Annotated in this window: 82 protein-coding genes and 4 pseudogenes (2 of these 86 running past the window's edge); 44 read left to right on the top strand and 42 right to left on the bottom strand. The window is 67.6% G+C overall.

Annotation, left to right across the window (positions count from 1 at the left end):
- On the top strand, positions 1-577 hold the 3' portion of the coding sequence (locus tag OG225_RS10335) for an acyl-ACP desaturase (protein WP_405181454.1). It extends 266 nt beyond the left edge of the window; 577 of the gene's 843 nt are visible here — the last part of the coding sequence; its start codon lies beyond the left edge, outside the window; the stop codon is at positions 575-577.
- A gap of 52 nt (positions 578-629) precedes the next feature.
- Here the strand turns inward: OG225_RS10335 and OG225_RS10330 are convergent, their stop codons facing one another.
- Positions 630-1,175 (bottom strand): PaaI family thioesterase, encoded by a 546-nt coding sequence (locus tag OG225_RS10330; protein WP_405181453.1) that lies wholly within the window; start codon positions 1,173-1,175, stop codon positions 630-632.
- Between the two features lie 291 nt (positions 1,176-1,466).
- Between OG225_RS10330 and OG225_RS10325 the strand changes: the two genes are divergently transcribed.
- Positions 1,467-1,670, top strand: coding sequence for an EF-hand domain-containing protein (locus OG225_RS10325; RefSeq protein ID WP_109524403.1), 204 nt, complete (start codon positions 1,467-1,469; stop codon positions 1,668-1,670).
- A gap of 72 nt (positions 1,671-1,742) precedes the next feature.
- Here the strand turns inward: OG225_RS10325 and OG225_RS10320 are convergent.
- From OG225_RS10320 to OG225_RS10310, 3 genes and pseudogenes are all read right to left on the bottom strand, one after another.
- A pseudogene (locus tag OG225_RS10320) lies at positions 1,743-2,474 on the bottom strand (SDR family NAD(P)-dependent oxidoreductase); the annotation flags it as partial.
- 32 nt (positions 2,475-2,506) lie between these two features.
- A pseudogene (locus OG225_RS10315) lies at positions 2,507-3,539 on the bottom strand (phosphotransferase family protein).
- An 11-nt stretch (positions 3,540-3,550) separates the two neighbouring features.
- Entirely contained in the window at positions 3,551-4,774 is a 1,224-nt protein-coding gene (locus OG225_RS10310; RefSeq protein WP_405181452.1) for an acyl-CoA dehydrogenase family protein, read from the bottom strand.
- A 152-nt stretch (positions 4,775-4,926) separates the two neighbouring features.
- Between OG225_RS10310 and OG225_RS10305 the strand changes: the two genes are divergently transcribed.
- On the top strand, positions 4,927-5,790 hold the full coding sequence (locus tag OG225_RS10305) for a helix-turn-helix domain-containing protein (RefSeq protein ID WP_405181451.1): 864 nt from the start codon (positions 4,927-4,929) through the stop codon (positions 5,788-5,790).
- Positions 5,791-5,793: 3 nt separating this feature from the next.
- Here the strand turns inward: OG225_RS10305 and OG225_RS10300 are convergent, their stop codons facing one another.
- Positions 5,794-7,017 carry an oxygenase MpaB family protein gene (locus OG225_RS10300; RefSeq protein ID WP_405181450.1) on the bottom strand — a complete coding sequence of 408 codons (1,224 nt, stop codon included), beginning with the start codon at positions 7,015-7,017 and terminating at the stop codon, positions 5,794-5,796.
- Positions 6,968-7,630 carry a TetR/AcrR family transcriptional regulator gene (locus OG225_RS10295; protein WP_405181449.1) on the bottom strand — a complete coding sequence of 221 codons (663 nt, stop codon included), beginning with the start codon at positions 7,628-7,630 and terminating at the stop codon, positions 6,968-6,970. The genes OG225_RS10300 and OG225_RS10295 overlap by 50 nt, the downstream gene beginning before the upstream one ends.
- Before the next feature lie 111 nt (positions 7,631-7,741).
- Between OG225_RS10295 and OG225_RS10290 the strand changes: the two genes are divergently transcribed.
- Complete coding sequence (locus OG225_RS10290; protein WP_405181448.1) at positions 7,742-8,548, top strand: SDR family NAD(P)-dependent oxidoreductase; 807 nt, start codon at positions 7,742-7,744, stop codon at positions 8,546-8,548.
- A gap of 77 nt (positions 8,549-8,625) precedes the next feature.
- On the opposite strand, the gene OG225_RS10285 is transcribed toward OG225_RS10290, so the two are convergent.
- The 3 genes from OG225_RS10285 to OG225_RS10275 form a co-directional block, all read right to left on the bottom strand.
- A complete protein-coding gene (locus OG225_RS10285) occupies positions 8,626-10,599 on the bottom strand; it encodes a family 2A encapsulin nanocompartment cargo protein cysteine desulfurase (RefSeq protein WP_405181447.1) in 1,974 nt (657 codons plus the stop codon).
- Positions 10,571-11,503 carry a family 2A encapsulin nanocompartment shell protein gene (locus OG225_RS10280; RefSeq protein ID WP_405181446.1) on the bottom strand — a complete coding sequence of 311 codons (933 nt, stop codon included), beginning with the start codon at positions 11,501-11,503 and terminating at the stop codon, positions 10,571-10,573. The genes OG225_RS10285 and OG225_RS10280 overlap by 29 nt, the downstream gene beginning before the upstream one ends.
- A 242-nt stretch (positions 11,504-11,745) precedes the next feature.
- Complete coding sequence (locus tag OG225_RS10275) at positions 11,746-12,687, bottom strand: TauD/TfdA dioxygenase family protein (protein WP_405181445.1); 942 nt, start codon at positions 12,685-12,687, stop codon at positions 11,746-11,748.
- Positions 12,688-12,920: 233 nt separating this feature from the next.
- Between OG225_RS10275 and OG225_RS10270 the strand changes: the two genes are divergently transcribed.
- The 5 genes from OG225_RS10270 (at position 12,921) to OG225_RS10250 (ending at position 20,702) form a co-directional block, all read left to right on the top strand.
- Positions 12,921-14,969 (top strand): ABC transporter ATP-binding protein, encoded by a 2,049-nt coding sequence (locus tag OG225_RS10270; RefSeq protein ID WP_405181444.1) that lies wholly within the window; start codon positions 12,921-12,923, stop codon positions 14,967-14,969.
- Complete coding sequence (locus tag OG225_RS10265; RefSeq protein WP_405181443.1) at positions 14,966-16,807, top strand: ABC transporter ATP-binding protein; 1,842 nt, start codon at positions 14,966-14,968, stop codon at positions 16,805-16,807. Before OG225_RS10270 ends, OG225_RS10265 begins: the two co-directional genes overlap by 4 nt.
- A gap of 35 nt (positions 16,808-16,842) precedes the next feature.
- Positions 16,843-18,159: an NtaA/DmoA family FMN-dependent monooxygenase gene (locus tag OG225_RS10260; protein ID WP_405181442.1), complete on the top strand. Its 1,317-nt coding sequence runs from the start codon at positions 16,843-16,845 to the stop codon at positions 18,157-18,159.
- A gap of 79 nt (positions 18,160-18,238) precedes the next feature.
- The gene (locus OG225_RS10255; RefSeq protein WP_405181441.1) at positions 18,239-19,339 is read left to right on the top strand and encodes a terpene synthase family protein; all 1,101 of its coding nucleotides are present in this window, start codon (positions 18,239-18,241) and stop codon (positions 19,337-19,339) included.
- Positions 19,340-19,460: 121 nt separating this feature from the next.
- Positions 19,461-20,702: a diguanylate cyclase domain-containing protein gene (locus OG225_RS10250; RefSeq protein WP_405181440.1), complete on the top strand. Its 1,242-nt coding sequence runs from the start codon at positions 19,461-19,463 to the stop codon at positions 20,700-20,702.
- A gap of 21 nt (positions 20,703-20,723) precedes the next feature.
- On the opposite strand, the gene OG225_RS10245 is transcribed toward OG225_RS10250, so the two are convergent.
- Entirely contained in the window at positions 20,724-21,596 is an 873-nt protein-coding gene (locus tag OG225_RS10245; protein WP_405181439.1) for a hypothetical protein, read from the bottom strand.
- Between the two features lie 385 nt (positions 21,597-21,981).
- On the opposite strand from OG225_RS10245, the gene OG225_RS10240 reads away from it, so the two are divergent.
- Complete coding sequence (locus OG225_RS10240) at positions 21,982-22,527, top strand: hypothetical protein (protein ID WP_405181438.1); 546 nt, start codon at positions 21,982-21,984, stop codon at positions 22,525-22,527.
- 81 nt (positions 22,528-22,608) lie between these two features.
- On the opposite strand, the gene OG225_RS10235 is transcribed toward OG225_RS10240, so the two are convergent.
- The 4 genes from OG225_RS10235 to OG225_RS10220 all read right to left on the bottom strand — a co-directional run bounded on the left by OG225_RS10235 (position 22,609) and on the right by OG225_RS10220 (position 26,517).
- Entirely contained in the window at positions 22,609-24,219 is a 1,611-nt protein-coding gene (locus OG225_RS10235; RefSeq protein ID WP_405181437.1) for a succinic semialdehyde dehydrogenase, read from the bottom strand.
- Positions 24,220-24,317: 98 nt separating this feature from the next.
- Positions 24,318-24,521: a ferredoxin gene (locus tag OG225_RS10230; protein ID WP_405181436.1), complete on the bottom strand. Its 204-nt coding sequence runs from the start codon at positions 24,519-24,521 to the stop codon at positions 24,318-24,320.
- Positions 24,518-25,312, bottom strand: a complete 795-nt coding sequence (locus OG225_RS10225; RefSeq protein ID WP_216906891.1) for an SDR family oxidoreductase — start codon at positions 25,310-25,312, stop codon at positions 24,518-24,520. Before OG225_RS10225 ends, OG225_RS10230 begins: the two co-directional genes overlap by 4 nt.
- Positions 25,312-26,517 (bottom strand): cytochrome P450, encoded by a 1,206-nt coding sequence (locus tag OG225_RS10220; protein ID WP_405181435.1) that lies wholly within the window; start codon positions 26,515-26,517, stop codon positions 25,312-25,314. The genes OG225_RS10225 and OG225_RS10220 overlap by 1 nt, the downstream gene beginning before the upstream one ends.
- A gap of 296 nt (positions 26,518-26,813) precedes the next feature.
- On the opposite strand from OG225_RS10220, the gene OG225_RS10215 reads away from it, so the two are divergent.
- From OG225_RS10215 to OG225_RS10195, 5 genes are all read left to right on the top strand, one after another.
- Positions 26,814-26,954, top strand: coding sequence for a hypothetical protein (locus OG225_RS10215; RefSeq protein WP_216906887.1), 141 nt, complete (start codon positions 26,814-26,816; stop codon positions 26,952-26,954).
- The gene (locus OG225_RS10210) at positions 26,951-27,841 is read left to right on the top strand and encodes an NAD(P)-dependent oxidoreductase (protein WP_216906885.1); all 891 of its coding nucleotides are present in this window, start codon (positions 26,951-26,953) and stop codon (positions 27,839-27,841) included. The genes OG225_RS10215 and OG225_RS10210 overlap by 4 nt, the downstream gene beginning before the upstream one ends.
- A 51-nt stretch (positions 27,842-27,892) precedes the next feature.
- Entirely contained in the window at positions 27,893-29,359 is a 1,467-nt protein-coding gene (locus tag OG225_RS10205; protein WP_405181434.1) for an FAD-dependent oxidoreductase, read from the top strand.
- Positions 29,360-29,378: 19 nt separating this feature from the next.
- Positions 29,379-29,957, top strand: coding sequence for a TetR/AcrR family transcriptional regulator (locus tag OG225_RS10200; protein ID WP_109524384.1), 579 nt, complete (start codon positions 29,379-29,381; stop codon positions 29,955-29,957).
- Positions 29,958-30,060: 103 nt separating this feature from the next.
- A complete protein-coding gene (locus tag OG225_RS10195) occupies positions 30,061-31,644 on the top strand; it encodes a GMC family oxidoreductase (protein WP_405183232.1) in 1,584 nt (527 codons plus the stop codon).
- Between the two features lie 10 nt (positions 31,645-31,654).
- Here OG225_RS10195 and OG225_RS10190 read toward each other — a convergent pair whose 3' ends face one another.
- Entirely contained in the window at positions 31,655-32,002 is a 348-nt protein-coding gene (locus OG225_RS10190; RefSeq protein ID WP_405181433.1) for a DoxX family protein, read from the bottom strand.
- A 129-nt stretch (positions 32,003-32,131) separates the two neighbouring features.
- On the opposite strand from OG225_RS10190, the gene OG225_RS10185 reads away from it, so the two are divergent.
- Positions 32,132-33,010: a sigma-70 family RNA polymerase sigma factor gene (locus OG225_RS10185; RefSeq protein WP_405181432.1), complete on the top strand. Its 879-nt coding sequence runs from the start codon at positions 32,132-32,134 to the stop codon at positions 33,008-33,010.
- Between the two features lie 8 nt (positions 33,011-33,018).
- Here OG225_RS10185 and OG225_RS10180 read toward each other — a convergent pair whose 3' ends face one another.
- From OG225_RS10180 to OG225_RS10160, 5 genes are all read right to left on the bottom strand, one after another.
- Complete coding sequence (locus OG225_RS10180) at positions 33,019-33,495, bottom strand: HAD-IIIC family phosphatase (RefSeq protein WP_405181431.1); 477 nt, start codon at positions 33,493-33,495, stop codon at positions 33,019-33,021.
- Between the two features lie 178 nt (positions 33,496-33,673).
- Entirely contained in the window at positions 33,674-34,450 is a 777-nt protein-coding gene (locus OG225_RS10175) for an SDR family NAD(P)-dependent oxidoreductase (protein WP_405181430.1), read from the bottom strand.
- Complete coding sequence (locus OG225_RS10170) at positions 34,447-35,319, bottom strand: phosphopantetheine-binding protein (protein ID WP_405181429.1); 873 nt, start codon at positions 35,317-35,319, stop codon at positions 34,447-34,449. Before OG225_RS10170 ends, OG225_RS10175 begins: the two co-directional genes overlap by 4 nt.
- Positions 35,320-35,946: 627 nt before the next feature.
- Positions 35,947-36,600, bottom strand: a complete 654-nt coding sequence (locus tag OG225_RS10165; RefSeq protein WP_405181428.1) for an aminotransferase class III-fold pyridoxal phosphate-dependent enzyme — start codon at positions 36,598-36,600, stop codon at positions 35,947-35,949.
- A 56-nt stretch (positions 36,601-36,656) separates the two neighbouring features.
- Positions 36,657-36,908, bottom strand: coding sequence for an acyl carrier protein (locus tag OG225_RS10160; protein WP_405181427.1), 252 nt, complete (start codon positions 36,906-36,908; stop codon positions 36,657-36,659).
- 832 nt (positions 36,909-37,740) lie between these two features.
- Here OG225_RS10160 and OG225_RS10155 point away from each other — a divergent pair.
- Entirely contained in the window at positions 37,741-38,958 is a 1,218-nt protein-coding gene (locus OG225_RS10155; protein ID WP_405181426.1) for a PucR family transcriptional regulator, read from the top strand.
- Positions 38,959-38,992: 34 nt separating this feature from the next.
- On the opposite strand, the gene OG225_RS10150 is transcribed toward OG225_RS10155, so the two are convergent.
- Positions 38,993-63,508 carry a non-ribosomal peptide synthase/polyketide synthase gene (locus OG225_RS10150; protein ID WP_405181425.1) on the bottom strand — a complete coding sequence of 8,172 codons (24,516 nt, stop codon included), beginning with the start codon at positions 63,506-63,508 and terminating at the stop codon, positions 38,993-38,995.
- 984 nt (positions 63,509-64,492) lie between these two features.
- Positions 64,493-65,695 carry an esterase/lipase family protein gene (locus OG225_RS10145; protein ID WP_405181424.1) on the bottom strand — a complete coding sequence of 401 codons (1,203 nt, stop codon included), beginning with the start codon at positions 65,693-65,695 and terminating at the stop codon, positions 64,493-64,495.
- 349 nt (positions 65,696-66,044) lie between these two features.
- On the opposite strand from OG225_RS10145, the gene OG225_RS10140 reads away from it, so the two are divergent.
- Positions 66,045-67,007 (top strand): MaoC family dehydratase N-terminal domain-containing protein, encoded by a 963-nt coding sequence (locus OG225_RS10140; protein ID WP_405181423.1) that lies wholly within the window; start codon positions 66,045-66,047, stop codon positions 67,005-67,007.
- On the opposite strand, the gene OG225_RS10135 is transcribed toward OG225_RS10140, so the two are convergent.
- The 4 genes from OG225_RS10135 to OG225_RS10120 form a co-directional block, all read right to left on the bottom strand.
- Positions 67,004-67,375 carry a hypothetical protein gene (locus OG225_RS10135; protein ID WP_405181422.1) on the bottom strand — a complete coding sequence of 124 codons (372 nt, stop codon included), beginning with the start codon at positions 67,373-67,375 and terminating at the stop codon, positions 67,004-67,006. The genes OG225_RS10140 and OG225_RS10135 overlap by 4 nt on opposite strands.
- Positions 67,376-67,490: 115 nt before the next feature.
- A complete protein-coding gene (locus OG225_RS10130) occupies positions 67,491-68,549 on the bottom strand; it encodes an alpha/beta hydrolase family protein (RefSeq protein ID WP_216906849.1) in 1,059 nt (352 codons plus the stop codon).
- The gene (locus OG225_RS10125; protein ID WP_405181421.1) at positions 68,546-68,854 is read right to left on the bottom strand and encodes a hypothetical protein; all 309 of its coding nucleotides are present in this window, start codon (positions 68,852-68,854) and stop codon (positions 68,546-68,548) included. Before OG225_RS10125 ends, OG225_RS10130 begins: the two co-directional genes overlap by 4 nt.
- Positions 68,855-68,998: 144 nt before the next feature.
- Positions 68,999-69,931, bottom strand: coding sequence for a transcriptional regulator (locus OG225_RS10120; protein WP_405181420.1), 933 nt, complete (start codon positions 69,929-69,931; stop codon positions 68,999-69,001).
- A gap of 598 nt (positions 69,932-70,529) precedes the next feature.
- Between OG225_RS10120 and OG225_RS10115 the strand changes: the two genes are divergently transcribed.
- Positions 70,530-72,080, top strand: coding sequence for an acyl-CoA carboxylase subunit beta (locus OG225_RS10115; protein ID WP_405181419.1), 1,551 nt, complete (start codon positions 70,530-70,532; stop codon positions 72,078-72,080).
- Between the two features lie 25 nt (positions 72,081-72,105).
- Here the strand turns inward: OG225_RS10115 and OG225_RS10110 are convergent, their stop codons facing one another.
- Positions 72,106-72,696 (bottom strand): hypothetical protein, encoded by a 591-nt coding sequence (locus OG225_RS10110; protein ID WP_405181418.1) that lies wholly within the window; start codon positions 72,694-72,696, stop codon positions 72,106-72,108.
- Positions 72,693-73,343 carry a TetR family transcriptional regulator gene (locus OG225_RS10105; protein WP_405181417.1) on the bottom strand — a complete coding sequence of 217 codons (651 nt, stop codon included), beginning with the start codon at positions 73,341-73,343 and terminating at the stop codon, positions 72,693-72,695. The genes OG225_RS10110 and OG225_RS10105 overlap by 4 nt, the downstream gene beginning before the upstream one ends.
- Before the next feature lie 416 nt (positions 73,344-73,759).
- Between OG225_RS10105 and OG225_RS10100 the strand changes: the two genes are divergently transcribed.
- From OG225_RS10100 to OG225_RS10090, 3 genes are all read left to right on the top strand, one after another.
- Positions 73,760-75,859, top strand: a complete 2,100-nt coding sequence (locus tag OG225_RS10100) for an AMP-binding protein (RefSeq protein WP_405181416.1) — start codon at positions 73,760-73,762, stop codon at positions 75,857-75,859.
- A gap of 171 nt (positions 75,860-76,030) precedes the next feature.
- Positions 76,031-76,237 (top strand): hypothetical protein, encoded by a 207-nt coding sequence (locus OG225_RS10095; protein ID WP_405181415.1) that lies wholly within the window; start codon positions 76,031-76,033, stop codon positions 76,235-76,237.
- Between the two features lie 5 nt (positions 76,238-76,242).
- Entirely contained in the window at positions 76,243-76,776 is a 534-nt protein-coding gene (locus tag OG225_RS10090) for a DUF3558 domain-containing protein (protein ID WP_405181414.1), read from the top strand.
- A 10-nt stretch (positions 76,777-76,786) separates the two neighbouring features.
- Here the strand turns inward: OG225_RS10090 and OG225_RS10085 are convergent, their stop codons facing one another.
- The 3 genes and pseudogenes from OG225_RS10085 to OG225_RS10075 all read right to left on the bottom strand — a co-directional run.
- Positions 76,787-77,872 carry a fused (3R)-hydroxyacyl-ACP dehydratase subunits HadA/HadB gene (locus OG225_RS10085; protein WP_405181413.1) on the bottom strand — a complete coding sequence of 362 codons (1,086 nt, stop codon included), beginning with the start codon at positions 77,870-77,872 and terminating at the stop codon, positions 76,787-76,789.
- 61 nt (positions 77,873-77,933) lie between these two features.
- Positions 77,934-79,361, bottom strand: coding sequence for a lipase family protein (locus OG225_RS10080; RefSeq protein WP_405181412.1), 1,428 nt, complete (start codon positions 79,359-79,361; stop codon positions 77,934-77,936).
- Positions 79,362-79,584: 223 nt separating this feature from the next.
- Positions 79,585-80,591, bottom strand: a pseudogene (locus OG225_RS10075) (lipase family protein); the annotation flags it as partial.
- Between the two features lie 256 nt (positions 80,592-80,847).
- On the opposite strand from OG225_RS10075, the gene OG225_RS10070 reads away from it, so the two are divergent.
- Positions 80,848-81,102, top strand: coding sequence for a hypothetical protein (locus tag OG225_RS10070; RefSeq protein WP_405181411.1), 255 nt, complete (start codon positions 80,848-80,850; stop codon positions 81,100-81,102).
- Between the two features lie 5 nt (positions 81,103-81,107).
- Here OG225_RS10070 and OG225_RS10065 read toward each other — a convergent pair whose 3' ends face one another.
- Positions 81,108-82,235, bottom strand: coding sequence for a lipase family protein (locus tag OG225_RS10065; RefSeq protein ID WP_405181410.1), 1,128 nt, complete (start codon positions 82,233-82,235; stop codon positions 81,108-81,110).
- A 123-nt stretch (positions 82,236-82,358) separates the two neighbouring features.
- On the opposite strand from OG225_RS10065, the gene OG225_RS10060 reads away from it, so the two are divergent.
- From OG225_RS10060 to OG225_RS10050, 3 genes are all read left to right on the top strand, one after another.
- Positions 82,359-82,910 (top strand): DUF2599 domain-containing protein, encoded by a 552-nt coding sequence (locus tag OG225_RS10060; protein ID WP_405181409.1) that lies wholly within the window; start codon positions 82,359-82,361, stop codon positions 82,908-82,910.
- Between the two features lie 66 nt (positions 82,911-82,976).
- A complete protein-coding gene (locus OG225_RS10055) occupies positions 82,977-83,636 on the top strand; it encodes an SDR family oxidoreductase (protein ID WP_405181408.1) in 660 nt (219 codons plus the stop codon).
- 413 nt (positions 83,637-84,049) lie between these two features.
- A complete protein-coding gene (locus OG225_RS10050) occupies positions 84,050-84,358 on the top strand; it encodes a hypothetical protein (protein ID WP_109524354.1) in 309 nt (102 codons plus the stop codon).
- Positions 84,359-84,632: 274 nt separating this feature from the next.
- Here OG225_RS10050 and OG225_RS10045 read toward each other — a convergent pair whose 3' ends face one another.
- Both OG225_RS10045 and OG225_RS10040 read right to left on the bottom strand, forming a co-directional pair.
- Positions 84,633-85,523, bottom strand: coding sequence for a helix-turn-helix domain-containing protein (locus OG225_RS10045; protein ID WP_405181407.1), 891 nt, complete (start codon positions 85,521-85,523; stop codon positions 84,633-84,635).
- A gap of 89 nt (positions 85,524-85,612) precedes the next feature.
- A complete protein-coding gene (locus tag OG225_RS10040; RefSeq protein ID WP_216906824.1) occupies positions 85,613-85,837 on the bottom strand; it encodes a DUF397 domain-containing protein in 225 nt (74 codons plus the stop codon).
- A gap of 320 nt (positions 85,838-86,157) precedes the next feature.
- On the opposite strand from OG225_RS10040, the gene OG225_RS10035 reads away from it, so the two are divergent.
- The 9 genes from OG225_RS10035 to OG225_RS09995 all read left to right on the top strand — a co-directional run bounded on the left by OG225_RS10035 (position 86,158) and on the right by OG225_RS09995 (position 96,074).
- The gene (locus OG225_RS10035; protein ID WP_216906823.1) at positions 86,158-86,955 is read left to right on the top strand and encodes an SAM-dependent methyltransferase; all 798 of its coding nucleotides are present in this window, start codon (positions 86,158-86,160) and stop codon (positions 86,953-86,955) included.
- A 638-nt stretch (positions 86,956-87,593) separates the two neighbouring features.
- Positions 87,594-87,773: a hypothetical protein gene (locus OG225_RS10030; protein WP_405181406.1), complete on the top strand. Its 180-nt coding sequence runs from the start codon at positions 87,594-87,596 to the stop codon at positions 87,771-87,773.
- A gap of 231 nt (positions 87,774-88,004) precedes the next feature.
- Positions 88,005-89,264: a PucR family transcriptional regulator gene (locus tag OG225_RS10025; RefSeq protein WP_405181405.1), complete on the top strand. Its 1,260-nt coding sequence runs from the start codon at positions 88,005-88,007 to the stop codon at positions 89,262-89,264.
- Positions 89,265-89,358: 94 nt separating this feature from the next.
- Positions 89,359-89,793, top strand: a complete 435-nt coding sequence (locus tag OG225_RS10020; protein WP_109524524.1) for a CBS domain-containing protein — start codon at positions 89,359-89,361, stop codon at positions 89,791-89,793.
- 274 nt (positions 89,794-90,067) lie between these two features.
- The gene (locus tag OG225_RS10015; protein ID WP_405181404.1) at positions 90,068-91,261 is read left to right on the top strand and encodes an aminotransferase class V-fold PLP-dependent enzyme; all 1,194 of its coding nucleotides are present in this window, start codon (positions 90,068-90,070) and stop codon (positions 91,259-91,261) included.
- A complete protein-coding gene (locus OG225_RS10010; RefSeq protein WP_405181403.1) occupies positions 91,258-92,541 on the top strand; it encodes a heavy-metal-associated domain-containing protein in 1,284 nt (427 codons plus the stop codon). Before OG225_RS10015 ends, OG225_RS10010 begins: the two co-directional genes overlap by 4 nt.
- Positions 92,538-94,058, top strand: coding sequence for a decarboxylase (locus OG225_RS10005; RefSeq protein WP_405181402.1), 1,521 nt, complete (start codon positions 92,538-92,540; stop codon positions 94,056-94,058). Before OG225_RS10010 ends, OG225_RS10005 begins: the two co-directional genes overlap by 4 nt.
- Complete coding sequence (locus tag OG225_RS10000) at positions 94,058-95,383, top strand: pyridoxal-phosphate dependent enzyme (protein ID WP_405181401.1); 1,326 nt, start codon at positions 94,058-94,060, stop codon at positions 95,381-95,383. The genes OG225_RS10005 and OG225_RS10000 overlap by 1 nt, the downstream gene beginning before the upstream one ends.
- 67 nt (positions 95,384-95,450) lie before the next feature.
- On the top strand, positions 95,451-96,074 hold the full coding sequence (locus OG225_RS09995) for a TetR/AcrR family transcriptional regulator (RefSeq protein WP_405181400.1): 624 nt from the start codon (positions 95,451-95,453) through the stop codon (positions 96,072-96,074).
- Between the two features lie 6 nt (positions 96,075-96,080).
- On the opposite strand, the gene OG225_RS09990 is transcribed toward OG225_RS09995, so the two are convergent.
- Entirely contained in the window at positions 96,081-96,341 is a 261-nt protein-coding gene (locus OG225_RS09990; RefSeq protein ID WP_405181399.1) for a hypothetical protein, read from the bottom strand.
- A gap of 151 nt (positions 96,342-96,492) precedes the next feature.
- Here OG225_RS09990 and OG225_RS09985 point away from each other — a divergent pair, with 151 nt between their 5' ends.
- On the top strand, positions 96,493-98,205 hold the full coding sequence (locus OG225_RS09985; RefSeq protein ID WP_405181398.1) for an acyl-CoA dehydrogenase family protein: 1,713 nt from the start codon (positions 96,493-96,495) through the stop codon (positions 98,203-98,205).
- Positions 98,206-98,230: 25 nt separating this feature from the next.
- Here the strand turns inward: OG225_RS09985 and OG225_RS09980 are convergent, their stop codons facing one another.
- Positions 98,231-102,262: a tetratricopeptide repeat protein gene (locus OG225_RS09980; protein WP_405181397.1), complete on the bottom strand. Its 4,032-nt coding sequence runs from the start codon at positions 102,260-102,262 to the stop codon at positions 98,231-98,233.
- Positions 102,263-102,400: 138 nt separating this feature from the next.
- On the opposite strand from OG225_RS09980, the gene OG225_RS09975 reads away from it, so the two are divergent.
- From OG225_RS09975 to OG225_RS09965, 3 genes are read left to right on the top strand one after another with little or no spacing between them, the layout of a single operon-like run.
- Positions 102,401-102,634, top strand: a complete 234-nt coding sequence (locus tag OG225_RS09975) for a hypothetical protein (protein WP_405181396.1) — start codon at positions 102,401-102,403, stop codon at positions 102,632-102,634.
- Positions 102,635-102,649: 15 nt separating this feature from the next.
- Complete coding sequence (locus tag OG225_RS09970; protein WP_355084148.1) at positions 102,650-103,750, top strand: SPFH domain-containing protein; 1,101 nt, start codon at positions 102,650-102,652, stop codon at positions 103,748-103,750.
- Positions 103,751-103,782: 32 nt separating this feature from the next.
- Positions 103,783-104,184, top strand: coding sequence for a cold-shock protein (locus tag OG225_RS09965; RefSeq protein ID WP_216906803.1), 402 nt, complete (start codon positions 103,783-103,785; stop codon positions 104,182-104,184).
- A 6-nt stretch (positions 104,185-104,190) separates the two neighbouring features.
- On the opposite strand, the gene OG225_RS09960 is transcribed toward OG225_RS09965, so the two are convergent.
- Together OG225_RS09960 and OG225_RS09955 are read right to left on the bottom strand one after the other, a co-directional pair.
- Positions 104,191-105,579, bottom strand: coding sequence for a DUF1254 domain-containing protein (locus tag OG225_RS09960; protein ID WP_405181395.1), 1,389 nt, complete (start codon positions 105,577-105,579; stop codon positions 104,191-104,193).
- 68 nt (positions 105,580-105,647) lie between these two features.
- A complete protein-coding gene (locus tag OG225_RS09955; protein ID WP_405181394.1) occupies positions 105,648-106,304 on the bottom strand; it encodes a GAP family protein in 657 nt (218 codons plus the stop codon).
- Positions 106,305-106,596: 292 nt separating this feature from the next.
- Here OG225_RS09955 and OG225_RS09950 point away from each other — a divergent pair, with 292 nt between their 5' ends.
- Together OG225_RS09950 and ligD are read left to right on the top strand one after the other, a co-directional pair.
- A complete protein-coding gene (locus tag OG225_RS09950; protein ID WP_405181393.1) occupies positions 106,597-107,682 on the top strand; it encodes an ATP-dependent DNA ligase in 1,086 nt (361 codons plus the stop codon).
- Positions 107,679-108,681 (top strand): annotated as a pseudogene (ligD, locus tag OG225_RS09945) (non-homologous end-joining DNA ligase). Before OG225_RS09950 ends, ligD begins: the two are co-directional and overlap by 4 nt.
- 22 nt (positions 108,682-108,703) lie before the next feature.
- Here ligD and OG225_RS09940 read toward each other — a convergent pair.
- The 4 genes from OG225_RS09940 to OG225_RS09925 form a co-directional block, all read right to left on the bottom strand.
- Positions 108,704-109,420 carry a hypothetical protein gene (locus OG225_RS09940; protein WP_405181392.1) on the bottom strand — a complete coding sequence of 239 codons (717 nt, stop codon included), beginning with the start codon at positions 109,418-109,420 and terminating at the stop codon, positions 108,704-108,706.
- 305 nt (positions 109,421-109,725) lie between these two features.
- A complete protein-coding gene (locus OG225_RS09935) occupies positions 109,726-110,391 on the bottom strand; it encodes a TetR/AcrR family transcriptional regulator (RefSeq protein ID WP_405181391.1) in 666 nt (221 codons plus the stop codon).
- A complete protein-coding gene (locus OG225_RS09930) occupies positions 110,375-111,520 on the bottom strand; it encodes an acyl-CoA dehydrogenase family protein (protein ID WP_405181390.1) in 1,146 nt (381 codons plus the stop codon). Before OG225_RS09930 ends, OG225_RS09935 begins: the two co-directional genes overlap by 17 nt.
- Positions 111,521-111,698: 178 nt before the next feature.
- Entirely contained in the window at positions 111,699-112,397 is a 699-nt protein-coding gene (locus tag OG225_RS09925) for a TetR/AcrR family transcriptional regulator (protein ID WP_405181389.1), read from the bottom strand.
- A 181-nt stretch (positions 112,398-112,578) separates the two neighbouring features.
- Between OG225_RS09925 and OG225_RS09920 the strand changes: the two genes are divergently transcribed.
- The 3 genes from OG225_RS09920 to OG225_RS09910 form a co-directional block, all read left to right on the top strand.
- On the top strand, positions 112,579-113,532 hold the full coding sequence (locus tag OG225_RS09920) for an alpha/beta fold hydrolase (protein WP_405181388.1): 954 nt from the start codon (positions 112,579-112,581) through the stop codon (positions 113,530-113,532).
- A 104-nt stretch (positions 113,533-113,636) separates the two neighbouring features.
- On the top strand, positions 113,637-115,094 hold the full coding sequence (locus OG225_RS09915; protein WP_405181387.1) for an SDR family NAD(P)-dependent oxidoreductase: 1,458 nt from the start codon (positions 113,637-113,639) through the stop codon (positions 115,092-115,094).
- A 16-nt stretch (positions 115,095-115,110) separates the two neighbouring features.
- Positions 115,111-115,343: the 5' portion of a DUF2784 domain-containing protein gene (locus OG225_RS09910; protein ID WP_216906783.1), read on the top strand. The gene runs 157 nt beyond the window's last position; the window shows 233 of its 390 coding nt (coding positions 1-233); the start codon lies at positions 115,111-115,113; its stop codon lies beyond the right edge, outside the window.

The raw sequence follows: 115,343 nt of genomic DNA, 5'->3' as shown, positions 1-115,343 counted from the left end.
TCGCGAGCTGTACCACTTCACGGTCCGCTGGGCCCTGGAGGAGGACACCCATGCCCGCGCGCTGACGCGCTACCAGCGGGCGTCGGGGATGGCCGAGCGCGACGCCCTTCGCACCGCGTTGGCGGTGGAGGGTCGCCGTCCCTTCGACCTGCCCTACGAGCATCCGGTGCAGTTCTTCGCCTACGCGCTGGTGCAGGAGAAGGCGACGCAGATGTACTACCAGCAGTTGCGTGACGTGGTGGGCGATCCGGTGCTCGCGACGGTGCTGTCGCGGCTCGCGCGCGACGAGGCACGGCATTTCAGTTTCATGGCCGACGTGGTCGGGCGCTATCTGCGCGTGCACGGTGACGCCGTCGTCGAACCGATCCGCGACGTGGTGGCGCATTTCCGGATGCCGCTCGCCGACACAATGCGCGGGTATTGGCGCTGGGCGCTGAAGATCGCGGACGTGGCCGAATACGACCACACCGAGGCCTATGAACATCTGGTGAAGGTGATCGACCGCGCGGTCGACGCCCGCACGGATCGGGTCGACGAACTGGTGCGATTCATCGACCAGTGCCGGATCGTGGCCTGACCGCGAACGAGGAAGGGGCCCGCGACATCGTGTCGCGGGCCCCTTCGTCGGGTCAGCTCCCCGGCTGAAGAACCAGGATCGTGGTCGAACCGTGCGCGATCAACTTCCCGCCCGCGTCGGTGATCCGACCCTCGGCGGTGGCGGTGCGCCGCCCGACGTGCACCACCTCGGCATCGCAGGTGAGCCTGCTGCCGTCGAGCGTGACCGACCGGATGAAATTCACTTTCAGTTCCAGCGTCGTGTACGCGACACCGTCGGCGAGCCTGGTGAACACCGCACTGCCCATCGCGGTGTCCATCAGGGTGGCGAGCACGCCGCCGTGCACGGTGAACATCGCGTTGATGGTGGCCGGATTCGGGTCGAGATAGTAGCGGGTACGACCGTCGCCCACGTACTCCTGCCGGATTCCGAGCGACGCGCCGACGCCCAGATTCTCCCGCAGGCCCCGCTCGAACACCTCCGTCAGTTCACCGGCTCGCGACGCGACCGTTCCGGTGAGTCCGCTGCCGTTGGCCTGGGTGCTGGTCATGAGATCTTCCTCCCTGCCGTACAAAGTGCCGAATTCGCCGCGCATCCGCATCGGCTTCTCAACGCTCACCCATTCCCCGGCCGAACGCCGGTCCCGCGCGATATTCGATTGGCGCGATCGACGTTCGCGATCGACGCCTCACGAACGCCGTTTCGCGATCTGTGACAATGGCCGGAAATACCGCGTCACGCAGGTACGCATTCGATGTCATGCCGCACCGCGTGCAGAAATATCGAAGAATTCGCCACCGATCGCCCCCCTGTGCGCCTACCCTTGACGCGTCAGTTTTCCACTACGGCTCGACCACCTGTCGCGAAGTGGTATTCGACCACTTCGCCTAGAAGTTGGGAGAAGCACCGAATGGACAATCGCGACATTCTCGCCGCCTTCGCACTCATGGACCGAGACGGCGACGGCTACGTCACCCGCGACGAATTCTTCGCGCACTACCAGAACGAGGGACGTCAGCCGCACGACATCATCGCCATGTTCGACACTCTCGACAGCGACGGTGACGGGATGATCGTCAAGCACGAGGTCCAGGCCGCGCGCGACCGTATCTGAGTCGGTCCGAACGCGGACTCCGCGAGCGAGTCGGTCCCGGATACCGTTCCGGGACCGACTCGCTCGTCGGAGTCAGTGCCCCGACATACCGCCGTCCACCGCGAGGGTCGTCCCGGTGATGTAAGAACTCGCGGGACTCGCCAGGAAGACGACGGCCGCGTCGAGTTCGTGCTGTTCGCCGAGCCTGCCCAACGGGCTGGTCTGTCGCACGAAGGTCAGCAGTTGGTCGGCGGGCACGGCGGCGGTCATCTCGCTGGCGAAATAGCCGGGGGCGATGGCATTCACCCGGATACCTCGGCGGCCCGACCACTGCTGGGCGAGATCTCGGGTGAGGCCGATGAGCCCCGCCTTACTCGCGGCATAGGCCGCCTGCGGCGCATAGGATTTGATCAGGCCGAGCACGCTGGCGATATTGACGATGCTCGAACCCGGCGTCATCCGCTGCCCGCAGGCCTGCGCCGCCCAGTACGCGCCGTTGAGGTTCAGGTCGATGACCTTGCGGAATTCGTCGGGCTGCTCCCGCACCGCGGGGACCGCCGTTCCGATACCGGCGTTGTTGATCAGGATGTCGATGCGGCCGTACTCGGTCATCGCCGCCTCGGCCATGGCCTGGCACCGATCGGGATCGGACACGTCCGCGCCGACGACGAGGGCGCGCCTGCCGAGTTCGCGCACCCGGGCGGCGACGGACTCCAACTGTTCGGTCCGGCGGGCGGCCAGAACCAGATCCGCGCCCGCTTGGGCGAGCGCGAGGGCGAATCCGGCGCCCAGGCCCGAACTCGCGCCGGTGACGATCGCGACCGTGCCGTCGAGTCGGAACAGGTCGAGTACGTTTCTCACAGTGACTCCGTCGAACGATGTCCGGTGCGCGAGACGGTCCGCAACGCGCGTAATCCGGCGGCCATGAATTCCGGCGTCGCCTCCGCGGCGCGACGGGCGTCCCCGCCCACGTCCGAACCATGCAGCGCGCGGTGCGTGATGCCCTCGCCGATGACGCCGAGTTTGAAATTGGCCAGCGAGATAGAAATTCCAGTCCGCGAGATCGCGCCCGGACAGGGTGGCGTATCGCTGTGCCAAAACGTCCGGCGACGGAAGACGCGGGCTGGTCCATGCCGCGTCCGCGCCGAGGACGAGATCGAATACCGGTGTGCGATAGACGCACATCAGCGCGATATCGGTCAGCGGGTCACCCAGTGTCGACATCTCCCAGTCGACGACGGCGCGCACGATATCCGGCGACCCCGAATCGAGAATCGTATTGTCGATCCGGAAATCGCCGTGGATGATCGACGCGTCCGACGTCGCGGGAATCGCCTCGGACAATGCCGCGTGCAGTGCCGCGAAATCCGGGAGTTCGCGGGTCTTCACCCGATCCCATTGCCGGGCCCACAGCGCGACCTGGCGGGCGACGAATTCGTGTGGGCGACCGAAATTCTCCAGACCCGCAGCCCGGTAGTCCACCGCGTGCAGGTCGACCAGGGTGGCGACGAGCGCATCCGCGCTCGCCTCGACCTGCGCGTCGGTGAGCGTCGCCAGATCGGCACGGTCGCGGATCACGCTGCCATCGACGTATTCCACGACCGTCATGGGCGCGCCCAGCGCGGTGCCGTCGGCATCGAAGGCAACCGCCGCCGCGACCGGGACGGAGGTGCCCGCCAGTCGGCTGGTGACGGTGTACTCGCGCGCCATGTCGTGCGCGGACGGGGTGAGTCCGCTCGTCGGCGGACGGCGCACCACCCAGGTCGAGCGGTCATCGCAGGCCTTGAAGGTCAGATTCGAACGCCCGCCGCTGATCAGTTCGACCCGCAGCTCGCCCTCGACGTCGATACCTGCGCCGACGAGGTAGTCGCGCAGTGCCGCGACGTCCATACCCGGCAGAGTCACGGGTTCTCCTTCGATTCGGTCTCGCGCGCGGCGCGCTTCGCCGCGCCGATCACCCGTTTGGCGATCGCCCACCGGTGCACTTCCGACGGTCCGTCGTACACCCGGAACGGGCGCACCTCGCGGGACAGTCGCGCCAGCGGCAGATCGTCGGAAACCCCGAGTCCGCCGCACATCTGGACGCTGCGGTCGACGATCCGGAAGATCGCCTCGGCGGCGAAGGTCTTCGCCACGGAGGTCGAATTCGCCGCCGTCTCAACGGCGTCCAGTTCCCAGCACGCGCGGGTCAGCAGCGCCCTGGTCGCCGCGATATCGATCTCGTTGTCGGCCACCATCTGCTGGACCATGCCCAGATCCCCGAGTTTCGCGCCGAATCCCCGCCGCCGCGCGACGTGCGCGACGGCGATGTCGTGCCCGCGCCTGGCCGCGCCGAGCCAGCGCATCACGTGGGTCATCCTGGCGGGGCCGAGCCGCACCTGCGCGTACTCGAAGCCACGGTCCACCTCGCCGAGCACCCCGGCATCGGGGACGAACAGGTCGTCGAAGAACACCTCGCAATGGCCGCCGAGCATGGATTTGTCCAGGGTTGAGATATGCCTGCCGACCCGGAGGCCGGGCGCGTCGGCCGGGGTGAGGAACATGGTGGCGCCGCCGCGATCACCCGGTTCGCCGGAGGTACGGGCGAAGATGATGAAGAATCCCGCGCCGTCCGCTCCGGTGATGAACCATTTGTGGCCCGAGATCCGCCAGCCGCCGTCCGCGCGTACCGCCCGCGTCGTCAGCGCGGAGGGATCGGAACCCGCGCCGGGCGCGGGTTCGGTCATCGCGAAGGCGGACCTGACCTCACCGCGTGCCAGCGGTTCCAGGTACCGCCGCTTCTGTGCCGCGTCGGCGATATGGGCGAGCATGTGGACATTGCCCTCGTCCGGGGCCGCGATATTCAGCGCCGTCGGACCGAACAGCGAATAGCCCGCCTCCTCGAAGACCGGTGCGCGATCAGACATGTTCAGACCGTGTCCGCCGTATTCGACCGGTGCGTGCGGCGCGAAGACGCCCGCCTTCCGCGCGTGCGCTTGCAGTTCGACCCGTATCGCGTCCCCGCCGGCCGCGGCGATATCGCCGACGTGCTCGTCCTCGATCGGGAGGACGACCTCGCGGACGAAGGTCCGCACCTTATCGACCAGCGCGGTCGTCTCCGGTGAATACGACAGGTCGATCGGCATCGGAAACTCCTCCAGCGTGGGCGGCGGTGGGCGGTGGACCACCGAATCGGTTAGAACGATCGTTCGGTCCCCATGGGCCAATACACTGGCATGTTCGCGCTCGGCACGTCAAAATGTTCAGGAATCCTGAACAGATCGGAGCAGAACCGGCGATGATGTCCGATATTCACGAATCGATTCGTTCGGCGCGGCGCGCGGCCGGGGTCTCCCAGCGCGAACTGGCGCGCAGGCTCGGCCTGAGCACCGCGACCATCAGCGCGATCGAGAGCGGGAAGACCGGGGTCAGCGTCGAGCGGCTGCGGGTACTCGCCGACGCCCTGCACGTCGACGTGCGCGACCTGGTCGGCGGCACCGAACCTGTCGCGCGCGGCCGCGAATCCGATACCGGAGTACGGGCGGCGGCGGTGCGGCGGCACGGCGCGAGGCACTGGCGTGAATTCCCGCCGCTGTCGATCGATCCGGTGCTCGACGCGGCGATCGAATCGTTCGTCGAGACCGGGTATCACGGGGCCACCATGCGCTCGCTGGCCCATCGCGCGGGGATGAGCGTGCCCGGCGTCTATCACCGCTATCGCGACAAACAGGAACTGCTCGTTCGCGTCCTCGACATCACCATGGACGAATTGCACTGGCGGGTCGGCGCCGCGCGCGCCGACGGTGCGACGAGCGTCGAACGGGTCGCGCTGATCGTGGAGGCGCTGGCGCTCTACCACACCCACCGCCGGGCGCTGGCCTTCATCGGCGCGAGCGAGATGCGCAGCCTCAAGGGTGAGAACCGGCGTCGCATCACGCACTCCCGCAACGAGATCCAGTATCTGCTCGACGAGGAGATCGCCGCGGCCGTCGCCGAGGGAACCCTGCGGACCGAACGCCCGCGCGACGCGGGGCGGGCGATCGCCACCATGTGCACGTCGCTGTCACAGTGGTTCCGCATCGACGGCCCGTCCACCCCGGAGCAGATCGCGCGCGAGTATTCGGAATTCGCACTCGATCTGCTCAGGAAGACGCCCGGGTAGCGATTACGCGATCTTCTCGAGCGGCGGCGCGGATTCGCCGATGGTGGCCTTCGTCTCGCCGATCAGCCTGCGCAGGAACGTTTCCTGTTCGCGTCGCCCCTGGATCGCGGCCCGGTCGGTGCCGCCGGGGGACAAGCGGACGAACGCGCTGCGCACCAGGTTGACCGGGATGCGCAGTGCCGGGTACCAGGGTGGAACGTAGGCGGGCAGGCCGAGTGTGCGCATCGCCTTCGGGCCCAGGAACGCGGTGGTCACCGACAGATGCTGGGCGCGGGCGATGCGGCCGCGCAGGCCGGGCAGGTTGGGATAGGACCACCGCAACGGGTCGTCGGCCATCGGGACGGCGAGCTGGCGGCTGGTCTCGTCGGGGTTGGTGATGGCGGCGAGGCAGTGGTACAGGATCTCCACGCCGTCGCGGAAACCCGTTGGCAGCCACTGCTCTTCGACGCCGATCAGCCAGCCCACGTAGCGGGTCAGGTGGGCGGCGGCGACCGTGTCGGCCCGCGACGGGACGATGCCGAGCACCATGCCGCCGACGAAGGGAGCGAGCAGCGCGCCGACGAGCGTGGCCGCCATATCGGTCTGATTGATGGGCAGGCCCCAGTCGTCCCCGCGCCAATCCGGCATGGCGGCGACGTGGCGGCGGACCATCGAGTGGATGAAACGCACATGCAGCGTGGAGCGGTAGCCCTGGCCGAACAGGTCCATCCCGTTCTCGGTGGACACATCCATGGCCCATTGCAGGGTTTCGGCGAATCGCCGGGCCGGGCCCTTCTCCAGCGCACCTGTGCGGATCAGCGTCTTGTTGAAACCCGAGGCGAGGTATCCACCGAGGAAGGACACATCGCGCGCGAAATAGAGACCGTCGGAACCGCCGGAACGGAAGACCCGCTCGCCACGCCGCAGCAATTCGGGATCGACCCAGTCGGGGGTGGTCTCGACCATGGTGAAGAACGCGCGCAGAGGTTCGGGCGCGTCGGGGACGCTGGAGATTCCCGTGCGCAGCGCCTGTTCGAACAGGGGGCGGGTGGTCCCCATGCCTTCGGCGTACATCCAGTCGACGAGCCGATCCATCGGTTCGTCGCCAACGACGAGGGATTCGCCGAGTCGACGCCACCGGTCCGACGACGGCTCGCCGATGCCGAGCAGCAGGGCGATCGGTCCGAGACCGGGCGGTCTACGGGGCCGATCGGGGTGTCGAGTAGGCGGATTCGGCGAAGTGGTCATCGTTGACTTCCTCAGATGGTGTGGCGATGCCGTGTCTCATCAACGGCACGATGGCGGTGCGGACGAAAGCGCGGGCCTGGTCCGGATCGGCGAAGTCGACGTTGCCGCCACCCGGTGTGAGCATCAGCGAATGCGCCAGGCGGGCAACGAGTTCGGCGACGGGTCGGGGGTCGTATCGGGCAACGAGCCCCGCGGCCTGCGCCTGGGTGAGCATCCCGACGATGTAGTCGATCCCGATCGCCACCAGGCGTTCTCCCTGGACGGTGTAGAAGCCGAGCACTTCATCGGGGGCGACGCGAAGCAATTCGGCGATCAGCCGGTGGATTCTGGTCTGCACCAGGACATGCAGCATCGTCTCCTCGATCTGCGCGTCGACACCGGAGTCCGTCGCCGCGATCGCGGTGACCTCGGCGAGCATCCGCCGGGTCTCGCGGGCCAGAACGGCCTCCACGAGATTGTCCTTACCCGCGAACCGGCGATGCACGGTAACCCTGCTGATACCCGCCCGGCGGGCGATGTCCTCGAGGCTGGCGCGCCGGATTCCGACCTGCACGATGCGTTCGAGCGCGGCGTCCATGATCGCCTCGTCCACATCGTCGAATCCATCCCGCATGTAACGAAGATAGAAATCATGTTGCATTATGTCAATGCCTCATCCCCGCGCACCAACGCGGCGACCGGAAGCCGCCAGCGCGCCGTCCGGCGCCGAACGAGACTTCTGCTCATGGATCTTCTGTTGCAGGACAAGGTCGCGGTGGTCACCGGCGGGTCGAAGGGAATCGGACTCGCCACCGCGCGGACCCTTCACGCCGAAGGGGCACTCGTCGTCGCCGCGTCGCGGCGTTCGACCCCCGAACTCGACGAACTCGCCGGTGATCGGTTCGCCCACGTCGCCGTCGACCTGTCCACCCCGGATGGCCCCGCGCGGGCCGTCGAACGGGCCGAACAACTGTTCGGCGGACTCGATATTCTCGTCAACAACGCCGGTGGCCCGCCGCGGGGCGCGGTGCTGCCGCGCTTCTCCTTCCACGACCTCGACGACGCCGACTGGCAGGCGATGCTGGACTTCAACCTGATGACGACGGTGCGGGCGGTGCGGGCCGCGATCCCGCGCCTGCTGGCACGAGGTGGCGGCACGATCGTCAATATCGCCTCGACCATGGCCCACGTGCCCAGCGGCACGAATGTCGACTACGGGGTGGCGAAAGCGGGTGTACGCAATCTCACCCAGGCCCTCTCGGAGGAATTCGGCCCGCAGGGCATCCGGGTGAACACCGTGTCCCCCGGGCCGGTCGTCACGCCCTGGTGGACCGAGGACGGCGGCGCCGCCGATGTCATCGCGGCGGCGACGGGCACCGATCGCGCCGGCGTCCTCGGCGGCGGCGCGGCGCGGATGATGCGGCTGACGACCGGTCGGCTCATCGCGCCACAGGAGGTCGCCGACGCGATCGTGCTGCTGTGCTCCCCGCGTTCGGCCAGCACCACCGGGACCGACGTCCTGGTGGACGCCGGTTTGAACAAAGCGGTCTGAGCCAGCGAAATGGCCCGTTCCCGCTTCGGTACGAGGCGAGAACGGACCCTTCGCTATCTATCAGCTATTGCGAGTTTCTACCGCCGAGAACGAGCGAGTTGGATGAGGGTCGCGATCATCCGGTCGATCTCCTCGCAGGTGTTGTAGAAGGCGAACGAGGGACGCACGGTCGCCTCGAGGCCGTAGCGGCGCAGGATCGGCTGCGCGCAGTGATGTCCGGCGCGCACCGCTATCCCCTTCTCGTTCAATGCCTTTCCGACTTCGAGTGGCTCGAATCCCGCCATCACGAACGACAGGACGCTCGCCTTCTCCCGTGCGGTGCCGACCAGTCGCACACCCGGAACGGCCGCGAGCAGAGGTGTCGCGTATTCGAGGAGATCGTGCTCGTAGCGGGCGATATTCTCCATGCCGATACGTTCCACGTATTCGATCGCGCTGCCGAGACCGACGGCATCGGCGATATTGCCGGTGCCCGCCTCGAAACGTCCCGGCGGCGGCTGGAACACCGCGCGTTCGAGTGTCACATCGCTGATCATGTTGCCGCCCCCCTGCCAGGGCGGAACATCTTGCAGCACTTCGGTTTTACCGTAGACCACACCGATACCCGTCGGCCCGTACAACTTGTGCCCGGAGAACACGAAGTAGTCGGCGTTCAGCGAACGCATATCGACACGCGTGTGCGGCACCGATTGCGCGCCGTCGATCACCGCGATCGCCCCCGCGCGGTGGGCCTGGTCCACGATGGCGTGCACCGGGGTCACCGTGCCGAGCGCGTTCGACACGTGGGCCACCGAAACGAGTTTCGTGCGGTCGGAGAGCAGACGGGTGTATTCGTCGAGCAGCAGATCCCCGTTCTCGTCGACCGGGATCACCTTCAGCACCGCGCCGGTCTCCGCCGCGAGCATCTGCCACGGCACGATATTCGCGTGATGCTCGAGATGTGAGATGACGATCTCGTCGCCTTCGCGAATACTGGCGCGGCCCCAGGTCTGTGCGATCAGGTTGATCCCCTCGGTGGCGCCGCGGACGAAGATTATCTCCTCCGAGGACGAGGCACCGAGAAAACGCGCGACGGTATCGCGTGCGTTCTCGTAGGCATCGGTGGAACGCGCCGCCAACTCGTGCGCGGCGCGATGGATATTCGAATTCTCGTGCTCGTAGAAATACGCGAGACGGTCGATGACCGCGCGCGGTTTCTGCGTGGTCGCCGCATTGTCGAACCACACGAGCGGATGACCGTTGACCCGCTCCCGCAGAATCGGGAAATCGTTGCGGACCGCGTACACGTCGAACGGCGGACGCGGGTCGGGCGCGATTCGGCCCGCGTTCGACTCCAGGAAATAGAACGGCGACGACGGCGCGGGCGCCTGGACCTGCTCGGTCGGCCGGTCGAGGAAATAGAAAGCGGGCGCACCCGCGATCGGCACCGAACCCGCCGAATCCAGCGCCCGGGTCGGCGGGAGCAGATCGGTGAACGCGGGCAGCGGCGGCGTGAAGTATTCGGCGTAGGAGCCGATCACACCGGTCGCCGGGGCCGCGGATTCCGGCGCGACGTTCGCCGCGCTCGCGTAGGTCGGCGCGGGCACAGCGGCACCGGCGGCGGGAATACCGGTGACCGGCGTTCCCGAATAACCGTGCGGTGACGAAAGCGATTGCGGTGACGAAGAACTCGGCTCGGACGCGTTGCTCACGGGAGCGGGCGGGACGGCGGTCGACGGGGAAGCGCCGACCGGTGCCGTTCGCGCGGGTGGACCGGCCGGGTCGATCTCCCAGCCGGGCACGGTCGGCTCCGGTGTCGCCCCACCCGGGGGCGCGGCGGCCCCACCGGGCGGGGTCACGGACGGCGATGTAACCGCCCGGGGCGCCGGATCCGGGGGCGCGGCGGCGAGTGCCGTCACACGCGGCGACGCGGACGGCACGGCCGCGAAGATCTGCGCGGCCAGCCGATTCATGGTCGATTCGTCGGGTAACAGCGGACCCGGCGCAGCGGCGTATTCGGCCGACTCCGACGCGCCCGACTGGTCACTTGTGGTAGGACGGGGCGTAGTCATGGAACTTGTCCACCTCGGCTCCCTCCAGCACGGCCACCGCATCGTCGGTGAGTACCGCGAGTGAGCAGTACAGCGACACCAGATACGAGGCGATCGCGCTGCGATCGATTCCCATGAACTTCACCGAGAGACCGAGGCCCTGCTCGCCGGAAAGCCCCGGCTGATAGAGACCGATCACGCCCTGCCTGGACTCACCGGTGCGGATCAGGAGGAATTTCGTCTTCCCGCCTTCGACCGGGACCTTGTCCGAGGGAATGATGGGAATGCCGCGCCAGGTGATGAATTGGGATCCGAACAAACTCACCGTCGGCGGCGGAACCCCGCGCCGGGTGCATTCTCTGCCGAAAGCCGAGATTCCCTGCGGGTGGGCGAGGAAGAACGCGGGTTCCTTCCACACGCGGGCGATCAGATTGTCCAGATCGTCCGGGGTCGGCGGTCCACCGATCGTGGAGATCCGCTGTTTCTCCGCGGTGTTGGCGATCAGTCCGTAGTCCGGACTGTTGATCAATTCGCCTTCCTGATGCTCCTTGATCGCTTCGATCGTGAGCCGCAGCTGCTGGGCGATCTGATCGTGCGGGCTCGAGTACAGATCGGAGACGCGAGTGTGCACATCCATGATGGTGTGCACCGCCTTGAGGCGGTATTCCCTGGGCTCACGGTCGTAATCGACGAAGGTGTCCGGCAGGGGGGATTCATCGAAATTGTCGCACTGGATATCGACGGTGTTCTCGTGGGTGACCCGGTTGCGCCGGAAGATACCCGCCTCCACCGGAACCCAATTCAGCAGATGAACGAGCCAGCGGGGGCTGATCGACTCCATCTGGGGAACGGATTTCGTCGCATTGGCCAGTGTCCTCGCGGCGTCGTCGCTGAGGGCAACCGGTTGCGGCCTTGCACTTGTCATTCGAACCACCTCGGCTCGGCAAATCCACCGTTATCGGCTGCGCCAATGCTAACGCCGCGGACCACCATTGTCGCGCTGGATCCGATCTCCGACGCGCCGTGTCGCGAGAGTCACTCCGACTGGACACGCCGGGTCGAGGGTGCGCCTGACACGCCGAGCGGCCGTCGGCGATACCGACGGCCGCGTTCCTACGGTGTGGCCGAATCCCCTTGCCGTTCATGGTTCTTCGCCGTCCGTGGCGGTCAGGCGCCGAGGAAGGCCTCGCCCTCGAGCGATTCGGAGAGCCGCCCGTCGACGCCCCGGAGGACATCGCCCTCGATGGTCACCCGGTACAGCACCCGGTCGTAGCCGAGATGACCCGCGTCGGGAATGGCGAGATGCGCGGTGGCGCGGTTGTCCCAGAACGCGACGCTGCCCGGCGCCCAGCGGAAGCGCACCGTGTACTCGGTGCGAGTGGCTTCCTCCCACAGCGCGTCGAGCAGGTGGGAACTCAGGCGAGGGCCGAGATTGCGCACCGTCTTGGTCTTGCGGGTGAAACCGGGGCTGACGAACAGCGCCCGCTCCCCCGTTTCCGGATGCACGCGCACCACCGGATGGTAGGTGCGCAACGGCTTGCCGTCGATCACCGCCGCCCGCGCACTGCCCTGGGTCGCGCGGTTCTCGAAGGTGTGCTCAGCGTCGAGGACGTCGGCGAAGGCGCGCACCTCGGCGGGCAGGTTCTCGTAGGCGGCGACCAGATTCGTCCAGGCCGTGTCGCCGCCGTACGGGGGCAGGATGTCGGCGCGCAGGATGGAGAAGGCGGGCGGATTGATCAGCGCGGTGACATCGGTGTGCCAACTGCTGTCGTAGGAGGTCCGCTTGCGCCCGTACTGCGTGCCGTAGCGACGGCTGTCGATCGGCAGGATCTCCGGGAAACCCTCCGGCGGGTTCTCCTCGTACGGATGGGCCGGGGTGACCTTTCCGAACCGGCGGGCGAAGGCGATCTGTTCCGCGTGCCCGATCGTCTGATCGCGGAAGAACACCACCTTCCACTGCAACAATGCCTGCCGAATTTCCGCGATCACCTGATCGGAAAGTTCCTCGGAAAGGTCGACACCGGATATCTCAGCGCCGGTATACCCGGACTGCGGCGCTACCGTGATCGTCGATTCCGTCGAAATCTGTTCTTTCGCCGCGATTGTCATCGGACCCACCACCTGATTCGCTCGGGGAGAACATGTCCTGACCAGGCTAGGACGGACGGGGAAATCCCTGACGGGTTGCGATCGGCAAGATTGTCTACACCATTCTTGAAGTTTCCCTTGACGGCGTTTCCGAGAATTTTAGATCACCCTGATCCAGTTCATTGCCCGAGGCAACGAATTTCGCGCACTGTTGTCCTGGCGTGTGTGTTCGAAAAGCAGGAGGTTTCCCGATCATGAGCTACGGCAGAGGCGCATTGCTCGCCGGAGCGGATACCGGGACCGGCGGCGACGTCCGCACCCTGCGTACCGGACTGGCGATGATGGCGCGCGGATGTGCCCGCATTCCGGGAGCGGCCGCGATAGCGATCGGCTCCGGACTCACCAACGCGGTGTGCATGGTGCTGGCCGCCAAAGCGATCGGCTGGAGTACCGAACACGTCGTCGTCGCGGGCTTCGCCGAGGATCGATTCCTGGTGGGCGCGGCCGCGACGGGCGCGCTGTTCGTCCTCGCGGTCTCGCTGCTGCGCATCCTGACGATCATCTCCCGTGGCGTCGCGACCGGCATCGTCCAGTACCACAACGAGGCCGCGACAAGAAAGGCCATCACCGCGGCGTACCTGCGGCTGGGCGTCTCGTGGCACCGCAGGCATTCGGCGGGCGAACTGGTGTCGCGCGCGGTCTCCGACGCCGAGACCGCGTGGGATCCGATGCAGCACTTCCCCTTCGCGGTCGGCATGACGGGCATGTTGCTGCTGGTCATGGCCGATATCGCGCTGGTCGATCCCTGGCTGGCGCTGATCGCGGCGATCCTCATCCCGCTGGTCTTCGCCGCGAACCTGCTGTATCAGCGGGTGCTCGCGCCCCGGGCGCGCGCAGCGCAACAACAACGCGCCGTCGTCAGCGGGCTCGCGCACGAGGCGGTCGCCGGACGCCAGGTGATCCGGACCCTCGGCATCACCGAACGCGAGATCGATCGGTTCGCGCGGGCCGCGGACGCCTCACGGGCTGCGAATCGTCGCATGGGCAACGCGGGTGCGATCTTCGATCCGGCGATCGAACTCATGCCGCCGCTGGCCGCGCTGGTGATCCTGGCCGTCGGGGTGGCCCGTGTCGGCGCCGGCCATCTCGGAGTCGGCGCCCTGGTGGAGGTCATCTATCTACTCATCACCACGGCCATTCCGCTCAATGTCATCGCCCGATTCCTCGGTGTGCTGCCACTCGGGGTCGCCGGACACACCAGGGTCGACCAGATTCTCACCGCGACCGAGCGGCCCGCCCACGGCCGGTCGGCGCCCTCGTGGCAACCGGACGGGGTGGCGCTCGAACTCGCCGACGTCGATTTCGGCTATCGCGACGCGGGCGGCGGGCGGGCGGACGCCGATCGCGCCGCCGTGCGGGATCTGACGCTCGCCGTCCGCCCGGGGACGGTCGTCGCCGTCGCCGGGGCGACCGGCGCGGGCAAGACCACGCTGCTCGCATTGCTCGCCCACCTGTTGGAAGCCGATCGCGGCACGGTGTCGGTGGACGGCGTCGACACCCGACTCGTCGCGCCGGAGGCGGTGCGACGACGTACCGCGCTCGTCACCCAGAACGTGTTCCTGTTCGCGGATACCGTGCGGGCCAACGTCGTCCTCGACGCGCGACCGACCGGATCCGGCGACGGGACGACACCGCAACCATCCCGGCCGCGGACCGTGGACGACGCGGACGCCGAACTCGATCGGGCGCTGCGCATCGCCGGTGCGGCCGGATTCGTCGCCGGGCTACCGCACGGCGCCGACACCGTCCTCGGTGAGGATGTGCAACTCTCCGGTGGACAGCGTCAGCGGATCGCGTTGGCCAGGGCCGTTTTCCGGCGGCCCGGTCTGCTGCTGCTCGACGACGCCACCTCCGCGCTCGACCCGCTGGTGGAACGCGAGGTGGTCGACGCCCTGCGCGCGGAATACGCGGGCGATGATCGGCGAACCACCGTCGTGCTTGTCGGACACCGCGCAGCCACCATCGCCCTGGCCGACACCGTTGTCTTCCTCGACGGCGGGCGGATTCGGGCGCTGGGCGGACACGAGGAACTGCTCGATTCCGAACCCGGTTACCGCGCGCTGCTCGGCGCCTACCGGGCCGACGGTGACGACGCCGAGGTTCACGAAACAGATACCACCGGTGGGCGATTCCCGACGCGGACCGGCGAGCGTCACGGGCTCGAAGTCGACGCGGTCTACGCTGACCCGCCGCCGCCCGGTCACGGATCCCAACCCGGCCTCGCCGTTCGGCAGGCACAGTGAGCACCTCCGAGTACGAGCGGACCACCCCCGAACGCGCCTACGGCACGGCCGCCCTGCTTCGGCGGGTTCGTCGCGACACGACGTTCTCCGGTCGTTCCCTGGTCCTGATCCTGCTGCTCGCGACGGTCGCGGCGTCGGGCCGCATCGTCATCCCGGTCACCATCCAGTACGCGCTCGACCACGCCCTGCTCTCCGATGCCGACGCCGCGACCCGGTCGCGGGTGGTCACCGGCGCGGTGGCCGTCGGGGTCACGGCGGTCCTGCTGGCGATGCTCGCCTCCGCGCTGATGAACCACCGACTGATCCGTGCCGTCGAGCAGGCGCTGTACGAACTGCGGGTCGCGGCGTTCGCCCGCATTCTGCGGCTCTCGCCCGCCGACCCGAGGGCCGAGTCCGGCGGCGCACTGGTCGCGCGCGTCACCAACGATGTCGACGTCGTGACCCTGTACGCGCAGTCCGGCGGAATCACGTTGGTGCAGAACATCGCCCAGATGCTGCTGGCGCTGGCGGTGATGCTGGTCTACTCCTGGCCGCCCGCGGTACTGGTCCTGCTGATCGGTCTCGGTGTCCCGCTGGCCGGGCACAGTTTGCAGCGGTGGGTGGGCCGACGGTTCGACACGGCGCGTCGACGCATCGGCGAACTCTACGCGGGGCTGCTCGAGGTACTCGTCGGCATCGACACCATCCGTGGATACGGCATCGAGGAGCGTATGGGCGAACGCGCCGCCGCGCAGATCGACGGGGTGCGCGACGCGCAGTGCCGCACCCTGTGGCCGATGGGTTTCAACATCTCCATCGGCGAGGTCGCCAGCGGACTGATCACCACCGCGGTACTCGTCGCGGGCACCGCCGCGGGGGTCGGGGTGTTCGGGGTCGGGTTCGGTCTGAGCGCGGGCGATGTCGTGGCCTTCCTGTTCCTGGTCACGTTCTTCGTTCGGCCGATGCAGTTCGCGGTCAGCAGTCTCGCCGACGCGCGCAATGCCGAAGCGGGTTTGCGCCGCGTGGTCGAGATACTCGATCTGGATCAGGTGTCGGGGACGGGCAGCCGGACCGCCTTGCCGGAAGGGCCCGCCACCGTCGAATTCCACGGGGTCGGATTCGCCTACGTGACCGGCAGACCCGCGCTGCACGATGTCGACCTGCGGATCGCGGCGGGTGAGCACGTCGCCGTGGTCGGTGCGACCGGTTCGGGTAAGAGCACTTTCGCGAAACTGGTGACCAGGCAGCTGCTGCCGGGATCGGGCACGGCGACGCTGTGGGATATCGATATCGCGGAGATCTCCGACGACGCGCTCACGCGACGCGTCGCCATCGTCCCGCAGGAGGCCTTCCTGTTCGATCGCACCGTCGAGGAGAACATCGCCCTCGGACGTGCGGGCGCCTCCCGCGCCGATGTGCTCGCGGTGTTGGCGCGGCTCGGCCTCACCGGCTGGATTCGCGGACTGCTCCAGGGGCTCGATACCCGCGTCGGTCAACGCGGCGAAGCGCTCTCGGCGGGGGAACGCCAACTCGTCGCCCTGGCCAGGACCGCGATGGTGAACCCGGATCTGCTGGTTCTGGACGAAGCGACCAGCGGGGTGGACGCGGGCACCGACGTGCGGGTGCAGCACGCGCTGGCCAGGCTGACCCACGGCCGGACCACGGTGACCATCGCGCACCGGATGCACACCGCCGAAACCGCCGATCGTGTGCTGCTGTTCCACGACGGGACCGTGGTCGAACAGGGCACGCACGCCGAACTCCTCGCGCGCGACGGTCGCTACGCGCGCCTGCACGCGGTCTGGGCGCGGGATTCGGTCGCGGTCCACCAACGTGTGCCCAGTGACGTCGGCGGCTGACCGCCCACGTATCCCTGTCCGAACGGAGAATCGACATGCCCTCTCGCAGACTGTTCCTCAATGTCGGTGTGAACAGCACCGGCTACCACGGCAATTCGTGGCTGGCCCCGGACGCGGCGTGGGACCGGTTCCTCTCCTTCGACCACTACGTCGAGGTGGCCCGGCTGGCTCACGAAGGCGGCTTCGACGCCGTATTCCTCTCCGACCATCCGGCGTTGCAACGCGCGGACACCAGCAGGCCGCTACATTCGCTCGACCCGATCGTGCTGTTCACCGCGCTCGCCGCACGGGTGCCCGATATCGGGTTCGTGGTGACGGCGTCGAGCTCCTACAACTCGCCGTACAACCTGGCGCGGCGGCTGTCGAGCATGGATCACGTCTCCGGCGGCCGGGTGATCTGGAATGTGGTGTCCAGCTTCAATCCGGATATCGCCGCCAATTTCGGATCGGCTCCGCTGCCGGGTCGCGCGGAGCGATACCGCCGCGCCGAGGAGTTCGTCTCGGTGGTCAAGCAGCTGTGGCGCAGCTGGGACCACGCCGCCGTCGACACCCCCTCGGCACTCGGCGACCCGCTGTGGTCCGGCGACTCGGCGCGCCCCATCGACCACCACGGCGAATTCTTCGATGTGCGCGGCCCGCTCAATGTGCCGCTCGGGCCGCAGAGTCATCCGCTCATCGCCCAGGCCGGGGCGTCCGACGCGGGGATCGATCTCGCGGGCCGTCACGCCGACCTGGTGTACGCCGCGCTGCTCGGCAAGCATGCCGCGCGCGAGTTCGGGTCGCAGGTGCGGGAGCGGGCCGCGGCGCACGATCGCGATCCGGAGACGGTACGCATCCTGCCCGGTCTCGTCCCGATCGTCGCGGACAACACCGACGAGGCATTACGTCGCCACGAACACCTCAACGGCCACGCCGACGAGCTCTCGCTGGTGCGCGCCTTCGCCGACCGGCACGGCCTGTCGTTCGATCCGGACGGCATCGTCGTACCGGAGTTGTTCCACTCCGACGAGAATCAGCGGGGCCCGATCGGTTTCACCCGTTCGCTGCACGATCTCGTGTCCGCCGAGCCGTTGACGTTGCGTCAACTCGCCCGTCGCGTCGACGGCGGCCATCGGCTCGTTCTCGGTACCCCCGCCGAGGTGGCCGAGCAGATCCTCGACTGGTGGCGCGACGACGTGGTCGACGGTTTCACGATCCAGCCGCCCACCCTCCCGCACGACCTGCGCACCTTCGTCGAACAGGTCGTTCCGCTGTTGCGGGCCGAGGGCGCGGTCGCCACCGACTACCCGGAATCCACCGTCCGCGCCCGCTTCGAACTCCCCCACCCGGTGGCGTCGACACCGGCCCGCTGACCCGACACCCCCTTGAACGTGCGTCCAGTCTGTTTCATGGCTACCTTTATGAAAGCGGATGTGATGAGGGGGGTTCGCGGTGGTCGAGTGCCTACCCGAGGTCGAGGCGAAGCTCGTGGCGATGCGGGCGGAGTACGAGGAGTTACTGGCTGGCGACGGGTGGTCGTTGCAACGGTTGTTCAGTACCCCCGATTTCGATATCGCCGCGTTCTGCGCGGACTTCCGACCGAACCGGTTCGCGGCCGTCGCGCTGGCCGAGACCGAGAGCTTCTGCCGCCGATACGGCATCTGGCTCGAGTCCGCGGGGACGCATTACAACAGCATGACCCCCTACCTGCATCCGAACACGATCTCCCCGGAGCGCATGACGACCATCGGGATCTACAACGCGATCCTGTTCTGGCTCAACGACACCGTGGGTCGCGAGAAATTCGCGAATCTGACCACCCTCGACCAGCGCCGCGCGACCCGAACCCTCGAACGTCTGTCCGCGCTACTCGAGACACGCACCGCCGCGACCGATCCCGATCCGGTCGAGGCGGCGGCGGCCGAATTCCTCACGCTGCTGGCCGATTCGGCCGACGCGGCGTGGCTCGACGAATTCCTCGAGTCCACGCGCTCCCATCTGAATACGGCCATCAGGGATCAGAACGCGCGCGCCCACGGCGGAGTGCTCGGTGTGACGGAGTACATCGACCTCAGGGGCGATGTCTCCGGGATGTATCCCGCGATCGCGCTGTGCGAATTCGGCCGCGACGAGTATCTGCGATGGGATCGGATCCGCGCGGCAGGGCTCGGCGAACCCCTGGCCCGGCTCCGGCGGCTGACAGCCGACATCGGGGCGTTGATGAACGATCTGTTCTCATTCGAGAAGGAATGCATCCGCGACGGGGCGGATTTCAATCTCGTCTCGGTTTGGCTGCTGAACACACCGGGCGCCCGCCTCGCCGACGCCGTCGAGGCGGCAGCGGGCATCGTGCGCGAACGGTTGATCGAATTCGTCACGCTCCGCGCCCGGATCGAGGCCCTGTGCGACGCGCTGCCGGAACGCGACGTCGCTGTTATGGTCGGCACCCAGGTCGAGGACATGTCGGGGTGCGTGCGAGCCACGTGGGTCTGGCAGTTCACGACCCTCAGATACAAGGGTGCGTCGATCTTCGTCGAGAACCGGATGACCTGACCGTCGTTGTCCTGACCGGGACTTCCGTACGGCCGTTCCGTCGACCGACTATGGTCGAAAGACGCAGCACACCGCCCTCGGCGACCGGAAAGCCGCGGGTAAGCGAAGCCGAGGGGATGTGGTGGACGACATCGACCGTGCCGCGCTGGCGCGGACTTGGCGACAGGCCCTTGCCACCGGTGGCATCGAGCGCACCGACACGAGCGCCGACAGTCGTCGACTATCCGGCCTCGTGGATCAGCTGGCCGCGGCCTTGGACGCCGAGCCGTTCGACGCGACCGTCGGCGTCGGGGTGGGCGCGGCGCTCTGGGCTGCGGACTTCACCGACCCGATGGTCCCGATCCTGTCCGCGCCGGTCCTGCACGCACTCGCCGAGGGTAGCGCTCACCCCGACGCCGGTGTCCGGCTCGGTGGCCTGCTGGCCGGACTCGGCCAGGGACACCAGCGCAAGGTCGACGAGGTGAACGAACAGGATGCGCGGTTCCGCGTCCTGTTCGACAGCACCGGTGTGGCGATAGCCATCGGTGACACCGACGGCATACTGGTCGACGCGAACCCCGCCCTCGCCGATATGATCGGTATTCCCGTCGAGCATCTGCGTGGGATCTCCGTCTACGATTTCGCCCACCCCGACGACCGCGACACCATTCGCACCCTGCTGTACGAGAAGCTCGTCCCTGCGGGGGAAGGCACCGTCACACTCGACCAACGGCTGGTCCGCGCCGACGGCAGCATCGGATGGATGACCTTCGCCATCACCTACGTCAGGGGATCGCACGGCAGGCCCGATTGCCTGCTCGCCATCGGCGCCGATGTCACCGAACGGCATCTGCTCCAGGAGGAGTTGCACCGGCAGGCCAGGCACGACCCGCTGACCGGCCTGCCGAACCGGCGCTTCCTGCTCGAACGGATCGAGGAGCTGATCACCGACGCGGACGTGGACGCTCGAACCGGTTTGTGCTTCGCCGATCTCGACCATTTCAAACACGTCAACGACCACTACGGCCACCGCGTGGGTGACCGGGTGCTGTCGGAAGCGGCGGACCGCCTCTACCGCGCCGTCCACGAGAGCGGCTGTTTCGTGTGCCGCCTCGGCGGCGACGAATTCGTCGCCCTCATCGAGCCGCCGACCGATGGCGACAAGGTCTCCCTGTTCGCCGACCGCATGCTCGCCGCCTTCGACGAGCCCGTCGTCGTCGACGGTATCGAGATCGAGATCTCGGCCAGTATCGGGACCGTGGTCACCTCACTGGCCCACGCCGACGCGGAATCGCTGCTCGACGCCGCGGATACCGGACTGCGCAACGCCAAGCGAAACAGCAAGGGGCGCTGGGTCATGCATACGCAGCCGCCCTTCGAATGAGCCGCGCGCGGTGATGCCGAATCAGATCTGGGACGCCACCGCGCCGCCGATGAGACCTCCGACCAGTGCGGCCGGTATGCCGACCGCGGCCGCGCCGACGACGGCGCCGACACCCGCGCCGACCGCCATCGCGCCCGCCGCGATCGGGACCGCGGCGATCGCCGTCGCGCCGAGTACGGGGAGTGCGGCGACACCACCCGACGGCACCGCCGTGGCAGCGGTGGCGATGGCACCGCCCGCGGCGGTCCCGGCCACGCCCACACCGAAGCCGACACCGGCGCCGATCAGGCCGCCGCCGACCCCGCCGACGACCGCGGCGGGCACGCCCGCGACCGCGGCGCCGAGCAGCGCGCCCCCGGCGATGGTGCCCGCACGATTCGCGTCGATGCCCACCGACTGCGACGCCGCCGACCACTGGGCTTCGATACCGGCGATGCCGCTGTTCAGCCCGGCCAGCATGTCGGCGGGAACCTCACGCGGAACCGGTGCGCTGAACGCGCCGACACGCAACGTGTGAGCGGGCTCGGGCGAGATGGTCATGGTGTCGGGCGATTCCGGCGACTCCTGGAGGGCCTGCGGAGACGACGGGGTGTTCTGCGGCGCGGGGTTCGACCGCGAAGGGGCGGGTTCGGCGTGCTGGATCCCGGCGTCGACCTCCGGATCGACCGGATCGACCGGAGCGACGGGGGCATCCGGCTCGACGATGGCCGGGCCCGCCCCGGGGCCCGCGGGCCGCGGGGTGACCGAAGGGGTGATGGTGACGCCGGGCTGCGACGGTGACGCGGGGATCGCCCTCGGCTGGATCGGCTGTTCGGGCTGGCTGACGCCGGGCGGTGTCGGTACCGGATCGGCGTTCGCGGTGCCCGCGCATACCACGGCTAGCACGATCGGCACCGCGCTCACCATGGGCTTCACGGCATTGCGTGCCGCGGAGTTCTGTACCCGTCGATGCCGACCTGCCAAGACAAACACTCCCACTACATCATGAACCACACTGCGGTTCAGCACGTCGACCGCTGCACACGGTCAACCCTCTTCCCGGGCAGTAAGTTACAGCACATAGGCCGGATCGACATACCGCAGGTCGAAGTAAGTTTCGACGCGCCAGGACACGCCGTACGAATCCCAATCGGCGAGGCCCGTTTCCATGTCGTCTCACAGTGGACATCCGAACCCCGGTGCCGCGACTCCCGCGCGCTCGTCACACGCGAGAGCGTGCCTGCCCCGCACCCGGCTCGCACGCCGGGCAACTGTCGGTACGGCGGCATACACTGGTGCTATGGGTGATTCGATCGGAGTCCGGAGCGAGCGCGTGATGGCGGGGGATGCGGTGGCCGAGGCCCGGGAATATCGACAGCTCCCCGCCGATCCACCGACCGCACCGGTCGGGCATCCCGAACTGAGGGTACTGCCGGAATGGCCGCTGGACACCATCGCGGTGCTGGTGACGGCGGCACCGTCGTTGCACGCCATTCCGGTCTCGTGGCCGGTCCGCGCGGGTGATCGCCGAATCCTGTTGAGCCTGCGAAGAAATCGCGGTTCGCTGCTGCGGCTGCGCAGCAATGCCGAGGTGGCGCTGACCATCATCGGCGGTGGTGACGTGGCGCTGTGCGCACGCGGTACCGCGCGGGTGGTGGCCGATCCGATGCCGGGGGCCGAGGATTACGCGGCCGTCGTCATCGATGTCGATGTGATCGACGACCACCGTCAGGGAGCCTTCCTCGTCGAAGCGGGCATCCAGCGCACCGTGGTCGACGAGACCGAACTCGCCTATCTCGAATCCCGGGTCGCGACACTGCGTGAGATGGCCCGCGAACACGATTGATCCGCCGCCGACGCGATCGGCGAATCAGCCCGCGTGCCATCGGGCCGATTCTCGCCGAGGCACCCGCCGGGGTGTGCCGGATCAGCGCAGTCGGGTGCGGCGCATGAAACGGAGCGTGGCCAGGGTGATCCGGAGCTGGCGGTCGTAGGGCTGACCCGACCGCGCGGCGAGCACCTGACGTTTCTGCACGCCGACGTTGATCGAATCGGTGTATTTCAGCAACCCGCTGTCACCGTGGCGTGATCCGACACCGGATTGCTTCACCCCGCCGGACGGGCTGCCCTTGGACGCGTAGCTGGTGACGAAACCGTCGTTGATATTGATGCTGCCCGCCTGCAACTGCCCGGCGATGCGCCCGGCCCGCGACAGGTCGCGGCTCCAGACACTGGCGTTGAGCCCGTATTCGGTGTCGTTGGCCAGCCGGATCGCTTCCTGTTCGTCGGTGAACGGGTAGACGCTCACCACCGGCCCGAAGGTCTCCAGCGTCGCGTGCGCCATATCGGGGGTGACGTCGGTGAGCACCGTGGCCTCGTAGAAGGCGGGGCCGATATCGGGGCGGGCCTGACCGCCGACCAGTACCGTCGCGCCTTTGTCCCGCGCGTCGTCGACGTGGGCCGCGACCCGCGCCAGATGCTGCGGGGAGACCAGCGATCCGAATTCGGGTGTGTAGTCGTAGGCCGCGCCCACGGTGGCGTTCAGATCGGTCGCCGCCCGGACCAATCGGCGCAGGAATTCGTCGTGAACGCTCTCGTGTACGTAGATGCGCTCGATATGCATACAGGCCTGGCCCGAATTCGCGAAGACGCCGAATACCGCGCCGGGTATCACCTCGTCGAGGTTCGCGTCCGGGAGCACGATCATCGGATTCTTGCCGCCGAGCGCGAGGCTGCATCCGATGAGATTGCGGCCCGCGCTCTCCCCCACCACGCGCCCGGTGGCGGTCGATCCGGTGAACATGACGAAATCGGCGTTGTCGATCAGCGTCGGGCCGATGTCGGGTCCCTCGCCGCAGACCACCTGGAACAGTCCCTCCGGCAGCCCCGCCTTCCGCAGCAGTTCCACACCGAACAGGGCGCACAGCGCGGTCTTGTTGTCCGGCTTGAGCACGACGCCGTTGCCCGCGATGAGCGCGGGCACCGAATCCGACAGGGCGATGGCGAACGGGAAATTCCACGGCGCGATGACCGCGACGACGCCTTTCGGGCGATGTTCCTCGGTCGAGGTGGTGAACAGCGGCACCGGGCCGCCGCGGCGCGTGGAACGCAGGACCCGGCGCGCGGTCTTGAGGTAGTGGCTGATGACCATGGGGACGTCACAGGATTCCTCGACCGCCATGCGCCTGGTCTTTCCACAGCCGATCTGGATCAGATCGGCGACGGTCTCGCATTCGCGCACCAGCAGTTCGTGCGCGCGTTCGAAGACCCCCAGCCTGCGCTTCAGCGGCCAGGAGGCCCATTCCCGCTGTGCCGCACGGGCTTTCTCGTAGGCGGCGAGAACGTCGTCGGGTCGTGACTGCGGCAGCGGGCCGACCGTCGCGCCGGTGTACACCTCGATCATGTCGTAGGCGGGGAGGGCGTCGGCGCTGTCGGCCGGGGTGGCGGTGACCAGCGCGGTCAGCCCGGCGATCAGTTCCGGGGTGATCCGGGCGGGCAGCGTCGCCACGGGACCGGGTCGGGTTTCGGTTGTACTCATCGACTCTCTCCGTTGGGGCTCGGCATCCGGGATGCGGGGTCGGCCGCGCAATGAAATTAGAACACGTTCTCGGTTCGCGCCTGCCGAGAATCCGAGCGTCAGCCGTTTTCGTCGGCCGCGATCGACAGTGCCTGCGTCGGGCAGTAGCGCACGGCGCGCTCGACATCGGCGCGCAGGCTCGCCCCCGGCGACGGATCGAGGATGTCGACGGTGCCGCGTTTGGGCACGGAGAACACCTCCGGCGCCTCGTCCTGACAGACGGCGTGCCCCTGGCACAGATCGGGGTCGACGTGGATTCTCACTCCTTCGCCTCCTCCTTCGGACGCAGCGGCGCTTCCGGCTGCACCTCGACGAGCACCAGGTGCGCCCCGCGCGGGGTACTCACCACCGCGGCCACCGCGGCGGCCAGATCACTCGCGCGCAGCATGTACGGATGCCGGGCGAATCCCCAGTCCTTCCAGTCCTGCAACATCGGCCCGACGACCTCGGGGGTGGAGGTCATCCCCATGCCGGTCAGCGTCGGCCCCGGCCGGACCAGTGAGGCGCGCACACCGGTGCCTTCCAGTTCCATACGCAACTGTCCGGCCATCGCCTCCAGCCCCGCCTTGGCTGCGCTGTACGCGGCGGTGCGCGGGCGCGGCTGGTCGGCGCAATCGGAGCTGATCAGCACGAAATCACCGCGCCTGCGCTCGATCATGCCCGGCAGCACCCGGTGCGCCAGACGCTGCGCGCCCGCAAGATGCACACCGATCTGGTCGACGAATCGCGCCGGATCCATTTCGTGCACCAGCCCGAATTCGATATCCCCCGCGCCGGAGACGAGGATCTCGACCGGACCCAGTTCCTTCTCGGTGGCGGTCACGAAATCGTCGACGGAACCGGTTTCGGAGACGTCGAGCGGATACACGAAAGCGGTGCCCCCGTCGGCCCGGATCCGCGCGGCCAGTTCCTCGCATTTGTCGACCCGGCGCGCGCCGAGCGCGACCGGATGCCCGAGTTCGGCCAGCGTGATCGCGGTCGCGGCGCCGATACCGGAGGACGCGCCCGCCACCATGACGGTCCTGCGTTCGGGATGGGGTTCGAAACGTGGCATCAGCCTGCCTCCACAACGATCGGTAGTTCGGCGAATCCGCGGACGCTGGTGGAATGCACCCGCTCGATGCCCGCTGTTTCTACCTCGTAGCGCCGGACCCGCGCGGCGAATTCACCCAGGGCGATATTCGCTTCGAGACGGGCCAGATGGGCGCCGAGGCAGAAGTGGACACCCGCGCCGAAACTCGTGAGCGCGGCTTTACCCGGACGGCCGATCCGGTAACTGTCGGCGTCGTCGAAGGCCTCGGTATCGCGATTGGCCGATCCGATGAGCAGCAGCACCTTGGAATTCGCCGGAATCGTGCCGTACGGGTATTCGATATCGACGGTCGCGGTGCGCGCGAGGATCTGACTGGACGCGTCGTAGCGCAGGGTCTCCTCGACCCAGTCCGAGACCAGGTCCCGGTCGGCCGCCACCTCCGCGTACTCCCCCGGATTCATTCCGGCCCAGTACAGGGCGTTGCCGAGGAGTTTGGTCGTGGTCTCGTTCCCCGCGACGACCATGAGGAACAGGAAGCCGATGATCTCCTCGTCGGTCAGCCTGTCGCCGCTCATCTCCGCGTCGAGCAGCGCCGAGGTCAGGTCGTCGGCGGGTTTCCTGCGCCGGTCGGCGACCAGATCGGTGTAGTAGGTGATCAGGGTGATGGAGGCGTGCGCGGCGGCCATGGGCACGTCGAGCACCCCGTCGTCCCGATGCACCACCAGATCCGCGAGTCGGCGGATCTCGGCCCGGTCGGCGACCGGCACACCCATCAGTTCGGAGATCACATCCATCGGCAGCTTGCCCGCGACCTCATCGATCCAGTCGAAACGGCGTTCGGCCAGCGCCGGTTCCAGATACGCGACGGTCAGATCCCTGATGCTGTCTTCCATCGCCGCCACGCGCTTGGGGGTGAACCCCTTGAAGACGAGTTTGCGCATCCGGACGTGACGCGGGTCGTCCATGGCGAGGAAGGACATCACCTTGTGCGCGTGCGGCCCCCACGCGGCCGGGTCGAGCGAGACGCCGTTGGCGCTGGAGAGCCGATGATGGTCGCGGAATCCGGCGGTGACGTCGGCGTGCCTAGACAGCGCGTAGAAACCGATATCGGCGTTGTGATAGAGCGGCGCTTCGGTGCGAAGCCGCTGATACGTGGGGTACGGGTCGTCGTGGAAGCGGTAGTCGTACGGATCGAAGGTCAGCGGCTCCAACGACGCGGCGGTCATCGTGCACCTCCGAAAATCGAGTACGCGTTCGCTACGCAGCGACGCTCCGCCGAGCCACTGGGAGACACATAGCTGGACATGTGTCTGGACACTACCAGCGCAACCGGTCCGAGACAATGCTCGCTTTTGCTGATGCTCGAACCCGGCGATCTACCGGCGCGAACCCGGACGATCGGCAACTGTTCCACATCGGATCCACCCGACCGCGACGGGACATTCTGAAACCTGTTCTTGCGCCATCCGACGCGACGAGCCTATATTTCCGTACACGTGTCCAGACAGCTCAGGAGTCCCGCATGACCCGTTTCACGGGAAGATCCGCCGTCGTCGCCGACGCGGCACCGACCGGCGGCGCGGCAAACGCGCCCGCGTGGTCCGACAACACATGCTCGGGTACCGGGCAGATCTCCGACGGCAGGCAGGAGTCGCGGGCATGACCGATCGCGTGGGTTTCATCGGGTTGGGCAATATGGGCGCGCCCATGGCGAAACGGCTGCTGGACCGGCCGGGCGGGCTCACCGTCTGCGATATGCGTCCCGAAGTCGTCGTCACCTACACCGACGCCGGGGCGAACGCGGCCGAGACACCGGCGGCCGTGGCAGAACAGTCCGAGGTCATCAGCATCGCGGTGGTCGACGACGCGCAGGTGCGCGGTGTCGTCGACGGACCCGACGGCATTCTGCGGACCGCGAAACCGGGTTCGGTGATCGCCGTGCATTCCACCATCAGCGACGCCACCGCCGAGGAACTCGCCGGAATCTGCGCCTCGCACGACGTCGAATTCGTGGACGCGCCGGTCAGCGGCGGTGCGCCCGGCGCCAATCGCGGCGTGCTCGCCGTGATGGTCGGCGGCACCGAAACCGCCTTCCAGCGGGTGCGTGAGCCGTTCGGCGCGTTCGCCGACCTGATCGTGCACGCGGGTCCGGTCGGCGCGGGCACACGTATGAAGTTGGCGCGCAACCTGCTTCACTTCGCGGCCTTCACCGCCGCGACCGAAGCGCAGCGCCTGGCCGAGGCGGCCGGTCTCGACATCGCCGCACTCGGCAAGGTGGTACGCCACTCCGACGCGGTGACCGGTGGCGCGGGAGCCATCATGCTGCGCGACACCACGGCCGCGATCGAGGAGGGCGATTTCTGGCTGCCGATCCTCAGTCACGCCCGCGACCTCGGGGAGAAGGATCTGTCGCTGGCGATGGAACTCGGCGAACGCCTCGGTGTCGCGCTGCCCTTCGCCGAACTCGCGATCGACGGCCTCGGAATCGGCCTGGGCGTCGGCACCGGCCCGATCGCCACCAAGAAGCGCTCCGGCGGATCGCCCGCGTGAGCGACATGGCCGCACAGACCGAAACAACCGAGAAGTAAGGACTCCCGACAGATGGCCGACACCTCCCTTCGCCCGCTGCCCGCCGCCGAGGTCACCGACTGGACGCATACCGCCGACGTCGTCATCGCCGGATACGGCATCGCGGGCGTGTGCGCCGCGATCGAGGCCGCTCGCGCGGGCGCGAGTGTGCTGATCCTGGAACGCACCGGCGGCTGGGGCGGCGCGGCCGCGATGGCGGGCGGGTTCATCTACCTCGGCGGCGGCACCCCGTTGCAGCAGGCCCTCGGCTTCGACGACACCACCGAGAACATGGAGAAATTCCTGCTCGCCGCGATCGGGGCGGGCGCGGACAAGGAGAAGATCGCCGACTACTGCCGCGGCAGCGTCGAGCACTACTCCTGGCTGGTGGCCAACGGGGTGCCCTTCCGCGAGGCGTTCTGGGGCGAGCCCGGCTGGGAGCCCCCGCACGACGAAGGTCTCATGTACTCCGGCGGCGAGAACGCCGCGCCGTTCAACGCCATCGCGAAACCCGCTCCGCGCGGCCATGTCCCGCAGATGGTCGACAAACGGATCGGGCAGCGCAGCGGCGGGTACATGCTGATGAAACCGCTGGCCGAAACCGCCGAATCCCTCGGCGTGCGCGCCGAATTCGACACCCGCCTCCGCAGGTTGGTCGTCGACGAGGACGGCCGGGTCGTCGGTCTGCGCGCGACCCGCTTCGGGGACGAGATCACCGTGCGCGCCGAACGCGGCGTGGTGCTCGCCACCGGCAGTTTCGCCTACCAGGAGAAGATGATCGAGGGCTACGCGCCACGACTGATCGGTCGACCGGCGGCGGCCATCGAGGAACACGACGGCATCGGCATCCGGCTGGCGCAGGCCTTGGGCGCCGATCTCGCCCACATGGACGCGACCGAGGTCGCCTTCTTCGCCGATCCGCAGATGCTGGCCAGGGGCATCCTGGTCAACGGCCGCGGCCAGCGCTACGTCCCCGAGGACACCTACGGCGGCCGGATCGGGCAGCTCACGCTGATGCAGCAGGACAACCAGGCGTATCTGATCCTGGACGAGGAGTCCTACGAACAGGCACTGGCGACGGTGAGCGCCACCCCGTTCTTCCGGCAACCGCCGAAATGGGCGGCCGAGACGGTCGCCGAATTGGAGGCGGATATGGGTCTGCCGACGCTGGCGCTGCAATCCACGGTGGAGTGCTACAACCGCCACGCCGCCGAGGGCTCGGATCCGCTGCTGGGAAAGAAGCCGGAATGGGTGCGCCCGCTGCGTGGTTCGCTGGCGGCCTTCGATCTGCGCGGTTTCACCGCGGGGTTCACCCTGGGCGGACTTCGCACCGATCTGGATTCCCGGGTCCTGCACGTGGCGGGCGACCCCATTCCCGGCCTGTTCGCCGCGGGACGGTGCACGTCGGGGATCGCGACCGGCGGCTATGTCAGCGGCGCGTCACTCGGCGACGGCAGTTTCTACGGACGGCGTGCGGGCATCGCGGCCGCGAAGAGCTGACGAGGTAGTATCCAGACATATGTCCGAGCCCGAGTCCATCATCCGCGAGGCGACCCGTCGTCGCCTCACCGGCAAACAAGCCGATACCGTCGACAAACTCACCAAGGCGGCGGTGGAGGTGCTGGCCCGCGAGGGGTTCGCGGGCATGACGATTCGTCTGGTCGCGGCCGCCGCCGGGGTGGGAACCGCGACGGCATACACCTATTTCTCCTCCAAGGAGCATCTGGTCGCCGAGATCTTCTGGCGGCGGCTGATGGCGGCGCCCTCCCCCGTCAGCGAAGATCCCGACCCGACGGTCCGGGTGGTCGCCGAACTGCGCGATATCGCGATGCTCGTCGCCGACGAACAGGAGTTGTCCGGGGCGGTCACCAGCGCCCTGCTCGGGCGCGATCCCGACGTCGAACACCTGCGTATCCGCATCGGCGCGGAGATCCGCCGACGCATCATCACCGCGCTGGGCTCCGACGCCGATCCCGACGTCGTCGAATCACTGGAACTGCTCTACGCGGGGGCGTTGGTCCGGGCGGGTATGGGGTACGGATCCTATTCCGAGATCGCCGACCGCATCGAGAAATCCGCGCTGCTGATCCTGCACTAGCACCGTCGCGGCAACTTCGGTCACGTTCGGCCGATTCGAACCCACCGCACCGCCCGATGCTCGTATGTTCTGGCGTAGGTCGGGTCGAATCGAAGTGGGGACTGTGCACCAGGGTGAGATTGTCGCGGATTACGTCATCGTCGGTTCGGGTTCGGCCGGCGCCGTGCTCGCGGATCGGCTCAGCGCCGCGCCCGGCATCCGGGTGGTCGTCCTCGAGGCCGGTCCGCCGGACAAGAACAAATTCGCCCACATTCCGGCGGCCTTCGCCAAACTGTTCCGCTCCGAACTGGATTGGAACTATCTGACCGAACCGCAGCCGCGGTTGGACGACCGGCGGATCTATTGGCCGCGCGGGCGGATGTTCGGCGGTTCCTCCTCGATGAACGCGATGATGTGGGTGCGCGGTTTCCGCGCCGACTACGACGAATGGGCCCTGCTCGCGGGCGAGGAGTGGAATTTCGCCGCCGCCATCGACGCGTTCCGGCGCGTCGAGAACGTCGAGGACGCACAGTATCCCGACGAGGGCGCGGCCGGACCGCTCCACATCTCCAAGCAGCGCAGCCCGCGCGCGTCGACCGCCGCGTATCTGGCGGCCGCGCGGGAACTGGGTTATCCGGTGGAACCGCCGAACAGGCCGCAGCCCAACGGTTTCAGCCAGACCATGGTGACCCAGCGCGGCGGTCGCCGGTGCAGCGCCGCCGACGCGTTCCTTCGACCGGCCATGCGCCGCGACAATCTGACGGTGCTCGGGGACGCGCTCGCCACCCGCGTGCTCTTCGACGGCACCCGCGCCACCGGTGTCGAATACCGCACGGGCGGAGCGACATACACTGTCTCCGCACGACGGGAGGTGGTGCTCTGCGGCGGCGCCGTCAACACCCCGCAACTGCTGATGCTCTCGGGGATAGGCGATATCGACGAATTGGCGCGCCACGGTATCCGCCCGGTGTACAGCGCCCCGGAGGTGGGAGCGAATCTCCAGGATCACCTGGTCGCCGGAATCGGCTACGGCGTCGACGGTGATTCCCTGTTCGACGCCGAGAAACCGGGGCAGCTCCTGGACTACCTGATCCGGCACCGCGGCATGCTGACCTCCAATGTCGGCGAGGCCTACGGTTTCGTCCGCAGCGCCCCGGATCTGGACCTGCCCGATCTGGAACTGGTCTACACGCCCGCGCCCTTCTACTACGAAGGGCTCAGGGACCCGACCGAACACGGCGTCATCCTGGCCTGCGTGCTGCTGCGTCCGCACAGTCGCGGCCGGATCGGGCTCGCGAGCGCCGACCCCACCGCGGCGCCGACGATCGACCCGCGCTACCTGTCCGACAGCGCGGGCGCCGATCACGAGGCGATGCGCGCGGGCCTGCGCGTGTGCGCGCGCCTCGCCGAAGCGCCCGCGCTGAAAGCCGTTCTCGGACCGGTCATCTACCCGCCGCGAGCACCCGCCGACATCGAAGCCACCATCGAACTCGCGATCCGCGGCTACGCGCACACCCTCTACCACCCGGCCGGTACCTGCCGAATGGGCACCGACCCGGCCAGTGTGGTCACCCCGCGTTTGGAAGTGCGTGGCGTACAGGGACTTCGCGTCGCCGACGCGTCGGTGATGCCGCTGCTGATCCGCGGTCACACCCACGCGCCGAGCGTCTTCGTCGGCTCACGCGCCGCCGATTTCCTGCTCGCCTGACCGGGTCCGGTCAGGCATAGGCGAACAGGGCGAGCGAGCCTGCCGCGAGCGCGAGATACGGTAGCGGATAACCGATGTCGGCGTAGGCGCGCGCCCACACGATGGTGGCGACCGCGAGCGCGAAATACAGCACGAGACCGATGGCGGCGGCCGCTCCGAGGCTCGGGAAGGCCAGTCCGGCGAGTAATCCCAGCGCGCCGACCGCCTTGATCACGGCCAGCGGACCGAGACTCCACAACGGCAGGCCGTAGCCGAGCATGGTCTCGCGGACGCGGTCGGCGGCGACCAGGTCGTATCCGGAGGCGAAGGCTGCGGCCAGAGCCGCGAGAACGGTGACGACGATATAGGCGATGGACATGACTGGATACCCTCCGGTGGTCGACAGTGTGCGATCTGCCATCGTGGGTGCGTGCTCGACACCCCCCGTGGCCCGAGCGCGGTCGCGCCCGTCGTATCGGAGACGGATGCCGAGCGGGAAAGGTGACCGGTGACCGATCAGGACGTGCGAGCGCGGCGTTTCGAGGCCGAACGTGACCGTCTGCGCGCCGTCGCCTACCGCATGCTCGGTTCGGCGGCCGAGGCCGAGGACGCGGTGCAGGAGAGTTGGCTACGGCTCGCTGCCGCCGACTCCGATGCCATCGAGAACCTGAACGCTTGGCTCACCACGGTGGTGTCCAGGATCTGCCTGGATATGCTGCGAGCACGGGCAACGCGGCGCGAGGATCCCCTGGAACGGATCGCCGAACTCGATGACACGGCCGGTGTCGATCCGGAAACCGAAGCGGTCCTCGTGGATTCGGTCGGCCGCGCGTTGCTCGTCGTCCTGGCGAGGCTGGGGCCCGACGAACGTATCGCCTTCGTCCTGCACGACATGTTCGCGGTTCCCTTCGATCGGATCGGGCCGGTCGTCGGCCGCAGCGCCGCGACCGCGAAGAAACTCGCCAGCCGTGCCCGACGCCGCGTTCACGGCCCCGCAGCGGCGGGCGATCCCGAGCGGGTCCGCGAGCGCCGGGTCGTCGAAGCCTTCCTCGCGGCGGCCCGCGGCGGTGATCTCGACGCCTTGGTCGCCGTTCTCGCGCCGGATGTGGTCCGTACCGCCGACCTCTCCGCCCTCCGCCCCGGCATGGCTACCGAAGTGCGCGGCGCCGACGCGGTCGCCGAGGAGACCGTGGTCTTGCGGCTGCGGGCTCGGTTCGCGGTCGCCGCGTGGATCGACAACGCGCCCGGTGTTGTCCTCGCGCCGGGTGGACGGTTGCTACTGGCCCTGCGGATGACCTTCGACGGTGATCGGATCAGCGGGTACGACGTCGTCGCCGATCCGCGGAGATTGCGGACCCTGGAAATCGCGGTACTGCCCGACCCGTAGGAGTCCGGTCAGAACGCGGGGACGCGCGCGAAACCCAGCGGCGGGGTCGGGTCGGGTCCGATCCGCAGGACCGGTCGGAAATCGGGGAGGGCGGTGATCACATCGACATTGCGGGCGGCGTAGCACCGGACCTCGGGGAGCGCGCGGGCCACTTCCGCGCGTTCGACCGGCTCGGCGTCGATGAAGGCGACGGTGTCCAGTCGTAGACCCAGTGTCCGCGCGATCCTGACGATCGACGCGGATTTACGGCCCCAGCCGATCTCGAAGGCGGCGAACCTCTCGTGCACGCCCTCCCGGCACAGCTTGCCGACCGTTTCCTCTCGATCGCCGCGGCTGGCGACCGCGTGCCAGATGCCCCGGTCGCTCAGTATCGCCATGGTGCGCAGCGCCTCGGGTCTGGGCGCGGAACTGGTCGCATCGCACACCACTCCGTCCCACAGGGTGTTGTCCAGTTCCCAGACAAGACATCTCAGAGCCGGTCGCATCGCCTGCCCCTATCGTTGGTCGTCGTCGCGTGTCCTACCGCGTCGCACCCGGTGGACGACCGCGGGAGAGGACACTGCTCCCAACAATCCAGGGCACGACGCGTGCCGAGCAAGCCCCCGGTTTCGTGGGGCCGTTCCGGCGGGCTGATATTACCGGCATAACGGGGCATTTCCGGCGTCAAATCCCGTAATAGCCCCGGACCAGGCGTTCGTACATCCGTCCGGACACCAGTCGCCTTGTCCAGAAGGAGAGCCGAACGTCGTTGCCGCACACATAGGTCTGGCGCGGTCTCGCGGCGGACAGGATCTCCTGCACTTTTCTGGCAACCGCGTCGGCCCGCTGTCCCTGCGCGAGGTATCCGCTCACCCTCGTCAGCACCGCGCCGCGATCCGCGTCGTACTCGGCGATGGGCCGGGTGACCCGCACCGACGCATCGATGATCGGGGTGACCGTCCACCCCGGGGCCAGAACCGAGACCTGGACGCCGAACTGTGAAACCTCCATCCGCAGCGCCTCGCCGAGACGCTCCACCGCCGCTTTGGTCGCCGAGTACCAGCTGCCGTAGGGCTCGGCGATTGCTCCCGCGCCCGAACTCACCACGACCACCCGGCCCGCGCCCTGTGCGCGCATGGTCGGCATGGCGGCGCGCACCACGCGGTGGGTGCCAAGGACATTGGTGTCGAACAGGTCGGCGGCCTCGTCCGGACCGGTCTCCTCGACCGAACCGACGACGCCGTACGCCGCGAAGGTGACCACCGCGTCGATGCGCCCGTTCCGGTCGAGTACCGACCGCACCCAGGCGTCGACGGCCTCGGTATCCCTGACGTCGACGGTGGCGTGACCGTCGCCGTCGAGGCGATCGCACGCCTCGACCGTGTAGCCCAGGCCCGCCAGATATTTCGCGGTCGCCGCGCCCATTCCGTTGGCCGCGCCGGTGACCAGCACGACGCTCACGCCGCGCACACCTTCAGTACCCGCGGCAGCACTTCCAGGCGGGCGGATTCGACGACGGTGATCTCGCCGTCCAATTCCAACGGGGCGGGACGGTCGGGACGCAGTTCGACGGCGGTGTCACGATGGCAGATCGCCGCCGACGACGTGCTGAACTTGCCGCGGTAGAGCCCCGCGATGAGGGCGAGGATGCGCGCTCGTCCCACGGCGTCCCAGATATTCACGTCGAAGTGGCCATCGGCACGGGTCACCGGGGTGTCGTAGTACATGCCGCCCGCGAAATGCACGCTCTTGATCACCCCGATATTCGTGATCGGCGTCCGATGTTCCCAATCGGTGCCGCGGATCTCGACGCGAAGCGGCGTATGCGTGGCGATATTGGCCAGCGCGGTCGCCACGATGTCGTCGACGCTGTTCAATTGCGACGCGGCGTCCTCGGGAATCTCGATACCGAACGCCTGCTCCAGCTGGATGGTCAGCTCGATGGCGGTCGGCGAGTCGAGACCGTAGTCGATGAGCTGCGCGGCGGCGCGGATGTCGTCCGCGGCGACCCACAGCACCTCGCCGACGATGGCACGGACCCGCGACTCGATCTCGGCGGTGGAACGGGTTTGCGCACTCGTCCGAAGAGTTTTCCTTCCCTCACACAGGCGCGAACCGACTCGTCCGGATCGACGCCGTCGGCGGTGTCGATGCGATGGAATCCGATCTCGGGGAATGCCGAGGCCAGGGTGTCGCGAACCCGCAGGTATCCCTCGCGCAGCATCGCCAGACGTTCCGCCGTCTCGTGCGCCTCCTCCATGCCCTCGCCGGATCGCAGCGCGCGTCGGACCACTGCCTGCTCGGGCGGAACATCGAGCCGGAGCACGCATCGGGCAGGGTCGTGCGGAATCGGGCCGCGAATCCGGCGACCGACGCCGTGATATTGCGTCCGACCAGGTCGGCGATCTCGGACAGCAGCGACCAGATGTCCCGCGCGCTGCCCAGTCGGGCCGCCTGGCTGTGCTGCCAGGCCAGAATGTCGTCGAACGTTCCGGGGCGATGCCGCTCCTGCACCGCCGCGATCTCGTGTTCGCGGTCGTGGCCGTTCCAATCCGGCCCGGCCAGCGCCATATACAGCGGTCCGTAGACCTGGAGTTCGATCAGCGGATGATGTTCGAACACCAGCACATCCGGAGACCAGGTGTCGAGGAAATGCCGTTCCACCGGACCGAACAGCGTCATCTGCAAATACATGGCGGTCGCCTTCATCTCCAGGATGGAGATCTCGTCGCATCCGACGCTGAAGGCCTTGAGCTGCGTGGACAACTCGGTGAGCGGGACATCGCGGGTGTTGTGGAAGTCCGGGCAGGTCATGGCGGCGAAGGCATCCGGAGCCCCGGGCAGATCGGCGACGTCGGGATGCACGTCACCCGGGACGGCCAGGTCGTAGACCAGTACCGAGTGATCGGTGGCGAGCAGATCCGGAGTCAGCAGTGGCACGGCGGAATTCGTCGCGGTCAGCACGATATGGCAATCGCGCAGCACGGTGAGGTCCTCGCTGATCTCCAGCACACCGGGGCCGGTCGATTCCGTTCTCGGCGGCAGGATTTCGATCCCCTGGAGCAGGCCGCGTCCACGCACGCCCGCGATGACACTCGGCCACCGGCTCGCGATCCCGTCGAGCCGCGCGCCGGTGTATCGGCCTGTTCGGTCAGGGCGAAGGCGCCTGCGGACTTCCCGTGGAACGCGTTGGCCAGCGAAACGTACACCGGTCCCCTGGCCTCGATCTCGTCGATGACACGCGCGGCCTCGACCGCGTCGGCACCGGTCGACCCGAGGGTCACCACGTAGTCCCGGCCGGTCGTCGAACCCACCAGATCCGAGAGCCTTCTGGCCAGACGGGCGGCCCCCGCCCGAATGCTGCCCTGGGACACGAAGGGGTGCTGTTGGTTCAACCGCGCCGTCGCCACACGCACCAGCGCCGGGTGATTGTGGCCGAAAAGCGCAGCTCCGAAGCCTCCGACCAGGTCGAGGACGCGGGTGCCGTCGGCCCCGATCAGGTGATCGCCCTCGGCGCCGGCGTACACCACGTCCAGGTGACACGCGCGAAGCAACCGCGCCAGCCCGGGACGATTGTGCCGGGCGAAATCGTCGAACAGTTCCCGCGTCACGTCCGGTTCCCCGGGGACTCGGGCCGTGATCCGTCGCGCTATCGATGCCACGGCCCCTATGCCCCGAACTCGGTGGGACTGCGGTACTTCGCCGAAACACAGTCGATCACGTCACGCGCGGTATAGAGCGTGGCGACCTCTTCGTCGAGCAGCTCGACACCGAAGGCGCGCTCGAGTTCGATCACGATCTCGGCGGATCGCACGGAGTCCAGGCTATAGTCCAGCAATGGCGTGTCGACATCGATGTATGCCACCTGAAGTCCGGCGCGGAAGAGTTCACCGACGCGCTCGGAAATTTCATCGGACACGATTATTTTCCCCTCCGGCTACCTCGGAGCCCACCGATTCCGCGGCGGGCACCGCACCTGCGACGGCGGTGCCCGACGAGGGATGAAATACAATTAATCCCTGGTCGATGCATGATTCAACGCCACCCAAGACTGCGATCACCTACCCTCCGACATCGATAACCGAGACTGTCACGCGTCATATCTCGTCACTTCACGCACCTGTCAGCGATCACAGTTGCGCCATGTCCCAATCTGTACACCGCAGATCAAATGCCTGCAATTCCAAATGTGCTGCCGGACAGCACCTCTCACCCATAGCCAAGTGCATGGCAATCTTTTTCGCCGCATGCGAGTCGGCATGCCATCACATTGCGCCGGGCACATGGGCGCAACGCGTCCCAGACAATCTTCTCCAACAATTGTGGGCATCTTTATTTCGGGACACCAAGCACCCGAAGGCGCGAGAACTTCCGAATTTCCGAAACCCCGCTGTTCACGGTCAGTTCATCGCACCGTGGGGCATATAACAAAAACCAACTCCTCGGTATTTAAAATGGAAAATTGGAGATACCACAGCTACCAGGGCAATTACAATTTGTTAACGGTGTTTTTACGATCGCGAAGAGCGTTCCGGAGCAGCCTGAAACAGGCGGCAAACCATGCATCCGGCCGGCAAATGTGACACCTCTCATTGCCGATCGGTAGACAGGGTGCCTCGACGCGGGCGAAGACTCCTCGAGGCAGTTCCGCTCTCGGACTCTCAGAACCACCCGAATCGATCCATTCCCCCCTCGCCACAGTTAGTGTGAATGCGTTGCACACTAATTTCAGGGGGCGGAAGGAGTCGTCAATGGCCGTCGATAGCTCGGCGCGACCGAGTCTTACCCTGTCGGGTAAGCCGATGTCGTCACCGCTGCAGGACATAAGAACGCTGTCACGCCAGATGGTGGGCCACTTCGTGGAGAACGTGGTGCCCTGCGGAACGCTACCCGGAGACGCCATCACCGGCGACGTCACCGCGATCACCCGGGTCTGCCTGGAGTTCGCGATCAGCATGCTCGACGGCAAGGACATCCCCACCAAACTCCAGCGGCTCCAGGACGCCGCGGCGGGATGGGCACGCGAAGGTGTACCGATCGACACCATCCACCACTCGATCCACGAGGGTTTCAAGATGGGGCTCGACCTCGTCGTCTCGGGCGCCTCGATCAAGGACTACGACAACCTCGTCGTCGGCGCCAAGGCCGTGCTGGAGATGCTCGACCAGATCACCTCCGCCATCTCGGTCGCCTACGTGCGCGAACTGCGCTCGGTCGTCAGCGAACACCACACCGCGGTGCACACGCTGACCTCGGCGCTGCTCGGGGGGCACAGCACATCGACCATGGCACGGGAATGCGGCATCGCCATCGCGGATTCCTACGCGGTGGTGGCGGTGGCGATTCCGCCGCATCGCGAGGAACACAATCCGGCGGTCGACAGCCAGGTGGTCGCACGCCGCAAACTCCGGCGGGTACAGGCCGAACTGGCGACCCGGTGCGGAAACAACGCGTTGTCGTTGCTCAGCGTGGACGGCGGCACCGTACTCGTACCGTCGGCCACCTTCGACAGCGTCGAACTCGACGCGTTGATCACCCAGTTGTCGCACGCGGCCCAGGTCGGCATCACCGCGACGATGATCGACGCGGCCCCCGCGCAGATCCCCGACGCCGCGGACCAGGCGCACGAACTCCTCGACATGGTGCAGCGACTCCAAGCCGTCCCCGGCATGTACCGCTTCGACGAGCTGGCGCTCGAATACCAGCTCACCCGCCCCGGCCCCGGCCGCGAATATCTCGGCTCCCTCCTCGATCCGCTGGACGCGCACCCCGAACTCCTCGAGACATTGCAGCGGCACATCGCCAACAACCTCAACCGGCAGCGCACCGCCCGGGTCCTGCATGTGCACACCAACACCGTCGACTACCGCCTCAAACGGATCGGCCAGTTGACCGGATTCGACCCGTCGCAGCCGTCCGGACTCTGGTACCTACGATCGGCCCTGGTCGCCCGCACCTATCGCGCATAACGGTGCGGGCGACCGGGCTTCTCGTCGCCGGGCGCTACTCCCGTGATGTCGCGGACAGCGCCGCCTCCTCGACGCCCGTCATGAACCGCTCCAGGATCGGGCCGACGACGGCCAGCGCGGCGGGATGGGTCAGTTCGAGGTGGCGCGCGTCCACCACCGTGTTGTGGACCTCGCCGGTGGCGTAGGGCCGCCACGTCCTGGCGATGGCGTCGTGGTCGCTGCGGTCCCGGCCCGCGGTGAACACGACCATGTCGCCGTCGAAGACCTCGGGACGGTAGTCGCGCGCGATATCGCCTGCCGTCTCGAAACTGGTCATCAACCGATCCACCTGGTCGGCGGTGAACATCCCGGTGGCGACGATCTGATCGCGGATAACACCCCATGCCTGCTCGTGGGTCTGTGCCGACACCGCGTCGCCGAGGTCGAACAGTTCCCGCCAGCCGCCGAGCAGATCCGCCATCAGCTCGCCCGGCGTGTGGCCGTTGATGGCGACGATGCCGGGATCGGGCTGCCCGTCGGCCCAGCCGACGACACTGTCGAGCACCGCCAGGGTGCCGACCTGATCGCCGTCACGCTGTAGGCGCACCGCCATGGCATGGGCGATCTCACCGCCGAGCGACCAGCCGAGCAGGTGATACGGCCCGTTCGGCTGTGCCCGGCGAATCTCGGCCACATACCGCTCGGCGAGCGCGTCCACCGAATCCGCGCACGGTTCGCCCGCGACGACGTGCGGATCCTGCAACCCGAACACCGGCCGGTCCCGGTCGAGATGTTCGACCACGCCGCCGTAGAACCAGGCGAGGCCGCCCGCGGGATGGACACCGAAGATGGCGGGTTTGGACCCGCCGGCGCGCAGCGGAAGCAGCACCTGGAGGCCGGAACCGCCCTCCGCCTCGTCCGCTCGGCGCGCCAGTGCCTCCGGCGTGGCATCGTCGAACATCCACGGCAGCGAGATCGTCACGCCACGGGAGCGCAATTCGATCACCACGCTCGTCGCGAGCAGCGAATTACCGCCCAGGTCGAAGAATCCGTTCGTCGCACCGACCCGCGCGACACCGAGCACCTTCTCGTAGACCTCGCAGAGCACTTTCTCGGACCGGGTACGCGGAGCGACGAATTCGATGACCGACTCGCCGAAATCGGGTCCGGGCAATGCCTTGCGATCGAGTTTGCCGTTGATCGTCAGCGGCAGTTCGGGCAGCACCATCACCACCGAGGGCACCATGTAACTCGTCAGGACCCGCGCCGCCGTCGCGCGGATCTCGCCGGGATCGATACCGTGCCCGTCCACCACCGCGTAGCCGATCAACTGATCCACGCCGAGTTCGTGACGATGCACCGCGGCCGCGGCCTGGGTCACGGCGGGATGACGCAGCAGCGCCGATTCCACCTCACCCAATTCGATACGGAATCCGCGCAACTGCACCTGCGCGTCCGCGCGGCCCGCGTAGGACAACTCCAGGCCGTCCGCCGCGCGCCGCCAACGTGCGGTGTCGCCGGAACGGTACAGCCGGGAGCCCGCGGGCCCGAACGGATTCGCCACGAAACGGCTCGCGGCCAACGAGCGGGCGCCGAGATAACCGCGGGAGAGTTGGTCACCCGCGATGTACATCTCCCCCACGACCCCGATCGGGGCGGGACGGAGCCGATCGTCGAGCACGTAGGCGCGCAGACCCGGCAGGGGCGTGCCGATTCCCGCGTTGTCCACCGCCGAACTGTCCACCGCCGAGTTCGGGCCGCCGAGTTCGGAATAGGTGACGTGCACGGTGGTCTCGGTGATGCCGTACATGTTCACCACGCGCGGCGCGTCCGGCTCGTGCGCGGCGAACCAATCGGTCAGCCTGGACGTGTCGAGCGCCTCGCCGCCGAGCACCACGTACCGCAGCGCGAGTTCTCCTGCCGCACCCTCGGATTCCCGGTACCGACGCTCGGCGTCGGCGAAACCGTAGAACGCCGACGGTGTCTGGCTCAGCACCGTCACCCGCTCCCGCGCCAGTATCCGGACCAGCGCGTCCGGCGCCCGCGAGGTGTCGTGGTCGACGACCACCACGCGTCCGCCGGAAACCAACGGGCCCCACATCTCCCAGACCGCGAAATCGAAGGCGTACGAATGGAACATCGTCCACACGTCGTCCGGACCGAGATCGAAACGCTCGGCGGCCCTGGTGAACAGGGTGACCACCTGGCGGTGGCTCACCAGGACCCCCTTCGGCCTGCCCGTCGATCCCGAGGTGTAGATGACATAGGCGACATTGTCCGGTCCGGCCTCGGGCACGGCGGTGCGCCGTGTCCGCAGGCCGACCTGTCCGCAGTCCTCGACGAACACCACCGGAGCCGAGCATTCCGGTACGTCCGACGCCGTCGCCGCGGCGGTGAGCACCACCACCGGCGCGGCGTCCTCGAGGACGAACCGCACCCGCTCGCGCGGGTAGGCGAGATCGAGCGGCAGATATCCCGCTCCCGCCTTGATCACACCGAGCAGCCCGACGACCAGATCCACCGACCGCGACAGCGCCACGGCCACCAGTGTTTCCGGACCCGCGCCGCATTCGGTCAACCGCGCGGCCACGGCCTCGGCACGGCGATCCAGCTCGGCATAGGTCAGCCGCACGACGCCGTCGCTCACGGCGACCGCGTCCGGGTGCGCGGCGACGCTGTCCGAGAACAGCCGCGCCAGAGTCACTTCCGGCACCGCGATGCCGTCGGTGCCCGCCGCCGCGAGGATCTCGAGCTGCTGCGCGGCGTCGACCAGGCCGATATCACCGACGACGACAGCCGGTTCCTCGGTCACGGTCTCCAGGATCCGGACGAACGCGTCGACGAAGCGATGCATCGTCTCCTCGACGAACAGATCACTGGCATAGGTCAGACGGCCCGACATCCCCGCCCTGGCGCCCTTGTCGTCGTAGCGATCGACCAGTTTGACGTTCAGATCCGCCTGCGCCTGTTCGTATCCGTGCTCGATCGGCTCGATGACCAGGTCGGGCAGCGTCAGCGCGGCGGCGCGCAGATTCTGGACGTCCAGGGTCACCTGGTACACCGGCAGGTGCGCCGTCGACCGAGGCGGATTGAGCATCTCGACCACTTGGTCGAAGGTCACGTCCGCGTGGGCGAACGCGGCCAGGTCGGCATCGCGCGTCGCGGCGAGCAACTCCGCGAACGGTTGCCGCGACGCGACCCGCGACCGCAGCACGACGGTGTTCACGAACATCCCGACGAGATCGTCGAGTTCGCGTTCACCGCGGCCGGAAACCGGTGTGCCGACGGCGATGTCGTCGACACCGGCGAGCCGCGACAGCAGAACGGTGAGCGCGGCGTGCAACACCATGAACACCGTCGCGTTCGCCTGACGCGCCATCTCGTCCATCCGCGACCACAGCGCCGAGGAGATCTCGAAGTCGACCGCGCCGCCGCGCATGGAGGCGATCGCCGGACGGGGCAGATCGGTCGGCAGTTCGAGCAGTTCGGGCAGGCCGGCGAGCGTGTCCCGCCAATACCGCAGTTGTTCGGAGATCACCGAATCGGGATCGTTCTCGTCGCCGAGCATTTCCCGACGCCACATCGAGTAGTCCGCGTACTGCACCGCGAGTTCGGGCCACAGGGGTTCGGTGCCGTGCGTGCTCGCCACATAGGCCGCGGCCACATCCCTGGCGAGCGGCATCATCGACTGCCCGTCCGCGCAGATGTGGTGCACGGTGATCGCCAGGACGTGATCGGTCGCGCTCAGGGTGAACAGATCCAGCCGGACCGGGGGTGCCTGGGTCACATCGAAACTCACCGACACCGCGGCCGCGGCCCGAGCCATCAGTTGCGTTTCGTCCACGACGACCGGGTCGAGAACGTGCGTGATCTCCGCCGCGTCGACGATCACCTGGTGCGGGGTTCCCCCCGTCATCGGGTACCTGGTACGCAGCGATTCGTGCCGCGCGACGACCATGGCGCACGCGCGCCGCATCGCGTCGATATCGAGTTCGCCCTTCAGCCGGACCAGCAGCGGCACGTTGTAGGCCGCCACCGAGGTGTCGAACTGGTTGAAGAACCACATGCGTTGCTGCGCGGGGGAAAGCGGCACCAGATCCGGGCGCGCACGCCTGGTCAGTGGCGCCCGCTCGACCCGGTCGAGGGTGGCGAGGCGCGCGGCGAGCACGCCGACCGACGGCGCTTCGAACAGGTCGCGCACGCCGACGCGCGTCCCGAGGGCCGCACCGAGCCGAGCGGCCGCCCGCGTCGCCGACAGCGAATTGCCGCCGAGTTCGAAGAAACCGTCGAGCACGCCGACCTTCTCGACGTCGAGCACGTCCTCGAACACCTGGGCCACCACGCATTCGATATCGGTGCGCGGAGCGACCCACTCGCGGCGATCCACGAAATCCGGTGCGGGCAGCGATCGACGATCGAGTTTGCCGGTGTTGGTGAGCGGAAGCGCCGCCAGGACGACGAAGACCTCGGGAACCATGTGCCCGGGCAGTCGCGTCCGCGCGGCAGCCGCCACCTCGGCGGTATCGGTGTCGGCGTCGGCGACGAGATAGGCGGCCAACCGGTCGACACCGCGGTCGTCCGCACGGAGCACGACCACGACCTGACGCACCGCGGGGTGGTCGAGCAGGGTCGCTTCGATCTCACCGGGCTCCACCCGCTGACCGCGCACCTTCACCTGGAAGTCGCCGCGCCCGACGAATTCCAGCACTCCGCCGTCACACCACCGGACGACGTCACCGGTGCGGTACATCCGCTCGCCGTGGCCGAACGGCGCCGCGACGAACGCGGACGCCGTCGCCCCGCCTCGGCCCGCGTACCCGCGTGCCGTACCCGGTCCCGAGACGTACAACTCGCCGACCACGCCCTCGGGAACCGGACGCAACCACCGATCCAGGACCACACACCGCATGCCGCGAACGGGCCCGCCGATCACGACGCGGTCCGCCGGGGACAGTCGATCCGAGATCATCGCCATGATCGTGGTCTCGGTCGGCCCATATCCGTTGAACAGCGACCGACCGACACCCCATACCGCCACGAGTTCGGCCGATACCGCCTCGCCGCCCGCGACCAGCACCCGAAGGCATTCCAGCCCCTCCGGCGACATCGTCGCCAGCACGCTGGGCGTCACGAACGCGTGCGATACCCGCTCGCGGGCGATCAGTTCGGCCAGTTCGGCACCCGCGAACACCTGCGGGGGCGCGACCACGAGCGCCGCGCCGCACGCGTGCGCCATCAACAGTTCCAGCACCACCGCGTCGAAACCGGGAGCGGCGACGGCGAGCACCCGCGCGGAGCTATCGATGTCGTACCGATCACGCTGCTCGACAGCGAAATTCGCCAACCCCTCGTGTGTCACCATCACCCCCTTCGGCACACCGGTCGATCCGGAGGTGAAAAGCACGTACGCCACGTCGGAGACCCGGCAGGGTCGCACCCGGTCGGCATCCGACACCGGCGCGGGTGAGTACCTCTCCAATTCCGAATCCAGGGCCGGATCGTCCAAGACCACCACCCGAACGTCCTGTGGCACCGCGCTCGCGTCCACCGACGCCGACAGCACGGTGCGCACGTCCGCGTCCCGCAGCATCGCCGCGACGCGGTCCACCGGATACCGGGGATCGACGAGGACGAAACCCGCACCAGCCTTCGCGACCGCCCACATCCCGGTGACCAGTTCCGCGCCGCGGCCCATCACGAGTCCGACCACGTCGCCGGGTCCGACGCCCTCCGAGATCAACGAACGCGACAGCCGTGACGAGCATCCGTCCAACTCGCCGAACGACACCGTCCGTGACTCCGACACGATCGCGGGAGCCTGCGGATCACCCGCGCACAACACATCGCCGAGCACGCGCGGCGCCACACCGTCTACGCCCGACGCGGGAACCGATGCGCGGTGCTCGGCGGCCGACAGCAGGTCGACCTCGCGGAGCAGCGCCGAGGGATCGGTGGTGACGGCGCGCAATACGGTTTCCAGACGCGCGGCGAGACCCGCGGCCGTGCCGTCGTCGACGGACGCGCGCTGATAGCGGACCCGCAGGTGCAGTTCTTCGAGCAGATGCGCCTGCACGGTGATCGGGTAGTGCGCTGCGTCGGTTCCCGTCGCGCCGACCACCCGCATGCCGTCGATATCGACCTCGCCCAGCCCACTGCTGTCGACCGGGTACGACTCGAAGACGACGAGGGTGTCGAACAGCGCCGCCGCGCCGGTGGCCGACATGATCCGCGAGAGTTCGACGTAGTGGTGATCGAGCAGACGGGTGTTGTCCGCCTGCAGGTTCGCCAGCGACTGCTCGATCGTCCGGTCGCGGCGGACCCGCACCGCCACCGGCACCGTATTGATGAACAGACCGATCATGGATTCCACGCCCGGCAACTCGGCGGGACGCCCGGATACGGTGCTGCCGAACACCACTCGCTCCACGCCGAGCAGGTTCCCGAGAACGACCGCCCACGCGAACTGCACCATCGTCGCCATCGTCACCGAACGGGAACGGGCGAATTCCTCCAGTTCCGCGGTGACGCGGCGATCGAGGACGACCTCGAGATCGACAGGGACATCCGCCGTCGTCCCGAGCGCCGAATCCGACACCAGCGTCGGCTCGTCGACCTCGCGCAACATCTCGCGCCACACGTCGAGGCTTTGCGACAGGTCACGACCGTCGAGCCAGGCCAGATAGTCGCGGTAGCTCGCCGGGGCGGGGAGCAGTTCGTGCCGAGCGTCGACCGCGTACAGCCCGATCAACTCTCGCCACAGCAGCGGCAACGACCAACCGTCGAGCAGGAGGTGGTGCGCTGTCAGCACCAGACGGAAGTCACGCGGTCCGGCGGTGACCGTCAGCAACCGCAGCAACGGCGGCAACGCGGGATCGAACGCGCGGGTGCGCTCCGCCTCGACCAGCGCCCGCACTGCCGCCTCGTCCCCGCTCGCGTCCGCCCTGGCGCAGCAGATCGCGCTTTCGGCGGGAACGATCTGCGCGGCGACGCCTCGCGTCGTCCGGGTGAAGGCCGCCCGCAGGTTCGGATAGCGCTCGAGCAAGGCGGACACCGCGCGCTCGAGTCGGTCCTGATCGAGCGCGCCCTCCAGCGTGAGCACCGATTGCGCCGTGTAGACGTCGAGTCCGCCCACGGCGAGGTCGGCGTGGAACAGCAGGCCCGCCTGGAGCGGGGCCGGTGGCCACACGTCGGCGAGCGGCCCATACCTGTCCGCGAAGATGTCGAGATCGGATTGACCGAGTTCGATGAGCGGGACGTCGGCCGGGGACAGGCCCCAATCGCGGTCCAGCTCCGATTCGGTGGCGATCGCGATCAGGGCGGCAACCCATTCGTCGGCGAGTGCCACCACGTCGTCGTGCTCGAGCAGACGCGAGGCGTAGCCGACGTAGGCGGACAGTCGCGGACCCGTTTCGGTCTCCTCGACGTGGACGTCGATCGTGAGGGCCGCGGCGGCGGGCATGTCCTGGTCGAACGCCGCCCTGCGGTCGAATTCCTCGTCCGCCGGGCTCCAGGCGTATTCGGACAGGGTCGTCACATCGACGCCGACCCGACCGAGATTGTTGAAACTGATCTGCGGTTCGGCCGTCGACGCGAGCCTGCCCGCGGTGTCCGGATTCAGGTACCGCAACAGGCCGTACCCGATCCCCTTGTCCGGGATCGCGCGCAACTGCTCCTTGACCGATTTCACCGTCGCGCGGATATCGGTTCCGGTGTCGCCCACTTCCAGCGCGACGGGGTAGGCGTTGGTGAACCAACCGACGGTGCGCGACAGGTCGGCGCCTTCGGCGATCCGTTCCTCGCGTCCGTGTCCCTCCACGAGCACCTTCAGGCCGGTGTGTGTGACGCCACTCCGAGCGCGCCACCGTGCCACGGCGACGGCCAGTCCTGCGAGCAACGCGTCGTCGACACTGCCGTGCACGGCTTCCGGCACCGCGTGCAGCAGCGCCGAGGTCACCGTCGTCGGCATGGAAATCGTCACCTGGCGGACCGTGGACTGGATATCGAGTGCCGGGTCGAACGCGGCGGAACCCAGCTGCGGATCGACGGCGCCGCTCGTCCGCTCCCACAGGTCGATCTCGCCCGCTCGAGCCGTGGCGGCCTCGGCGAGAGCGTGTGCCCAGCGGCGCATGGATGTGCCCTGCGCGGGCAGCGAGATGCCCTGGCCGAGCGTGTGCTGCTGCCACGCGGTCATGAGGTCCGGCACCAGGATTCGCCACGAGACGCCGTCCACGACCAAGTGGTGGATGACGATCAGGGCGCGGCCGTCGGAGTCGACACCCGGTTCCGGCAGCAGGCAGACGATCTGCGCCATCCGTCCCGCCGCCGGATCCAGACGTCCGGCCGCCTCGGCGGCCGCGGCCTCGAGCACGGCGGTGAAGCCGTCCCCACCGGGAGCCTGCGCCTCGCCGAACGTCCGGACCAGCACCGAGCCCGCGGCATCGGCGGCGGGCAGGACCTCGAGACGCCCGTCGCGCAACCTGGCCCGCAACATGTCGTGCTGGTCGAGCACCGCTTGTACGACGGCCGTCACGTCCTCGACGCGGGCCACGCCGGGCAGCCGCACCAGGACCGATTGCGCGAACCGGTCCGCGGTACCGAGTCGTTCGAGGTACCAGGACACGATCGGTGTCGCCGGAATCTCGCCGACACCGCCGCCCGGCAACTCCTCGAGCGCCCGACGGTCGGCGGCGCCGGCCACTCGCGCCAGCTCCCGCACCGTCCTGCGCTCGAAGATATCCCTGGCCGTCACGAGCACACCCGCCGACTTCAACCGCGACGCCAGCTGGATCACCATGATGGAATCGCCGCCGTGCGCGAAGAACGACGTGGTCGCGCCTACCGCGGAGATCCCGAGCACTTCGGCGAACGCGGCGGCAACGGTCCGTTCCAGATCGCCCGACACCTCGACGAGATCGGTGACGGCACTGTCGAAATCGGGTTCGGGCAAGGCCCTGCGATCCACCTTGCCGGTCGAGGCGAGCGGCATCGTGTCCAGCACGGTGATCACGGCGGGCACCATATGCGCGGGCAGCACGGTCGACACCCGGGTGCGCAGGTCGACCCGGTCGACGGCGCTTCCGGCCTCAGCGACCACGTAGGCCGCGAGCGCGGGCTGACCGCCCGGTCCGCTGCGGACCACCGTCACCGCGGCGGCCACCGCCGGATAGGCGATCAGCGCGGCGTCGATCTCGCCCAGTTCGATGCGCTGACCCCTGATCTTGATCTGGAAGTCGACGCGGCCGATGTATTCCAGGGCTCCGCTGCGGGTCCAGCGCACGATGTCGCCGGTCCGATACATGCGAGAACCCGAGTCGCCGAACGGATTCGCGACGAAGGCGCCCGCCGTCGGCGCTGACCGGTTCAGGTACCCACGCGACAGCTGCGGGCCCGCGAGATACAGCTCCCCCGCCACTCCGACCGGCACCGGACGCAACCCGGCGTCCAGAACCACCGCCGCCGCACCACGGATCGGACCGCCGATGGTGATGGAGTCGGTGGGCAGCATCGGGTCACTGATGGTGATGACGATCGTCGTCTCGGTCGGCCCGTAGATATTGTGCAGCCTGCGCCCCGCCGCCCACGGCGCGATGGCGTCGACACCGACCTTCTCGCCACCGACCGCGAGCATCCGCACCGATTCGAGGCCGGTCGCCGGAATCGTCGCGAGGACACCGGGGGTGAGGAAGGCGTGCGTCACCCCGTGTTCGCGAATCAGGTCGTCCAATTCGGCGCCGCCGAAGATATCCGGCGGTGAGATCACCAGCGCCGCGGACGCCTGCGATGCCATCAGCGACTCGAGCAGTACCGCGTCGAACGCGGGCGCCGACACGTGCAGCACCCGGGAATCGCGCTCCACCCGGTAACGATCGCGCTGTTCGGCGGCGAAACCCGCGAGACCCTCGTGGGTGACGACGACGCCCTTGGGAGTACCGGTCGACCCGGAGGTGTAGACCACGTACGCCGCGTCCTGGATCCGCGGCGCCCTGATGCGCTCGGCGTCGGTGACGGCGGTCGCACGGCATGCGGCGATCTCGGAGGCCGTGTCCGGATCGTCGAGGGCCACCCACCGGACACCGTCCGGCAACGCCGCCAGCGACCCGGTCAGCGTGATACCGATACTCGTGCCGGAATCCCGCACCATGTGGTCGATGCGACGCGCCGGGTACCGCAGGTCCACCGGGACGAAGGCCGCGCCGGTTTTCGCGATGGCCCACATGGCGATGTGATAGTCGACCGAGCGCGGGACGGCGAGCGCGACGAAATCGTCCGGCCCGAGTCCCATGGTCAGCAGGTGACGGGCGAGCCGGTTGGCCCTGTCCTCGACTTCCGCGTAGGTCAACGTCTCGGTGACGCCGATGAGGGCGATCGCGTCGGGGGCCGCCGCGACCGAATCCGCGAGAAGATCGGGGTAGAGCCGCGCGAGTCCGACCGGACCACCGGACGCGGGCACGAGTCGTGCCGTTTCCTCGTCGCCGAGCAGCGACACCGCACCGACGAGACGTGCCGGATCGGCGACGAGGCCGTCCAGGATGCGAAGGAACCGGTCCGCGAAGGCGTGTGCGGTCGCGGCATCGAAAATATCCTCGGCGTACACGATCTCGCCGCCGATGCCCGCGGCACGGTCGCCCTCGAGCCGTTCGGTGACCAGGACGGTGAGATCGGTCTTGGCCTGCGCGATACCGGGATCGAGGGGTTCGACCGCGATCTCGGGCAATTCGAAGCGCGACGCCGAGGCGTGCTGCCACCCCAACATCACCTGGAACAGCGGGGAGTACGCCGCCGATCGAGGCCGATCGAGGATTTCGACCAGTCGCTCGTAGGGCAGATCCGCGTGTGCGAGGGCTTCCAGATCGATATCGCGGATCTCCGACAGGAGTTGCGCGAAGGTCCGGTCCTCACGGATCGGGGTACGCAGGACGACCGTGTTGACGAACATGCCGACCAGATCGTCGAGTTCACGCCGTCCGCGCCCGGCGACCGGGGTGCCGATCGAGATGTCGGAACTGTGCGCGGTGCGCGCCAACAGGATCGCCAGCGCCGCGTGCAGGACGACGAAGACCGTGACACCCTCGCGATTGGCCACCCGCACGATGTCGTCGTGCAGCCGCGCGGGGATGTCGAAGCGGACGCTGCCGCCGACCATCGACATGGTGGCCGGACGCGGCCGATCGGTCGGCAGGTCGAGCAGTTCCGGCGCGTCGCGCAGGGTGCGGGACCAGTATTCGATCTGCGTGCTGAGTTGCGAGGCCGGATCGTCCTCCGAACCGAGCGAACCCCGCTGCCACAGGGCGTAATCGGCGTACTGGACCGCCAACGGTTCCCACCCCGGCGCACGGCCCGCCGTACGAGCCGCGTACGCGGAGAACACATCACGGGCCAGCGGGGGCATCGACGCGCCGTCCGCCGCGATGTGATGGACCACGACGACCAGCACGTGCTCCTGCTCGGAGGTCCGCAGGAGTCGGACGCGCAGCGGGACCGCCAGCGCGACATCGAATCCCGCCCGCACGGTCTCACCGATCCGGGCCGTCATCTCGGCCTCGTCGGCGACCGCGAGCGGTGCGGGCACCAGTTCGACGCCGATACCCGACAGTTCCCGCACCAACTGGCACGGCTCACCGTCCACGACCGGGTAGACCGTCCGCAGCGGTTCGTGCCTGCCGATGACGTCCAGGAAGGCCGCGCGGAACGCGTCGATATCGAGTCGGCCGGTCAGTCGGGCGGCGAAGCAGATGTTGTAGGCCGGTGAGGAGGTATCGAGCTGGTTGAGCAGCCACATCCGCCGCTGGGCGTTCGCGAGCGGCACCACGGCCGGACGTGGCCACGCGACGAGCGGCAGCTCTGTCGACGTCGAACGCGTCGCCAGCAGTTCGGCCAGTCCGGCGACGGTGGGGGCGTCGAAGATGTCACGGATACCCACGTCGACGCCGAGTGCCGTCTGCGCGCGCGCCGCGAGCCGGGCGGCGGAGAGCGAATTGACGCCGATCTCGAACAGATTCGCGCTCACGCTCACCCGATCGGCGCCCGTGAGCTCGGCGACCGTCCCCGCGAGTACCGCTTCGCGGTCGGTGCGCGGCGGCACGAATTCCTCGCGGTCGTCGAATACCGGTCGCGGCAGGGCCGCCCGGTCGAGTTTTCCGTTCGCGGTGAGCGGCATCGATTCCAGAACCCGCACACCGGCCGGAACGAGATAGCCGGGCAGCGAACGGGTGAGGCGGTCGCGGATCTCGCGGCCGTCGACGCGCGCCCCCGGCACCAGGGTGACGTATCCGACGATCCGCTCGGCGGTCACGATCGCCACCGCGCGGGCGACGTCGTCGATGGCGCGCATCGCGGCTTCGATATCGCCGGGTTCGACGCGCTGACCACGCACCTTCACCTGGAAATCGCTGCGGCCCCGGTATTCCAGCGTCCCGGACTCGGTCCACCGCACGCGGTCACCCGTGCGGTACAGACGCTGTCCGGGTGCACCGAAGGAATTCGCCACGAAGGCGCCTGCGGTGAGTGCTGCCCTGCCCTGATACCCGCGCGCCAATTGCACACCGGCGACATACAATTCGCCGACGACGCCGACCGGCACCGGACGCAGGCCCGCGTCGAGGACGTAGACGCGCATCCCGGAGATCGGCGCACCGATCGGCACCATCGCACCGGTGCCCGAATCCCCCGCATCCTCGCCGAGCCGCACCGACGTGACGACCTCCGCCTCGGCCGGGCCGTACCAGTTCACAGTGTCGGCGTGCGTGAACACCGTCGCCGCGTCGTCGGCGACGCGGCGCGAGAGCGCCTCACCCGAGACGAACACCCGGCGCATAGCCGGAAGCGTGGCGGCACCGACGAATTCGGTGAACACCTCGAGCATCGACGGCACGAAATGCGCCGTCGTGATCCGCTGGTCGGCGATCACCCGCGCCAGGTAGGCGGGGTCGCGGTGCCCGTCGGGCTCGGCCACGACGATCTGCGCACCGGTCCGCAAAGGCCAGAACAACTCCCAGACGGCGATATCGAAGGTGATCGGGGTCTTGTGGAGCACGACATCGGAAGTGTCGTGCGGCCACTGGCGCTGGGCCCACTCCAGCTGGCTCGCGGTCGCGGCATGGGTGAGGGCGACGCCCTTCGGGATTCCGGTGGAGCCGGAGGTGAACAACACATAGGCGGTGTTGTCCGGCCGCAGCGTGGCCCGGCGCTCCCCGTCGGCGATCGGTGTGTCCGACAGCCCGCGCAGGTCCAGCCCGTCGACCGGAACGGTGTCGACTCCTTCCGGCAGGTCGGTGCCGTCCAACGAGGTCGTGAGCACGATCAGCGGTTTCGCGGTGTCGAGCACGTGCGCGATCCTGGCGGCGGGATTACCGGGATCGATCGGCAGGAACGCCGCTCCCGCCTTGATCACGGCGTACAACGCCGTCACGAGTTCGCCCGAGCGGCCGATCGCCACCGCGACCACCCGCTCCGGTCCCGCGCCACGCGCGATGAGCAGACGGGCCAGGCGATTCACGCGCGCGTCGAACTCCCGGTAGGTCCAGGTGATTCCACCGGGAACGCGCAGGGCCACGGCGTCGGGAGTCCGTGCCACCTGGGCGTCGAAGGCGTCTACCAGGGTGGCGCCGGGAGCACACGAGCCCCCGGTGTCGTTCCAACGCTCGAGGACGTGCGACCGCTCCTGCTCGTCGAGCAGCGCCACCGCGCCGACCGCCGATTCACTGTCGGTCGCCACGGCGTCGAGAATCCGGATCAGACGTTCGGTGAAGTGGCGCACCGTGTGTTCATCGAAGAGGTCGGTGGAGTAGGTCGCCCGCACGGAGATTCCCGCGGGCTCGTTGTGCGGTCCGTGTTCCTCGGCCACCATCAGCAGCAGGTCGTAGATCGCGGCGCTGTCGCCCGGATCGACGTTCTCGACAGTGAGTCCCGGCAGTTCGAGTCGGGCGCGCGCCATGTTCTGGTAGGCCAGCATCACCTGGAACAGCGGCGTGTGCGAGGTCGAGCGTGCGGGTTTCACCGCGTCGACCACCTGCTCGAAGGGCACCGAGGCGTGGTCGAACGCCTCGAGGGCGGCATGGCGCACCTGCTCGAGCACCTCGGTGAACGAGTCGTCGAGATCGACCCGGGTCCGCATCACCAACGTGTTGACGAACATGCCGACCAGGTTGTCCAGCGACCGATCGCCTCGGCCCGCGTGCGGCACCCCGATCGTGATGTCATCGCTGCCCGACAACCGCGACAGCAGCACCGCGAGCGCGGTGTGGACGACCATGAACGTCGTCGATCCCGAGCGCCGCGCCAGCGATTCGATCCGCCCCTGTAGATCGGCGGGGATCCTCGCGCGCAGTACCGCGCCGCGCTGGGTCCGCTCGATGGGCCGCGGTCGGTCCGACGGCAACTCGAGCAGATCGGGCACACCCGCGAGCCGGGACCGCCAGTAGGCGAGGTCACGCTCGACCGGCGACGCCGGATCGTTCGCGGCACCGAGAACGTCGAGCTGCCACAGTGCGTAATCGGCGAATTGCACGGCGAGCGGGGCCCATTGCGGCGGCCTGCCGAGTGCGCGGGCCTGGTAGGCGGTCATCACGTCGTTCGCGAGCGGCGCGACCGAGAAGCCGTCGCAGCTGATGTGATGCATCGCCATCGCGACGAACCATTCCCGGTCCGAGAGCCGATACAGCGCCGCGCGCAGCGGCACCTCGGCCGAGACCTCGAATCCGGCCCCGACGAATTCGGCCAACGTGGCGGGAAGTTCGTGCTCGTCGAGCGCGATCGGTGTGAGGTCGTGTCGCCCGACGACCTCCGCCGCGTCGAGCACGACCTGCGACGGGACCCCGTCGATCGCGGGGTAGACGGTGCGCAGGCTCTCGTGGCGTTCGACGACATCGCCGAACGCGGCGGCGAACGCCGCCACATCGAGGTCGCCGGTGAGCCGGATCGCCAGCGGCACGACGTATCCGGCCGATTCCGGTTCGAACTGGTTGAGGAACCACATCCTGGTCTGTGCCTGTGACAGCGGCACGCGCGCCGGGCGCTGCCTGCGGGTCGGTGCGGGCAGGTTCGGCACCGAACGCAGGTGCGCGATCCGTTCGGCCAGACCGGCGACGGTCGGGGCCTCGAAGATGGCCCGAACCGGAATCGCGACGTCGACCATCTCGCCGATGCGGCTGAGCGCGCGGGTCGCGATCAGCGAATTGCCGCCGAGTTCGAAGAAGCTGTCGTCCGCGCCGACCTCGGGCCGGTCGAAGAGCTCGCCGAAGACCCGGGCGATGCTCTGCTCGACCACACCTGACGGTGCCCGGTATTCGGAGGCGAAATGGCTCGGGTCCGGTGTCGGCAGCGCTCGGTAGTCGAGTTTGCCGTTCACCGTCAGCGGTACCGCGTCGATCCTGATGACGAGGGACGGCACCATGTAGGCGGGCAGCCTCGACATCAGCTCGCCGCGAATCTTCTTGGCGTCGAACGATTCTCCCGCTACCGCGTAGGCGATCAGTCGTTGTTCGCCGCCCGCGGCGCGGACCAGCGCCACGGCCGCGTCGATACCGTCGACGGCGACGAGGGCGGCTTCGATATCGCCGAGCTCGACCCGCAGACCGCGCACCTTGACCTGGGTGTCGGCGCGGCCGACGTAGTGCAGGACACCCGCGCCGTCGCGGCGGACCAGGTCGCCGGTGCGGTACATCCGGGCGGCGCCCCCGTCCGCGAACGGGTCGGCGACGAACGCCGCGGCTGTCACACCGGGCCGTCCGTGATATCCGCGTGCCAGCTGGGCGCCACCGAGGTACAGCTCACCCGTCACCCCGACCGGAACCGGCCGCAGGCGCGAATCCATCACGTGCACGGTCACATTGGCCTCGGGAACGCCGATGGGCACGGCGGTGCCGTCGAGCGAGTCGATCCGGTGCGCGGTGACGCTGACCGCGGCCTCTGTCGGGCCGTACAGATTGTCGATCCGGGCACCGCTGAGTTCGCGGAAACGACGGACGGTCTCGACGGGAAGCGCCTCGCCGATGCAGAGCACCCGGCAGTCGTCGGGAACGGTGTCGGGGCCCGCAGTCTCCAGGAAGGCCGCGAGCAGCGACGGCACGAAATCCACCGTGGTGATGGGGTATTCGTTCATCAGCGCGACGACGGCGGCGGGGTCGGTGTGCGCGTTCGGACCGGCGACGACCAGAGCCGCGCCACAGGTCAACGCGGAGAACAACTCCCAGACCGAGAGGTCGAAGGTGACCGGGGTGCGCAGCACCATCACGTCGTCGCCGCCGAGCCCGTAGTGATTCCGCAGCCAGCGCAACTGGTTCACCACCGCGCCGTGCGGTACCGCGACGCCCTTGGGGACGCCGGTCGAACCGGAGGTGTAGATGACGTAGGCGAGATCGAGTGGATGCGGCGGCGGCCCGAACTCGTTTCCGCCCACCGCCGAGGTGGTCGCGTCGGCGTCGGTGAGTTCCTCCAGCGTCCACGGCGCCACCTCGTCGGGCAGGTGCACCGGATCGGCCGCGCGGACGATGATCCGGTCGGGCCGCGCCGCGGTGAGCACGGTCCTGATCCGTTCGACCGGGTGGTCCGGGTCGAGCGGCAGGTAGGCCGCGCCCGCCCGGTGGATCGCGTAGAGCGTCCGCAGCAGATCCACGGACCGATTCATCGCCACCGCGATCACCGAACCCCGGCCGACGCCGCGGCCGTTCAGCTGCCGAGCCAACGCGTCGACCTGCGCGCCGAATTCACGGTAGGTGAGCTGTTCGCCGGTATCGGCGTCGATCACCGCCGTGGCGTCGGGGCGGGCGCCGACCTGCGCGGCGAACAGTTCGGCGATCGTCGACGGCCGCTCGTCGGTGATCGGGCCGGTCGAGTGCGCGACCAGCGTGCCGGTCTCCTCGGCGGTCAGCAGGTCGACATCGCCGACCACCCGATCGGGTTCGGCGACGACCGCGTGCAGCAGCCGCGCGTACCTGTCGAATATCGAACGGATCGTGACATCGTCGAAAAGGTCGGTGGCATAGCTGAATTCGACGGCCATCTCCGCCGGTTCACCGTTGGGCCCGATGCTGTCGACCAGGCTCAGGTGCAGATCGTATTTCGCCACACTGGGATCGGCCATGTGGGCCGAGACCGTCATCCCCTCGAAACTCACGGTGGGGATCTCGATGTTCTGGAAGGAGAATCCCACCTGTGTCAGCGGAGCGTGGGAGGTCGTGCGCGGCGGATTGAGCACCTCGACGAGACGTTCGAAGGGGATGTCGGCATTCTCGAACGCCGACAGATCCGCCTCGCGTACCCGGTTCATGATCCCGAGGAAGGTCGCGTCGGGTTCGATCCGGGTACGCAGCACGAGGGTGTTGACGAACATGCCGACCAGACCGTCGAGCCCGGGCTCACCGCGGCCCGCGATGGGCGTGCCGACGGCGATATCCCCGGTGCCCGAGAGCCGTGCCAACAGCGCGGCGAACGCCGCGTGCATCACCATGAAAACCGTCGCGTCGTGGCGACGTGCCAGCGCGACCACGGCGCGGTGCAGATCGGCGGGCAGTGCCGCCGTGACGGTGTCGCCGCGGAACGACTGTTTGGCGGGCCTCGGACGATCGGTCGGCAGATCGAGTACCTCGGGCAGATCGGTGAGAGCCGACAGCCAGTAGGCGGTCTGCGCGGCGGTCGGGCTGTCGGGATCGTTATCGGCGCCGAGCAGCTTTCGTTGCCACAGCGCGTAATCCGCGTACTGCACGGGCAGCGGCGGCCACTGCGGCGCGGAGTTCCCGACCCGCGCGCGGTAGGCCGTCATCAGATCCGTCGCGAGCGGTGCGAGCGAGGAACCATCGATGCTGATGTGGTGCACAACCATGACCAGCGTGTGCACCTCCGGCGCGCTGCGCAGCAGCGTGATCCGGCACGGCACCTCGGCGGTGACATCGAAGCCGATCGTCGCCGCCGCGGCGATGGACGCCTCGAGCTCGCTGTCCGCGACACCGACCGGCTCGAGATCCGGCAGCACCTGGTCGACGGCGAGGACGACCTGGTGCGGGCCGCTGTCGCTGTCCGGGTAGACGGTCCGCAGCGACTCGTGGCGGTCGAGTATGTCGCCGATCGTGGCGCGCATCGCGGCGATATCGAGTTCCCCGGACATACGGACGACGATCGGCACGTTGTAGACGGCCGACGTCGGGTCGAACCGGTTGAAGAACCACATGCGCGCCTGTGCGGGCGAGAGCGGAATCCGATCCGGACGGCGCTGCGGCTCGAGTGGTTCGCGCGCCGGGGCGGACGCGGTGCGCAGATGACGCGCGAGTTCCGCGATCGTCGGCGCCTCGAAGATCGCGCGCAACGTGACCTCGGCACCGAATTCGGCGCCCAGCCGCGCGGTGAACCTGGTGGCTGTCAACGAGTTGCCGCCGAGTTCGAAGAAGCTGTCGAGAATTCCGACGCGCTCGACGCCGAGTACCTCGGCGCAGATCTGCGCCACCATCCGCTCGGCGGCGTCGCGCGGCGCCACGTATTCGGCCGCACCGGTGAAAACCGGTGCGGGCAGCGCGGCACGATCGATCTTGCCGACCGAGGTCAGCGGCATCTCGTCGAGCACGAGCACCGCGTCCGGCACCATGTGCGACGGCAGGCGGTTGCCCGCGTAGCCCAGCAGTTCCGCGGTGTCCACGGTGCCGACGGCGGGCAGCACGTAGGCGGCGAGCCTGGTTCCGGCCTCGGTCGCGACACCGACCACGATCGCGGTGGCGACGCTGGGATGTGTGGCGAGGACGGCCTCGATCTCGCCGAGTTCGACCCGCTGGCCACGCACCTTCACCTGGAAATCGCCGCGCCCGATGAACTCGAGCACCCCGCCGTCGACCCACCGCACAAGGTCGCCGGTCCGGTACATCCGGGCCCCCGTGCCGAACGGCGCGGCGACGAACACTCCGGCGGTCGCACCGCCACGTCCGATGTACCCGCGCGCCAAACCCGGTCCCGAGACATACAACTCACCCGTGGCGCCCGCCGGAACCGGTCGCAGCCGACGGTCGAGGACCACGCACTCCACACCGCGGACCGGGCCGCCGAGCACCACCCGGTGCCCGGGACGCAGCCGATCCGAGATCGCCACCATGATCGTGGTCTCGGTCGGGCCGTACCCGTTGAACAACGAGCGACCGGTGCCCCACACCTCGACCAGTTCCGCAGACACGGCCTCGCCGCCCGCGACCAGCACCCGCAGGCCATCCAGCCCCTCGGGCGACATGGTCGCCAGCACGCTGGGCGTCAGGAAGGCGTGTGACACCCGCTCCCCCGCGATCAATTCCGCCAGTTTCGCACCGGCGAAGACCTCGGGCGGCGCGACCACCAGCGCGGCGCCGCACACGTGCGCCATCAGCAATTCCAGCATCACCGCGTCGAATCCGGGCGCCGCCACCGCGAGCACCCGCGACGATTCGTCCACGCTGTACCGAACCGCCTGCTCCGCGGCGAAATTCGCCAGACCCTCGTGGGTCACCATCACGCCCTTGGGGACACCCGTGGACCCCGAAGTGAACAGCACATAGGCCACATCGGAAACCCGCGAAGGACGCACCCGATCCAGATCGGTCACCGGCTCGGGCGAGTAATCCGCGAGATCGGCCCGCGCGGCGGGTCCGTCCAGCGCCACGACCCGCACCCCGCCCGGCACGACCGCGAGGGATTCCGATACCGACAGCGCGATACCGACACCGGCGTCGGCCAGCATCCCGGCCACGCGCTCCACCGGATACCGGGGATCGACCAGGACGAAACCGGCACCCGATTTCGTCACAGCCCACATCCCCGCCACCAACTCCGCGCAACGGCCCATCACCAGGCCGACGACGTCGCCCGGACCGACGCCCTCGGACATCAGCAATCGCGCCAACCGCGAGGACCACTCGTCCAACTCGCCGTACGACACCGACCGCGAACCCGAAACCACCGCCACCGCGTCGGCGTCACGCACACACAGCATGTCGCACAGCACATGTGAACCCACACCCGCCACACCCGACGCGGGCACCAATGCCTGCCGCTCCCACGCGGACAGGATGTTCACCGCACCCACCGGCCGACGCGGTTCGGCGACGAATTCCGCGAGGAGCCGAGTCCAGCGTTCGGCGAAGACCTCCATCGACTCCCGGTCGAACAGGTCGGTCGCGTAGTTGATCCGCACCACGACATCGCCGCCGTCCGAGACGTTCTCCGCGACGGTCACGATCAGATCGACCTTCGCGGGCTCCGCGTCACGGTCGAGCACCTCGACCGTGAGATCCGACAGTGCCACCTTCGCGCGACCCGTATTCTCGAGCACGAGATACACCTGGCACAGCGGCGCGTAGGCCATCGACCGACGCGGTTCGACGGCGTCGACGATCCGCTCGTACGGCAGATCACCGTGGGCGAACGCGTCGACGTCGTCGTTGCCGACCCGCGTCAGGAACGCGGCGAAGCTCTCGTCGGAACGGATCTCGGTGCGCAGCGGAACGGTATTGACGAACATGCCGACAAGCGGTTCGAGCGCGCGTTCACCCCGGCCCGCGACGGGCGTGCCGATGGTGATGTCCTGCTCCCCCGACAGCCGGGCGAGCAGCACCGCCAGCGCGGCGTGCACGACGACGAAAGTGGTCACATTCGACGCGCGCGCGAGCCGCTCGATCCCCGCGAAGGTCTCCGCGGCGATCGCGGCGGTGACGACCTCGCCGCGCAGCGACGGACGCGCGGGTCTCGGACGGTCGGCGGGAATCTCCAGCAGCGGAGGCTTTCCGACCAGCCGCCGGGTCCAGTAGTCGAGCTGACGATAGGACAGCGAGGCCGGATCGTTCTCGTCGCCGAGCAGTGCGCGATGCCAGATGCTGTAGTCGGCGTAGTGCACATCCAGCGGACGCCACTCCGGCGACTTGCCCTCCACCCTGGCCGCGTAGGCGCCCGCCACATCGGCCGCGAGCGGACGCAACGACCAGCCGTCACAGCAGATGTGATGCAGGACGACGACGAGGACGTGCTCGGCACGGTCCGGTGTCGACAACAGGGTGATCCGGATCGGCGGATCGGTGCGCAGGTCGGTGCCCGCGGAGACAAGTGTGCCGATGAGGGCTTTCATCTCGTCGGGATCGTCGGGGCCGACCATCGGCGTCAACTCGGCGACCACGGTGTGGGCGGGCAGGATGACCTGTGCGCCTTGCCCGTTCACGACGGGATACACCGTGCGCAGGGTCTCGTGGCGTTCGATCACATCCGTCAGCGCCGCGCGCAACGCGGCGATATCGAGTGTGCCGGTCAACCGCAGGACCAGCGGAATGTTGTAGGCGCCCGATGTCGGGTCGGCCTGGTTGAGCATCCAGATCCGGTTCTGCGCGGGCGCGAGCGGGATGGGATCGCTCCGGTGTACCGCGCGCAGCGGCGGCCGGGTCGTGCGCTCGGCCTCGCTCAGCCGCGTGGCCAGGCGGGCGACGGTCGGATGGCCGAACAGGTCGCGCACGGAGACCTCGCAACCCATCACCTCCGCGATGCGCACGACCGCGCTGGTCGCGGTGATCGAGTTGCCTCCGAGGTCGAAGAAGCTGTCGAGCACCCCGACGCGGTCGGTGCCGAGGACTTCGGCGAAGACGTCGGCGATCAGCCCCTCGGCGACGGTACGCGGCTCGACATAGGGTGCGGCGGATTCGAAGACCGGCTCGGGCAGTGCGCGCAGATCGAGTTTTCCGTTGACGGTGAGCGGCAATTCGTCCAAGGTCACGATCGCCACCGGGATCATGTATTCCGGCAGCACCGAACCGACGTGCGCGCGCAGGGTTTCCGGGTCGCAGGTCGTGCCCGGTTCCGGCACGACGTATCCGACGAGGCCCGCGGCCTCGGTGTCGGGATGGCGGACGATGACCGCGGCGGAAGCGACACTGTCGTGCCCGGTCAGCGCGTTGCGGATCTCGTCGAGTTCGATGCGGAACCCGCGCAGCTGCACCTGCTGGTCACCGCGACCCCGGTACTCGAGCTCACCGAGGTTGTTCCAGCGCACGATATCCCCGGAGCGGTAGAGCCGACCGCCGGGTTCCCCGAACGGGTCGGCGACGAACCGGCTCGCGCTCAACGACGGGCGGTTCAGGTAGCCGCGGGCGAGTTGTTCGCCCGCGACATAGATCTCACCCCAGGCGCCCAGCGGCACCGGCTGCAACCGCTGGTCGAGCACATAGGTGCGCAAGCCCGGCAGCGCGGGACCGATCGCACTCGGCGCGCCCGCGACGGCGATATTCGACGACAGGCCGAGATAGGTCACGAAGACGGTGGTCTCCGTGATCCCGTAACTGTTGACCAGCGTCGGCAGGGCCGGGTTCCGGTCGTACCAGTTCGCGAGCAGCGCCGGTTGCAGCGCTTCACCGCTGAGCAGGACCAGCCGCAGCGACAGCGGACCGTCCGGCTCGCCCGCGTCGGCGTAGCGCTGTCGCGCGGCCGCGAATTGGTAGAACGCCGAGGGGGTCTGGCTGAAAACCGTCACCCCTTCCCGCGCGACCAGGCGTACGACGTCCGCCGGTGACCGGGTGGTCCGGCTGTCCACGACCACGACACGTCCACCCGTGACGAGCGGTCCGAAGATCTCCCAGATCGAATAGTCGAAGGCATACGAATGGAAGAAGGTCCAGACGTCCCCGGCCCGGATTCCGGCCTCGGCGCAGGAATTCACCAGGTACGTGGAGACGCTGCGGTGGGTGATCGCGACACCCTTGGGACGTCCGGTCGAGCCGGAGGTGTAGATGACATAGGCGAGCTGATCCGAACGCAGCGGCGCGATCCGATCGGTATCGATGATCGGCCGAGCGACGAAATCGCCGTCGGCGCGGCCCGTCCCGTCGAAGAGCACGACCCTGGCCGGATCGCCCGGCACCCGGTCACGGACATCACCGCTGGTCACGGTGAGGATCGGATCGGCGTCGGCCAGAATGTATTCGAGCCGGTCGGCCGGATGCGCGAGATCCAACGGCAGATATCCCGCACCGGTTTTCAGCACGCCGAGGGTGGCGGCGACGACCTCGGCCCCGCGCGGCATCGCGATGGCCACGAGCGATTCCGGGCCGACGCCGCGCGCGATGAGCCTGCGGGCGAACCTGTTCGACCGTTCGTCCAGATCGCGATAGGTCAGGGAGATGTCCCCCGAGGTGACGGCGATCGCCTCGGGCGTCGCGGCCGCCTGCCGTGCCAGCAATTCGACCAGCGTCTCCGACGGCCTCGCGCCGTCGCGGCCCGCGAGATCGCCGACGATACGGCTCCGCTCGGCGGTGTCGAGCAGATCGATGGCGGCGATCGGGGTACCGCGTGGCGATTCCAGCAGCCTGCGCAGGAATTCGATGAATCGGGCCGCGTGGGTCTCGAGTTCGTCCTGCCCGTACAGGTTTCCGTTGCCGTGCAGTTCGATCAGCAGGGGTGCGTCGGCGCCCGAGCGATACATGTTCAGTTGCAGGTCGTCGAGTGTGCCCGAGGTGAGCGCGCGGTACCGGCCCAGTGCCGATCCCATCCGGATCTCGGAGTCGAAGAACAGGATGTTGACGATCGGACCGAACGAGTTCGCCGAGGCGTCGAGCGCGTCCGATTCGCGGCGCAGATCCTCGAAGCGGTACAGCTGATGCCGCATCGCCGCGACCAGTTCGGACACCGAGGCCCGCACGATGTCCTCGACCGTGGTGCTCGCACCGACGGCGAAGCGGATCGGCACCATGTTCGCCAGCATCGCCGCGGCGTTGCGCAGGCGTTTGGTGACGCGCCCCGAGACCGGCATCGAGAGCACGACATCGTCGGTGCCCGTCATCCTCGCGAGGAACGCGGCGAAAGCGGCGATCACGACCTGCGCTTCGGAGGCGTGCAGATCCTCGGCGAAACGATCGAGCGCGTCGGACAGGTGCGACGGGAGTTCCTGACCGGCGACGCGGTCGTCCTTGGCCCAGCGCGCGGTGCGCCCCGACAGGCTCGCCGGTTTCGGCAGGCCGGACACCTTGTCGAGCCAATATGCCCTGTCCGCTTCGAATCTGGGACTCTCGCGATAGGCGCGCTCGGCCTCGGCGACATCGTGCAGTGTCGCCGCCACCAGCGGCGCGGGCGCTCGCCCTTCGAGTAGGGCGTTGTAGTGCTCGGCGCAGCGGGTCAGCGAATTGAACGCGCCGTATCCGTCCACGACGAGATGGTGGGCGCGCGCATACCAGAAGTACCGATCCCGTCCGACCCGGATGAGTCGCGTGACGGCGAGTTGATCGCGGCTCAGATCGAGCGCCTTGGTGCTGTAATCGGCGCTCATCCACTCCAGCGCCGCCGCGACAGGGTCGGCGTCGCCGCTGAAATCGAGTACGGGCTCGTCGTACTCCATGGTGTGGTCGACGAATTGATAAGGGCGACCGTCCGACTCGACGACGCGCACCAGGAGCGATTCCATCTCGTGCCCGGCATCGTTCACGGCGCGTGCGAACGCGTCGAGGTCGATCGGGCCCTCGATCTCCAGGTAGTGCGCGATATTGACCGGGGGTCCGCCGGGCAGAGTATCGGCCAGCCACATGCCGTACTGCGCCCTCGACAGTGGAATGAGATCCACGATCGTGCCACCGGAAACGTCGGACTTCTGATTCATTCGTGTGACCCCTTTTTCATATTCGGAGGCACAGAAGCACAGCGCGATACCCGTGCGTTCCGCATCCGAATTTCCCCGAGTACGCGAGTTCATCCGTTTGACGCGGCGCCACCCCTGATCTCGAAGCGCCGATCTCGAACCGCGTATAACCTGTACGCCCGCAATTGGACGCCCAATCGCGTCCTGATCGGCCTAGCTACAGCGACTCCCCACCTCCATTGCCCAAATATTGCCGACATCCCTGTTTGAAACGCGCAATTTTTACGTGCATGAAGCGATCGAGCTCGTAGAGCACCGGAGAACCGGCCGGATTCCGTCAGTGTAGACGCACACTACGACACGGTTGCGACGGGAATACCGGTCACATCGTGTTCGTTTCGCGTGGCAGAGGCGTTACAGCAGCACATCGCCGGGATGCCGTTCGTCTCGCCGACACCATACCCGCAGCCCAGAACAGCTTTTGTCATCACCCGATACCCGCGAGCACGCGGAGAGGGTTGACCATAGTTTGCTGTACTGCTCGATTGAGCGGTAAGAACAGTTCAGACCAACCGGTCGCTTTTACTCGATCGAGGAGTATATATTCGGAGCGGAAAGGTGTTCGGATCGGAAGAAGTCAGCCGTTGATTCGACACCCGGTTTCACGCATCTGTGAGTAGAGAGATTTTCACAAATGGTCGAGAGTGACCTCTCGGCACGGACCGGACAAATCCGCCCGCGCACCCCATCGAATCCGTCAGACCGCCGTTCGCTGAACTCCCCGGTCCCGCGCACGATCCATTGTGGCCCCCTGAAAAATGCCCGATGCCCACCGAGCGACGGTGCGGAGTCCGCTCGGTGGGCATCTCCATCGGACGGGCCGGGGCGGGAGCGGTCGGGGAACCGACAGCCGACCGGGGCCGTGCCGATGGGCGATGCGTCGCGCCGTCGGGATCGTGGAGAGTGGTCTCGATCCCGACGGCGCGACGCGGGTCTTGCGTCGGATCAGAGTGAACCGCCACCGCCGATCAGCCACGGATTGAATGTGCACGTCAACTGCGGATGCCCGACGGGATCGAGCGCGCGCAGCGCGATGGAGAGCGCTCGGGGCGAATACATGAACGTCAGGTGGTCGGAGATATCGGAATCACATCCGTCCTGCAGAACGATGTTGTCGACCGTCGCGCCGGGGCCCGCCTTCAGAAAGGTCGAGTCGAAGGGCGTGGTGACCTCGTCGTACCTCGTACCGACCACGGTGTAGTCGACACCCGGCACGGTATCGCCGACCGCGTTCAGCCGGTTCGTGAAATCCGAACCGACGGTCTGCTGAATTCCGGCGTGCCCGACGAACAATTCGACGAAACCGAGGATGTCGATGCCGAAGTTGTTGATGGCACGGCCGAGCGCGCCGATGCCGTCGAGGGTGGTGCCGTGATGGGTCGCGCCGAAGGTGACGAGTTTGCGAACCTTGTCCGCACCGCCTTCGTACTTGACGTACCAATTCGCCATCGAGCCGCCCTGGGAATGGGCGACGATATCGACCTCGGACGCGCCGGTCGCGGCGCGCACACGGTCCACGAAGACGGCGACCTGTTTCGCCGCGTCCTGGATGTAGCCCGTGCCCATCACCCCGGGAAGCAGCGCGCCGACTCCGCCGCCCTGTATCAGCGACGACCTACCGTAATTGAAGGTGAACACGCAGAATCCCGCGTCCTTCATCGGCTGGCCCATGTAGGCGAAACCGTTGTAGGCGTTCATCCACGTGCCGTGCAGCGCGACGACCGGCCTGCGATCAGGATCGGTGGTCTTGCAGTTCCAGTCGTTGGTGCCCGGCGGCGCGACATCGGGATGACTCATGCCGTAGGCGAACGCCGACAGCCAGGCCGTCTGCGGCGGGCCGTAACCGACCGTGTCACTGGCGTATCCACCGGACAGGCCAGAACTGCTCCCGGAACCGCCGTAGCAGTCGCCCGAGCCGTTTCCCGAACCCGCCCCACTGCCGGAGTTGCACGCGGACCCCGAACCCGCCACCGGCTCCGCCTTGCGGCCCGCGGCGATGTAGTCGGCCAGATTCTGTTCGGTGGGCGCGGGCTGCGGCTCGGCTCGCACCGAGGCCGCCGTGAAGTTCATGGCGAGGACGCAAACGCCCATCATGACAGCGGCACTGGTCCGAACTGTCGAACCACGACGGCGGATACGTCGTTTCATTCGATTGCCTTCCTGGAGAACATCGGTGTTCCGGGCCCGGTGGGCCACGACTTCGGTCGAAAGAGACCGAAACTGCCCCGAACGCTAGGTCCGCACCACCCCGTTCTCCCAGACAACGAACCGCCTCTGGACAGCTCATCAACGACACCGACACGCGCTAGGTACCGCGCACAAATCACACATAGGAACCGCGTCGCCGAGCGCACTGTTCTACCAAAACCGCGGTCGCCGAACGGTGAGTTGTCCTCACGATCGACCGATCCTGTTCACCCGCCGCCGTTTCGGGAACAGCATGGGCAGACAGATTTCACCGCGGTAGCCATTCCACGGCCGATCGACGGGAGTCGCGATGTCGGAGACGATCCCCGGCCTACGCCGAACACATGCCCTTCGCCCGGCGCGCGACGCCGAGGCGGTGCCGTCACCGGTCGTGTATCGCCACCTCACCACGGGACCGCATCCGATAGACGGTGACCTGATCCGCGAATTCTCGCGTGCGGTACGACATGTGCCGTCGACGCGGCTCAGCGGACTTCCCGACGGGTACGAATCACCCACCCTCGTCGCCCCGCCCTCGTGTTCCGCGACCGTACTCACCCCGGTACTGGGCGACATCCTCGCCGAGTTCGTTCCCGACGGTGTGGCGGATCGAATTCTGCACGTCGACCAGGTGGTCGAGTTCCGGCGACCGGTCGTCGAGGGCGATCGGCTGACGTGTCGCACCGCCGTCGAGGCGTTCCGGCATTTCGCCGACTACCACGTGCTGTCGATCAAATCCGTCCTCGTCGATCGGCAGGGTGCGGTCAAACAGACCGCGACCACATCGTTGCTGACGCGGATGGGCGGCGCGAGCGGGCCGGTATCCGAGCCGAGGGTCGTCCGCAGCCACGTCTGCGCGGCGCGGACGCGCGGATCGGCGGCGACGCCGAAGCCGATCGCGCTCGACGGACTCACCGTGGGATCCGAACTGCCGCGCTGGGATGTCGGATTGACCCACGACGACCTCACCGACTACGCACGGCTCACCGGGGCCACCGACACCACACCGAGCACGATCGAACTCGCCCTGGTCTCCACCTATCTCGGCAAGGCCGTGGGCGCGGACATCGGAATCACCCGGCTGCGTACCCAGGCCGCGCGCCACACCCACTATCTCGGCCTGCCCGCCCCGGACTCGACGACATTGCGATTCCACGGCCACGTCACCGCCGTCGACGTCAAACACCGGCGCGCGTCGGTCACCGTCACCGTGCACGCCGATGATCGCGGGCTGTTCAGCTACGCCGCCGCCGATCTCCGGCTCCCGGATTAGCCTGCGCGAGAGTCTGTTTCGGGTGCGGCGAGACCGAACAGGCGCGCCAGGCGCCGATGTGATTCCAGCCGGGCGCGACGATCGTATGTGCTGGTGTGGACCAGGATTTCGTCGGCGCCGGTCCGTGCGATCAACTGCTCCAAGGCATCCGCCACCTGCTCCTCGGTGCCGTGGATGTGATCACGCAGCGCGTCGTCGTAGAGGCGGCGTTCACGTTCGGTGAACTCGAGTCGCTCGATCTCCTCCGGCACCGTCAGCGCGGGGAACTCCCCGCGTGTGCGCGAGTAGACGTACGACCACGCTTCGGGCAGCAACAGCCGGTGGGCTTCCTCGACGCTGTCCGCGATGACGACGACGGCCGAGATCATGACGTACGGCTCGCCCCAGGGGCTTTCGCGAAAGTCTCGACGGTAGGACGTCCCGCGGTGCCGAGGTCATACCTGTGTCAACGCGGGGCGTCCCGGCTGATTCCGCCGCGACGGGTCACTGTGCTCCCGGCAACCCCAACGCCGTCGACAGCACCTTCCACGCGCGCGGCAGCTGCGCCTGGAAATCGACCCAGGTGTGCATTCCCGCGTCGGAGTAGTCGACGGTCGCGGGAATACGCAATTCGCCGAGTCGCGCGACAAGCCGCTCGGTGCACGCCCGCGCGCCCGCCTCGAGCGCGACGCCACCGCCCGCGACGGTCAGCGCGTCGACGATATCGGGTGACTGGGCCACCGCGACGAGGTCGGCGTGGGTCGGCGCACCGGAGGCTGCGGACAGGTACACCGCGGTCCCGCGCAACCGCTCGGCGTTGAGCACGGTGTCGTGGGCCACCCATTCCGGGGAGTTGGCCGGACCCCAGAGATTGTCCGCGTTCCCGCCGCGTGAGGCCACGGTGATACTGGTGACGGCGTGGCCGAGCGGGTCCGCCGTCGAATAACAGCCGCTCATCCCCGCGACCGCGCGATACTGTCCCGGATGGCGCTGCGCCAGCATCATGGCCGCCTGGGCGCCCATCGATACGCCCGCGATCGCGCGATCGCCGTCGGATCGCAACAGCGATTCCACGATGGGCGGCAATTCGGTGGTGAGGAAGGTCTCCCAGCGATTGAGCCCGAGCGCGGCGTCGTGGCGTTCCCAGTCGCTGTACATACTGCCGGTGCCGCCGCTGGTCAGCACCACGTCGACCGGTTTGTCCGCGAAGAACTCGGCGGCGCCGCCCTTGGTGAGCCATCCCGAGACCGGATCGCCGTCGACACCGTCGAGCAGATAGAGAGTCGGTCGCGGCTGGTCACCGGCGCCGCGCAGCACGTCGACGTCGATGACGCGGCGCATGGCCGCGGACGCGATATGCAGACGTTCGTGCCTGCCGCCCATGTTCTCGCTGCTCAGCAGCCCGGTGCGGGTCATCTTCGGGTCGATCGGCGGCGGAGGCGTGACCGAGGGGACCGGATTCGTCGGTTCGGCATCGCTGACCTGCGCGCCGACGAAGGCGACCGAGGCCGCGACGGCGGCGGCCATGACGGCGGCGGTGGTGATCGGTACTCGTGTGCTCATGAGACGCGGGCGGTCCGATTCGCGCGGCGGGCTTCCGCGGTCTCCCAGCGGCGGAAGGGCGCGGCGCCCTCGTCGAGCAGTGTGATCACGAAGGCAGTGTGCGCTACCGAGCGGCGTTGTGCCACCCAGGCCATGCGGGCCGTTCCCCGGCGCCGATCCGTGGCGGTCCCGGCGGCGGGATGCCCGCGGTCGCGGCGTGGAACACCGTGCGGCGAAAGGACTTCGGGACAGGTAACGTCCGTGCCGCGCCATGTGTCGGATTTCCGCACGCACGGCACGTCGACGCTGGTCGACGGGGTACTCACTCGCAACTCCTTCTGCCTGACGTGGAGTCCGGGCACACTGTGAGACTAGGTCGGCCGAGCCCGTCTCGAAAGACGATTACCCAGCTGCTGGTCGGTATCACAATCGCGGAGTTCGGAGGGGTCGACCGGTCACAACCGGCCGGTTCAGCGGTCGCCGATCCCCACGGCGTCGGCTTCGACCACGGGGTCGGTGGACTCGACCGGATACAGTCCGGGCGGTCTTCGGTCCTTTCTGACCCGGTCGAGCAACTCGTGTGCGCGGGCGGCCAGCTCGGGGATGCGCTCGGTGCGTCCCGCGACGACCGTGGCGGTCAACGGCACCTCGGCGACCGCGCTGACCAGTTCCAGTACTTCGGCCGTCATCGCGAGCGGGGTCAGCGCGCTCGCCGCCTCGCTCGGTACCAGCACGGTCCCCCCGTCGGTGGACAGCAGCGCCAGCGCGCGGGAGCCGAACGGGTCGGCCAGCGCCGACTGGACCCTGCGCAATTTCCTGCGGGCGGCCGCGTGACCGCTGCCGGGCCGCTTCTCGTCCGGATGCCGGGGTATCGATACCGCGACCACCTGGTAGACCGGGGCGATCGTGATACCGGTCTGCTTGGCCAGCTGGGCGACGCCGTGCCCGCCGAGCAGTGCCGAGACCAGGGTCTGGGCCGCGGTCTGGTGCTCCTTGGCGACGAGCCGATGCTCCTCGACATAGGCCGCCGACGCGGCCACCGTCACCATTTCCAGCGCCTGCACGATGAGCCGGGTGCCCGCGACCACCTGTTCCGCGTCGCCGTCGCCCGCCGCGGCGGCCAGGAATTCGAGGCCGGAGCGAATGCCGTCGTGATAGGCGCCGAGGACCGATTCCAGTGCGATGCCCTCGCGCGCCCATCGCACCGCGGATCCGGCTATCTCGTCCGGTTGCCTGACCGGCGTCGACCGTGGACCGAGCGTTCGTACCGCCGCGGCCAGACAGTTGCGCGTGACTCTTGTCAGATCACCCGTCGGATCACCGTGCGCGGCGCCACGTGGACGAGATGCCAGATGTTCGACGAGTCTGCTCTCCAAGGTCTTGATTCCGGACCCGGTTTTCATACCCACCATGACTACCGAAGACTAGCCACCATCGCCTGGAATTACACTCCGCACACCCCGAACTTGGTATCTCATCAGGCTTTACACCCGGCCTTGGGCGAAATCACAAGCAGATCACGACGTTTCGCCCGACGGCGTTCGCAACTGTCTCAGGTAATCGTCCGATACCGGAATTCGCAATAGTTTTCGCGAATTGACGAGCAACTCGTCAGCCACCGCGGCGCGGTGCGTTCACGACCCCCGCGACGCGCAGGGAGCGCGTCCGAGGTGGCGGGTGCGCGGCGTCGGCCGCGCAGATTCCGACGCCGCGCAGCAGCAACGGTAGAACTCGGGACCGGCGTCGGCGGCATGCTCTGTAACAGTCACCAGCGGAAGGCCGATCTATCGGGATCGAGCACAAGGACCATCCGGTGCGGCGCGAGCACGCGCCGCTACCCTGAAGTGAGTGGAGCGCACACCGCCGTGAGCTGTCGCATCAGTTTCCCAGTACAGCTGTGCTGCGCGTCTCATCACGACTAGCATCGAGCGCCGCACCCGAAAACGGCTTCACGCCGACGGACGGGCAGCAACACCGAGTTCGAAGGACAACGCAGAACAAATGAGCGGTACGCGAGAAAAGCTGGAGGAACTCCGGGACATCCTGGAGCTCGCCGAGGAACCCGCTGGCGAGACCGGCATCGCGAAACGCAAGAGCAAGGGCATACCCAGCGCTCGGGAGCGCGTTCGCGCGCTGTTGGATCCGGGGTCGTTCGTGGAAATGGGCGCACTCATGCGTATGCCCGGCACCACCGGCGCGATGTACGGCGACGGCGTCGTGACCGGACGAGGATCGATCGACGGCAGGCCGGTCGTCGTGATCGCCCACGATCAGACGGTGCACGGCGGCTCGGTCGGCGAGATGTTCGGCCGCAAGGTCGCCGCCGCGATGGAATTCGCGCAGGAGAACGCCTGCCCGGTGGTGGCGATCAACGATTCGGGCGGCGCCCGTATCCAGGATGCGGTGGCTTCGTTGGCCTGGTACGCGCTGATGTGCGTGCGCCAGGGCGATCTGTCGGGTTTCGTGCCGATGGTCGCGGTCATGCTCGGCAAATGCGCCGCGGGCTCGGTGTACGGCCCGGTCAACATGGACGTGCTGGTCGCGACCGAGAAGTCCTACATGTTCGTCACCGGACCCGAGGTCATCAAGGCGGTGACCGGCCACACCGTCACCGCCGAGGAACTCGGCGGCGCCGCCGTGCAGGCCGAGATCGGCACCATCCACCATGTCGCGCCCGACGAGCAGGCGGCCTTCGACTGGGTTCGGTCGTACCTGAGCTACCTGCCGTCGAGTTGCCTCGAACAGCCGCCCGTCGTCAATCCGGGGCTCGAGCCGGAGCTGACCGCGCACGACCTGGAACTGGACTCGATCATTCCCGACGCCGACAAGGTCGGCTACGACATGCACGAGATCCTGCTGCGGATCTTCGACGACGGGGCGTTCCACGAGATCGCCGCGGCGACCGCGCAGAATCTGATCACCGGTTTCGCCCGCGTCGACGGGCGCAGTGTCGGCGTCGTCGCCAACCAGCCGCAGGTGCTCGGCGGCGCGCTCGACGCGCAGTGCTCGGACAAGGCGACCCATTTCATCCGGCTCTGCAACGCCTACGGACTGCCGATCATCTTCGTCGTCGACACCCCTGGCGTGCTGCCCGGTGTCGAGGAGGAGAAGGCGGGCGTCATCAAACGCGGTGGACGCTTCTTCCGGGCCGTCATCGAGGCGACCGTGCCGATCGTGACCATCGTGACCCGCAAGGCCTACGGCGGCGGCTACGCGGTCATGGGCTGCAAGCAGCTCGGCGCCGATATCAGCCTGGCCTGGCCCACGGCCCGGATCGCGGTCATGGGCGCCGAGAGCATGGTGGGAATCATCGGGCGCAAGCAACTGGAGGCCGCCCCCGCCGACCAGCGGCCCGCGGTTCGTCAGCAGATGATCGACTTCTACAACGCCACCATGGCGACCCCGTGGATCGCGGCCGAACGCGGATACATCGATGCGGTGATCGAGCCGTCCCAGACGCGGCTCGAGATCCGCAAGGCACTGCGGCTGCTGCGCGACAAGGACGCGGTGCGCAAGCACAATCCGCGCAAGCACAGCCTCTTTCCCGTCTGATCGTCGACCGGCCGGTCGCGCGCGGTCAGTTCGCGTCGCGACCGCCCCAGTTGATGCCGACGGTCTCCCATTCGGTTTCCCAGAGCCGCGACCGTCGTCGATCCAGACCGCGACGCACCAGCAGATAGGCGGCGGCGCAGGCGAATACCGTCGTCGCGACGACGGCGCTACAGGTGAGCACCGCGCGGCTCAACGGCCGCGTCGGCGACGGCGGCTGCACCGGACGGCCGGTGTCGTTCAACCAGATCGGCACCACCGCACCGACTTTCACCATGACGTCGCTGTGGTAGTCACCGGCGTGTTCGGTCCCGTCGGGGTCGCGCCACGACACCTGCACCGGGGTGATCGGCGCGTACAGCGGCGCCTTGCCGACCTCGGTCACCGTCGCGTCGACCCGGTGCAGCCGGGCGGTCTCCTGTTGCACCGCACGACTATCCGTGCCGTAGATCGGCCGCCCGATGAGCAGTACCGCCAGCGGCACGACCGCCACGGCCGCCACCGTGAGCAACAGCGCGACGACCGCCTGCCATCGGTCCTCGCGCCTGCGCATCGGATTGCGGTCCAGGCCGACGCGGCGGCAGGTCCGGCGGACGATATCGACAGACCCGATCGTCATGACCGTGACTCCTCGACTCGGATTTCGGTGACAAGCGCGCCGAGGGTCGCGAAGAATCGGTCGACGAGCCGGGGCAGCGCCGCGGGGTCTTCGCCGTCCGCCCATGCCCTCGACGCGGCGAGCAGCATGCCCGATCCCGCGGCGACCGCGGCGGCCGGACGCAGATCCGATCCCGCGTCGACACCGAGACGTGCGGCGATGATGCGCACCGACTCCTGCCCGCCCTCTGCCCTGATCCGCTGATAGCCGGCGAACAGCGCGGGTTCGGACTCGATCCGCCGGAACAATTCCCACCGACGGATCAACCGTGAGGCGTCGACTCCGCCGTATTCCGCGGTCAGCCAATCGTCGACCGCGCCGCGGAAGGCGATCAGCGGCGGTTCGGTGGACGGACGACGCGACAGCGCGTCGTTGAGCCGGTGCACGTCCTGGTCGACATCGCCGAGGACGGCTTCCTCGATCGAACAGAAATGCCTGCTGAAGGTCCGCCGGGTCACACCGGCGCGTTCGGCGATCTCCTCGACACCGAGCGCACCGAAGCCGCGCTCGGCCAGCAGGTCGAACGCCGCACGCGACATGGCCTCGCGACTGCGGCGGGTGCGCAGCCTGCGACCGTCCGGATCGACGTCACCCATGGTCGACGTCATCGTCGGTACCCATGGCACCATCCTACAACTATTGTCCCAATGAGACATTTGATTCGCGGTGCGGTCACCGGTGACGACGACGCCCGCTCCGCGCTCCGGACCCTCATGCAGGACGGATAGCCGCACGACATCGCGGTGAAACGGGCGGATCCGCCGCGAGGTTTGTGAGTTGTCACGAATTGTCGCGGAAATGCGGGCGCCGACCCCGCGGGAACTTCGGCGCAATATCCGGCGCGGAACGACCGGAGATAATCGAATAGTGTCCGAGCACAGTCCGATTCGAGCCGCGTCGTGACCGCCGACAAGCCTTCCACCAGCCCTGATCATGGCTGCTTGACCGCAGTTGAATCCAGGGTTACAAATGAATTCTCCGCCGACCCGAGCTGTTCGAACCGGCCGACGAGAATTGCACGCCAGTGGTTACCGATGTCATCGACGTGGTCGCGGAGTTCGCGATCGATCGCACCGCAGTATGGGATCTGTTGCTGGAGCCGCAGACGTATCCCAGGATTTTCCCCGGCATCGGAGCGTGCGAACCGCTGGAGAGCGTCGACGGACACACGATGCTGCGCTTCCGGGTCGGCACCGCCGAACTCGGCATCCGCACGCACACCGTGCGGGTCGTGATCGGCCGCATCCGCGACGGGTTCGAACTACAGTGCCCCACCGAGGGCAGTTTCGCCTCCGTGCGATTACTCGGAGACGACCAGCGCACCCGCGTGATCATCACCTTCTTTGCACCGACCCGCATGCATCCGGCGCTGGCGGACATGTCCAACGCCGTCGTCGCCGACTGGACCCACAACGGCTTACAGCGGATCGAGGATCTGGTACTCGGCGCGAACACCTCCGTCGTGGTCAACGGCGAGGATTCGCCGGTGCGCAGGCGTGCCGAGGTCGCCAAGCAGATCGTGTCGAGCGGAGTGATGCGCGCCTACCGGATCGATCGCGGCATCAAACAACTGCGGCGACTGTCGGAGTGGGGTTTCAATCTCGCGGGCGGCTACGCGGCCGCGGCGGCCTACTCCCCCGCCCGGGCCGCGATGGTCGACGGACATGTCACCAGGACATTCGACGAGATGCACCGTCGCACGAACGCGCTCGCCGCCGCCATGCACGCGAACGGACTCGCCGCGGGCGACGCGATCGGCCTGCTGGCCAGGAATCACGGCGGCATGGTCGAGGTGATGGTCGCCGCGGGCAAACTCGGCGTCGACGTCGCCCTGCTCAACACCGGTCTGCCCACCCGCCGCATCGAGGAAGTCGTCCAGCGCGACAAACTGTCCGCACTGTTCGTCGACGCCGAATTCGATCACCTCGTGCAGTACCTGCACTCCGATATCGCACGCTACGCCAGCGATATCAGGGCACCAGGCACCGGCCACCTCACGGTGGACGACCTGATCGAACAGCGACACGAGACCTTTCCCAGGCCGACGCACCCGGGCAAGCTGATCGTGCTGACCTCGGGCACCTCGGGCACCCCGAAGGGCGCGCGCAGGCCGCATCCCAAGGGTTTCGCCACGGTCGCCGCCCTGCTGTCGCGCATACCGATGCGCATCGACGACACCATGCTCATCCCCGCACCGCTGTTCCACACCTGGGGTCTGGCCGCGTTGCAGCTGAGCACCGCGCTGCGCGCGACGGTGGTACTCCCCGCCCAGTTCGATGCCGAGGACTGTCTGCGACTCATCGCCGAACATCGGGTCACCACCTTCATCGCGGTGCCGATCATGGTGCACCGCATTCTCGAACTGCCGGTGCATATCCGAGAGCGCTACGACACCTCGAGTCTGCGGGTGGTCGCCAGTTGCGGTGCGCCGCTGGCGGCGAACACGGTGTTGCGTTTCATGGACGGCTTCGGCGACATCCTCTACAACGTCTACGGCTCCACCGAGGTGTCGTGGGCTTCCGTCGCGGACCCGTCCGATCTGCGCGCCGCGCCGACCACGGCGGGCAGACCTCCGCTCGGCACCAGGGTCGCGGTACTCGGCCCCGATCTGAAGCCGCTCCCGGTCGGCGCGACCGGCCATATCTTCGTGAGCAACCACATGCTCTTCGACGGCTACGTCAACTCGGCGCCGCCGAACGAGGCGGACGGCATGATCGACACCGGCGACCTGGGCTATCTCGACGCCACGGGTCGGCTCTACATCGACGGCCGCGATGACGAGATGATCATCTCCGGCGGCGAGAACGTCTTCCCGCGACCGGTGGAGGAGGCGCTCGCCTACCTGCCCCAGGTGAGCGAAGTCGCCGTGGTCGGCGTTCCCGACCTGGAGTACGGCCAACGTCTGGCCGCGTTCGTCGTCAAACACGAAGGTTCGGGCCTGGATTCGGATATGGTTCGCAGTTACATCCGGCATCGGCTGAGTAGATTCTCCGTGCCGCGCGATGTCACATTCCTCAGTTCGCTGCCGCGCGGTGAGACCGGCAAGATCCTCAAGCGGTTGCTCATCGGTCCCGGTGCCGCCGACCCGCCGATCATCGGCACGGTCGCGCCGGGCACACCCTGAGCGAAGGGCCGCCGCGCGCAGGCCGCGGCCTCCGGCATCCCTTGCGCTACTGTACATTTCACGACGCTCGAGCAGTGTCGCTGTGAGTACGACGAAAGTGTCCCGAACAGCGCCGATTCGGCGGAACCGGCCTTAATCTCGAGATATGTCAGCCCTCGACCAGCTCGAAACATGAACGCGCACAGCTCACCGGGCATCATCATCCGGAGCAACGAGATACTCAATTTCTTCGGCAAATGCCCGGCGTGCGGATATCCCGCGCGAGCGAGCGACGCCAGGGGCGTGCGGACCGACAGCCCGCTGCGCGCGACGGTGTGGGCCAGCTGCGAGCTGCCGTGCGGCTGGTCCGGGCAACTGCCGCTCACGATCATGACCTGATCGGCATGCGGTTGCGTACCTCCTTCGCGCAGCGGGTACTTCGCGTCGCGCTGCTGATCGGCTGCGTCGCGCTCGCCGGGTGCGGCGCCGCCACCGCACCGACCGCCGCGTCCGGTGCCGGTCCGTCCTGGGATCCCTGCGCCGAGATCCCCGACGCGATGATCGGTCGGGTCGGGCTGGACCCGGCGTCCGAGCGCAGGGATATCGCCATCGCGCCGGGACCGAAGTGGGCGGGGTGCGGCTGGAGCGGCGCGAGTACGGCGCTGCGGATCTTCTCGGCCGATCGCGAGTCGGCCCGGGATGTGCGCGAGGCACCCGGCGCACACGACTTCGCCGAGGTCACGGTGGCGGGACGCGCCGGGGTGCGCTACCGGCCGGACTACGCCGACCCCACCGTGGACTGCGGTCTCGCGTTCACCACGGCCACGGGCGGTCAGATCCGGCTGCGGCTGGACGTGCGGCCCGATCCGGCGACCGCCACTCCGGCCTGCGATCTGCTGACGCGCACCGCCGAGGTGCTGGTTCCCGTCCTGCCGTGATCGGGCCGGATCAGCGCAGCAGTACTTCGGCGGTGGCGCGTCCGAACAGTTTGCGCTGTTCGCACGTCGCCGTCAGTGCGATGGTGGCCGAACGTCTGCCGACATCGATCGCCTTCACCCTGCCGCCGAATTCGATGGTGCTGTGCCGGTCCGATTCGACCGGAACGAATCCGGCGAACCGCACCGAGTACCCCGTCACCGCGGCCGGATCCCCGAGCCAGGACGTGAGGTAACCCGCGCCGAGCCCCATGGTGAGCAGACCGTGCGAGATCACCGCGGGCAGTCCGGCCGCCTGGGCGACCTCGTCGCTGAAATGGATGGGGTTGGCATCACCGGAGACACCGGCGTAGTTGACCAGGTCACCACGGGTGAGCCGCACCCGTAACGGCGGCAGCTCGGTGCCGACGGCGAGATCCTCGAATGTGGGCACACTGCGTGAGCGGCGACCGGGCGGCAGCGCGAACAGCCGATCCGTGTCGACCTGCTCGTGATACTCGAGCAGGCCTGCCGCGCTCAACGGATCGATGTCGGCTCGCGCGGCACGCCGGTCGCTCGATGATCCGCCGCTCAGGATGACCCCGTCGACGGCGCGGGCGAGTTCGCCTGCCACGGTCGCCCCGGTCTGCGCGACCACGGTCGTGTGCGCGGATTGCACCGTTTCGCCGTAGTGGTCGGTGAGGAGGTTCTCGACGACCATGAAATCCTTGTCGCCGAACCGCCGGAACGACTCGACGTGGGAATCGCAACGCAGCCGATCACCCGCGACGAGCGGACGCCGCATCCGTATCCGCTGCTCGGTGTGGAGCACCTGGCCGAGGTCGTAGCCGGTGAGTACCGACTCGAACAACATGCGCTGCAAGGTGATCCAGAGGATCGCCGGAAAGGTCAGCGGCGCGATCAGGCCGTCGTACCCCAGCGCGGCGGCCGCGCCCTCCTCCCGGTGCGCCGGATGCTCGTCGCGTACCGCTCTGGCGAACTCGCGGATCTTCTCCCGGCCCACCTCGTAGTGATCGACCATCCGGTAGCGACGTCCGACCAGGGCTGCTGCCTGCTCGGACGGGGTCATGGCTGGGGTGACGGTGGTAGAGACGCTCACGTGGGTAGATCGCGCGCCGACGCCCGAACGCAACGATCCACCCCGTTATCGGCCGTTCCGATCAGCACTCGTTCGGCGCGGGCACCCCTCGCAGACGCTCGTCCATCCAGAGGATCGCCTCGGGGAAACCGAGCCCGCCCGCGATGACGTGCTCCCCGAGCACACTGCGATAGACGGCGCTCACCCCGAGTGCGCACTGCTCTCGGAACAGGTTCCGCGCGCCCTCTGCGGGGATCCACCACTCCTGCTCACCGTTGTAGATATACAGCGGCACCGGCGATTTGATGCCCTCCATCCTGGTCTCCCGATAGATCTGCGCCGCGAATTCCGAATTCAGCGGATCGGGGAAATTCGCCGCGACGTCGATCGGCAACAGCAGCAGGCCCGCGGCGCCGAAAACGTCGGCGCACAGATCCTTCACCGGCGAGGTCGCGATCCACTGCGCGAGATTGTTCATCCGGCCGAGAATCTCGGTGCGCTCGCGGGCGATGCCGAGCACCGCGCCCATGAATACCCCCGATGCCAGATTGGCGTTCATACTGCGCGACAGGATCTCGTAGTCGGCGGGAACTCCGCCGACGACGGCACCCACGACGACGTCGACCAATTCCGGTGCGTAGTCGGGCATCACCTTCACCGCGCCGTGCGTCGCGATCGCGCCTCCGGAGTAGCCGATCAGCCCGAAGCCGCTGTCCCCGAAATCGTCCGGAAGCAGTCCGCGCACCGCGCGAATCGAGTCCAGGATGGCGTGACCCGCGACGACCGGTTCGGCGTAGGCCATCCGCGGTCCCTCGTGGTCGGGAACCAGGACCGCGTATCCACGCAGCAGGGCGAGTTGGATCGCGGGCGGAATGTAGTCCGTCACGCTGATATCGCTGTCCCAGCCGTGGGCCATCGTGTAGCCGGGCGTGCAGTCCCGGCCCAGTCCGTTGATCGGCAGATTGTTCACCAACACCGGTCGACCGCCCGGCCCCGGCCACGCGCCCAGCGGCGTGACGAGTGTCGCGGTGGCGAAGGAGGGTCTGCCGTAGACATCGGTCGTACGGAATTTCAACAGCAGCGCCCGATCGAACGGCATCAGGACGAGCGCGCCCGCGGTGGCGCTGACATCACGCACCTCGATCAACTGTCCCGGCGCGAAAGTGTCTAGATCGGCGGGCCATTCGTCGAAGATCGGATCGCGCACCGGGGACGGCAGCACTGCCGCCCGCAGGGCCGCCAACTCGGGTTGACCGTCCGCCACCTCCACCTGCGGTGAATTCGGTGGTGCGGCCGCGACGACGGGCGGTGCGGGAATCACCGCGTCGATCCACTGTTGCAGGCCCGGCAGGATCGAACCCGAGGTGTCGACCAGCGGCGGCAGGCCCGAAAGGTCGGGCAGCGCGGGCAATCCGGGAATCACGGGCGGCGGCGGCTCGGCATGGGCTCGACCGGACACGGCCGGAACGACGAGCAGCATCGTGAGGAACAGGACACGCAGAAATCTCATAGCACACGCCTCTGGGTGCGATTGCGGGTTCGCTGCGCCCCGGCGTGTGCGGATTTCGACCTCGAAATGCCCCCTTGTCGTGCCGGTCGCAGAGCACTCAGGCTAACCCGACACGCCCGGGCGCAGGCCCGACCGTTTTCGAGTTGTGCGTGTCACGACGCCGAATCGCAACAAGGAGAACCGAATTCCCGAAAACTGTGTCCCCAACAGTTACTCGGCGCACTCAACAGTTGGTCGGTGCCGACTCCCCACGGAATCTGGCGTCCAGCCAGCTCAGCGCCGATGGAATGCCGATGACGGCGGCGGTGAGATGGTCCGGCACCGGAATCTGTTCGGACTGCACCCGCACTCCGGCGGCACACCAGCGCCGATCGGTGTTCACCACCGAGTCGACCGGGATGAGGGCATCGATGGGCGAATGCCATTCGAAGACCGGGGTTCTCGGCACCCCGTCGTAGAGTTCGAGACTGTTCTCCTCCACCACCGCACGGGCGGTGCTGATACCGATCATCGTGGTCGTCTTCGCGAAATCCACCGCGCCGTGTCCGGCGCCGGTCGCGATGAGATCGTTGGTGCAACTGTTCGCGATGGCGTCGCGCGCGGCCAGACCGCGTTCGTTGAGCTGCTCGCTGAGCGGAAACCGTTCGGGATATTCGCGTTCCAGTCCGAGACCGGCGGCCAGCGCCAGTCCGAAGACCGGATGCGCACCGAGCCCGAGTCCTTCCATCATCTTCACCAGGTTCATCGGCACGCCACCCATCGCCGCGCCCGCGATCTCCAACTCCGGCGCGTAGCGCGGCGCCATGGCCGCCGCCCATGCCACCGCCATGCCACCGCCGGAATAGCCCGCCATGGCGACCGGACTCTTCGCGACCCGGAGTTCGGCGACCTGCTTGACCGCCTTGATCCCGTCGAGGGGGTGATCTGTCCGCCGAGTCTGGCCGCGCCGTAGGCGAATTGGGGCCCCGGATGGTCGGGTAGCGGGACACTCCAACCGCGCGCGAGCAGGACGTTCCACCCGGGCGCCTCGCGGACGACCAGATTCGGATCGCCGGTGTAGAGCACCCGCGACACCGAGCATTCCGCGCCCAGTCCGTTGACGATGTGCTGGAACGACAGCAGCGGACCGCCTTCGCGGTGCGCGCGTGGCGTGAGCACCGTCGTGGTCGCGGCGATCGGCTTGCCCTCGGAATTCGTCGAACGGAATCGCACGACGTGTACCTCCCCATCGGCCGACGTCGTGGACAGTCCTCGGTACCGGCCCACCCGAGCGCCAGTGTTCGTGGGGTATGTGTTGACAATTCACAGGACGTCGCCGGTTCGATTGTGCGGATCGAAGAAGGGCCGCTGGTGAGTCTCCCAGCGCTCGCGGAGACGCGCTGTGACTTATCAAGCGCTCCGGCAGGAACATGTTCCTCACCATGGTGTCGACCTACCTTCGTAGACAGCGGGCGATATCACGCCTGGTCGGAAGGGAGACGGTGGCATGGACGGCACTGCGACAACCGAGGCGACGAACGGCACGGCGACGAACGGCGCGCGGGAAGTTCCAACCCAGCGGGTGACCGTCTACTTCGACGGCACGACTCCCGAGGACGCCCTCGTCCTGGAATACGCGGCGACCCGGACCGAGGCGTGGGAGTTCACCACGGCCGCGGTGCACGCGGGCCTCACCGTCACCGTGGACGGCATGATCCGCCCCGATCTGCGGCGACTACCGTGCCGGTCGCTCTGGCGCTGAACGCCTCACAGCCGGTCGAACAGCCCACGCAGGAACGCGAGCACATCGGGAAAGGCCTGGCTCGCGGCGCCCAGATGATCACCCGAATAGATGCCGACCCGCAGGTCCGCGCCGCCCGCCGTCAGGTCGGCGATCAACTTGGCGCCGAGCGGGGCGGGTACCTCGAGATCCGTCAGCCCCTGCCCGACGAACAACGGCGTCGCGTACCCGGTCATCGGAATCTCCAGCATCGCCCGCACCGCCTCGAGCAGGGCCGGATCGCGAAGCGGACGCGCGAGCATATCGCCGATGGCGATATCGCGGACGAGCGCGTCCGCGTCCGCGACGCAGTTCTCCTCCACCACGCGCACCACCGCGGCGCCGGTGGGCGTCAGATAACCATCGATATCCAATTCGGGCGCGGTCGCCCGTAGTCCCGCGACGATCATGGCGAAATAGGCGGTCGTGTTGCGCAGCGGCAGTCGCGGTATCCACGGACCGAACAGCGGGGCGAGCAGTTCCAGATTCGACGGGGCCCCGGTGGCAGCCGCGCCGCGGAAATCGAGTTCGGGGGCGTCGTCCGCGGCGGAATGCGCGGTGAACAGGGCGGTCTGGCCGCCCTGGGATTGTCCGAGCACCGCCCAGCGGGAACTCAGCTCGGGCGCCGTGGCGCGGGCGGCCCGCACCCCGTCGATGACACTGCGCGCCTGCGAAGGGCCGTCCAGGTACGGGTGCGTGCCCGGTGTGCCGAGACCGACGTAATCGGAGATCACGACGGCGTACCCCGCCGCCAGCAACGCCGGATAGACCGACTTCAGATAGTAGTCGCGCGGGCGCAGCGTGAAAACGCAATGATCGGCGATGCCGACGGTGCCGTGCGCGTAGGCCACGATCGGCCATCCACCCGGTGGCGGCGTTCCCGTCGGCAGATAGACCGCGCCCGCGCTCAGCATGGGACCGCGCGGACCGCGCGATCGGTAGATCAGGCGGTGTGCGGCACTCGCCTGCGGCACCGACGCCTCGTCCGGCAGCGGTCCCACCTCGATCACCGAACCCGGGTTGTCGGCCGGATCCGCCGACACCTGGCCGGACAGCGCGACCGTCACCGCCAGCGCCATCGCCGCAGTGCCCGAAATTCTCCGAGTCCACCTCATCGATCGACTATCACCACCGCGAGCCTATTTCGGCAAGCCACCACATACTGTGGCTCGGCGACGACGGTCACGGGTATGCCGGGGAATGGCTACGCTCGAGTAGGCACCGCCAGGATCGAGAGGATGGACGTGACACCGAGAGCCCGGCACCGAGCCGGAACCCCCCGAACCCGCTCCCCGCGGGCCACCGCCGTGATGATGGCAGCGCTGGCGATGTCATCGGTCGCCGCCGGATGCGGCGCCGGGAATTCCGCCGATTCCGTCGCCGCCCCGGCGCCGACGACAACGACGATCGTGGCGACGACATCGGCCGCCCCTCCCGTCGGCACCGATACGGTCGCACTGCCGACATTCGACCCGTACGCCGACCTTCCGCTCATCGATCGCGTGGAGTGGATCGAGAGCGTGGACGGCCCCCGACTGCTGGTCTACCCGACCACCGCGGGTAGGCGCACCACGTCGGCGGGCAACGAGGAACGCGCATGGCAGGAAGTGCTCGCGCACTCACCCGACGCCGAAACCCCCGGCATGCGTGATCAATTCGTCTGCCATTGGGACTGGGCGAGGCTGGTCCAGCCGAACAAGCCGAGCTGGAATCTCGAACCGTGGCGACCGGCCGTCGGTTATCAGGGCACCGTTGCGGCGTCGTGTAATCCCGGCGGTCCCGAACGCTGAGCCCGGCGGCGCGGTCGATCCCCGGATACCGGAAGCACCGAAACCTACGACAGGAAGGATCGATCGATGCATATCGTCATCGCAGGCGGCCGCGGAAAGATCGCGCTGCTGCTGGCCGAGGCGGCCGCGCGTCGCGGGGACACCGTGGACGGTCTCATCCGCGACCCACGCCACGCCGACGAGGTCCTCGCCACGGGAGCCAGGCCGGTCGTGGTCGACCTGGAATCGACCACTCCCGCCGAACTCGCTGCGCTCGTGAAGGGTTCCGACGCAGTGGTTTTCGCGGCGGGAGCCGGTCCGGGCAGCGGCGTGGCGCGCAAGTACAGCGTCGACCGCGACGGTTCGGTACTGCTCGCCGACGCCGCCGAGGCGGCAGGTGTCCGCAGGTTCGTGCAGATCTCGTCCATGGGGGCGGGCGAGCCGCCCGCCGCGGGCACCGACGAGGTGTGGGCCGCCTATATCGACGCGAAAACGCAGGCCGAGAACGATCTCCGGCGCCGCGATCTCGACTGGACGATCGTGCGGCCGGGCCGCCTGGTCGATACCATCGGGACCGGACTGGTCCGGCTCGGTGCGCCGCCGATCGGCCGTGGCGATATACCGCGCGCCGATGTCGCCGCCACCATCGCCGAATTGCTGCACACCCCCGCGACCGCCGGCGCCACGCTCGAACTCGTCGGCGGCGACACCCCCTTCGCCGATGCGATCGCCGCAGCCATTAGCTGAAAGATAGCCATAGCCGTTGAGGTGGTGTCGGATTGCGGATGCCCCGGCATCGGCGTCACGCCGCCACCTCACCCGACGGACGGTCACCACCCTTCGGAGCCGGACGTCGCATCGACAGCGGCGGCGCAGCGCCCTCCTCCCGATCCACCCCCTGCCGGACAGGGTTATGTCACAAATCGACAGTCGATATTTCGACGAACCGTCCGGTTCGGCTGAGCAGACCTCATAATCCGCCCCGAAAAATGGTTCGTGCGAATGCAATCGATCGTGCAGATGCACTTGCATACCCACGGTCGACGGTCCTAAACTCAGTCCCGCAGAGCTTTACAGGGGACAACCAGGGGAGGCCGTGTGTGCGAACCGACGGCCGAGTCGCCAATGGTTTGCTGCCGCCACATGTCAGGGGTTTTCAGATGGACCGACCACTTTCCGGCGGCAGGCTCGGGTACGCCGACGCCGCACTGGCCGACCAGCCAGCGAACGGTATGACAACTATGAGCACATATGCGGCCCGCAACGGCCACAGAAATATCGCGTACTCGCGGGAGACCGCGGTCGCCTTCGTCATCGACGCGGTCGAATCCACCGGTGCCGCCACCCGGAACGATTTCGATATCGACCGGATCGTCTCCATCGCGCACGCGATGGCCGACGATTGGGATATGAAGGCCTTGCAGCCGGCCACGTTCTGGCGCATCGCCTCCAGTTTCATCAAACAGTAGCGTCACCCGACGCCGCCGCACGCCGTCGGGCTTCCACACCGCCGTGGAGGCCGATGAGCCTTTTCGTGTCGACATATCGACTATCGACGCGTCAGAGGCACGCGGAATAGCGCCGCGAGAATTTCGGCGGGACCGTTGTGTGTCCTCGTTGCCCTGTGCAGCCACACGGTCCGCGAAAGTCGACGTGTGCCACGAAAACCTCGCTCGTCACCGCACAAAGAAATTGGGTGTTTGCCGATTCGATCGGCAAACACCCAATTCTTTCAGGCCGGTATCAGCGCTCGGTCGCGTACTTCCGCAACATGTCGATCGACTTCTCCGGCGGCAACGCCTGGACGCTCAACCGGTCCATCACCGACAGATACTGGGCGAGATCCTGCCTGCGATCCAGATACAGGGCGCTGGTGAGATGTTCCAGGTAGACGATATCCGGAAGTTCCGGCTCGGCGAAACGCAGAATGCTGAAAGAGCTTCCCGCGGCGGCATGTTCACCGGCCGAATACGGAAGTACCTGGATGGTGATATTCGGAACGTCGGCCAGCTCGATGAGATGTTCCATCTGTTTGCGGTGCACGGCCGCGCCGCCGACGGGCCGTTGCAGCGCCGCCTCGTCGATCACCGCCCACACGATGGGCGGTTCGATGGGGCGGAACAGCAATTGCTGCCTGCGTTGGCGGACGGCGACGCGACGATCGGTGTCGGCGTCGTCGGTGCCCAGCGTGAGGACCGCCTTGGCGTATTCGGGCGTCTGCAACAGGCCGGGCACCAAATGCGCTTCGTAGGTACGGATCTTGCCCGCCGCCTGCTCCAGCCCCAGATAGGTACTGAACCAGGATGGCAGCAGATCGCTGTAGCGGTGCCACCAGCCGGGTTCGTTCGCTTTCCGCGCCAGATCCAAGAATGCGTCGCGCTCTTCCGGATCGATGACACCGTACAGCGTCAGCAGGTCGCGGATATCACGCTCTTTGAAGCCGGTGCGGCCCAATTCCAGGCGACTGATCTTCGCGTGCGATCCACGGATGGACTCACCGGCATCCTCTCGGGAGATACTCTTGCTCTCCCGGAGTCTGCGTAGTTGTCCACCGAGCGCGATCCGAAGCACTGTCGGACCACGTTCCGCGACAACTGATTGCACACGACCGTCGTCATCGGGTTCTGCGATCATGGAGTTCGTCTCCGATACTCGAGGTTGCCCATCAGTGTGTCACATACGCACCCCTGTAGGACACACCGCACCGACCGCAATGTTACCTTTCAGCTAGTCAAATCATCGAACTCTCCCGCTTTGGCACCGCGAACGAACGCGTCGATCTCCGGCCGGGTGTAGAACAGCACGCTTCCCTCGGGATCGCGCGAGTTGCGCATGGCGACCATGCCACCCGACGCCTCGGCGACCTCCACGCAGTTCCCACCGTTCGGACCGCTGAACGAACTCTTGCGCCAAGCGCTTTCGATCTTGCGCACAGATGTATCGGGCATTTTCCACTCCTCGGATCACACCGGTGTAGTGACGAATCGTGTTTTCGGACTTGCAGATGCACGCTCAAACGTTCTTGCATCCGCACGGACGCGAGGACGATAGCACGGAGTTCACCGTGGCGCACCGAATAGATCAGACCTACCGGTCGGCTTTATTGAGCCATTCCATTGCGGCCACACGAATCCCGTGCTCAGGTCACCGATCCGGGCCGCTCGAGTGACCCGAATCTTGTACTGTCACAGTGCACATCGGATGTACCAGCCATTCGCGACACCCTTCACGGCGTGCCGCCGAACACGCTTGCTGAGGAGCCAGAAGAATGTCAGAAGACAACTCCCCCTTGATCAGAACCGATATTCCCCATTCGGCCCGCATCTGGAACTACTGGATGGGTGGCAAGGACTACTACGAAATCGACCGCATCGCAGGTGATGCCGGCATCGAGGTCGACCCCGACATCACCACCATGGCGGTGCAGTCGCGCCAGTTCCTCATCCGCGCCGTCACCTACCTCGCGGGCGAGGTGGGCATCCGCCAGTTCCTCGATATCGGCACCGGGCTGCCGACCATGCAGAACACCCATCAGGTGGCGCAGAGCGTCGCACCCGAATCGAAGGTCGTCTACGTCGACAACGACCCCCTCGTCCTCACCCACGCCAGGGCGCTACTGACCAGCACGACCCCCGAAGGTGTGACCACATACGTGGATTCGGACTACCACTTCCCCGAGCAGATCATCGCCGACGCCCGCAACGTGCTGAATTTCAACGAGCCGATCGCCGTCATGTTCATGGGCGTGCTCGGCCACGCCAAGTCCTACGACGAACTGCTGCGCATCGTGCACACCGTGCTCGACGCCGTCCCCGCAGGCAGCCATCTGGTGATGTGGGACGGCAGTGACGACAGTCCGGCCTACGTGACCCTGTGCGAGAACTACACCGGAACCGGTGGCACACCGTATGTTCCACGGCCTCAGGCCCAGATCCGCGCCGTCTTCGACGGCCTCGACCTGGTCGAGCCCGGCTTCACCTCGATCACCCAGTGGCGTGCCGCGGATACCGAGGTCGGCGAGACCCGTCCCATTTCGGCCTACGGCGCGGTCGCCCGCAAAGTCTGAGCTGCTTCCCCGCGAATTCGAAGCAGCCCGTGGCGGTTTCCGACCGGTAGGTCGGAAACCGCTATTTTCATACCAGGCGGCTTTTTCCGAATACCGTGGGCGTTCTTGCAAATGTACTTGCATCCGCAACGTGCGAACGCATAAACTCGTTCTCGTGAAACGGGGAGATAACGCCGAGACAACTCTCCGGCGTCACCGCGCACTTCGACTCCCCCGAGCCGCAAGCGAGGGGCGGTCGATATGAGCCAGGCATTTCGCGCTCCCCGTTCGTCCGGAATCAACGGCGTCGGTATTGATGTAGCACGGACCCGCACCGTCGCGGAACGAGCGGTGAGCGACTGCGGCGCCGAACCGGGCGGCCTCACCTACCGTCGCGCTCGCGAAATCCTCACCCTCCACGAGGTTCACGGACCACAGTGTCGCCAGTGGCTCGCGGCGGCCGCGTATCTCTCCGCCGGCCTCGACGACGAGTAGCTCGCAAATCCACTTGCGCACACGGATGTTCGTACAAATGTGCTTGCATTTGTACCACACACGGCCCTACACTCGAGCGCGTTAGATCAGGGGATTTCGCATCCGGAGCCCGCGCCGACGTCGCCGAGCGGATTTCGGGTGCGCCAGTAGTCCAGAGGCGCGCATTGGACCAGTCACCACACCGTTCCCACAGGCTCGGCATCGCCGACATCGCCGCCGTCTACGGCACGGAGGCCTTACATCACCGCATCGCCCAGTTGCGTGCGAGCGGTCAGCACTATGCCGCGGTAGCCATCGAGCACGAAATCCGCAGCGGCGGAGCAGCGGAGCGCGCCGGCGGGTAGACCCCCACCACCCCCTCGAGGGCGTCGGCGACCGCGGCAAGCCCGCGGCCGCCGCCCTCTTGTAGGCGACCCTCGATCCGATTCCCCCGCAACGGGTCCCGCAGACCCTGCGAGAACTCTCCAGTACCAGAAGATGTCCCATGAACCCTCGCCAGGTTCATAACTATTTCGTATAGTGATGTAACAATTCGGACGCAGATGTATTACGCCCGAGAATCACTGGAGCGACGTATGACCTTCTCCACGCTGGACCTGTCCGCTGAAACGCCGGACTCGGCGCTCGAGATCGGCGGCCGACCCGCGTCGGTGCCGCTGCAGAACACAGACCGGGTCGCCTCGCGCATGGTCGGATACTTCGCCACCTGTATGGCACCGTGCCGAACCCTGCCGGGTGAGCAATTGCGCGGAGACGTCACCAAGATGACCAGGAGTTGTCTGGCACTGGCCGCCGAGATGTTCGACCGGCGCTCGGTCCCCGATGACGCGCGCCTGGGCGAAGTGCGCGAGGCCGCCGCGCAATGGGCGAGGGAGGCGGTGCCGCTCGGTACGATCCTGCGCGCCTACCACCAGGGCCTACGCATAGCGTTCGGCCTGGTCACCGCACGCGCCAAGGCCGACGACGTCGACGAACTCCTCGTCGCGACCGATCTCATGCTCGAACTGCTCGAGGCGATCACGGTCGCGGTCTCCGATGCCTACGTCGACGAACAGCACCTGGTGGCCAGGGAACATCAGACGGCATCCCAGACGCTTGCCTCGGCATTGCTGAGCGGGCGCCGCAGCTCGGCGCTGGCAAGGCAGGCCGGAATTCCGATCGCGGACTCCTACGAGGTGGTGGCGCTGTCCATCCCCGAACACGCCGACGAGCGTGATCCGCGGGTGGACTCCCAGGTCGCCGCACGGCGCAAACTGCGCAGGCTACAGTCCGAACTCGCCACCTCGTTGGAATCGCGGGCGCTGACCCTGCTCTCCACCAAGGGCGGGACACTGCTCATCCCCGTCTCCGACGCGGGCCCGACCCTGACGGCCGACGTCCTGGCCACGCTCACCGAGGCCGCCGGGGTGCCGATCACCGCGACCGTGGTGGTCACCGAAACCGATCAGGTACCCGAATCCGCGGATCAAGCACACGAACTACTCAATCTGGTGCGGGTCGGCGGACGCGAACCGGGCCTGTACCAGATGGACGATCTGGCGGTGGAGTATCAGCTGACACGCGGCGGACCCGCCGTGCGGCGGATCGCGACCATCCTGGAGCCGCTCGACGCCCACCAGGAATTGTTCGACACCATGCGCGCCTACCTCGGCAACGACATGAACCGGCAACTGACCGCGCGTCAGCTCTACGTCCATCCCAACACCGTCGACTATCGACTGCGCCGCATCGCCCAGCTCACCACGATCGACCTGGCGACCTCGTCGGGTATCTCGCAGGCGGCGATCGCGTTGCTCGCCCGCGACCTCGACCGTAGCGTGACCCGACGTCTCTGAGATATACCGTCTCGCTATACCGTGTCGAATTCGTGCTGGACGGCCACGGCGTGACGGGGGATCCTGGAACCCCGTGCCCCTGGATGGTGTGAATATGCGAATCGCCGAAATCCTGCGCAGGAAAGGCGCCGACGTCACGACCGTCGCGCCCGAGACAACGGTGCGCGCACTGCTCGCCACATTGGCCGCGCACAATATCGGAGCGGTGGTCGTCTCGTCCGACGGCCGCGCGATCGCGGGCATCGTCTCCGAGCGTGACGTCGTCCGCAGCATGTACGAACACGGCGCACGACTACTCGATATCACCGTCGCGGAGATCATGACCGCGGATGTGCGGGTGTGCGCGCCCGACGACCGGGTCGACGGTCTGCGCCGGATCATGACCGACCATCGCATCCGGCATCTGCCGGTGGTCGACGACGGCCGATTGGTCGGGATCGTCAGTATCGGCGACGTGGTGAAGAGCGCCATCTCCGAACTGGCCACCGAACGCCAGCGCCTCGTCGAATACGTGCAGGGTCAGTACTGATCGGTGTCGTCGGCTCGTCGCGGGCATCGGACGCGGCGACCGGGTGCCGTGCGCGCGAAACATGTTGTCCACCTGAAATCTTCGATGGCCCACGGAAATGTGCGTATCGTTGGTGAAGTCCAGCGCGTCCTGCGAAGGGAGCGTCACATTGCGGTCATCCGCGCCCGGGTCGCGCGCCGCCCCGCCCACGACCACGTCCACCGCCACGCGATGGCCGCCCGGGGATGCGCACTCCCCCGGTCTCACCGTGCCGGTCCGAGAGATGTTCCCCGCGTTGGCGGATTCGACCGAGGTCTACCTCGACAGCGCGGCCACCACCCAGAAACCCCTGGCCGTCATCGAATCCGTCCATCGCTATCACTCCTCGCACACCTCCAACGCCGGGCGCGGCACCTATCCGTGGGCGACGGCGCTCGGCACCAGACTGTCCCGGATCCGCACGCGCACCGCGGCATTCGTCGGCGCCGACCATCCCGACGAGATCGTGTTCACCTCCGGCGCGACCGCCGCGCTCAACGCGGTCGCCCTGTCGTGGGGTTTCGCCGAACTCCGCGATGGTGACGAGATCCTCTACAACCCGGGCGATCACGTGTCGAACGTCTATCCCTGGCATCATCTGCGCGAACTGCTGGCGCGCTCGGGGCGGCGGATCACCCTGATTCCGTATCGGATGACCGTGACGGGCGAGGCGGATACCGACGACATCCTCGCGAAGACCACGGCACGCACCCGCCTCGTCACCACGAGTCATCTGCACCACGTCTTCGGCGGCCGGACCACCCTGGAGGAGTTGCGCGGCCGGATCGACCCGTCGGTGCTGCTGTGTTTCGACTGTAGCCAGAGTGGCGGGCATCTGCCGGTCGACGTCTCCGAACTCGGCGCGGATTTCGCGATCTTCTCCGCGCACAAGATGTTCGGCGCGCCGGGCACCGGAGTTCTCTACTGCCACCGCCGGATCCACGATCGCCTGCTGCCGTTCCTGCCCGGCGGCAACAGCGGTGTCCGCTTGACCGAAACCGGTCTCACCACGACCGGGATGCCGGAGCTGATGGAGGGCGGCACCCACAATATTCCCGGGATCCTGGCGCTCGGCGCGGCCCTGGATGTGTTGGAATCCCTCGATCTCGCGGTGATCGCCGCGCACGATCGCGCGCTCACCCTGCGGCTGATCGACGGACTGCGGCAGGTGCCCGGACTGGATTTCCTGCCGGGACCCGCCTATGCGGCCTGCGAGGTCGGGTACGGCATCGTCTCGTTCACGCTCACCGGAATCACTTCCGCCGACGCGGGTTTCGTCCTCAGTGAACTCGGTTTCCTGGTACGCACCGGCCTGCACTGCACCGTGTCCGACGAGGACGGCACGAGGGATGTCGACTCGGTGCGGGTCAGTACCCACATCTACAACACCGCCGAGGAGATCGACCGGTTCATCCGGTGCGTGCGGACCATCGCCCAGGAGGTTTCGTGAGCAGCGACGCCCCGCGCTACGACAGGAGGGCCGCGTCCCGGATCCTGGCCGAACTCGCCCAGCCCGGCCTGTTCGACAGGCCACCGGTCGCCCCGGAGCCCCGGCGCATCCGATTCGGCAGCGCCGAATTGCGCACCGAACCGGCCAGCCATCTCACCTACTCGCAGCGGCTGTACCTCGAACGGTTCATGCGTCCGTGCCGAACCGCGCAGGTCACCACCGCGACCCACCGTATCGCGTGGACCGACAGTGACGGCATTCCCAATACCGGCCACTACCGCGCGGACGGTCTCGGACCGATCGTCCCGATCGCCGTGCGCGAGACGGTGCTCGACCTCTGGCACACGCTTACCGCGAATACCGCTCTGCACCGACGGATGTCCGCGCTCGGCCCGCCCGAACACGAGGTCCTGGAGGCGACGACCACCGATCACGATCCGCTGGAGATCTTCCGGGTCGGGATCGAGGCGGCCGGTCGCGCGCTTGCCCAGCACGCGCTGCTGGCAGGGCAGACCCCCTATCGCGATGCTGTCGAATTCGCCAGGGGGATGCGCGATTCGGGGATCTTCCCCGCGGTCGCGACCCGATGGTATTGGGAGTTACAGGCCTCGACCTACCGTCGCGGGATGATCCCGGTGACGTTCGCGCCCCAACCGGACGGGACCGTGCGCTACACCGCCGAATCCGTGGCGACACTTCGAGCGATGAAGGATGCCACCATCGCCGACGCACACGCGGTCATGCGGCGCGCGACCGGCGTCGAGGGGCTGAGTGTCACCGACGCGATCACGAAGTACCACGACGACCTCGACCTCATCTCCCGCCAGTACGCGCTGTTGCCCGCCGGCACCCGACCGGCCTGTCCGGCGGCCGTACCGCATCGAATCGGCGGTGCGCACTACAGCGTCCTTCCGGTGGTGGTGCGACGCCTGGTTGCCGTTTTCGAGGAGATGGTCGTGCGATGCGATATCGAGGAGATCGCGGGGGATATCGACGAGTCGACCGCCGAGGGCCCCGTCCTCGCCGAGGATCGGATCTTCTACATCCCCGATATGAACTGCAAACACTGCGTCCGAACGATCACCGGCGTCCTCGAGTCCATGGATATCGCGGTCGGTGAGGTCGATCTGATCAGCAAGCGAGTGGTCGCCGAATTCCGTAGCCCGCGCAACCGGGCACGGGCCTTCGAGTCGATCCGCGACGGTGGATACAACCCGGTTTCCGAGCAGCCTTCCGTCACGCGGCCCGTCACCACGCACGTGTCGGAAACCGCGGGATGACCCCATCGGCGCCGACGTTACCGGCGAAACTGCACCCGATGGTGCGCGCGTTCCTCGACAGCCGAGAAACGGTCGAGGCGATCGTATCCACCTTCGGATCACCCGTGCATCTGTTGTTCCCGCAGGTCTACTCCGAGAATCTGGCGCGGCTGCGAGACGTGCTCGATCATCGCGTGCCGGGGCACCGGATCTGCTACGCGCACAAGGTGAACCAGTCGCGCGCGTTCGTCCGGGTCGCCGAGCGCGCGGGGATCTCGATCGACGTCGCTTCGCCGTGGGAGTGGGCCGAGGCGGTCGACGCGGGGTTCGAATCGGCGCGGATCGAAGTGACCGGTCCGAAGGGCGAGACATTCCTGCGGCATCTGGTCGGCACCGGGTCGACGATCAATGTCGACAATCTGTGGGAGTTGGGCCGGATCGCCGAACTCGCCGACGCGGCGGTGCCGGTCCTGCTCCGGATCTCGGGCTTCGACGGCACGCCGATCAGCCGATTCGGGGTGCCGCTGCCCCGGATGGACGAGGCGTTCGATCTGCTGCGCGCCCATCGTGACCGACTCGCTTTCCTCGGTTTCGCCTTCCATCTCGACTCCGGCGAACAGGCCGAACGGGTGCGCGCCTTCGACGTCTGTCTCGGTCTGGTCGAACAGGCGTACGGCCACGGGCTCAGCCCCTCGGTCGTGAATATCGGCGGCGGACTCCGGCAGGTCTTCACCGCCGACGCGGATCGATTCGACGCCTATGTCGGACTTCTGCGCGAATCCCTGCTCGGCCGGGGCGCGCCGATGAGCTGGGCGGGCAACATGTTCGGCTATCACGTCGACGGCGCCGCCGTGCACGGCGTACCCGTATTCCACAAGTACGCCAACACCGTCGCTGCCGATCGTCTGCTCGACGATCTGCTCACCGCGCCGTTGGACAACCACGGCGGGCGCAGCGTCGCGCAGGTCGCGACCGACAATCTGCTCACCCTGTGGACCGAGCCGGGTAAGGCGCTGGTCGACCACGCCGGAATCACCGTGGCCCGCGTGGAATTCACGAAGGAGACCGCCGACGGTACCGAATTGGCGCATGTCGACATCAGCCGCGACGCGGTGACGCCCGCCGACCAGGAGGTCATGGTGGATCCGATCCTGCTGCCACGTGCCGGTGACGAATTCGGTTCGACGCCCGCCGAATTCGACGGCACATCGTCCTGGCGGTTGCGCGCCACCGCCGACACCGGTCCGGTCGGTGTCTACATCGCGGGACGCCTGTGTCTGGAGCGGGATCTGATCACCAATCACATGGTCTGGTTGCCGCGGCGTCCCCGGCCGGGTGATCTGCTGGCCTTCCCGAATACCGCCGCTTACCACATGGATCTGTCCGCGGCCGCCGCCTCCCGGCATCATCCGCCCGCGAAAGTGGCGGTGACGCGACGGGACGGCGTCTTCCACGCCTGCCTGGACACCGACTACGAACCCGACGTGACGGTCGCGGCCGAACGCCTCGGTGTTCCCCGGGTGAACGGGGCGATCTGATGCGCTACGACCACATCACCGAATTGATCGGCGACACCCCGCTGCTGCGCCTCGATCCCGGGGTGCACGGTCTGGAGAATGTCGAACTGTACGCGAAACTGGAGTCCTGCAACCCGTTCGGCTCGGTCAAGGACCGGGTCGCCTGGGCCATGATCCGCGACGAACTCGACGATATCGCCGCGAGCGGCCGCGGCTTCATCGAGGCGTCGAGCGGAAATACCGCCAAGGCGCTGCGCGTCCTCGGGGCGATGCACGGTATCGGGCTGCGAGCGGTGACCAATCGGATCAAGGTCGGCGAGGTCCGTGATCTGCTGCGGATCCTCGGCACCGATATCGTCGAACTTCCCGGACTGTCCGAATGCCCGGATCCGACGACCCCGAACGACGTGTATTCGGTGATCGAGGCGACCATGGCCAAAGAGCCCGGCGCGTACCATCATCCGTCGCAGTACACCAACGAGAAGAACGTCGAGGCGCACAGTGTCGGCACCGGCCGGGAGATCCACGACGATCTGTCCGACGACGGCAGCGTGCGCGTCGACTATCTGATCGGCGGGCTCGGCACCACCGGGTCCACCCGGGGCGCGGCGACCTACCTGCGCAAACACAATCCCGAATTGCGCACCGTCGCCGTGGTCTCCGAACGGTCCGATTTCATCCCCGGCATCCGCTCCGAAACCGAGATGTGGGATGTCGGACTCTTCCGACCCGACTTCTACGATCACATCGTGACGGTGGAATCCGGCGCCGCGATCGACGCGACTCTGGAACTGGCCACCCGCTACGGCGTCCTGGCCGGTCCGACCAGCGGCGCGGCCTACGCGGCGGCGCTGGAAACCCTCGGCGGACTGGATCTCTCGGACCGCGCGGACGATCCGATCGTCGCCGTCGTCCTCGTCTGCGACCGCATCGAACCGTATCTGTCCTACATCAAGCGGCGCAGACCCGAACTCTTCGGCAAGCCCGAGCGGCGGACCCCGCCGAGCGCCGGGGAAATCGCCGTGACACCGGTGCTGACACCCGCCGAACTGGTCCGGCTCGACGCAGGGGAACACCCCCTCGTCATCGATACCAGGGGGGCGATGGCCTACCGGATCGGCCACGTCCCCGGCGCGCTGAATATTCGCGACGATCAACTCGAGGACATGTTCGCCCAGGGTATGCCGTTCGCCCGGTCACGACCGGTGGTGTTCGTCTGTCCGGTCGGCGAGGTGTCGTTGCGGTTCGCCGCGCTCGCGCGCCGGGCAGGCATCGACGCGGCCGGTCTCGACGGCGGTATCACCGCGTGGCGCGACGCCGGACTTCCGATGGAAAGCGGTGCGTGAGCCGGGACTGCCGGGCCCGCGAGGCCAGGATTCGAGCGCACCCACCACGGCGCATTACTGTGAAACCGTGCAGACAGGTCAGGAATCAGAGGACGCCGGTCCCCGCATCTGGGGCGGGACGACGCTCACCGAGCGACGTGAGGCGCGCCGTATCGCACTGTTGGAGGCGGCGCTCGACCTGATCGGTGAGGCCGGCGCCGCCGGGGTCACGATGCGCGCGGTCTGTCGGCGGGCCAATCTCACCGACCGCTACTTCTACGAGAGTTTCACCAGCCGTGACGAACTGCTCGACGTGCTGTACCGGCAGGTTGCCGAGGAATTCCTCGAACCGATGACGGCGTTCGCGGTCGCCGACGATCCGACGAGGGATCGCGCCCTGTCGGAACTGCTGGTGGACAAGGTGCTGGAGGATCCGCGCAAATCCCGGCTGTTCCTGGTCGAGCCCTATTCCAGCACCGGCCTCGGCCAGACCACGATCGCGGTGATGCCCGCCTTCACCCGGCTCATCCAGGACCACCTGTTCACCGGTATCGAGGATCCGGTACGACGCAGGCTCGCCGCGGTGACGATGGCCAGCGGTAACGCGGGCATGTTCTCCGCCTGGCTGAACGGATCGTTGCGGGCGGGCCGCGACCAGATCATCGACCACTGCGTCGCCACCATCACCGCCTACCGCGGCATCTACGGCTAGATCCGGCTACGGCTCGAGTACCCGGACGAACGTCACCCGTGTCGTGCCGGGGCCGTCGTAGCCGGGAAAGCTCTGTTCGGCCTCGGTGAAGTGCTGGAAGAACAGTCGCGGCAGCAGGCCCGCGCGCTGTCGGGCGCCGTCGTCGCCTCCCAGTCCACCCCACCACCGGTCGAGGACGGCGGGCACGCGGGCGTGGTCGTCCTCGGTGGGGGCGCGATAGGTCAGCGCCGGTGTCTGCGGCGCGGTGTCGGCGGGCGGCGACTCCATCACTTCTCCTCTTCTCTCCGTGTGCAGCCTTCCACAGTTCCTCGTGACGTCGGAAAGAGACCGGGTGGCATTTGACCACGACTGCCATCACTTCTAGTGTGAGGGCAGCCGCCATCACATGTGGACAAGCCAGAGGAAAGGCAGTGCCGCCATGCCGTTGTTCAATCCGAGAACCGAGACCTTCGCGGAATTCCACCCGAAGACACGCGAACTGCTGACCGCCGTCGTCGGATTCTTCGAAGACAAGGGCAAAGTCGCGCTCACCGAGGACGCCCACCGCGCGGAGTGGTACGACGACTGGATGGCCTTCCTGGCCGAATCCCGAGTCCTGGCCTATATGGCGACACCGAAAGCGCACGCGGGCGCCGATCCGGACAAACGTTGGGATACCGCGTTCATCTCCCGGTTCAACGAGATCACCGGCTTCTACGGCTCCCAGTACTGGTACGCGTGGGGCGTGTCGACCCTCGGGCTCGCCACCATCTGGCAGAGCCGCAACGGCAAGGCGCACGCCCGCGCCGCGGAGGAACTCGACCGCGGCGGCATCATCGGGTTCGGTCTCTCCGAGAAGGACCACGGCGCCGATATCTACGCCACCGACATGCTGCTGACCCCCGACGGCGTCGGCGGATTCACCGCCACCGGCGGCAAGTACTACATCGGCAACGGCAATGTCGCGCGACTCGTGCCGACCATCGGGCGACGGACCGACCTGGAGGGGCCCGACGCCTACGTGTGGTTCCTGGCCGACAGCGCGCACCCGGACTACGTCCTGGTCAAGAACGTGGTGCACGGCCAGAACTACGTCAGCGCCTACGATCTGGTGAACTATCCGGTCTCCGCCGAGGACGTCCTGCACACGGGACGGCGCGCGTTCGATGTCGCCCTCGCCGCCGTCAACTGCGGCAAATTCAATATCGGCATGGTGACGCTCGGCATCGTGCAGCACTGTTTCCACGAGACGATCAATCAGGCGTCGACGAAGATCCTCTTCGGTCATCCGGTCACCGAATTCGGGCAGGTGCGCCGGATCCTTTCCGAGTCCTATATCCGCGTCAACGCGATGAAGCTCTACCACGAGCGCGCGATCGACTACATGCGCAGTTCCACGCCGGAGGATCGGCGCTTCGTGATGTTCAACTCCATCGGCAAGATGAAGGTCACCAGGGAGGGTGAACGGGTTTTCCGTGAACTCTCCGATGTCATCTCCGCCAGGGGTTTCGAGAAGGACAGCTACTTCGCCGTCGCACGCGCGACCATCGATTCCATGGCGCGCCTGGAGGGTACGGCGCACGTGAACATGGCGCTCACGCTCAAGTTCATGCCGGGATTCCTCTACAACGCGGCCGAATTGCCCCCGGTCCCGGTGCGTCGTGACCCGGGTGACGACGAGGCGTTGTTCCGCCAGCCGGGAGCCGCCGGGCTCGGCAAGGTCCGATTCGCCGACTGGCGCACCGCGTTCGCCGGATTCCGGCACCTGCCGAATGTGGCGCTGTTCCTGGAACTGGCCGAGAGTTTCACGCAATTCCCGGTCCAGGCGCCGCCGACCGACGAACAGATCGGCGACCTGGATTACCAACTGGCGGTGGGCGAATTATTCACCCTGCTCCCCTACGGTCAGCTCATCCTGGAGCAGGCCGCGATCGTCGGCACCTCCGACGATATCGTCGACTCGATCTTCGAGATCTTCGTGCGCGATTTCTCCCAGTACGCGATCGGCGTGTTCGGCAAGTCGTCATCGACTGTGGCGCAACAGGATTGGGCGACGAGCGTGTTGCGCAAGCCGATCATCGACGCCGATCGGTCCCGCCGCGTCGACGAGGAAGTGGCCGCTTACGCGGGCACGTACGAAATGAACCCGTGAGGCTCGACCCCGTTCCGCACGGTGTTCACCGCATCGCCCTGCGGTAGGCGAGATTCTCGCGGGTGAACACGGTGTCGGGGTCGTTCGGTCCCAGCGCGCTGATCTGATCGGCGAGCAGCGTTTCGTATTCGGCGAGGGCGGTGCCGACATCACCGCCCTCGGCCCGATGGTGGGCCAGATTGCCGCGCGCCTGCAGGGTGGTGCGGTGTTCGGGTCCCAGAATCGCGAGCAGACCGTCGCACAGTTCTTCGAAATCGGCGATGGCGCCCGCGCGGTCGCCGCTTTCGGCCCGCCACCGCGCCAGATCGTTGCGGGTGGCCAGGGTCGCCGGATGATCGGCGCCCACCAGTCGGAGCCGAGCGTCGAGCAATTCCCCCAGTTCGGCGACAGCGCCCGCCGCGTCGCCGAGACGACCGCGCAGGAGGGCGAGTTGCTGCCTGGTGTCCAGGGTCGCGGGATGATCGGCCCCGAGGACGCGCAGGCGGTCGGTCAGCAGCCGCTCGAAATCGGCGAGCGCGATTTCCGCGTCGCCCTTGTCGGCCCGGTGACTCGCCAGCACGGTCCGGGTGACGAGCAGGCCGGGATTGTCGGCGCCGAGCGCCACGAGTTTGTCCGCGACGAGATCCTCCAGCCGATCGGTGACATCGTGGGCGTCGCGGACGAGCAGGCTGAAGGTCAGCAGATTGTGCCTGGTGTCGAGCACATTCGGATGATCGGGACCGAGGACGCGTAACTGATCGATGATCAGCACTTCCAATTCCGCGATGGCGGTGGCGAGATCGCCGCCCTCACCCCGGTTGAGCGCGATATTGTTGCGCGTGATCAGCGTATTGGGATGATCGGGACCGAGCACCCGCAGCTGATCGCGGAGCAGATTCTCGAATTCGGCGACGGCTCCGCGCGGATCGCCGCCGCGCGCTCGGCAGTAGGCGATATTGCTGCGCGTGGCCAGGGTGTCGGGGTGGTCGGGACCGAACACCCGGAGCCGATCGCTCAGTAGCCGCTCGAATTCCCTTCCGGCACCGGCGAAATCGCCGACACCGCTGTGCACGCCCGCGAGGTTGCTCCGGATGACCAGGATCGCGGGATGATCGGGACCGAGCACCCGCAGCTGATCCGGGATCAGGCGTTCGAATTCCGCGATCGCCGTCGCGTGATCACCGCTGTCGGCGCGGTAGGAGGCCAGACTGCCCCTGGTGCCGAGGGTTTCGGGGTGATCGGCGCCGAGCACTCGCAGCCGATCGGTGAGCAACGCCTCGTACTCGTGCACCGCGCCTGCCAGATCACCGGCTTTCCCGCGCGAGTAGGCGCGATGGTCCCTTGTCATCAGGGTGTCGGGGTGGTCGGGGCCGAGCACCCGGAGCTGATCGGTGAGCAGCCGCTGGAATTCGGCGACCGCGCCGCGCAGGTCACCGCTGCGGGCACGGCACCAGGCCAGGCTGTCCCTGGTGTCGAGGCTGACCGGATGTTCGGTGCCGAGCACCCGGATCCGGTCGGCGAGCAGCCGCTCGTAATCGGCGATGGCCCCCGCCAGATCGCCGCTCTCGGCGCGGAAGGTCGCCAGATTGTCACGAATGCCCAGCGTCTCGGGATGGTCGGCCCCGAATTGGACCAGGTGATCGTCATAGAGACGTTCGAACTCGTCGATCGCGCCCGCCAGATCGCCGCGGTGCGCGCGGTAGTAGGCCAGATTGTTGCGGGTGCGGAAGAGATCGGGATGCCCCGGAGCCAGCGTGCGCCGCTGATCGGCGAGCAATCGCTCGAATTCCGCGACCGCGCCGTTGAGGTCGCCGCTCTCACCGCGCAACCACGCGAGATTGTTCCTGGTGGTCAGCGTGGTCGGATGGGTCGGACCGAGTAGGCGCTGTTCGTCGATGAGCAGGGCCTCGGTTTCCGCGATCGCGCCCGCGATATCCCCGCTGACCCCGCGCCAGCGCGCGAGACTGCCCCGCGCGTGCAGGCTGTCCGGATCGTCCGGGCCGACCGCCGCCAGGAACGACGGCAGCCACGCCGCCCACAGATCCCGATTGTCCGCCGCGCGCGGGGTCTCCAACCGGATGAGGAACGCGACGGCGGCGGCGGAATCACCGTGCGCCAGGCTGTGGCGCGGACCGGAACTGCGGGCGTAGGCGACGGCGGACGGGTGCAGGCTCGACGCGATCGCACGGCCGATTGCCCAGTGCCCGTCGGCGAGATCCACACCGAGACGGTTGGTTTCGGCACGCAGGGCCGGGAGCAGCACGCCGTGGGTGACGCCGAGAGTCTCGTATTCGGTACCGGGTCTGCTGCGTGTCACCAGCACACCGAGTCCCACCGCCAGGTCGCGGATACGCGAGGCGCCCAGGTCGGCGCCGAGCGAGGCCATGGCGCCGTCGAGCAATTCGATCGGCAGCACCGGGCCGACACCGGCAGCGACCAGGACGGCCAGTAGAGGTCCGAGCGCGCCGACCCCCTCGGGACCCGCCGCCCGCACCGCCTCCTCGACGCGCAGCGCGACGATGCCGTCCAACCCGACACCACCCGACACCTGGCCGCTGATATCGGAGGCGGTCTCCATGAGCAGTCGCGCCAGCAGCCAACCGCCCGCCGCCACGCCCGCGTCACCTGATCCGCCGGGGGCGTCGACCAGCAGTCCGCCGATCCAGCGCACCCAGTCGGCCCGGTCGACATCGGCCGGGTCGGCACGTACCGTGCCGACGATCGAGGCGATATCGTCGGCGGCGGGTTCGACCACCGCGATACGGTGCATATGGGTCAGGGCCGGATCGTCCTCGACTCCCGCACCCTCCCGGAAACCGATGATCACCCGCACGTGACGCAGCGCCGGACGCGTCGTCAACTGGGCGACGGCGCGGATCAGCAACCGCCTGACCCCTTCTTCCGCCTGATTGAGCCCGTCGAGCACGATGGTGGTCCGCCTGCCGTCGCCCGCCAGTCGCGACAGCGGCCTGCACACCTCGATGTCGAAGGCGTCCAGTTCGGTGACGCCGGCCTCGGCCGCCCGCTTGATCGTCTCGACCGCGGCCGCGAAACCGGGCAGTCGCGCCGACAACTGCGCGGCCAGTTCGGCCGACACCGCGGCGAACGAACTGTTCACCGTGAGGAAGACGGCCGCGGTGATGTATTCCGGGGCGACCGGAAGGGTGTCGACCAGGCTGGGCCGGATCAGCATGGCCAGCAGCGTCGACTTGCCGACGCCGGGCGGACCGACCACCGCGCGCAGCCGATGCGCCCCGGATTCCACTATCTCGGTGAGTGTTTCGCGGACGGTGACCGTCAACAGCAGTCTTCTGGTCAGATGATCGACGAAACCCGCTGCGGCCCGGCCAGTTACGGCATCACCGCGCCGAGCCACGTTGGGCACCAGCCACAATCCAGGATCGCCGCCGTGCCCGGAGACGGCTCCGGAGGTGAACGACAGGTGCTGGGGCTGCTGCCTGGTGCACGCCGTCGCGACCGGCCCGACGAGATCGGACGGCAGCAGGTTCTCGCCCCGCGCGGGCAGGCCCGCGTCGAAGGTCTTCAGCAGGGTTCTGGTGAAACATCCCGCGAAAGCCGGTCCGTCACCCGCCGCGACCAGCAGTTCCATCCGTCCGGCCGATCTGGCCAGCAGATCCGTCCAGCGCCCCGCCGCGCCGAGCACGCCCTGTTCGGTCTCGCAGGCGTCGACCAGGACGACGAGACCGTCCAGCGTCGAGCGGTTCAACCGCTCCCTGATCTCCTGGGTCAGATGGAAGGCGGTGCGCGAGGTCGGCACCGGCGGCGAATCACGGCTCAGCAGATAGAAATCCGCGTCCCCGGTCGCCACACCGTGGCCGATGAAACCGATCAGCAGTGTCGCCTGTTGCGCGTCGGCCGCCGCGAACGCCTCGTCGACGGCGGAAATCAATTCCGCCGCGGTCGGATCGAGCAGCGGTCCGGAAACCGACCTCGCCGGAAGCCAGCCCCCGGATTCGGACAGATTCGCCTCGAGTCCGATCGCCAGTTCGGCGACGAAACCCAGCTCCCCCAACGCCGCGCACTCCGATCCCACGATCAGTGCCAGCCGTCCACCCATGCAAGGACGATACGTGAGACCACGTGTATCCACTTGCCACGGAGTCGATCATGCTCGGGCGCTGCGCGGCACGCCCCGAATGCCCGGAGTACACGTAGGCTGAGCGGGTTCCGGTGCCCATTGGAGGAGTTCCACGCGATGACCGATCCCGTGACGGGATTGACGGGTACGATGACGTCGCCGATTCGCAGTGCCGGGGGTTTGGGAGAAGTCCTGGTCGCGATTCGCGGGGGAACGGAATCGTATATCGCGCGAGCTGACGAGCCGGTCGCGGCGGGGAGCACCGTGCTGATCATCGAGGCACATCCCGGACGCATCGTCGATGTCGTGCCGTGGATTCCGCTCGCGCCGGATCGGCAGCGGGATATCTGAGAGAAGGAGTTCGACGTGCTGGGCTACCACGTACCTGACCCCGACGAGGCGATGCTGGTCAGCGGCGCCAAGGTCAAGGACAACGCGCCGTTTCGGGTGATCATCGGGCGGGGCACATGGGTGGTGCCGCTGTTCCGCAAGGTCAGCTATCTGTCGCTGGCGATGTTCGAGGCCGAGATCAAGGAACGCTGCGTCACCAAACAGGCGATCCAGCTCGACGTACGCGCCGTCATCGCGTTCAAGGTCGCCAACGACACCGTTTCCATCGTCAATGCCGCGCAACGATTCCTTTCCGAACAGGAAAAGGAGATGTCGGTGCTGACCGGGCGTATCTTCTCCGGTCATCTGCGCTCCATCGTCGGCTCGATGACGGTCGAGGAGATCATCCGGGAACGCCAGAAACTGGCCGACGAAGTACTCATCGCGTCCAAGGTCGAGATGGGCAATATCGGGCTGTGGGTGGATTCGTTCCAGATCCAGTCCATCGACGACGGTAATCTCGGCTACATCAATGCCCTCGCCGCGCCGCACAACGCCGCGGTGCAGCGGGACGCGCAGATCGCGCAGGCCCAGGCCGCGCAGCGGGCGGCCGAGGCCGAACAGGAATCGCTGCGCAGGCAAGCCGAGTACCAGCGCGAAACCCTGATTCTCAAAGCCCAATATCAGCGCGATATCGACAAGGCGAACTCGGAGGCGGCGCAGTCCGGTCCGCTGGCCCAGGCGATCGCCATGCAGGAAGTGCTGACCGCGCAGGCCGAGCAGGCCCGCAAGGAGGCCGAACTGCGCGAACAACAGTTGCAGTACGAGGTCGTCAAACCCGCCCTCGCCGAGGCGGAACGGGTGCGCATCCTGGCCGAGGCGGAAGCCGACCGGACCAGGATCCAGGCCGAGGCCGCCGCGTCCAACAATCGAATCGCGCTGGACCAGTTGCTGATCGAGCAGTTGCCCGAAATCGTCAAGCAGGCGGCGGCGGGTCTGTCCAATGCGAACCTGACGGTCCTCAACGGCCCCGACGGTGTGAGTGAATTGGTGAACGGAATGGTCGGCCAGGGATTGACGGTGTTCAACTCGCTTCAAAAGGCGCTTTCGAACAACGTCGAGGATAATGCGGGCTAAAGTGGCCCGGAAGTGACGGCGGCGAGGAGCGGGTGTTGGTGTCCATCGGTAAGTTGGTGTCTTTCGACAGTTCGCGGGGTTTCGGGTTCATCAGGCCCGAAGACGGTGGGCCCGACGTGTTCGTCCATGTGAACGACATCGGGTTGGACGAGGACGAGTTACGTCAGGGCCGGGTTTTCGAATTCGACGTCACCGAGGGCGACCGTGGCCCGAAAGCGATCAACCTCACCGCCGTCGGCGGTGCGCCTTCCGGGCCGCCGCCCCGGCACAAGAAGGAAAAGTCGCACACCGGTCAGCTCACCGCCGTCGAACACCAGCGTCTCATCACCGAGTTGTTGCTCGATGCCAGTCCCGCCCTCACCGCGGGTGAGATTCTCACCATTCGTGAGCGCCTGACGACATTCGCCGAAGAACACGGCTGGCTCGACACCTGAGCCGCGTCACCCTCTCCTGACGACGTCCTCCAATTTCCAGCTGCGGTCGAGATAGGACTCGAGCGGACCGTAGCAGCGGAAATAGGTGAACCAGTGTCGGCCCGGCACCGTCTGCACCCAGTTGGTCGTTCCCGTCGCGGGCGGTGAGGGCCCGAAGAACAGGTCGACCGAGCCGTCGGCGTTGACGACCATATCGGTGTCGAGCGAGCCCCGGTCACCGCGTTGCTGCTGGTTGTTGATCAGGCATCGGGTCGCGACGTCGTAGACGGTGACCGACCAGAACAATGCCGCGGGCGGGTCGGCGGGCACCCGCAGCGTGTAGAAGCCGCCGCCGTCGAGCCAGTCACCCGTGGCATCGCTGTACGACGCCAGGTAGGCCTGTCCCTTGCCCGGTGTCTGACTCTTCATCGCCTCGGAGAATCCGACCGCCTGGTAGAACCACGCGCTGCGCTCGAGCAACTGGTCGTAGTAGGGACCGCGTTGATCGGAGTGGTCCAGACGCAGCAGCAGTTCCCACCGCCGATCGTGCCAATACCGCGCCTCGGGTGAGCGTGTGGCGAAGGAATTCGCCTGGGCCATCAACTCCCCCGCCATCGCGGCCTCGGTCAGCAGCCTGCGCAGCGATTCGTCCGGCTCGAACGGTGCATCGCGCTCGATGCCGAATCGGCGCAGCATGGCCAGGTAGAAGCGGTCGCGCTCGTCGACGATCTCGCGCTGGTAGATATCGTGCAGCCGCGCCCAGTATTCGACTCCGCGTGGCTGCGCCCCACTCCATCGCCGGTCTTCGGGCGAGATGACCTGGGTCTGCGGCGCGTCGCCGGTCAGCGGCCGGATCCGGATACCGTGCACGAGTTCGGCGGCTTCGGCGGGGTCGGGATCCAGGGTCCGCAATCCGACCATCACGTGTGTGCCGGTGGCGCGGTGCACGAAATAGTCCTCGTCGGTCTCGGGCACCTCCTCGCCCACCGGGACGATCAGGTGCTGCCCGCCCTTGCATTCGTCGGGGCCCATCTCGCCGATGACGCCGAATTCACGCTGCCAGAAATCCGAGATACCGCCCGCGACGGGGCCCGGCGGGATCTCGACCACGACCGGGCCGGTCACCGACAGATCGAGGAAACCGACGACGTAGGGCGTCGTCGCGTTCGCGGTGATCAACCCGAGGCGGTCGGTGTAGGTCACGTAGTGGACGACGTCGTAGTCACCCGCGCCGAAGACCTCGCGGTGCTGCTGTTGCCACTGCGCGTAGGAGACCAGGGGCAGCGCCCACAGGTAGGTCTGGCACGCCATCTGGTAGTCGAGTTCGTCGAACACCAAAGGCAGATCCACTCGGATCGGCAGTTCGCGGTACATCCGCACCGCCCCGAGTCGACCGGGAAGCCTGCGAACGCGCATGTCCTATCTCCTCTCCGACAGCGGGTGATCCGACCGCGCGGGACCTGAATTCACCTCGGTGGCTGTACTCATCGCAGTGCCGCCAATCCACGGCCGGTGAACAGCAGGCCGAAGCCGACGAATACGCAGACCGCGAGTATTCGGTCGTGCTCGACCATCCACTGCTTGGCCGCGCCCAACCCGGAGCGCGCGCGATCGCCCATCAGCACATACATGCCGATCGGGATCAGGAAATCGAGTGCGGCGGCGAGCAGCAGCAGGCCCGTCGCGAAGATCGATACGGCGGGGCCGGAACCGGATTGGGCGATCACACTGATGCCGGACAACATGATGAACAGATTCGGGTTGAGTACGGCGAGTACAAGTCCGGCGGCGAAAGCCCTGCGGGGGCCCGCCGATTCGAGTTCGGTGATCCACTGCGGCTTGCCGGGAGCTCGGCTGGGATGACGGAGCAGCAGTACCGCGCCGATCGCCAGGAACATCAGTCCGACCAGGAATCCGACCCAGTGCGCGACCGTCGTCGAGGTGGCGTGCGGGTCGGTGGCGCCACCGAGCAGCCCCGCCAGGCCGATCTGTAGATAGACGAGCAGGAACGCGGCGCCGAAGCTGAACGCGTTGCGCACCGCGTTGCCCGATTGCAGCAGCAGTACACAGCCGACGACGGCGGCGGGGGTGATGAACAGCCCGATCATCTCCGGAACCAATTGCCCGAACAGCTCACTCATGGCCGCCGCCTTCCGGTGAAACGAAGGCCATCGGCCGCTCCTCCCGTCGACTCCAGGTCCGAAACGAGCCGGGTTCCGACCCGGCCACCCGTCGAATTTCGCATGCCCCACCCCCGCTGACCTCACCCGTTAGGGGTGAACGGTCCGGCGCCGATCGACGCACCGCGGCTCTCGGCGGTGAATGCGGCGTCGATGTCGGTCCCCGCGCATACGATCGTGCTCGACGGCGTACCGATGAGTTCTCTCGGCCGTCGACGTCTACATGGGTGACCGACGACCCGAGGAGGAACGTGTGGACCTACCGGTGATGCCACCCGTTCGGCCGATGCTCGCCAAGACGGCGCCCTCGGTGCCACGCGAGCCAGGGCTGAGCTACGAGCCGAAATGGGACGGATTTCGCTGCATCGTGTTCCGCGACGGCGACGAGGTGGAATTGGGCTCCCGTAACGATCGCCCGTTGACCCGCTACTTTCCCGAGGTCGCCGCGTTGCTGAAGCAGGCGTTGCCCGACAGATGCGTCATCGACGGCGAGATCGTGGTCGTCACCGATCAGGGCCTCGATTTCGACACACTCCAGAACCGGCTGCATCCGGCCGCGTCCCGGGTCGCCAAACTGGCCGTGGAGACACCGGCCAGTTTCGTCGCGTTCGACCTGCTCGCCCTCGGCGACCGGGATCTGACCGAGGAGCCGTTCGCCGAGCGCAGGCGTCTGCTGGAGACGATCCTCGACACGGCGTTGGCGCGGGTGCACCTCACCCCGCTCACCCGTGATCCCGATGTCGCCCAGGATTGGTTCACCCGATTCGAGGGCGCGGGTTTCGACGGGGTGATCGCCAAATCCGACGCGGCGACCTACATGCAGGACAAGCGGATCATGCTCAAGATCAAACACGAACGCACGGCCGACTGCGTCGTCGCCGGATTCCGCTGGCACAAGGACGGCGAGGGTGTCGGTTCGCTGCTGCTCGGGCTCTTCGACGACGAGGGGCATATGCACCATGTCGGGGTCGCGAGCAGTTTCACCGCCGCCAGGCGCAAGGAGTTGGTCGACGAACTGGCGCCGCTGCGGGAGAACGCGCTCGAGAATCATCCGTGGCGGGAATGGGCGGACGCGGCGGCGCAGGCCAAGGCCGACGGCAAGATGCCGGGCGGGGTGAGCCGCTGGACCGGCGGCAAGGATCTGTCCTGGGAAGCGGTGCGCCCCGAGCTCGTCGCCGAGGTGCGCTACGAACACGTCCAGTCCGGGCGGTTGCGCCACGGCGGCAGGCTGGTGCGGTTCCGCGCCGATCGCACCCCGCGATCCTGTACCTACGCCCAGCTCGACGAGGTCGCACCGGCCGAGTTGAGCACCATCTTCGAGGAAGCGTCCACCGGATGAGCGAGTCGGTCGATATCGAGGTCGACGGCAGAACCGTCACGATCAGCAATCCGGACAAGGTCTACTTCACCAAACGCGGTGAGACGAAGCTGGATCTGGTCCGCTACTACCAGGCGGTCGCCGAACCGTTTCTCGGCGTCGTGCGCAACCGCCCGCTGTTGCTCGAACGCTATCCGGACGGCGCGTCGGGCAAGTCGTGGTTCCAGAAGCGGGTGCCGAAATCGGCGCCGGACTGGCTGCACACGGTGGAGGTCTCCACCCCCAACGGCACCACCAGCGACGCGCTGGTCGCCCACGATCTCGCGCATATCCTGTGGGCGGTCAACCAGGGCTGCCTGGGTTTCCACGTCTGGCCCAATCACGTGGACGATCTGACGATCGCCGACGAGTTGCGGATCGACCTCGATCCGTCCCCCGGCATCGCCTTCGACGATCTCCGCCGCGCCGCCGTCCGCACCCGGGAACTGTTCGGCGAACTCGGCCATCGAATCCCGCGTCAAGACCTCGGGCTCGCGTGGATTGCACATCTACGTCGCCCTCGAGCAGAAATGGGACGGCTATCAGGTACGGGCCGCGGCGGTGGCGCTCGCGCGCGAATTGGAACGACGACATCCCGAAGAGATCACGGCGCAATGGTGGAAGGAAGAACGCGGAACGCGCGTATTCGTCGACTTCAATCAGAACGCGCCGCACAAGACGGTATTCGGCGCATGGTGTGCGCGGCCCAAAGTGGGCGCTCAGGTGTCCACGCCGATCTCGTGGTCAGAACTCGACACCGTGGTCCCCGACGAACTGACCATCGCCACCGTCCCCGCCCGGTTGGCCGAATTCGGCGACCCGTGGTCGCGGCGCGCACCGCAATCGATCGAACCGCTGTTGGAGATGTCCGCACGCGATATGGCCTCGGGACTGATGGACGCGCCGTGGCCGCCGCAGTATCCGAAGATGCCCAACGAACCGCCGCGGGTGCAGCCGAGCCGGGCCAAGAAGGCGGAGTAGCCGGGTCGTGCGGACGGAGTGACTACTCCGTCCAGGCCGTCCATTTACCGCTGCGCCCGGTGCCCTCGCACACCAGCGCGCGCCCGTCGGCGGTGCGGCCGGATTTCGACACCGTCGGATCGCAGGTGGTGCCCGCGTCGAACTGGCCGGTGCCGACGTTGTACGGACCGGCCCACTGGTATTTGCCGGTGGATCCGGTCACCGCCAGGCACAGCAGCGTGCCGCCGTCCGCACTCTGGCCTATCGCTCCCACCTGCGCTTCGGCACAGCCGGTACCTTTGGTGGCCGCGATCTGCGTGGTGGCGATGACCGCGGCGGTCGGTAGCGCGTTGGGCGTGGTCGGCGCGAGCGACACCACCGTCGTAGTCGTCGCCACCGGCGACGCGTCGGCCTGCGCGGCGAAGGGCATGTCGTCCGTGCCGATCCCGTCGGCGAGCGAACCGCCGAGCACGATGAACGCGGCGACGGCCGTCACTTCGGCCAGCCCGAGCAGCACCGCCAACGTGGCCATGCCCTTGCCCTTGGGATGGCTGAAGGCGATGAGTCCGAAGATGATCGCGATGGGGAACAGTGCCAGCAACGCCGCGACGAGGGCGACGATCGCGTACGGATTGACGATCGGACGGAAGTCGCCGCCGTCGCGGTCCTCGGGCCGCACCTGCGGCCAGCGCTCCTCCTCCGGTTCGGCCCACCGCTCACGCTCGCGTTCGCGGTCCTCCCACTGCTGCACCCTTGCCATACTCACGTCCCTTTCGCGTCCAACCATTCGCGCAGGAACCTCAAGCTGCCCGAACCCCGCCTCGATAAGGTCACAGAATAGGGGCAGAACCCAACATTTGGCCCGAATTCCCGGATCAGCTGCTAGCGGATCCCCGGACGGATATCCGAAACAGACCCGGGGAGGCCGCGAGCGGACCGGCCGTAACGAACCGGCAAACTCTATTTTCGACGAATGCGGTGACGGTTGCTGAAATCGACCGACCCCGAAAGTTCGAATGGCCCGAAAAGGCGCGCGGTGCGTATTCGCATGCCGCGCATCGACGATCAGCGGCCGTTGTCGACCCGCGGCATCGTCTCGCTGACCAGAGTCGTCAGCATGTCGACCAACAGTGCGTGCACCTCGTCGCGGCGCAGCGTGCCGCGGACGATCCATTCCCGGCCCGCGACTTTCACGAGTCCACCGAACGCACGGACGAGCGCGCGCAATTGCGCACCGTGGGCCGAATCGGCCATGCCGACCATGAGCAGCATCCGTTCGGCGGCCGCGTCGTCGGCTTCGTCGAGGATCTGCTGCACCTCGGGATCGTTGCCGACGCCCTCGTGGCTGGTCACCTTGACCCACGTGTTGCCGTGTTCGGCGATGGTGTCGAGCAGCCAGTTCACGCTCGCCTCGACGCGTTCGCGCGCGGTGCCGGTCGGCACGACCATGTCGTCGATTCTCGGCAGTGTCACCATCCGGTGGACCACGGCGAGGTAGAGATCGCGTTTGTTGCCGAAATAGTGGTTGATCAGCCCGCGCGCCACTCCCGCGCGCTGGGCGAGCCCGGCCGTGGACACCGCCGCGTAGGGCCGCTCGCCGAACATGTCGATGGCGCAGGCGAGGATCTGCGCGCGGCGTTCGTCGGGTTCGAGCCTGCGCCTGCGCGGCGCGGGCTCGACGACGGCGTCCGGCGCCGCCGCCGGGTCGCGGATATCAGAGCGATCTGGCAATGAGATCCTTCATCACCTCGTTGCTGCCCGCCAGGATGCGCAGAACGCGGGCGCCGGTGTAGAGCTGCGAAATCGGATACTCCGTCATGTAGCCGTAGCCGCCGAACAGTTGCAGGCAGCGGTCGACAACGATACCGAGTTGGTCGGTGAGCCAGTACTTCGACATCGCCGCGGTCGGGATATCGAGTTCGCCGCGCAGGTGCCTGGTGATGCAATCGTCGAGAAAGGTGCGGCTGACCCGCGCCAGCGTCGCGCATTCGGCCAGTTCGAATTTGGTGTTCTGCATGGCGAACAGCGGTTTGCCGAAGGCCTCGCGGCCCTTGGTGTAATCGACGGTCAGCGCGACCGCCTTCTCCATCATCGCGACCGCGATGATGCCGGTGACCAGCCGCTCCTGGGCCAGCAACTGCATCATCTGATAGAAACCCTGGCCCTCGGCCTCGCCGAGCAGATTGGTGGCGGGCACCCGGAGACCGTCGAAGAACAGTTCGGCGGTGTCCTGGGCCTTGCCGCCGATCTTGTTCAGGATGCGACCACGCTCGAAACCCGGGGTGTCGTCGGAGACCTCGGCGAAGATGAGCGAAACGCCCGAGGCGCCTTTGGTGGGGTCGGTCTTGGCGGCGACGATGATGCCGTCGCAGAGCCAGCCGTTGGTGATGAAGATCTTCGAGCCGGTGATGACATACTCGTCGCCTTCGCGCACGGCCCTGGTCTTGATGTTCTGCAGATCCGACCCGGTGCCGGGTTCGGTCATGCCGATGGAGAGCACCATCTCACCGCCGGCCGCCTTGGGCAGCACCCGCCGCTTGAGTTCCTCGGAACCGAAATGCTGGAGGTAGGGCGCGATGATGGTGCTGTGGACCGGCAGTCCGAGCGACCCGTCGCCCGCGAAGGCCTGCTCCTCGATGATCGCGGCCTCGTGCGCGAAGGTCCCGCCGCCGCCACCGTATTCGGCCGGAACCGACGGGCAGAGCAGGCCGAGTTCGCCCGCCCGGTTGTACAGGTGACGATCCGGATGTCCCTGCGCGACGAATTTCTCCTCGTGCGGGACGACTTCCTTCTCGAAGAATGCCCGCGCGAGTTCGCGAACCGCCTCGACCTCGTCGTCACTCCATGCCGCACGTGCCATCTCGCCGATCCTTTGCCTCGCTGCCGGAACGCGGTGTCCCCACGGTCACGCGCGGGGACGACGCCACGGATCCGACCTCCGCGCCGGACCCTCGCCCTCAGATTCCACCACTATTGGCATGATGTCAACAAATCGCGGCAGAAGTCGGCGCGATCCGGATCCGGATGGGTGGGGACGCTCAGCCCGCGGGGTGGGCGAATCCGCCGATGGCGGCGAGAGTGGTCAGTATCGGGGTATCGGGATCGGCGGTGATGCCCTGCCGCCGCAGGAAACCGTCGATCATGCCCCACACGAATTCGGTGGCTTGATCCACGAATTCGGCCGTGCGTTCGGGCGCGGGCCGTCCGGCGTCACCGAGCCACAGATCGGTCACCGCCACCACGACCCCGACCACGGCGCGTGCGAGGTAGTCGATACCCGCCGGGTCGATCGGCAGCGATCGCGCGAATTCGCGAGCCTGTGTGGTGAGCCGGGCCGCGGCGGCCCGGCCGAGGTCGAATTGCAGGACCGAGCCGTCCGCCTGCTGGGTCACCTGCGCTTGGCCGAGGAAACGGAACACGTCGGGATGGGCCAGGATGCTGTCGGCGTAGCCGGTCAGCACCCGCCCGAGCGCGACGCGCGGCGGCGCGACGATGAGTGTCAGATCCCGGCCCGCGCCCGCCGACGCCGCCTTCGCCATCCGGTCGCCGATCTCGGTGTAGAGGTCGGCCTTGTCGGCGAACCTGCGGTAGAGACGCGGTTTGGTGATACCCGCCTCGCGGGCGATGTCGTCCATGCTCGGACGGGGGCCTTCCCTGTCGATCACCCGGATCGCGGCGTCGACGATCTCCTCGCGGGAAACCGTGCGCGACACGGGTCGGGCGTTGATGCGGGCCACAGCGCGAGCCTATCGTACCGGCGGTACGATCGGCGGGGTGCGAGCAGACCGGAAGCCTGTCGTTACCCGTCGAAACATTGCGGCAGATCGTTCGCACTGTCACTATCGGTGAACGTACCGGCGGTACACGCGGATGGATCGCATCCGCCGACGACAGCTCAGCGACCGAGGCGACACCGACATGAATCGACCGTTCGACACCCCCGATCCGGCGGGCACCCATCGTCCCGTTCGCACGACGACCGTGCGCGGGCACGGGGTGGACCTGGCCGTCTACGAATGGGGCAGGCGCGGTGACGAACCCCTGGTGCTGGTGCACGGACTCTCCGACACCCATCGGGTCTGGACCGACGTGGCGGTGCTGCTCGCCGACGGATTCCGGGTCATCACCTACGACGTGCGCGGACACGGACGCTCCTCGCGACCCGACGAACCGCACGGCTATCGGCTCGATCTGCTCGCCGAGGACTTCTTCGCCCTCGTCGACGCGGTCAGTCCGCATCGACCGGTGCACGTGTGCGGGCACGGCTGGGGAGCCGTACAGATCTGGGAGGCGGTCTGCGACGCGCGGGCCAACACCCGGATCGCCTCGTTCACCGCCATCGCCGGACCGAATCTCGACCACGTCGGCATCACCCTGCGCGAACTGATCCGCGATCCCGGTTACGCGGCGCAATTGCTGACCGACAGGAAGTTCTGGCGCCACAGCGCGAATTCGGCACAGATCGCGGCGCAGCGCATCGCGTTCCCGCCGCGGGTGCGCACCTGGGTCATCGAACAACTCGGCGGCATCGCCCGAGCCCACGCGACGACCGCGCCGACCTGGCGGACGGATCTGGCGACGGGCGCGCGGATCGCCTGCGTCAACCTCGCGCACCACCTGCTGCGCCCCCGGCAACGCCGTACCGCCGTGCCCGTACAACTGGTGGTCGACACCACCGACGTCTTCGTCCCGCCGTTTCTCTACTACGGCAGCGCACGCTGGGTGGATCGGCTCTGGCGCAATTCCATCCCGGCCGATCACTGGCTCCCGGTGACCGAACCACTTCTCGTCGCCGAGGCCATCGCCAATTTCGTGGAGGATCTGCTCGACGCGGACGTGCCCTACCCCGGCGCCGACGCCGCCGACCGGTAGCCGGACGAAAGCGGTGGGCGGAGGCGTTCGGCCGGGCACGCAGGGCGAATGCGACAATGGACGCGCAAACCGCCCCCGTTCACGAAGGATCGCCCCGCATTCCGATGGCCGAGAACACCATGTCGCCGCTTCCGACCGACCCGGCCATCGATCCGGATGATCTTGCCGCCTGCCTGCGTGTTCTCGAACAGGCGGGACAACTGGACAAGGAACATCCGGATTCGGTCGCGGTGCAGCGCGCCGTCGGGCACATGTTCAAGAAGCTCAAGCAGCGCAGGCGCAACGAGGCCAGGGCCGCGATCTCGGAGGCCGACCGGGCCGTGGTCGCCTCGACGGCCACCGGCTCGCCCCATCGGATCGACGACGAGACCGCGGGTATCCCGCTCACCTCGTCGACCTCGGGTGCGAGCGCGGGCACCCTGTTACGGTCGCGCCCCTGCTACATCTGCAAACAGCACTACACCAGGGTCGACGCGTTCTACCACCAGTTGTGCCCGGACTGCGCCGCCGACAGCCATGCCAAGCGCGACGCGCGAACCGATCTGTCCGGTCGACGGGCACTGCTCACCGGCGGCCGCGCCAAGATCGGCATGTACATCGCCTTGCGGTTGCTGCGCGACGGCGCGCACACCACCATCACCACCCGTTTCCCCAACGACGCCATCCGCCGCTTCGCCGCCATGGACGACAGTGCCGACTGGCTGGACCGGTTGCGCATCGTCGGCATCGACCTGCGCGATCCGGCCCAGGTGGTCGCCCTCGCCGACGATGTGGCCGCGCAGGGTCCGCTCGACATCCTGATCAACAACGCCGCCCAGACCGTGCGCCGGTCGACGGGCGCCTACAGCGCGCTGGTCGACGCGGAATCGGGTCCGCTGCCCGCGGGCGCGCTGCCGGACGTGGTCACCTTCGGCAAGACCATGCAGGCCCACCCCACCGCGCTCACCGCCTCCCTCGCGCCGACGCTCACCGCGGCCGATGTGGCGGAACTGGCGTTGGTCGCCGGGTCTGCCACCCCCGAGCGCATCGCGCGCGGCGTCGCGATCGACGCGGGCGGTCTGCTGCCCGATCTCGCGCACAGCAACAGCTGGGTGCAGACGGTCACCGAGGTGGATCCGACCGAACTGCTCGAAGTGCAGCTGTGCAATTCGGTCGCGCCGTTCATCCTGGTCTCCCGGCTGCGACCGGCGATGGCCGCGGCGGGGGCGCGCCGCAAGTACGTCGTGAACGTCTCCGCGATGGAGGGTCAGTTCTCCCGTGCGTACAAGGGGCCGGGTCACCCGCACACCAATATGGCGAAGGCCGCGCTGAACATGTTGACCCGCACCAGCGCTCGCGAGATGTTCGAGGAGGATTCGATCCTGATGACCGCGGTCGACACCGGGTGGATCACCGACGAACGTCCGCACTACACCAAGATGCGCCTGGCCGAATCGGGTTTCCACGCACCGCTGGACCTGGTCGACGGCGCGGCCCGCGTCTACGACCCGATCGTGCAGGGCGAGAACGGCAACGACCTGTTCGGCTGCTTCCTGAAGGACTACCGGACCTCGCCCTGGTGACGCCTATGCTGGTGGGATGCTGTACCGGCTGTTGGCCGACGCCACCGCGGTCCTCCATTTCGCCTTCGTCGCCTACGTGGTCGTCGGCGGTTTCCTGGCGTGGCGGTGGCCGCGCACCCTCTGGTTGCATCTGCTCGCGGTCGGGTGGGGATTCGGCACGATCCTGGTCGGCTACGACTGCCCGCTGACCCACCTGGAGGATTGGTCGCGCCGCCGCGCGGGCGAGGACGGACTGCCCTCGAGCGGGTT

This window comes from Nocardia sp. NBC_01377, from assembly GCF_045040005.1.
Taxonomy (GTDB): Bacteria; Actinomycetota; Actinomycetes; order Mycobacteriales; family Mycobacteriaceae; genus Nocardia; species Nocardia noduli.
The sequence above is the reverse complement of the archived record's forward strand: the minus strand, read 5'-3'. Positions and strand labels throughout refer to the sequence as shown.

Coding starts and splice junctions, on each gene's coding strand:
- OG225_RS10325 (WP_109524403.1), top strand. CDS start 1,467: ATGGACAATCGCGACATTCTCGCCGCCTTCGCACTCATGGACCGAGAC.
- OG225_RS10310 (WP_405181452.1), bottom strand. CDS start 4,774: ATGCCGATCGACCTGTCGTATTCACCGGAGACGACCGCGCTGGTCGAT.
- OG225_RS10305 (WP_405181451.1), top strand. CDS start 4,927: ATGATGTCCGATATTCACGAATCGATTCGTTCGGCGCGGCGCGCGGCC.
- OG225_RS10300 (WP_405181450.1), bottom strand. CDS start 7,017: ATGACCACTTCGCCGAATCCGCCTACTCGACACCCCGATCGGCCCCGT.
- OG225_RS10295 (WP_405181449.1), bottom strand. CDS start 7,630: ATGCGGGATGGATTCGACGATGTGGACGAGGCGATCATGGACGCCGCG.
- OG225_RS10290 (WP_405181448.1), top strand. CDS start 7,742: ATGGATCTTCTGTTGCAGGACAAGGTCGCGGTGGTCACCGGCGGGTCG.
- OG225_RS10285 (WP_405181447.1), bottom strand. CDS start 10,599: ATGACTACGCCCCGTCCTACCACAAGTGACCAGTCGGGCGCGTCGGAG.
- OG225_RS10280 (WP_405181446.1), bottom strand. CDS start 11,503: ATGACAAGTGCAAGGCCGCAACCGGTTGCCCTCAGCGACGACGCCGCG.
- OG225_RS10275 (WP_405181445.1), bottom strand. CDS start 12,687: ATGACAATCGCGGCGAAAGAACAGATTTCGACGGAATCGACGATCACG.
- OG225_RS10270 (WP_405181444.1), top strand. CDS start 12,921: ATGAGCTACGGCAGAGGCGCATTGCTCGCCGGAGCGGATACCGGGACC.
- OG225_RS10260 (WP_405181442.1), top strand. CDS start 16,843: ATGCCCTCTCGCAGACTGTTCCTCAATGTCGGTGTGAACAGCACCGGC.
- OG225_RS10240 (WP_405181438.1), top strand. CDS start 21,982: ATGGGTGATTCGATCGGAGTCCGGAGCGAGCGCGTGATGGCGGGGGAT.
- OG225_RS10235 (WP_405181437.1), bottom strand. CDS start 24,219: ATGAGTACAACCGAAACCCGACCCGGTCCCGTGGCGACGCTGCCCGCC.
- OG225_RS10225 (WP_216906891.1), bottom strand. CDS start 25,312: ATGCCACGTTTCGAACCCCATCCCGAACGCAGGACCGTCATGGTGGCG.
- OG225_RS10220 (WP_405181435.1), bottom strand. CDS start 26,517: ATGACCGCCGCGTCGTTGGAGCCGCTGACCTTCGATCCGTACGACTAC.
- OG225_RS10215 (WP_216906887.1), top strand. CDS start 26,814: ATGACCCGTTTCACGGGAAGATCCGCCGTCGTCGCCGACGCGGCACCG.
- OG225_RS10210 (WP_216906885.1), top strand. CDS start 26,951: ATGACCGATCGCGTGGGTTTCATCGGGTTGGGCAATATGGGCGCGCCC.
- OG225_RS10205 (WP_405181434.1), top strand. CDS start 27,893: ATGGCCGACACCTCCCTTCGCCCGCTGCCCGCCGCCGAGGTCACCGAC.
- OG225_RS10200 (WP_109524384.1), top strand. CDS start 29,379: ATGTCCGAGCCCGAGTCCATCATCCGCGAGGCGACCCGTCGTCGCCTC.
- OG225_RS10190 (WP_405181433.1), bottom strand. CDS start 32,002: ATGTCCATCGCCTATATCGTCGTCACCGTTCTCGCGGCTCTGGCCGCA.
- OG225_RS10180 (WP_405181431.1), bottom strand. CDS start 33,495: ATGCGACCGGCTCTGAGATGTCTTGTCTGGGAACTGGACAACACCCTG.
- OG225_RS10170 (WP_405181429.1), bottom strand. CDS start 35,319: ATGCGTGCTCCGGCTCGATGTTCCGCCCGAGCAGGCAGTGGTCCGACG.
- OG225_RS10155 (WP_405181426.1), top strand. CDS start 37,741: ATGGCCGTCGATAGCTCGGCGCGACCGAGTCTTACCCTGTCGGGTAAG.
- OG225_RS10150 (WP_405181425.1), bottom strand. CDS start 63,508: ATGAATCAGAAGTCCGACGTTTCCGGTGGCACGATCGTGGATCTCATT.
- OG225_RS10145 (WP_405181424.1), bottom strand. CDS start 65,695: ATGAAACGACGTATCCGCCGTCGTGGTTCGACAGTTCGGACCAGTGCC.
- OG225_RS10140 (WP_405181423.1), top strand. CDS start 66,045: ATGTCGGAGACGATCCCCGGCCTACGCCGAACACATGCCCTTCGCCCG.
- OG225_RS10135 (WP_405181422.1), bottom strand. CDS start 67,375: ATGATCTCGGCCGTCGTCGTCATCGCGGACAGCGTCGAGGAAGCCCAC.
- OG225_RS10130 (WP_216906849.1), bottom strand. CDS start 68,549: ATGAGCACACGAGTACCGATCACCACCGCCGCCGTCATGGCCGCCGCC.
- OG225_RS10120 (WP_405181420.1), bottom strand. CDS start 69,931: ATGAAAACCGGGTCCGGAATCAAGACCTTGGAGAGCAGACTCGTCGAA.
- OG225_RS10115 (WP_405181419.1), top strand. CDS start 70,530: ATGAGCGGTACGCGAGAAAAGCTGGAGGAACTCCGGGACATCCTGGAG.
- OG225_RS10110 (WP_405181418.1), bottom strand. CDS start 72,696: ATGACGATCGGGTCTGTCGATATCGTCCGCCGGACCTGCCGCCGCGTC.
- OG225_RS10105 (WP_405181417.1), bottom strand. CDS start 73,343: ATGACGTCGACCATGGGTGACGTCGATCCGGACGGTCGCAGGCTGCGC.
- OG225_RS10095 (WP_405181415.1), top strand. CDS start 76,031: ATGAACGCGCACAGCTCACCGGGCATCATCATCCGGAGCAACGAGATA.
- OG225_RS10090 (WP_405181414.1), top strand. CDS start 76,243: ATGCGGTTGCGTACCTCCTTCGCGCAGCGGGTACTTCGCGTCGCGCTG.
- OG225_RS10080 (WP_405181412.1), bottom strand. CDS start 79,361: ATGAGATTTCTGCGTGTCCTGTTCCTCACGATGCTGCTCGTCGTTCCG.
- OG225_RS10070 (WP_405181411.1), top strand. CDS start 80,848: ATGGACGGCACTGCGACAACCGAGGCGACGAACGGCACGGCGACGAAC.
- OG225_RS10065 (WP_405181410.1), bottom strand. CDS start 82,235: ATGAGGTGGACTCGGAGAATTTCGGGCACTGCGGCGATGGCGCTGGCG.
- OG225_RS10060 (WP_405181409.1), top strand. CDS start 82,359: ATGGACGTGACACCGAGAGCCCGGCACCGAGCCGGAACCCCCCGAACC.
- OG225_RS10055 (WP_405181408.1), top strand. CDS start 82,977: ATGCATATCGTCATCGCAGGCGGCCGCGGAAAGATCGCGCTGCTGCTG.
- OG225_RS10050 (WP_109524354.1), top strand. CDS start 84,050: ATGGACCGACCACTTTCCGGCGGCAGGCTCGGGTACGCCGACGCCGCA.
- OG225_RS10045 (WP_405181407.1), bottom strand. CDS start 85,523: ATGATCGCAGAACCCGATGACGACGGTCGTGTGCAATCAGTTGTCGCG.
- OG225_RS10040 (WP_216906824.1), bottom strand. CDS start 85,837: ATGCCCGATACATCTGTGCGCAAGATCGAAAGCGCTTGGCGCAAGAGT.
- OG225_RS10035 (WP_216906823.1), top strand. CDS start 86,158: ATGTCAGAAGACAACTCCCCCTTGATCAGAACCGATATTCCCCATTCG.
- OG225_RS10025 (WP_405181405.1), top strand. CDS start 88,005: ATGACCTTCTCCACGCTGGACCTGTCCGCTGAAACGCCGGACTCGGCG.
- OG225_RS10020 (WP_109524524.1), top strand. CDS start 89,359: ATGCGAATCGCCGAAATCCTGCGCAGGAAAGGCGCCGACGTCACGACC.
- OG225_RS10005 (WP_405181402.1), top strand. CDS start 92,538: ATGACCCCATCGGCGCCGACGTTACCGGCGAAACTGCACCCGATGGTG.
- OG225_RS10000 (WP_405181401.1), top strand. CDS start 94,058: ATGCGCTACGACCACATCACCGAATTGATCGGCGACACCCCGCTGCTG.
- OG225_RS09990 (WP_405181399.1), bottom strand. CDS start 96,341: ATGGAGTCGCCGCCCGCCGACACCGCGCCGCAGACACCGGCGCTGACC.
- OG225_RS09985 (WP_405181398.1), top strand. CDS start 96,493: ATGCCGTTGTTCAATCCGAGAACCGAGACCTTCGCGGAATTCCACCCG.
- OG225_RS09980 (WP_405181397.1), bottom strand. CDS start 102,262: ATGGGTGGACGGCTGGCACTGATCGTGGGATCGGAGTGCGCGGCGTTG.
- OG225_RS09975 (WP_405181396.1), top strand. CDS start 102,401: ATGACCGATCCCGTGACGGGATTGACGGGTACGATGACGTCGCCGATT.
- OG225_RS09960 (WP_405181395.1), bottom strand. CDS start 105,579: ATGCGCGTTCGCAGGCTTCCCGGTCGACTCGGGGCGGTGCGGATGTAC.
- OG225_RS09955 (WP_405181394.1), bottom strand. CDS start 106,304: ATGAGTGAGCTGTTCGGGCAATTGGTTCCGGAGATGATCGGGCTGTTC.
- OG225_RS09940 (WP_405181392.1), bottom strand. CDS start 109,420: ATGGCAAGGGTGCAGCAGTGGGAGGACCGCGAACGCGAGCGTGAGCGG.
- OG225_RS09930 (WP_405181390.1), bottom strand. CDS start 111,520: ATGGCACGTGCGGCATGGAGTGACGACGAGGTCGAGGCGGTTCGCGAA.
- OG225_RS09920 (WP_405181388.1), top strand. CDS start 112,579: ATGAATCGACCGTTCGACACCCCCGATCCGGCGGGCACCCATCGTCCC.
- OG225_RS09915 (WP_405181387.1), top strand. CDS start 113,637: ATGGCCGAGAACACCATGTCGCCGCTTCCGACCGACCCGGCCATCGAT.